The following is a 115,343-nucleotide window of genomic DNA, read 5'->3' as shown; positions in this document are numbered from 1 at the left end:
ACCACCTACTTTATAATCATAATATGAATCTTCTTGATCTGTTGCCCATAAAACATCATAAGCATCATGACTTGAAAACTTGTTGTAACCTACTTGGGCATAAGTATTCCAATTTTTAGCTATTGGATAGTTATAACTGGCTTCATAACGTAACATTTTCCCAGTATTGAAAAAATACTCTGGAGAATAATAAAAAGTAAAATTTAATGCATCATCTTCAGTTAATAAACTCATACCTGTTGCAGCAATAGAATATTCTTCATAATCCGTATCGGTTAAAGATTTATCCGAACCAGGGTAATTAATATCCCCATACTGAATATTGAGCTTGAAATGATCATTAACGAGATAATCATATCCTAAATAATAATCTAGCTCTATGCTACTCCCAATATCAAGTTCACTATTGGAGGCAAAGATTTGTGCATATAAACCCGAATCATGATCTATGCGTAAAGTACCTTGTATTGCTGGATCACCTTCTGTTTGTGAATAACCACGCGAATAGTAATCAGTTAAAAATGAAACTGTACCACTGGTTGAAAAATCCTTAAAAACACTTGATTCTTCAACATTTTCTGCGTGTACACTCGAAATTGCCATGACCAACCATAAACCGCATACTAGCTTATTTTTCAACTTTTGCATTCCATCAATTCCATGATTTTTATTTTGTTTTTTTATTGTCATTCTTTTTTAACAAAAACATAGAACCAATTCCTATAAATCAATAGGAACCATTAGAGAATAGATAACCAATGATCGTGATTTTTCCAACATAAATAATAGAAAATATTAAATAGTACAAAAATTTAAGATAAAATTTAAAAAACACTGATTAAATTTTCTCAAATAGTGACTGTCACAAAGAGTGAACATCCTTATAAAAAAGAGCTTATTCAATAAACTCATCCACATCATAAATATATTTACATCAATAATTAATAGAAAGTCTCTCTCACAAATCAAAAGTGATCATGCTTTTATTTTATTAAAAAGATCTAATGTATAAATTTCTTGCTTCGATCAGCTTCAAAATATAATAACTCAATCCCTTTATACAATTTTTTTATTTATTGAAACACAGTAACTTTTATTTAAACTCAAGCATAAAGTTTGCATTTTCTATATCTATGACTTATGAAATATCAAAACTAAGTGAAATAAAACAAGGTCTGAAGAGATGGGTCCTCCCCTTCAGACCTTAAGAAGCATTTGGTGTCTGCTCTATGCCATTAATTTGAACTTTTTCAACTGAAGATGCGAGAGCCATTTAATTGCAGCTTAAGAGTGCCAATTAATTTTATTCTTCAAGCTGACTAGCGCTGAACCCTAGCTTGTCTATTACGATTTTTTTTAAAAGTTAAATCTAAGCACGATTATGATTGAAATTCATCATTATTATTGGACAAATATCATATTAAGCGAATTATACGATATTTATCCTATCGAAAATTTTCTACTTAATTTAAACATTTTTCTAGCAACACTGATAACATCCACTTTATTCATTAACTTGGTTTATTGAAGTATCGGACACCTCAACACAAAAGAATATATTTTCATGGAAATCAAACAAATAAAATATTTTTTGACGGTGGTTGAAGCAGGCAGTATTGGTAAAGCTGCCCAAAAACTCGATGTTGGCGCTTCGGCCATTAGTCAGCAAATTAGTAAGCTCGAACAAGAGCTAAGCATTCGCTTATTACAGCGTAATGCTTTTGGCGTCACGCCTACACCCGCTGGTCTGGCCTTTTTAAAACACTCTCAACTTATTTTGCGTCAAGTTAACTTTGCAATAGACGCTGCGCATTCAGCTCGGCTTTCAGGCCATGTCAGCCTTGGTTTTCCGCCAACTATTACTGCTTTAATTGGCATCCCTTTAATGAAACTAATGTCTGAACGCTATCCAGACATTCGTCTAGAAATTGTGGAAACCTTGTCTGGGAATCTAATTCAGTCGATTAATTCGCGTCAGCTTGATATTGCCATTATTTTTACCAATGAAATTGATAAGCAATGGTCGATACAGCCTTTGGTACGTGAACAAATGTATTTAATGGCACGCAAAGAAGTGCTCGAAAAATACGGTCTTGCCGACTGTATCAAAAGCGGAATTATTCAGTCCCAACAAATTGGTAACATTCCTTTAGTATTACCACGGCAGCGTCATAGCTTAAGAAAATTGCTTGAGCACAAGATTGGGCAGCTTAATGTTGTCTATGAAATTGATGGTCTACACTTACTCATGGATAGCCTGATTCACCTTGACCTTGCCAGCGTCCGCCCTGGAAGTGCTTGTCTGCAAGAGTACAAACACAAGCTTCAACTACTTAAATTGATTGATCCTGAAGTTGAGCGAATCAATTACTTGGTGAGCCTTGCCGAAGAAGAATTATCACCTGCTGCACTTGCTGCAAAATCGGCAATTAAAGCGTGTGTAAAAGAACTGATTCAAAACCAAATTTGGCCGTGTTCTGAAATTATTTTATAAGGGGTCATTAATTTTATTAAATACCTAATTAATTTTGCCCTCTCACTCCCTCCTGCCGTTTGAGATTACATTTTCATCTGAATGATAAGTGAATTTCTGCTTATCACAATATAGATGTGTAGTTTGAACTGGAAACAAGGCATCACATTTTCGACATAGGACATCTTAAAATCTCATCTCTGACCCATTTCCTATTTAGGTTTATTGCATGAGATTGAAGTTCAAAGCTTGAAGATCGTGAATGTTTCCATTTTGTCAGGCCAAGGAGGTCTCCAATGGATGTCGTGAATAACCGTAGGGCTACTTTTAAAAAAATATTAAATGTAACGAGTGGCAACTTTTTAGAACAGTACGATTTTTTTCTTTTTGGTTTCTATGCCACTTATATCGCAGCAAAATTTTTCCATTCTGAAAATGAATATGTCTCTTTAATGATGACATTTACCGTATTTGCTGCGGGTTTTCTTATGCGTCCTCTCGGCGCTATTTTCTTGGGCGCTTATGTCGACAGAGTTGGTCGACGTAAAGGTCTTATTGTGACTTTAAGCCTTATGGCAATCGGAACCATCTTAATTACCTTTGTACCAGGTTATGAAACCATTGGTATTATTGCGCCAATTTTGGTGGTGATTGGACGTCTATTACAAGGCTTCTCGGCAGGTGTTGAATCTGGCGGTGTGTCGATTTATCTCGCAGAAATTGCAACGGATAAAAATCGCGGTTTTATCACAAGCTGGCAGTCTGGTAGCCAACAAGTTGCTGTTGTATTTGCCGCATTACTTGGCTACTGGCTCAACACCATCTTAACTACGGCTCAAGTGGGTGAATGGGGCTGGCGTATTCCGTTCTTAATCGGTTGTTTGATTATTCCTTTAATCTTCTTGTTCCGTCGTACGTTAGAGGAAACTGAAGACTTTAAAGCGCAAAAGACTCATCCTTCAACAAAAGAAATTTTTAGCACACTGGCAACCAACTGGCGCATCGTCCTTGCAGGCATGATGATGAGTGCAATGACGACGACCACTTTCTACTTTATTACGGTTTACACCACAGTGTATGCAAAACGTACTTTAGAAATGTCAGTAACAGACAGCCTTTTAGCAACAGTGTTTGTTGGTTTGTCTAATTTCTTCTGGTTACCAATGGGTGGTTTGCTTTCAGACAAAATTGGCCGCCGTCCAGTACTAGTCGGAATTACTACACTTGCTCTCTTTACAAGTTATCCAGTTTTAAATTGGTTAGTGAGCAACATTAGCTTCTCAAACCTTCTAATTACGCTTGCTTACTTCTCGTTCTTCTTTGGTATGTACAACGGAACCATGGTCGCAACGCTTGCGGAAGTGATGCCGAAACGTGTACGTACAGTTGGTTTCTCTTTAGCGTTCAGCCTTGCAGCCGCTATTTTTGGTGGTATGACCCCAATGGCTTGTACCTTCCTTGTCGAAAACACAGGCAACCCAAGTACCCCTGCTTTTTGGCTCATGCTTGCTGCGGTCTGTAGCCTCATCTCAAGCTTGTATCTATGCCGCGGTTCTAAACAGAAAAATACTGACGCGATTGCTGAACCTGCAAAAATTAGCGCTTAAAACAACTACTGCTTAACCTGAAATTTTAATGAACAGTACGGCAGATTTTAAATCTCCGTACTGTGTTCTCCTGTCATTAAAGCGAGATACTATGAAAAAGTCCCCTATCTTCATGACCATTTGCCTAGCTAGTGCTGGCTTAGGCTCAACTCTTGCTAACGCAGATACTATAGAAGTAATTAGCTCAGGTGGTTTTTATTCATCTATGGAAAAACTCATTCCATTATTTGAAAAACAAACAGGCCATACCGTGCATCTCTCGTCTGGTTCATCAATGGGTGCATCACCGACTGCAATTCCAAATCGACTCGATCGTGGTGAACGTTTTGATGTGGTGGTGTTAGCAGCTCCTGAACTGAACAAACTTGCAGAAAAGGGTTATGTAGACCCAAATTCACAAAGTGCATTAGTGAATTCAAGCATTGGCATGGCTGTGCCTAAAGGTGCACCAAAACCAGATATTAGTTCTGCAGAAAAATTTGAAAAAGTTTTATTAAATGCCAAGCATATCGGCTATTCAGCAAGTGCGAGCGGTACGCATCTTGAAAAAGATGTTTTCCCAAGCTTCCCGCCTGTCGAGTACAAAGTAATTTCAAGTAAGGCAGAAAAAGTAGTGGGTGACCGCGTTGCAAAACGTATCGCCGAAGGCCAGTTTGATATTGGTTTCCAGCAAATTAGTGAAATCAAACCTTTTACTGGCAAATATGGTCAAGTTGAATTAGTCGGCCCAATCCCAGCACCGTATCAAAAAGTGACGGTATTTGCGGCAGGCATTGGTAAAAACTCGGAACATGCAAAAGTCGCAAAAGAGTTAATTAAATTTGTGAAATCGCCACAAGCAACACAAATTATTGAAGAACAGGGTCTTGAGCAGGTTAAAGAATAAAAGCTCTAAAAGGCAACATCTTGAGGTGATGTTGCCTTTACTCTATTGCCAGTTTACTCAAAGCAATAGAGTAAAAACTATAGCGACAAACCAGTGTAGAATTAATCCATAAAGGTTAATGTAGTATTTGCCGTGGAACTGAAACAATTAAAGTATTTTATTGCAGTGATCGAGTCAGGAAGCTTGGGTAAAGCTGCAAAAAATCTCGATATTGGAACTTCTGCATTAAGCCAGCAAATCTCAAAATTAGAAAGCGAGCTTTCTATTCGCCTTTTACAACGTACCGCTTTGGGTACGGTTCCCACCCCTGCAGGCTTAGCTTTTTTTCAACAAGTGCAACTGGCACTTAGACACCTAGACCATGCCGTAGACTCTGCGCATTCTTCACGTTTAAGTGGCCACGTCACCGTCGGTTTTTCGCCGAGTGTTGCAGCAGTTATTGGCACACACTTTTTAAAACTCATGAGAAACCGTTACCCCGACATTAAAGTCCGTTTAATCGAGGGCTTATCAGGTGACCTCAAAGCCTTGGTTAATGCAAGGCAGCTTGATGTTGCCATCATCTTTAGTGACGATGTCGACCCACAGTGGGCCATACAACCTTTAGTCAAAGAACAGATGTTTTTAATCTCGCCTAAAGATGTGCTGAGTCAGTACGGGCTTGAAAGCTGTATCGACACTCAGACAATTAATCATTCACAGCTTAAAGAACTCCCTCTGATTTTACCAAGTCAACGACATGGACTACGCTTGTTGCTCGAACAGAAAATTCATCAGCTTAAAGTGGCCTATGAAATTGATGGGTTGCATTTGTTAATGGAAAGCATCAGCCAACTCGAAATGGCAACCATCCAACCTGCGGGTGCCTCATTAAACTCACGGCAAGACCTATGTCTACTGCGCGTTGTAGAACCTGCTATTGAACGCATTAACTATTTAATTAGTCTGTCTGAAGAAGAACTCTCGCCTGCAACTTTAGCCACGAAAGTAGTGATTCGTGCTTGTGTGACCAACCTGATTAATGAAAAGCGTTGGCCCGGTGCGAAACTCATAAACACTTAAGCCATTAGTGTTTACTTTTACTAAACACCCATTCAACCTTAGCCTCTCACTTCACCGTCCCTTTTAAAGCTACATTAGCCTTAGCTGAGAAAGGGAGAAATCCATGCATGATGTGATTGTAATTGGTGGTGGGAATGCCGCACTGTGTGCCGCGCTCACGGCAAAAGAAAGTGGCGCGTCTGTGCTTGTCATAGAAGCAGCACCTAAAGAATGGCGTGGTGGTAACTCACAACACACTCGTAACCTTCGTTGCATGCATGATGCTCCTCAAGATGTATTGGTCGATGCCTACCCCGAAGAAGAATATTGGCAAGACCTACTTAAAGTGACTGCGGGCAAAACCAATGAGCACTTAGCTCGTCTGGTTATTCGTAGCACGGCGACCTGTCGCGACTGGATGCGTAAACATGGTGTGAATTTTCAGCCGCCACTATCGGGTGCTTTGCATGTTGCACGTACCAACGCATTTTTTATGGGTGGCGGTAAAGCCCTCATTAATGCGTATTACCGTAGTGCCCAAGAACTTGGCATTGAGATTTTATACAACACAAAAATTAAAGATCTAAAGTTAAACCAAGGACATTTTGAAGCTGCAATTGCGGAAGATGGCCGTGTGTTTAAAGCGAAAAGCTGTGTATTGGCCGCAGGTGGTTTTGAGTCAAATCTGGAATGGTTAAGAGAAGCATGGGGACAAAATGAAAACGGCGAATGGCCTGCTGATAATTTCATTATTCGCGGAACCCGCTTTAATCAGGGCAACTTGCTCAAATTTATGATAGATCAAGGCGCCGATATTATTGGTGACCCATCGCAATCACATTGCGTCGCTGTAGATGCAAGAGCACCATTATATGACGGCGGCATCTGCACTCGTATTGACTGCGTTTCCTTGGGAATTGTGGTCAATAACAAAGCCGAACGTTTTTACGATGAAGGCGAAGACTTCTGGCCAAAACGTTATGCGATTTGGGGACGTCTTGTTGCCAAACAGCCTCAGCAAATCGCCTATTCGATTATCGACTCAAAAGCCATTGGTCGCTTTATGCCACCTGTGTTTGCGGGTGTGAAAGCAAATAGCATTCAAGAATTGGCCGAAAAAATCGGGCTAGATGCAAAAACCTTCTGTCACACGGTAGAAGAATTTAACCAAGCCTGCGTACAAGGCACCTTTAACCATACGGTTTTAGATGACTGCACCACCAAAAATATTGTTCCCAACAAGACCCACTGGGCAGTTCCTCTTGATCGCCCACCCTTCTATGCCTATGCGCTTAAACCTGGCATTACCTTTACCTATTTAGGCTTAAAAGTCGAAGACGATGCTGCGGTGCGTTTTAACGATAAAGCCAGCCGCAACCTGTTTGTGGCAGGTGAAATGATGGCAGGTAACGTACTCGGTCAGGGTTATACCGCAGGGGTCGGCATGTCGATTGGCACAACGTTTGGACGCATTGCCGGAAAAAATGCAGCCCACTACGCACTTTCACAAGGAGTTGAACATGAATGCTAGTACTAAAGCCCTGATTCCAGTTGTTCAGCTCTCTGATCATGAGCAGGAAGTTCAAAGAGCGCTACAGATTTGTAATGCTTGTCGTTACTGTGAGTCGTTTTGTGCTGTGTTTGCCGCCATGACTAAGCGTCTTGAGTTTAATCAAGCCGATATTCATTACCTCGCAAACCTGTGCCATAACTGTGGTGCTTGTTTACACGCTTGCCAATATGCTCCGCCGCATGAGTTTGGTGTAAACATTCCAAAAGCGATGGCGCAAGTACGTTTAGAAACTTACCAAGAGTTTGCGACCCCTCAACCGCTAGGCCGACTTTATAAGTCTGTTGGGATTCCTTTTGTTTCAGCTTTATCAGTGATTTTCTTTTTATGCATGTTAGCTGTGGTTTGGTACAAAGGCACCGACCTATTTGCAGGCTATCAAGGTAATTTCTATGCGATTTTCCCGCATAACTTTTTAGCTCTATTATTTGGAGCGACCTTTACAGTTGCGATTGTTTTGCTCGGCATTGGAATTAGCAAATTCTGGCGACAAACCTCTAAAGTCATTCATGGCAAAGTTGAGAAACCCGATCTGGTTCAAGCCACTCAAAATGTATTAACGCTTAAATATTTAGATGGCGGTCATGGTAAAGGCTGTAATGAGCAAGATGATCGTTACACACAAATCCGCCGTGTGTTCCATCACCTGACTTTTTATGGCTTTATGCTCTGCTTTGCAGCTACGGGTGTAGCGACTTTATATCACTATTTTCTTGACCTACACGCACCTTATCCTTACCTAAGCTTACCTGTGATTTTAGGCACTTTGGGTGGAATTGGCTTAGTTGTTGGACCATCTGGCCTGCTCTATTTAAATCTTAAACGTCATCCGTTGCATGGTGACCGTGAGCAAAAACCTGTAGATCGAGGCTTTATTTTCCTTCTACTTATCGTTAGCGCTTCAGGGTTAGCACTCATGGCATTTCGCAATAGCCCTTACATGGCACTTTTACTGATTTTCCATTTAGCCACAGTCATGACCTTCTTCATTACCATGCCATTTGGAAAGTTCGCACATGGTTTTTACCGCAGTGCTTCTTTACTCAAATTTGCCATCGAAGAACGTATTTCTAAGAAGTCATAATTTCATTCAAAAGTATTCACTATCTTGGCATAGTGAATACTTTTATTATTTTTAAGCTCAAAACATTTCATACCGTCCCTACTTTTTACTATTTAAAATTCCTAAGCCATACATCGGCCATTTCGTACTCGCTTTAATATTATTAATGAGCATCGCCACTAAAACTAAAGACACTGCACCGACCAAAACAGGGAAAATTAAGAAACTCCACTGGTAATGTATGCTGCTTGCGGTAAGCAAAATAACTAAAGGATTGGCCCCAGCAGGTGGATGAACGCATTTAAAAACCTGCATGAGCGCAATTGCACAGCCCACTGAAAAAGCAATTGTAAAAATGGAAACACCGACAAATTTTAGAAAAAACAAACCCACAAAAGCCGAGATAAGATGCCCAAATATAATATTTCTGGGCTGTGCCAAAGGTGACTGCGACACGGTATAGAGCAATACACAGGTTGCACCAAACGGGGCCATGATAAAGATATTGTGTGTGAGCTTACTCAACCACAACAGTATAAAAATACTGAGCGTCCCCCCAACAAGGCTTCTTAAAACATCAACTTTAGTGGGCGACGGAGCCAGTTTTTCTTTGCCATAAAAGATCGAGAACATGGTTTTATTCCTTAAACAGACATTGCTTTTTAAAAAGCATATAGATAAAATTTCAAATAGTACAGATCTGTACTATTTTATTTTTTGGAAAAGACACATGTCAAAATCTGCCTTAAAAATATTAGATACAGCCGAGAAGTTATTTAATGAAAATAGTTTTGTCGGGGTTGGCGTTGACCTGATTCGCGATGAATCTGGCTGCTCTAAAACCACCATGTACACGTATTATAAAAATAAAAATCAATTGGTTAAGTCTGTGCTCGTTGCACGTGATGAGCGATTCAAGCAAAGCCTTTTGGGCTATGTTGGAGATGCAACAGGGTTAGAGGCCATCAATAAAATTCTGGATTGGCACACTAACTGGTTTAGACAAGATTTTTTTAAGGGCTGTTTATTTGTAAGAGCTGTCGCTGAATCTAACCAAGATGATCAAGACATTATTTCTATTTCTAAAGCCCATAAACAATGGATTAAAGTATTGATTGCACAAAACTGCAATATACCGAATGGTGAAGCTTTATCTGAGCTGATCTATACGGTGATTGAAGGGCTAATTAGCCGCTTTTTAGTCGATGGTTTCGATGAAACACTTGCGACAAACATGAAAAACTCTATTAATCAATTATTTAATATTCATAAACATTAGCATGAGAACTTAAAATGGAAGTGGACCATATTTTTATTTGTGTACAATCAGGCGCTCCCGAAGCTGAAACTTTAAAAAAATTCGGTCTAACAGAAGGTTCATCCAATAAGCATCCCGGTCAAGGTACCGAAAACAGACGATTTTTCTTTAAAAATAGCTTTATCGAATTAATCTTTTTAAATAACCCCGAAGAAGCCTCAAGTGATCTCACAAAACCGACTCTGCTTTTTGAGCGACTAAGTACTCAAAATAATATCGCGTCCCCTTTTGGTATTTGTTTTCGCCCTAAAAATAAAGATGATAACGGCGCAAAATTTCCTCATTGGGTTTACAAGCCAAGCTATTTACCAACCAGCTTAGAAGTAAATGTTGCCAAAGATTCTGTGGTAACTGAACCGATGTGGTTCTTCCTTTCATTTGCTTCACGACCAGACCTTGCTGCGAAAGACAAACAACAACCACTTGTGCATAGCAAAGATTTATCAGAAATCACCGCGATTAAAGTTTCTATTCCGAACCTTGAAGAGCACCCTACTTCGCTACTGTTCAATACACTTGATGATTTTGAAGTGACTGATGGATCGGAACACTTAATGGAAATTAGTTTTGATCATGAACCTCAAGGAATGATTCATGATTTCAGACCAGAGCTGCCACTTATTTTTAAATATTAAGGCCCTTATTTTCTAATGAGAAACTGTGATTTATTGCAAATCACAGTTTCCATTTAAATTGAATCATATTAAAAACCAGAATAGCTTAAGCAATTTTCCCATCAATAATGCCCTTCTCCTTTAATGCAGCAAGCTCTACTGCTGTTTTAAATCTCGATAAGATTTGAGCGGTATGTTCGCCTAGTTCTGGTGGTGCATGATGATATTCAACGGGAGTATCAGACAGTTTGATGGGTGAACCAATCGTTTGAAAGTTTTCATTTAAACGATAAGGAATATTCACCACCAAGTTGCGATGCACGATTTGTGGTCTGACAGGAGAATGGATTTTCCTGTGATAGTTTAATATTTGATTGAGGTTGCCCAATTCAATTTGGGCTATTACCAGCCTTTTTTCCATTTAATGATTCATTCATAAGCTCTTTTTTATCTATTTAAAACATCTTTCCGAAGCCGTAAGTTTAGGATGATTCATATTTTTATACTTATTTCCTAAATCATCCCGTTTTACATCCAAATTTTGATATGGGATAAGTTGAGAGGTAAAACTATAGACAAAAAAATAAGCCCTTGTAATCACAAGGGCTTATTTAGATATTTGGCGGAAGCGGTGAGATTCGAACTCACGGAGGACTCACACCCTCGTCGGTTTTCAAGACCGGTGCATTAAACCGCTCTGCCACGCTTCCATGTGCGCAAGAATACTAAGCTTTTTCATTTTAGACAAGTAAAAAATAGCGTTAAAGCATTCAAGTGCATATTGTTTCATCAATTCCTTAAAGTTTGGCTGCAATTTCAGCACCATCGCGGATTGCGCGCTTTGCATCAAGCTCTGCTGCAAGTTTTGCACCACCAATAATATGATAATTGGCTAAAGTAGCTTGCCCTTCACTTGGCATTAAATCTTTTACAGATTCTTGCCCTGCACACACCACGATGGTATCGACTCGAAGCAACTGATCCTGACCATTCGTTTCAACCCACAAGCCTTCATTAGTTACCGCTTTATATTGCACACCACGTAACATGCGTACCGCATGCTTTTTTAATTGGGCTCGATGGACCCAACCCGAAGTCTTACCCAATCCAATGCCTAACGGCGTGGTTTTACGTTGTAATAAATAAATTTCACGGACAGGCGCTTCAACTTCTGCGCGCTGTAAGCCACCTTCTGTCATATAGTGCGCTTCAGCATCGACGCCCCACTCTCGCTTCCACTCTGCCAAAGGTTGTGGCTGAGGCTGATGTGGCGGTTTCAACAAAAACTCAGACACATCAAAACCAATTCCCCCAGCGCCAATCACGGCAACACGATGACCGACTGCTGCTCCACGCAATACTTCAGCATAAGAAAGTACATTCGGCGCATCACTACCTTGAATCTTTAAAGCTCGTGGCACGACTCCCGTCGCCACAATCACCTCATCAAAACCTTCACGCTCTAATTGCTCTCGGTTTACTTTGGTATTTAAGCGTAGCTCAACCCCTGTTTTTTCGATTTGTACTTTAAAGTAACGAATGGTCTCGTGGAATTCTTCTTTACCTGGAATGACTTTGGCTAAATTAAATTGCCCACCTACTTCATGACTGGCTTCAAACAATGTCACTTGATGCCCACGTTCTGCTGCTACCGTTGCGGCTGACATGCCTGCCACACCGCCCCCCACCACAGCAACCCGTTTTGGTTTTGCAGTTTTGACATAAACCAATTCAGTTTCAAATGCTGCACGTGGGTTGACCAAACAGGTAGCACGTTGGTTTTTAAAAGTATGATCTAAACACGCCTGATTGCAGGCAATACAGGTATTAATCTCATCTACCCGATTAGTCGCAGTTTTATTGACCCAATAAGGATCTGCCAAGAATGGACGCGCCATCTGTACCATATCAGCTTTGCCTTGTGCCAATATTTCTTCTGCTGTGTCAGGTATGTTAATTCGGTTTGAGGCAATCACAGGCACTGTCACATGCTTTTTTACTTCTGCGGTATAGTCAGCAAAAGCCGCACGTGGCACCGAAGTCACAATAGTTGGAATGCGTGCTTCGTGCCAGCCAATACCTGTATTTAATAGCGTAATGCCTGCTTTTTCTAAGGCCTGTGCAACGGCAATTACCTCTTGCATCGTGTTACCATCATGGACCAAATCCAACATGGATAAACGGAAACAGATAATAAATTTTTCGCCGACCTTTTGACGGATTGCACGAACAATTTCAACTGCAAAACGCATCCGATTATCAATCGAACCACCCCAACGATCTTGTCGTTGATTAACATGGCGACTCAAAAATTGATTCAGCAAATAGCCTTCAGAACCCATAATTTCCACGCCATCATAACCTGCCAATTTTGCAAGATGTGATGTTTCGGCATAATCTCGAATAGTCGACAAAATCTGCTTTTCGCTCATTTGACGTGGTTTGAATGGTGAAATTGGTGATTTGATAGGGCTGGCAGACACCACGAAAGGTTGATAACCATAACGCCCTGAATGCAAAATCTGCATCAAAATTTTTGCGCCATGCTTATGCACAGCATGTGTCACCAAACGATGTGGTGCAATATCCCCCATGGTATTCATGGTACCACCTGCTGGAAGTAGCCAACCTTGACGGTTCGGTGAGATTCCGCCCGTAATGATTAGCCCGACGCCACCTTTCGCACGCTCGCCAAAATAGGCGGCCAATTTAGGATAATTATAAAAACGGTCTTCTAAACCTGTATGCATAGAACCCATCACCATGCGATTTTTGATGGTGGTAAACCCCAAATGAAGAGGTTTCAAAATATTTGCATAGGGCGTTGTCATGGCGAATCCTTATAATTTATTAGCTGTGCAACTTGTTGCATAATACTTTAACGTGAATTTTTATTTTGTTTATGACTTTAGCAGACTGATTCTTTAAATAATCAGTCAATACAAAAAAAAGTGTAGCCCTATTCTATTTCTAGTGGGCTACACTTTTATTATCTAGCAATACAGTGCTGAAGGTTTACTTCCAGTATTTTAACTTCGAAGTCTGACCAATCCCCACATTAAAACTATTGGTTGGGTCGAGTTTTTGGTAGTGCTGTTTTAACGCAGGCTTCGCCACATATAAATGACCAACATTGTGCTCCGCAGGATATTCAGCACCACGATCATCCAGCAAATGCCACATTTGATGCTCCATCGCCAAAGGATCAACGCCTTTTTTGACGATGTAGTCTTGATGGAATACATGGCATAAGAAATGACCGTAATACAGTTTATGTATGATCAGCTCATCCATATCTTTCGGCAAAGTTTCTACCCACTCGCGGTCATTACGGCGCAAAGCTATGTCAAGTGCCACAATATCTTCCACTTCACTCCGATGGGTATCTCGGTAGCGAATAGCTGCGCCTGCGACCGCAAAACGATGTAAAAAAGCTTTGCGTCCCTCTTCCTCTGTACAATGGAAAAAATTGCCTGTCGTACGCTGAGCGAAATAGTCACTCAGGAATTGCTGTACTAGCTCTACATCCTGATTTTCAATACGTAAAATCAAATGATGTTCATACTGATCACGGAATTGGTTCATGCGTTCAGGCAAATGATTCGGCATAAACTTGGTAATCAATTGCAGAACTTTATCTGACAACCCTTTCATGCCAACTTTTTCTAAATAACCATCAACTTTGTCTTTCATGGCAAAAGCAGCAGGCACTTTGGCAGTACCAAATTTTTCAATAAAGACGAAAGTGTCTTTACCGTATTCTGCACCAATGTCATAGGCCACGCGGTGAATGTATTCACCCGCAATGGGTAAGCGCGGTAAATCAGTTAATAGAAAACGACGAATCTCAGTTAAGTCATCCTGTGAGTTGGTGCCGACATAAAACACCTGACTCGGAATCTTCTCAAAAGTATCTAGTCGAACCGCAAATACGCAGATTTTACCTGCTGAACCTGATGCTTCAAATAAGCGTGATGGATCGGCATTGAATCGTGCAGGTGTTGCCTCATTTACTTGTTTCACGTCATGTGCATAACGCTGGTCAGACGCACAACAACTTGGATTATGCTGTACATCCGCAGTTTGATATTGCTGATTTTGCAAACGTGAAAGAATTTCTTCTGGTGTATGTCCTAAGTCCACACCCAAATGGTTAATCAGCTCCAGTTGACCCGATTCATTAACTCGTGCATACAGCGCCAACTCAGTATATGCTGGACCACGACGTACCAACGCACCACCTGAGTTGTTGCATACCCCACCTAAAACTGATGCACCAATACACGAAGAACCAATCACTGAATGCGGTTCACGATTAAAGGGCGCCAGTTCTTTTTCTAAACGGTCTAACGTTGCTCCAGGAAGGCAAATCACCTGCTGCCCATCACGGATGATTTGAATACCTGCCAAACGTCGCGTGCTCATCAGTACCACAGGTCGGTCATAATCATCACCAAAAGGCGTTGAGCCACCGGTCAATCCAGTATTAGCCGCTTGCATAATCACAATACAGTCTGCATCCACAGCCGCTTGCAACACTTGCCATTGTTCCAATAAAGTTCCCGGAACGACAACTGCAAGCACTTGACCTGCACCATAGCGGCGTCCTTGGCGGTACAAGCGCGTTTCACTTTCCTGCGTTAAAACGTGTTGTTTGCCAACAATCTCTATGAGTTTTTGAATCGTTTGCTGTGAATCTGAATGGGGTTGCATAAGGAATGTTCCTCTCCCAAATTTGAATATGGAATCGTATATATTGAAATTTTTGGATACTTGCCCCCTTTTCCAAAGAGGCAAGCAATTTAAAGCGCCAAGCTCAAATCAAAATTAGTCAGCCCCTCCCTTTTTAAAGGGAGGTTGGGAGGGATTTTTCTTCTTACTTAATGAATTATTTTAAGAATAAAATCACTCAACTAATTCACGCTCTAAACGAACCAAGCAATCCTCAGTAATATCTGCAATGGTCTTCGCCCCCGTTAAGGTCATAGCGACACGCATTTCTTTATCAATCAACTCTAAAAGATTGGAAACACCCGCACCACCCGCTGCACCTAATGCGTAGACAAAAGCACGACCAAGCATACAAGTATCTGCACCCATTGCCAGCATACGCACCACATCTAGACCATTACGAATACCAGAGTCAGCAAGAATTTTAATATCACCCTTCACTGCATCAGCAATTGGAGGCAATGCACGTGTTGTCGATAACACACCATCAAGCTGACGACCACCATGATTTGACACCACAATACCATCTGCACCAAAGCGAACGGCATCTTTAGCATCTTCAGGATCTAGAATCCCTTTAATCACCATTGGGCCATCCCAGAATTCACGGATCCATTCTAGATCTTTCCATGAAATTGACGGATCAAAGTTGGTGCCTAACCAACCAATATAGTCTTCTAAACCTGTCGGTTTGCCCAAATATTTAGAAATGTTGCCTAAATCATGTGGACGTCCCATCAAGCCTACATTCCATGCCCAATGCGGGTGGAAACAAGACTGCATATAACGACGCATCGCGGCATTCGGACCACTCATACCTGAATGTGCATCACGATAACGCGCGCCTGGTACTGGCATATCTACAGTAAATACCAATGTCGAACAGCCTGCTGCTTTAGCACGTTCCAAGGCATTCCGCATAAAGCCGCGGTCACGCAACACATATAACTGGAACCACATCGGACGCTGAATGGCAGGTGCAACTTCTTCAATTGGACACACCGATACAGTCGATAACGTAAATGGAATGCCTTTTTTATCGGCAGCAACCGCAGCCTGCACTTCACCGCGACGTGCATACATGCCTGTTAAACCCACTGGCGACAACGCCACAGGCATCGACAATGTTTCGTCAAATAGTTTGGTTTCAAGACTTAGCTCAGACATATCGTTCAAAACACGTTGTCTTAAGGCAATTTTAGAAAGATCTTCTACATTTCGCTTCAGGGTATATTCTGCATAGGCTCCACCATCAATATAGTGGAAAAGAAATGGTGGTAAACGACGTCTCGCAGCTTCGCGATAATCATTTGCAGATGAAATAATCATGGTTATATCCTGTTTAAACGGCTCGAACGTTGTCGACGAGCTTCTTCCTCATCAATCGAACGTACTTGCTGAACTACAAACTCAATGTGTCCACACACAGCCTTGCGTGCGGCTTCTGGGTCTCGGCGCTCAATGGCATCAATCACTTGCAAATGCTGTTCATGCAATTGATCAAAACGGTGCGCTTCGGAATAGACTTTGCGTCGTCCTAAAGCCACGTTAAATTGCAATAAATCGAACACGCCACGCATGACTTGAATCAGCACCAGATTGTGCGAAGCTTCTGCAATCGCCAGATGAAAATTGGCATCGGCACGTGCAGCTTGCTCATCATCGCCCAAAGACTGAAAGTGGGTGATTTGATCGTAACAATCACGGATATGCTGAATATCTTCAGGAGTGGCACGCAAAGCTGCATGCCAAGCGGTGCCACCCTCCAAAATAATTCGAGCCTCCTGCACATCGAAACGATAAGCAGGATCTTCATCAATCAACTCACTCAGTGGTTGCACGATTTGGTGTTGTGACCAAGAGCTTGGTAATTGCTGTAAATAAGTTCCCGCTCCGACTTTGCTGACCAGCATGCCCTGACTGGTCAGTTGCTGAATAGCCTCACGCAAAGAGGAACGGGAGACACCGAGTTGTTCACACAACTTTCTTTCAGCGGGTAAACGATCTCCGACTTTCATTTGTTGGGTTTCAATCAAATGACGCAAACTTTGTAAAACTCTATCAGAGACCTTCATACCGCTGTCCTTCAATCTACGGGTGTTATGGAATCATCCATGGGAACACATATGCTTGTAAGGTAATAATAATACCGATCATTACCGTAAAAGTGATACTGTGTTTCACTGTAAAACGGAACAAATCAGATTCTTTACCAACCAAGCCTACTGCCGCACAGGCAATCGCAATTGATTGAGGGGAAATCATTTTACCTGTCACACCACCACTGGTATTGGCAGCCACCAATAACACTTCTGGTACACCAATTTGTTGTGCAGTCGTTGCTTGTAAGGCACTGAACAAGGCATTTGCGGATGTATCCGAACCTGTTAGGAACACTCCGATCCAGCCCAAGAATGGCGAGAAGAAAGTAAATGCATGTCCAGTATGCGCCAATGCCAATGCCAAAGTCGCAGACATGCCTGAATAGTTAGCAATAAAGGCAAACGCCAATACCATTCCAATTGAATAAATTGGAGTTTTTAATTCATTCAGGGTTTCGCCAAAAGTTACTACTGCTTCACGTGGTTTCATTTTTAAATAAATGATGGTGATTACCGCGGCAATCATGATTGCAGTGCCCGTCGCAGACAGCCAGTCAAACTTGAAAATGGCGTCATAGTCTTTGATTTCAGGTACCACAGGTGGCATTTTTTGTACCACTTGATGCAAGAACGGTACCTTAATTGCAATCACAAGGTCATGCAATGCACCATCTTTAGCGAATAAATCCTTAAATGGTTTGATGCTCCAAATCGTCACCATCACGGTTAAGATCATGAATGGAGACCATGCTTTCGCGATTTGACCAATTGAATATTTCTTCTGTTGATCTGCATTCAAGCTATTTGCATCAATATGCATATCTTCAGCTTTGAAACGGAAAATATGTTTCGGTTTCCAGTATTTCAATAAAATGGTCAAACTCACCAAAGAAGCAATTGCCGCAGTAATGTCTGGTAACTCTGGACCTACAAAGTTAGAAGTAAGGAATTGTGCCAATGCAAATGAACCGCCACCGACCAATACCGCAGGCCAAGTTTCTTTAACGCCGCGCCAGCCATCCATAATTGCCATAATCCAGAACAGTACGATTGGCACCATAAACGGAAGTTGGCGACCCACCATCTGACTGATTTCATGAGTGTCTACACCAGACACCTGACCCGCAACAATAATAGGAATACCCATTGCACCAAACGCTACAGGCGCAGTGTTCACAATTAAACATAAGCCCGCAGCATATAATGGTTTAAAGCCAAGACCCACCAATAAAGCCGCGGTAATCGCTACAGGCGCACCAAAGCCTGCTGCACCTTCTAAGAAAGTACCAAAGGCAAAGCCCACCAACAGCATTTGTAAACGCTGATCTTCAGTAATGGACAGAATAGATGAACGGATAATGTCAAATTGGCCCGTTTTCACCGAAATTTTGTACAGGAAAACCGCACCAATAATAATCCATGCGATTGGCCACAAACCGTAAAAGAAGCCATAAATCAAAGAAGCAAATGCCATCATGGTCGGCATTTGATAGGCAAATAAAGAAACCAACAATGCTAAAACAACAGTAATTGTTCCAGCTACGCTGCCCTTCATACGAAATACAGCCAGCGCTAAAAAGAAAAAGATAATTGGAATAAGTGCAATTAAGCTGGAAAGCCAGATATTGCCAATAGGATCGTAAACTTGTTGCCAATGTTGAAGCATTGTCATCTCCTTGAAATGCTTGCTAGAACCTCGAGTTGGTCAGATCATCCTGTGGTAAAAACACCAAATTGGTCAGACCAATAAACCAAAAACGTAAAAAAATAATAGCTGTTTGCACCATTATAGTAATTTCAAACATCAAACAGGTCAATAAAAAAGCATAATAAATATATTGGTCTGACCAATATATTAAATCAATGAATACAACACAATTCAGTTAGAAAAATTTAACAATATTGGTAAAACTATTGTTTTTATTTATTTTTTCAGCCGTGTAAGCTTTGGATTAAACAATTACTCAACTTTAGTCGCATTCATTCGTTTGTTGAGGATTTATCCAGTTTTAAAAGCATTCCTCTGATTTTTATATAAATTACAAACCTCCAAAATGCACCAAGATGTTGCTTTTTCAGGCTTCAATTTCTGCTTATCGATCAGAAAATTTATTGTTTTTTTTATTTTGACTTTGTTTTGCGAAAACAAGCGTCTGGAAAAGTGCTACAATCGCAAAAATATGTATTCTTTCAGGCCACCCATTCTCGGTGCCTATATTTATATCGTTAGGATTAACAATGACTGATAATGCAACTATCTTGCAGAATGTCCCAGTTGGCAAAAAAGTTGGTATTGCCTTCTCTGGTGGTCTAGATACTTCAGCTGCTTTATTGTGGATGAAACAAAAAGGCGCAGAGCCTTATGCATATACGGCAAACTTAGGTCAGCCTGATGAGGATGACTACGATGCTATTCCGAAAAAAGCGGAAGCATATGGTGCCGTTAAAGCACGTTTAGTGGACTGCCGTTTGCAACTTGCACTTGAAGGTATTGCAGCGATTCAATGTGGCGCATTCCATATCAGCACTGGTGGTATGCCATATTTCAATACGACTCCACTGGGTCGTGCAGTAACAGGTACTATGCTTGTTACCGCAATGAAAGAAGATGACGTGAACATCTGGGGTGATGGTTCAACGTATAAAGGGAACGACATTGAGCGTTTCTACCGTTATGGCTTATTGACTAACCCTGCACTTAAAATTTACAAACCGTGGTTAGACCAAACTTTTATTGATGAATTAGGCGGCCGTGCAGAAATGTCACAGTTCCTCATCGACAATGGTTTTGACTACAAAATGTCGAAAGAGAAAGCTTACTCAACTGACTCAAACATGTTGGGTGCAACTCATGAAGCAAAAGATCTTGAATACCTCAATGCAGGTATCAAAATTGTAGACCCAATCATGGGCGTTGCATTCTGGAAAGATGATGTAAAAATTGATGCTGAAGAAGTATCTGTTACTTTTGAAGAAGGCTTCCCTGTTGCGCTTAATGGTCAACGTTTTGAAAATCCAGTTGACTTCATTCTTGAAGCGAACCGTATCGGTGGTCGTCATGGTTTAGGTATGTCTGACCAAATCGAAAACCGTATTATCGAAGCAAAATCTCGTGGTATTTATGAAGCACCAGGCATGGCGTTACTTCATATTGCTTATGAGCGTTTGGTTACAGGTATTCATAACGAAGACACGATTGAACAATACCGTATTAACGGTTTACGTTTAGGTCGTTTGTTATACCAAGGACGTTGGTTCGATTCTCAAGCACTTATGTTGCGTGAAACTGCACAACGTTGGGTTGCTAAAGCGATTACAGGTACAGTCACTTTAGAATTACGTCGTGGTAATGACTACACCATCATGAATACTGAATCTCCTAACCTCACTTATGAAGCTGAGCGTTTAACCATGGAGAAAGGTGATTCAATGTTTACGCCGATGGATCGTATTGGTCAGCTTACTATGCGTAACCTTGATATTACAGATACACGTGCAAAACTCGGTATTTATACCAACTCTGGTTTGTTGGCTGTAGGTACTGGTTCTGCAGTGCCACAATTGAAAGACAAAAACTAAGTTTTCAATTGCTCAATAGCTAAAGAAAAAAACCGCCTTAAATTGGCGGTTTTTTCTTTATCAAGCTCATCTTACATATCTTGATACTTCACAGATGAAATAGCTTCAATCAAAGCACTGCTTATATTCCACAATCACAAAAAAACAATAAAAAGCTTTTTGTATTTACCAGAATTAAGCCATTTATACGTAAATCAGCTTAGCATTACTGAGTGATATAGATTATCATCTGTTTTATTTTTTAGTCCGAAATCGCCTTGAATACGATTACTCTTTTGCAGCCAGACGATTGGCATGCCCACTTACGTGACGGCCTCGCCCTGAAACGCACAGTTCCAGATTTAGCAGCCCAATTTAAGCGTGCGATTTGTATGCCAAATCTTGTTCCACCTGTGAAAACTGTGGAAGAGGCGCTTGCTTATCGTGAGCGAATTATGGCTCATGTGCCTGAAGGCAATGCATTTGACCCGCGTATGGTGTTGTATTTTACGGATAGCACTCCTGCAAGCGAAGTCAAAAAAATCAAAGATTCTGAATTTGTAAATGCCATCAAACTTTATCCAGCGGGTGCAACCACCAACTCGGACAATGGCGTAAGCGATATTCGTAAAGTCTATGCAGTGATTGAGCAACTTGAAGAACATCAAGTGCCATTACTGTTACATGGTGAAGTTACCCATAACCATGTCGATATTTTTGACCGTGAAAAACGCTTCTTAGATGAAGTTTTAGCACCATTATTAAAGCAGTTCCCGCAGTTAAAACTGGTACTTGAACACATTACCACCAGTGAAGCTGCACATTTTGTGCTAGAACAAGACCGTAATGTGGCTGCCACGATTACCCCTCAACATTTATTGTTTAATCGCAATGACATGTTGGTGGGCGGGATTAAACCTCACTTCTACTGCTTACCAATTTTAAAACGCCAAACACACCAACAAACCTTGTTGGAAGTGGCAACCAGTGGTAATCCTAAGTTCTTCTTAGGTACAGATAGTGCACCTCATTCTAAAAATGCCAAAGAGAATGCTTGTGGTTGTGCAGGTTGCTATAGCGCACCAACGGCAATTGAACTATATGCTCAAGCCTTTGACCAAGTTAATAAACTCGAACGTCTAGAAGGCTTTGCTAGCCACTTTGGTGCAGACTTCTATGGTCTTCCACGTAATACTGAAACCATTACGTTAGTCAAAGAAGAACAAGTCATTCCTGAAAGTTTTGATTATTTAGATGGTGACAAGATTATCCCGCTTTATGCTGGTAAAACCATCCAATGGAGAAAAGTGTGACAAATGAAACTCTACCAGTAATTGGTCAGCGTTTCCGTGGATTTTTACCTGTGGTGGTCGATGTCGAGACTGCAGGTTTTAACTCACAAACTGACGCGCTGCTAGAAATAGCCGCGATTCCAATTATTTATGATGCAGAAGGCAAATTCGTTCCAGGTGAAGCCCATCATGCACATATTAATCCATTTGAAGGCGCAAATCTGGACCGCCGTTCGTTGGATTTTATTGGAATTGATCCATTTAATCCTATGCGTGTTGCGATGGCTGAAGATGAAAAATCGGCACTAAAACGTATTTTCAAAGCAGTGAATGACGTACGCCGTCAACAAAATTGCACCCACGCGATTTTGGTCGGCCACAATGCGCACTTTGATTTAGGTTTTGTTCAGGCTGCGATCGCGCGTACTGGCACTAAAAATCAAAATCCATTTCACAGCTTCTCTGTATTTGATACGGTGACCTTAAGTGCAATTACTTTTGGTCAGACAGTACTTGCCAAGTCATGCATACAAGCTGGAATTGAGTTTGATGGTAAAGAAGCACACTCGGCTTTGTACGATACAAAAAAGACTGCTGAACTGTTTTGCTATATTTTAAACAAACTCTCTCCTCACCTACTTGACACTTTGGTGGCGGATCAATAAGATACCGCCATCTTCTAAACGTCCCTATCGTCTAGAGGCCTAGGACATCGCCCTTTCACGGCGGTAACCGGGGTTCGAATCCCCGTAGGGACGCCATCTATTTGCTCTCACAAATCTTTTTAAAAAATTTCATCGAATTCTATTTTTAGAATCATTTATACTCTTGTGTTTTATTTTTCACCCTAAACTTATGTTAAAGAAAATATTACTGGTTTTACTCATTCTTTCCCCTTCTGCTGTTTATCTTTATATTGCCAATAAAGAACAGAAATCTGCACCATCCGCAGCTAATGCCACACCATCAGAAAAAGCACACGATCCATATCAAACGCCAGAACATTAAATTTGCTTAGGCTTTTCATTTATCAATAATTCAAGTCTGTTGAAATTTCAGTTTCCTTAGGATTAACCATATGAAATCTCATTCAACTTAGTCTCTTAGCTTGATCAAACCCTTCATCTCTTGGCTATTGAATGAATAAAGCTTTACCCTTACCAACAAAAAAAAATCGAGATATCGGGTCTGTAGAAACGTAAAAAATTGCGTTATATCCTGTAAGTGAGACATTTTTTACACAAACAAACCCTTATTTTCGAAATATTGTAATAACTTATTTGACAGTAAAGAAAAAAATACATAATATACGCATCACCTCGCAACGTCCCTATCGTCTAGAGGCCTAGGACATCGCCCTTTCACGGCGGTAACCGGGGTTCGAATCCCCGTAGGGACGCCATCTTATCGTTTATACGATCATTCAAAACTCACAATTCATTATTATTCGATTGCAGATTTGTAGTTTTGCACTACAATAGCGCGCTTCATTATTCTATTTTTTCTCTCTCTTATGCAGTCATCTCAATCTCCGAATGATGCTATGCATCAGGGCAATTCTGCGCCTTTAAAACGCGCTATGAGTACTCGACATCTGGTCATGATTTCACTTGGTGGTGCAATCGGGACTGGCCTATTTTTAGGGTCGGGTGAAGTCATTGCACAAACGGGGCCTGTAGGTGCCATCATCGCTTATATTTTAGGTGGAATTATTGCCTATATGGTGATGCTATGTCTGGGAGAACTCGCGGTACATATGCCTGTATCGGGTTCTTTCGGCGCTTATGCACAAAAGTATATTGGTCCAGGGACAGGCTACACGATTACATGGTTATATTGGCTAACATGGACAGCAACACTCGGCACAGAATTCACTGCTGCCGCTTTGCTGATGCAAGAATGGTTTCCTCACATCTCCGTCTGGATTTGGACGCTCATCTTTGCTGCCATTATTTTTGGCTTAAACATGAGTTCAACCCGATTATTTGCTGAATCAGAGTTTTGGCTATCTCTAGTCAAAGTCGTTACTGTCATCAGCTTCATTATTTTAGGTCTATTGGCCATTTTTGGCGTGCTATCTTTTCATGGTTATAGCTCTGCACCTTTATTTAGTAACTTGACCGCAGAAGGATGGTTCCCTCAAGGTTTCTTCCCTATTTTTGCAACCATGTTGATTGTGAATTTTGCCTTCTCTGGGACAGAACTTATTGGTGTTGCTGCGGGTGAAACCCAAGACCCAGCGAAAAATGTGCCTAAAGCAATCAATGCAGCCATTTGGCGCTTATTAATCTTCTTTGTTGGTACGATTGTAGTCATTAGTGCGCTGCTTCCACATCAAATGGCGGGCCTAGGTGGTAATGGCGTAAGCAGCAGCCCCTTTGTGACCGTGTTTAACTATATTGGTATTCCCCATGCAGAAGACATTATTCGCTTTGTGATTATTACCGCACTTCTATCAGCTGCGAATTCAGGCTTATATGCCGCTTCCCGTATGATGTGGGCTTTATCTGACAAGAAACAATTACCCGCAGTATTCTCAAAGGTGAATCACAAAGGCATTCCTTTTGTTGCCATTATTGTCACTATGTTCGGTGCAATTCCAGGCTTGCTGTCTGAACAATTTGCGCCTGAAACCATTTTCAAAAACCTGCTGGGTGTAGCCGCATTTACGATGGTCGTGGTGTGGATGAGCATCTGCTTAAGTCAGTTCAATTTCCGTCGCCAATGGTATAAACAAGGTCATACAGCGAAAGAATTGGGCTTTGCAGCGCCATTATTTCCAATTGTGCCGATTTTAGGCTTTGTATTCTGTTTTATTACTGGCATCAGTATGGCAGCAGATCCTGAAATGTTAGCGGGCTTTATCGGCTGTTTAATCTTTATTGCCTTGTGTTATCTCAGCTATTACGTGTTTTATCGAAAGCAAAACTAACACATAAAAAGAGTGGTCAAAGACCATTCTTTTTTTTAAGCTAAATATAAATAATGTTCTCTACAAAAAGCCTGACCCTGTATGAAAATTATTTTTATTCATGGTATGAATCAACAACATTATGATGAAGAGACTTTAAAACAGCATTGGTTAAATTTGTTTAAAACTGGCTTGAGTCATGCCGAGCAAAATATCGAACTTAAATCACTAGATATCAAACTCCCTTTTTATGGCGATTTACTCACTAAACACCAACTCAATAACAGTTTAGATTTAAATACAATGCTTCCTAAATCACTGTCGCATTTACATTTTCCTTTTCATCTTTGGCATAACACGTCAATTATTGAAGAGCATAGTCCATGTATTACCCCTTTGCCTTGTTTTAATCCAGAACAATCGGAGTCACTTACTCAACGTTTATCTGTCATTACAGCCCTCACCAAAGATCATGCATTCAAAGAATTGATCATGTTCCTCAATCATTACCCTAAACTCCATGAAACACTCATGCATAAATTTCTCATCGAGACCTACTTATACTTGTCAAATTCTGATTTTATGCATGAAGTTCACCACAGAATTATGTCCCATCTTCATCCAAGCAAAGATCATATTATTGTGGCACATTCATTGGGTACAGTGATTGCCTATAACTTATTACATCAATTTAACCATTTTAGAGTACATCGTTTTATTACTCTCGGTTCACCGCTTGCCTTTAAGGTGATCCAAGAAAAACTTACCTTACCGATTGCTCGGCCACCTCAACTCCATGGTGATTGGTTTAATTTTTATTCTCCTGATGATTTCCTGACCGCCTTCCCCTTATCTGAAGCACCTTTCAATTTTGAACCACCGATCATTAATCAAGCAATCACAACACTTGTAGATAAGCCTCATCAAATTACAGGTTATTTAGCACATCCAGCTGTTATCAAAAGCATTGTGGATGCATTAAAGCTCGGAAAATAAACAATCTAAATTGTATTTCCACATTTTGTATTCTTTTTACCCACTCAAACCTTTTTTTAATAATTATCTTCAAAAAAATGTTTGACACCCCCCTATATTCACCCTAATATACGCCCACCTCTGAAACGTCCCTATCGTCTAGAGGCCTAGGACATCGCCCTTTCACGGCGGTAACCGGGGTTCGAATCCCCGTAGGGACGCCATCTAATTTATGGTTTAGTTTTCAGAAGTACCTGCCTCATTAAGTCCCTATCGTCTAGAGGCCTAGGACATCGCCCTTTCACGGCGGTAACCGGGGTTCGAATCCCCGTAGGGACGCCAAATTCAGAGATGTTTATCTCTTAAAAAAACCTGAGCATAATGACTCAGGTTTTTTTATGTCTATATTTTGAGTTATGCTCTGTTTGAGCAAAATAAAAAACATATTGAATAAAAGGCAATTGAAACAACAAAATGCAGATTCAACTTTATCATAAACCTACTTCACGTTCGCAACGTATTGTCTGGCTTTTCGAAGAACTTGGTCTCGATTATGACATTCTGGTTTGCGACACACTAGACGATGCCAATACGCATCAATTACAGCAAGCACATCCTTTAGCAAAATTTCCAACAGTCAAAATAACAGAACTTGAACATACTTTTTTCTTATCTGAAACCAGCGCTATTGCCGAATGGTTCAGTGCTCGCCAGCAAAGTTTAGGTACAACAAATTTAGACGGTTCTGCCTTAGTAGATTACTACTATTGGAAAAACTTCGCTGAAGCCACATTTATGCCAAATTTGGCATTAAAACAGATCTTTTCCCAATTGGCGATCCGAACACCTTGGCTTATTCGTTTTATTCCACGAGCCATTCAATATGGATTTAATCAAGGCTATTTAAATCCCCTACTGCAACAACAAATGCAAATGATCAATCTGCATCTCACCACACAACCGTGGGTGGCAGGCGCTCAATTGACTATTGCAGATATCTTGCTCTGGTTTCCATTACACGCCTGCACCCATCTAAATGACCGTTATATGCGCTACCCTGCGATCAATGCCTATTTACAACAGATTGAAGACAGACCCGCCTTTCAACGGGCTTTGTCAAAAGGTCAATGGTCTGCCCCAATCTTCAAACAGTATTGGGCCGTAGCTAACTAATATTAAGCACTTTTGCGGGAGTTGATTTGCCCTTGAATCACGGCTTTTAAATTCCCCTTCACATAATGGAAGAACACTTTAAGCGGAGAAAGTTTCGGATTTGGCTGTTTACCCTGCGCAATGGTCTTAAATTGAGCGGCATACCAAATAATTTCCATAATGGCCATTTTATCCACTATTGGAATACCTGTTTTAATCTTATCCACCGCGTAACGGACATCTTGCCCAACCAATAAACGTTCGGTCAAATCGGTTTCTACGGCAAATGGACGTGCAATCCCGATAAAATCACAGGCACCACTGTCAAGTGCAGCATTCATGCCTTGTGCTGTACGGAAGCCACCTGTCACCATCAAGTGACAACTGACTTGTTGACGGATTTTTTCAGCAAAGTCGAGGAAATAGGCTTCGCGAGCGATGGTGCTGGCTTTACGTTTATCTTCTTTTGCTCCTGCCATGGCAGGTGCTTCATAGGTACCGCCCGAAATTTCAATCAGGTCAATACCTGCTGCATCAATCGCTTTAAACACAGCAATCACATCTTCTTCAGTGATGCCACCACGTTGGAAATCAGCAGAATTCAGTTTAACCGAAATAATAAAGTTATCTGATGTCGCTGCCCGAACGGCTTGGTAAATTTCTAGCAAAAAGCGCATGCGATTTTCAATGCTACCGCCCCATTGATCTTGACGTTTGTTGGTCAAGGGCGAGAGAAACTGACTAATCAGATAACCATGCGCACCATGCAGTTGCACACCTTCAAATCCCGCTTTTTCACAAATCTGCGCTGCACGGGCAAAACGTTGAATAATGTCTAAAATTTCATCTTCACGAAGTTCACGTGGTGTACCAAAAGTGGTGGCAAGCATTGGACTAAACGGCACTGCCGAAGGTGCTACGGTTTCTTTATTTAGACCTTTCGGGCATTGTCGCCCTGGATGGGACAACTGTACCAACTGCACCATCCCATATTGCTTACCTAAAGCCGCCCACTGACTCAGTTCAGCCATGTCACGTTCAGATTCAACGACTACAACACCGGGCTCATTCTTGGCACGAAAATCCACCATGACATTACCCGTAATGGCACAGCCCAAGCCCCCTTTTGCCCAAGCTTCGTATAAACCTAAATGTAATCGATTCGGTTGTCCCGCATGGTTGGCTAAAGCCTCACTCATTGCCCCTTTAATAATACGGTTTTTAAAGGTTGTATTTCGGATTTGCAAAGGCGCTGCAATATGACTCATGGGAACTTCCTCATTTTTTTATTTAGATGTTTTACTCTAATCGGTTTGTTACTGAGGTCAAGTCATTTCTGACAATTTATTTTGTCAACTTTGTCAATTGAATGATATTGACTGGCTTGGATCAGTTGCTGGGTATACAGGTGTAAGGGATAAGCAAACAATGCTTCCGTGGTCTGCATTTCAATCACTTGCGACGCGCGTAATACCAAAACTTTTTGACTAATCGCACGTACCACATGGAGGTCATGGCTAATCAATAAATAACTCAGTTGATACTGCTGCTGTAAACGGCGCAATAACTGCACAATAGCCCGTTGTGTCGTACGGTCTAAAGAAGATGTCGGCTCATCTAAAATAATCAACTGTGGTTTTAACACCAACGCTCGCGCCAAAGCCACCCGCTGACGCTGACCACCTGATAGTTCATGAGGATAACGATGTTTGAAACTAGCATCCAACTCAACATCCAATAGAGCCTGACTCACTTTCGCTTCAATATGATTTTCATGTTGATAACCGAGCGTCAATCCTTCAGCAATAATCTGTTGTACGGTTAAACGTGGGTTTAAGCTGCTAAAAGGATCTTGAAAAACAATCTGGAAATTGGCACGAAGCGGACGTAATTGTTTTTGATTCAGGGCATTTAAATTCTGCTGTTGAAACAGAATCTGTCCTTGACTCTGAACCAAACGCACAATAGCTAAGGCCAAAGAACTTTTACCCGACCCACTTTCCCCCACAATACCAATACATTCTCCTTGCATTAAGGTTAGATGAGGAATTTCAACTGCAATCTGCTGACCCTTCACACGATTCAGCCACCCCTGTTTAATTGGATACTGTACCAATAACTGTTCTAGTTGCAGGACTGTTGGAGTCACAGAAGGTGCGAGTGCTTCCCCAAAATCATGGTTCATTAATTCACGAGTATAGGATGTTGCAGGATGTTGAAAGACCTGCTCGGTAGCACCCTGTTGCTCGACACGCCCCTGATTCATCACAATCACATCATCCGCATATTGGCGAACCAAATTCAAGTCATGGCTAATCAGAATCAGTGACATCTTGCGCTGCTGTTGCAGCGTCTTAATTAAATCTAGAATCTGTATTTGCAGGGTCACATCCAAAGCAGTTGTCGGTTCATCTGCAATTAAAATTTCAGGGTCTAACGCTAAGGCAGCTGCAATCATCACACGCTGCCGCTGACCGCCCGAAAGCTGATGAGGATAACGCTTTAGCAGAGCTTCTGTTTGAGTTAATCCAACATCATTTAATAACTGTATCACCCGCTGACGGACAACTTGTTTAGATAAGCCTTGTAGAATTAAGGTTTCTCCAACAATTTTTTCAACCTGATGTAATGGATTCAATGCTGCCATTGGGTCTTGGAAAATTAGGGCAATTTTATGACCACGAATAGACTGTAATTGCTGGGCAGAAAGTTTGAGTAAATCAATATCAGCATAATTGACTCTGCCTGATCTGAGCAAACTTGAGGGCAATAAACCTAGTAGCGCTAAACAACTGATCGTTTTACCCGAACCACTCTCCCCCACCAGAGCCAATGTTTTACCCCTATGCAGTTGAAAGGATAAATTGTCCAGTAATGTCGTTTGTTCGTGTTGAATATGCAATTTCTGGACATCTAAAATCACGCCTGTTGCATGGTTATTGTCGTGGATCGAATGCATCTCGTGCAGCCTCCCCAATATAAATCAAAAGTGACAAGACAATTGCCAAGGTGAAGAAACCTGATAAAGCCAACCACGGCGCATTTAAATTATTTTTACCCTGTAACAAAAGTTCCCCTAAGGAGGCAGTATCAGCAGGTAATCCAAGCCCCAAAAAGTCCAAAGCAGCTAAAGCAGTAATATTGGCAGTTAACATAAAAGGGAGCTGTGACAAACTGGAACTGATGACATTCGGTAAAATATGCCGAACTATAATACGAGTATCAGAAATCCCTAGCGCACGGGCAGCTCGAACATAATCAAAATTTCGCGCACGTAAAAACTCCGTCCGAACTAAATTCACCAACGTGGTCCAACCAAAGAACAACATGATCAAAAATAGCCAATACACACTCGGCGTGAAGATACTGACTAAAATCATCACCATAAACAGCATGGGCAAACCACCCCAGACTTCTAATATCCTTTGACCAATTAAGTCGACCCAACCACCATAATAACCTTGTACTGCTCCAATAAAGATGCCAATCACCGCTGAAAATAGCGTTACAGTAAAACCAAACAATAGTGAAACACGCAAGGCGTATAAAATTCTGGCGAGCACATCTCGGCCTTGATCATCCGTCCCTAACCAATTTTGCGTCGACGGTTCAGACGGAACAGGAACAGCTAAATCTAAATTTGGCGTTTGTGCTGCGTACCGAATCACGGGCCATACCACCCAGCCCTGATCAGCAATCAATTGCTGTACTACAGGATCTTTATAATCAGCTTCTGTTTCAAATACCCCGCCAAATGTGGTTTCGGGATAGCTCTTAAATACAGGAAAATAAAAAGACTGCTGATATTTGACCAATAAAGGTTTTTCATTAGCAATTAAATTTGCAGCTAAGGACACCACAAAAATCAGGCTAAATAAAATTAAGCAAAAAAAACCCAAACGGTTTTGTCGAAAACGTTGTAGACGTGTTTGAATCATAGGAGACATTAGTGTTTTCCTCGCGATTCAAAATCAATTCGTGGGTCAACCCATTGATAGAGCACATCACAAATTAAACGCAGAATTAAGCCCAATAAGGTAAAAATAAATAACGTCCCGAAGATGACGGGATAATCGCGCTGAATAATGGCTTCAAATCCCAACAAACCCAAACCATCAAGGTTAAATACAATCTCGATAAATAAATTGCCGACAAAGAAAATACTGACCAATGCTTCAGGTAAACCCGCCATAATCACCAATACAGCATTTCGAAATATATGCCCATACTGAACACGGGATTCACTCAAGCCTTTGGCACGAGCTGCCCAAACATAAGGTTTGTTTAGTTCTTCTAAAAAAGAATATTTGGTCAAATAACTTAAACTGGCAAAACCACCCAAAACCATCGCCAATAATGGCAAGCTTAAGTGCCAGAAATAGTCTTGAATTTTGCCCAGCAAACTCAATTGTTGAAAATTATCCGAGACTAAACCTTGTAACGGGAACCATTGAAAATAGCTGCCACCAGCAAAGAATACAATCAACAAAATAGCAAAAACAAAAGCAGGAACAGCATAGCCAACGGCTAAAATAAGCGAGGTGGTTTTATCAAACCATAAACCATGTTGCTTGGCTTTTTTAATTCCTAAGGGAATCGCAATAGAATAAATCAGCAAACTGCTCCACAACCCGAGTGAAACAGAGACAGGCATTTTTTCCCAAATTAATTGTGTCACTGGTTTATCTTTAAAAAAACTCACGCCAAAATCCAAAGTGACATAATTCTTAAGCATCACGGCAAAACGTATATACGCAGGCTGATCAAAACCATACTGGGCTTCAATCTGGCGAAGCATCTCATGACTTAGCCCTTTCGCACCCTGATAATTACTGTTTTCTGTAGAGATACCTGCTTTTGCGGCTTGCAAGCGCTGAAAAGACTCTGCTTGCTGAATGGCACGCTCTACAGGTCCGCCTGGGGCAATCTGAATCACGGCAAAATTAATGCACAGAATAAAAAATAAGGTTGGAATTATCAGGAATAACCTTTTTAGAATATACGTACCCAATTGCTTATCCTTATCTTCTGTATAATTTGCCTTCCCGATCTGGTTACATCTTTCAAGACGGGCATATTTCTCGCCTTACTTACCGAGAAATTGACTGACTTTTTTGGCTTGCACAGGATCACTCCACCAGTAGTCTAAGCCTAAAGATAATTTTGGCTTCACTTTAGGTTGGTGATACATATTCCAATAGGCATACCAATTGTCATTTTTACCATAGGTTAGGATTTGATAGTAACCTGCCCGCAACAAGCGATCCAAAACTCGGGTACGTAGAATTAATTGTTCCCGATTTGGTGCTTGAATCACCTGCTGAACAGCAGCATCGATAGCGGCATTTTGTATGCCCGCATAATTATAGTTACCAAACTCACGTGCAGCACTACTGCTCCACATTTGTGCTTGTTCGCTACTAGGGGAAAGCGATTGTGGCATTTCCAAAGTGGTCACATCAAATTCGTAACGACGCATCCGTTCCATATATTGCGAGACATCAACCTGACGCAGTTTCACATTGATACCTAATTTTTTTAGGTTTCGAACCCACGGCATAATCGTACGCTGTGCACCTTCTTGATAGAGCAAAACTTCAAACTGGATCGCCCGTCCATTTTTACCATACAACTGACCTTGTCGATATTGATAACCCGCCTTCAGCAAAATAGTACGTGCTTGGAGTAAATTCGGGCGATTGAATCCACCTGCATCCGATTTGGGATACTGCCAATTGGAGAGTACACCTTGTCGTTGCACAGGATGTAACTTGGGTAAATAAGGTTGTAATAATTTTAACTCAGCAGCACTCGGTTGTCCCGTTGCTGCCAATTCGCTGTTCTGAAAATGGCTTTGCAAACGCTGATATTGTCCATAGAACAATGCTTTATTCAACCATTCAAAATCGTAGGCATAACTCAATGCCTGACGAAAATAAATATCATTAAATGGATCTTTCCGCGTATTCAAGACCAAACTCTGATTGACCACGGGTCGGGCTAAACGATGACTATATCGCTTGACCAATCCTGCTGTTACAGCGGGAAATTGATAGCCCGTGACCCATGTCTTGGTCTTCTTTTCTTCATGTAAAGTGTACTGTCCCGACTTAAAACCTTCAAAGGCAATATCATTATTACGGTAATAGACATATTTCAGCCGATCAAAATTATAACGACCACGATTGACCATTAAATCTTTTGCCCAATAATTCGGATTGCGCTTATAAGTAATACTGCGCCCTGCGTCAATGCGTTCAATTAAATAAGGACCAGAACCCAAAATCGGCTGTAGCGTAATTCGGGTGAAATCCTTATTTTTCCAATCTAATTTGGAATAAATGGGTAAACTCGCCACAATCAGTGGCATTTCCTTGTTTTTGCTCGACTTAAAAATAAATTTAACTTGTGATTTGGACAAGACTTCTGTTTTCGCCAAATTCGACAAATACATCTGTAAGCCCAAGTTGGCTTTGGTTTGATATGCATCAAAACTGAATTTAACATCCTCTGCCGTCACAGGTGTTCCATTGCTAAAACGTGCCCGAGGATTCAAATGAAAAATAATAAATTGTGGATTTACGGGGTCAAACGTGACTTGATCTGCCAATAACGGATACATCACCCCAGATTCATCTAAGGAATTATCCATCAACGTATCGAATAAATAATTGACACCTTCTGTTGCACTACCTTTGCCATTCATACTGTTGAGATTATCAAAAGTACCCGTTGCTGCAGTGCTGATATATCCGCCTTTTGGGGCCTGAGGGTTAGCATAAGGCATTGCCCTCAGTTTGGTATATTGGGGCTGACTATGTACAGCAATATACGGCGTAGTCTGCAAAGCCGACCACACCTGCTGCGTCACCATACTACTGCTTAAACATAGCAATAGTATGGCAACTTTTTGGCTCGTTAAACGAACATCTGACATCTTAGATTAACGAATTAAAGATTCGGAACTTTAATCACATCACCAATTTTTAATTGTGCCGATGGCTTCAAATCATTCATTTCAGCCAAAGCACTCGCCTCAACACCATAACGTGCAGCCAAGCGAATCAGATTATCACCTGATTTCACTTTATATTCTTTCACCGTTTTAGGAATTAGAATGGTTTGACCAACCTGTAAACCAGTACGCGAACTCATATCATTTAGACTTGCCAATTCAGCAACTGAAATACCCGTACGACTCGCAATTGAATTTAATGATTCACCCGATTTTACTGTATATTTTTCAGTATCTTTACTGCTTGCACTGCTCTTTTTCACAGTTGCATCAGCTTTGGTCGTGGTCTTACTCGGCAAATCACCTTCAATTTTTAAACGTTGTCCAACACGAACCGAAGCATTGGTTGACAAGTCATTTAGCGCTGCCAAATAACTTAACTGCAAGTGATATTTCTTGGCTATGCTGCTTAAGGTCTCACCCGATTTCACCACATGAAGGTCTTTTGTAGTAACCGAACTCTCAGCTGGCTGTTCAATCTCAGGAACTTCCCCTGTGAGTTTTAATCGCTGTCCAACACGAACATTGGCATTACGACTCAAGCCATTTAAGGTCGCTAAATTGGCTTGGTTTAAATTGTATTTACTGGCAATAGCGGACAAACTATCTCCTGACTGCACCACATAACTTTCTGGCACAGTAGAACCTGCTGGTACTTTAATAGTTTGTCCAACATAAACACCACTGTTGGTTGAAATCTTATTCAATTCAGCCAAATCACTGAGCGAAATTTTCGACTGAGATGCAATGCTGTATAAAGTATCGCCACGCTGAACTTTATAGGTTTCGGTTTTAATGTGAGTATCCACATTTGGACTGTCTACTTTAGCCACGATATTTTTTGCCGATGTCGTTGCATCCTGATTTACGGTATTGATCGGAACATTGATTTTTTGTCCAACCATTAAATTGCTACCTGCATTTAAGCCAGGTGTCAATTCTGCCAACTCTTGATTAGACAAAGCATAACGGTCAGCAATCAGTTTTAAATACTCACCACGTTTCACTACGTAAGATTTAGTTTTAATAGTGCTCTTTGTCGTCGTTTTTTCAGTCGACTTTTTCGCTGTGGTTAATCCACTGTCTTTTAATGACAATTTCTGCCCCACAAACAGACCACTGGTCACGGTCAAATCATTATAGTCAGCCAACTGCTTCACAGATAAACCGAACTGGTTTGCGACGCTGGTCAAATTATCATTGGCCTGCACCACATAACTGTCTGGTTTGCTATTCGCGCTATTAGAAGTGCGATCTTGTGCAACAGGTTTAGCATCGTATAAATAAATACTGGTGCCCACATATAACATCGCATTTGGATCAATCTGATTCCATTTGGCAACGTCACGCCAGTTCACCCCGTTTTTCAATGCAATCGTTGCTAAGGTATCACCTGGCAGAACTGTATAAGTGGTACGTTTCCCTTTAGGTGGTACTACGACCACTTCAGATGCTGTTTTCACATAGTTCTTGTCTTTATTCAGTTGAGCTTCTTCAGAGTCTAACTTGGTATTGTCTGTTACTGATTTTGGATAAGCAAAACCTTTGGTTAACTCTTTACCTTGTTGCTCTGCTACAGATTGACTGGTCTGAATTGCGGTCAGTTTAATCTTGCCATCATAAGGATCGACAATTTCTGTTCCTTGCGGTGCAATCTGTTTGATCTCTGCAACCACTTGTTCTTGTTCAGCTTTGGTTGCTACAGGTTGCAAGACCTGATCGACGGTTTTACGGACATCCTCAGCTTGAACTGCCGCCATAATTTGCTCACGTTCCGCGGCAGAAATTGGCGGTTCAACACTTACAGGCTTCACATCTTTGGCTGGTGTGACTGCAACAGGAATACGTGGCGCGCTCGGTACAATTGTACTCGAAGCGAAAGCAGCCAATGCATCGGCACCACGTGGTGTAGTCGATAAAGGACGCCCTGTGTTCGTTGTCACTGAAGTAGTGGTCTTAGTATCTGTGGTTTTTGGGTTATTACTTGCAACCAAAGCAGGTGGAGTCGCTTTACTTGGTGTGATCACCGTTGCAGTCGAACTATTGGTCATTGGTGCAGCACTCGCCCATAGACCACCTGAACTTGATTGCAATTTAGATAACTTGGCATCAATCGACGGACTAATATCCGCAGGGATCAAAATACGCATTGGGCTGCTCGTATCAATCTGATCACCACGATGACCTGGATTGAGCGCATACAGTTCCGCCCGACTTAAACCTGTAACCGCAGCAATATCATTTAAGTTCGCTGGCCCTACACTAATTTCTCTAAAGTGTGGTCGGTTAGCAATCGGTGGTAATGTCACACCATAAGCATTCGGATTTTTAACAATTTGCGCAACTGCCAAGAAACGCGGCACATAGTTCATGGTTTCTTGCGGTAAACGTAAAGACCAATAATCGGTAGGTAAACCAGCCTCACGGTTACGGTTAATTGCCTGTTGAATACGACCTGGACCTGCATTATACGCTGCCAAAGCCAATTCCCAAGAACCGAACTGGTTATACAAACTACCTAAGAATTCATAAGCTGCACGGGTAGATTCAACTACATCACGACGACCATCATACATACCTGACTGTTTAAGCCCGTAAATACGTCCCGTACTTGGAATGAACTGCCAAAGTCCTGCTGCTGCCGCACTACTGGTTGCAGCAGGGTCATAAGAACTTTCAATAATTGGTAATAGTGCGAGTTCAGTCGGTAAGCCACGACGCTCGGCTTCTTTTACTGTATGGTAAAGATAACGTGAGGCGCGCGCACTTAAACGCTCAATATAAGGCTGTCGAGAGACGAACCAACTGCGCTGGGCTTCAATGCGTGAATCCCAGTGATTAAGATCCATTTTAAAACCGACAGTCATGCGCTTCCACACATCACCATGTTTTAAAATAAGTAAACGATCCCCTTCTACAGCACGCATATCGGTTGCAGATAAAAGATCTTCCAAAGAATCTAAACTATTTGCATCTAAATAATTTGAGCCAACCTGTTTTGATGCGGCAGCCTTGGTCGCACTTTGGCTCGATGCACAACCTGTGGTTAATCCTAATGCAGCGAGTGCAGAGCCCAATATAGTAATCTTAAATAATGTCGGAACCGAGGGCTGCCACAAGAACGTGGTTGGTTTATACATAAAAAAATCCAAACAACTCGTATAAAATTTATTTTTTAGCACTGCCATTGTAGTGGAGCATGACAGAGACTCAAGGCAATAATTTAGCGCGATTCCATGATAAATGTTACAAGAAATTAAAAATTAACCATGTAATACACTTCCAAAGCACAAATGCGTTATACAATATAAAATTGAATTTGCTTCTGTTAACTTTCTTTGCTGGCTGGATGACCCTTTATGTCTGAAACAATTACGCTCTATGTCGATGGCGCTTGTCGTGGAAATGGTAAGGATGGCGCACTCGGAGGTTGGGGAGCCTATATCGTTACAGCAACCGAAGAACGCAAAATTTTTGGTGGAGAAACACAGACCACCAACAACCGCATGGAATTGACCGCGGCAATTGAAGGCGTACTCGCTTGTCCAAAATCAGCCAAGTTAATTATCTGGACTGACTCCAACTATGTTAAACAAGGCATAACTGAATGGATTCATGGTTGGAAAAAGAAAAACTGGAAAGATGTCAAAAATCCAGATTTATGGCAAAAACTCGATAGCGTTTGCCAAGGTCGTGACATCGAATGGAACTGGATTAAAGGTCATGCAGGTCATCCAGGCAATGAAATGGCGGATCAACTGGCAAATTTAGGCGCTGACCAAGCAGCTAAAACACAAGTCGTAGTGACCGCAAGTCCAACGGAAGATAAAAAAAAAGCTGAGTCCGACTGGTTGTTTGACGACCCTTTCGGACTAGATTTCGCAGTTGAAGAAACCGAATTGGCTGAACCTGAAATCATTGAAGAAATCACGGAGACCATAATTCATGTGGAAGCTCCTCTAGTGGCTCAGACTTCTACAACAGCGACAACGACCAGTTCTCATCCACATATTGTAATTACCCCTGCAACTGTCGAAGCCTTTGGTCCACGTCAATTAATTCTAGATACAGAAACCACAGGTTTTTACTTTCAGGACAGCGATCGCATTATTGAAGTTGGCGCAATTGAGATGATCAATCGCAAACTCACGGGCAGTTCCATTCATATTTATATCAATCCTGAGAAGGAAGTCGGGGACTCCGTCAATGTCCACGGCATTACCGATGATTTTTTAAAAGATAAGCCCAAATATGCAGAAATTGCAGATATCTTATTTGACTACTTAAAAGGCGCCGAGATTATTGCGCATAACGCGACCTTCGATATGAACTTCTTAAATATGGAGTTTAAGCGTACAGGTCATGGGGCACTTTCCGAAGTCTGTGAAGTCACAGATACTTTAGCGATGGCAAAAAGCAAACATCCTGGGCAAAAGAACTCTTTGGATGCTTTGGTGCGGCGCTACGAAATCGCACAACGTGATCGTACTTTCCATGGCGCATTGCTCGATGCTGAAATTTTAGCAGACGTCTATTTGGCAATGACGGGTGGGCAAGTGTCGTTTGATATCGATGCGCTATCACAAAGTGAACAACAGGAAGGTACAAGTGGGCGACGCCAAATTGACGAAACAGGCTTAGCCGTTATTCTGCCCTCTGCCGAAGAATTGGCCGCACATGAGACTTGGGTCAAACAAATTGAGGAAAAACAGGGTAAATCTTGCTTTTTTTCAAAATAATTTCTAGAGATTCTGTTATTTTTTGTATTTAAACTTTGGGGACATCAGTTATAGTTGAATACAAGAAATAACGCTCTAACTCAGCCACACATAAACAGATAATACATTAGGAAAGGTGCAGATAAATGTCTTACCAAACCTCTATTCATTTTGATCCTACAGCCTTACTGATAATAAAAAATGAGGTTGATAACTCGATCAAGTTAGTTGAATCTGCGGTCAGCACCTTAGCAGAGGATCATACTCTACCATTTGGTATTGATGATGCGCTGAATCAATTTGAACAATGTGCACAGGTTCTGGTCTTAATTGATATGCCAAACTTAGGGCAAATTGCTCAATACGCTGCGGAACTTATGCGTAAAATCATGGCACATCCTGAAAATATCAATACGCAAGATGTGATCGCGCTCAGTGAAGGCACCACCATGCTAAAACGCTACATTGAGTTTATCTGCCTGCGTGAAGTTAAAATTCCTCAATTTCTACTCGATACTTTAAACCGCTTAGAATTGGCTTTAGGCAAACCTCTTACCCATGAAGGTCAACATCTTGAATCACTGTTGAACCATATTGAACCTACATTGCAGTTGGCTCATGTTCCAACACTCGAAAAGTCAGAATATGTACACCGCTTATATAAACTTGCATTGAACAAATTGCTCCAGCAGCAAGAAACCGAACTTGATTTGCAAGCAATTCGAATTGTGGGCACTTATTTAGCAGGTTTAACCAACCAATTACCAAGTCAACAATATTGGGGACTGGTTCATGTAGCATTTAATCAAATTGATAATCTGCTATTCACAGATGCACGTTTACGCAGTTTGATTGATATTGAACGTAATATTGCAGCATTTCTCCAAGCGCCCAAAAACTTCAATGCCAGCCTGAAAGATTTATCGAATATTCTCAGTTTATGTATTAGCCAAGAAGATGAGATATCTCAAAACATCCGTGAGCAGTTGAATATTGGAGAAGATGCCTTAACCGATACGCAACTCCAAGTGTTTAGTCGTCATCTTTATGGTCCAGACTTCAATACCATGCATAACATTAGTGAACTAGTGACCGCTGAAATGGCACAAATTCGCAATGAGATTGAATATAACTACCAAACAATGTCGCCTGAGAAAACGCAAGAATTACAGACAAAAATCAAAGAATTGGCTAATATATTCAAAGTCTTGAATTTGAATGAAGCATATCAAGACTTATCACGTCAGGTTGAAATATTGAATCAAAGTGATGTATTAAAAGACGAAAACTTTGCTCAGCAATTAATGAAAAGTATTTTATCTGCCATGAATTCAATTGGGGTATTAGAACGTCACCATACTTCAAATCGCTTACAACATCGTGTGAACAACTTGAATGTTTCTCTAGATCGCCTAGATGAAGCTCATGATGCTTTACTCAATGAAACTAAAATATTGGTTGATCACGCTGCTGCTGCATTAATTCAGTATCTTCAAGATCAATTCTTAGGTGCATTAGGCAACCTGTCTACACAGCTCAGTGAAATTAGCGGTGCTTTACTCTTCCTTAATGCCAGTGAAGGTCAGCAAGCATTAAAAAATGCTGCGCAATTTGTGCAACAAAAAATTGAAGCATCAAGCAGTATTTCTGAACAAGAAATCAACTACATTTTAGATACTCTCGCGAGTGCAGAAATGATGATTGATAATTTAAAGAATAAACAGCCTGTATTACATTCGATGTTTGATGTAGCATTAAGCAGCAGTCAGAAACTTAATGCCGAAGTAGTTGCCTAATGTCTGAATTATCACTTGCCTATATTTTTCATCAACAACAACTTCTGGTTGATGAACATCTCCAACTGCCTAAAGTTGAACGCTTGGCAAGTGATTTACACTTACATACGGGCAATACTGTTATTGCCCGTGATCTACAAACTAATGAAAGCATCCCAAAGGGTTTACAATTGGTTCCGATTCGACAACTGTTGACTCAATGGACCACTAAAGAGTTTGAACAGGCCAGTCGTGCCATGCAGCTATTAGAATGGCGTCGCAACCATAAATTCTGTAGCCATTGTGGACATGAAACTCAGGTTCATGCGAATGAATATGCGATGGTCTGCCCTGCATGCCATTATCATCAATATCCACGGGTACAACCTTGTGTTATTACGGTAATCACACGCGGAAAAGATGAAATTCTTTTAGCTAAAAATGCCAAGAATACCAACAATATGTATGGTTTGATTGCAGGCTTTGTCGAAGTTGGTGAAACGCTAGAAGATGCGGTACGTCGTGAAACTGAAGAAGAAGTCGGCTTAAAACTCAAAAATATTCAATATTTAGCAAGCCAACCTTGGCCCTTCCCAAGTAATTTAATGATTGCCTTCCGTGCTGAATATGCTGCGGGTGATATTCAATTACAAGAAGAAGAAATCAGTGATGCCCAATTTTTCAAATTTGACCAACTTCCTCAAATTCCATTCAAAGGAAGTATCGCACACGCCATGATTATGCATGTGACTCAAGGTCACCCTGCTGCCGATGACACACATCTATGGCTTTAAGGCCTCCTCAATAGAAACCAAAATTTGTTCTTTAGTTTCAAAATAACGACTGAATAAACTCGATACTGATCCCATCACCGTAATATGTCCTGTGCGTGGAATTACAATCATTTTGCTGTGATTGCCTTTTTCTTTCAGTACTCGGTCAAAATCTTCCGTATTGTTGTGTCCCACAATCTGGTCATTTTCAGCCATGAGCAAATAATGCTTAATGCTATTCGATGCCACAAAGTAATAAGGCATAACTTGCTGAAAAGGGACGCTTTGATCGAACGCCTCGGCACATAACGGATCTCCCTTATAATCAAAATGATATGGGCCTGCCACCCCGATGATGGCACGAATTTGTGCGCGACATTGCAATTCATACTGCTGCGGATGGTAAACCGCAGACATCACATTAAATGCACCTGCAGAATGTCCCATAAGTACAACATTGTCGGTACGAATAGCCAACTTTTGCTGATGCAGACTCAAAAAGTTGAGTGCAAGGGTTAAATCGTCTACATAGCTCGGGAAAATGTACTGTGGCGCAAGATGATAGTTGATTACTGCAACGTCATAACCTTCACGGGCAAAAGCTTCACCCACAAAGCGATATGAACTTTTATCGCCATGTGTCCAAGCACCACCATGCACAAAAATAATTAAAGGTTGATTTAACTGTGGTTTATGCGTTTTGAATAAATCTAGACGATGCCGTGCCTTTAAACCATACGCAATATTTTCATGCAGTGTATATCCCTCACGCGGTGTGAGTTGATTTAATGCATAACTACCAACATCGTAGATGCGAAAGTCTCGAATAAAGTCTTTCGCATTACCCATGGTGTCATTTAACTGTTTAATCCAATATTCGGATTTATTGAACATTCGTCGGTTCTACCTGATCTGGGTCAATAGCTACAGGCGTTTGAACTTCAGGCTGCGCATTGCTTGCGACTGGGCTTACAAAACTAGAATTTATCGATTTCTGTCCTTGATCGACATTATCAACCAATGTCACAATTTTGGTTACATTACCCACTTGCTGTAACACGTTGTTCAAATCATTGATTTCAGCATTATTCAAACGCCCCATCACGTACAACACACCATCTTCTGTATGTACACGAACTTTACTGTCGGCAACCACAGGGGCTTTCATAATCAAGCCACGGGTATTTGCTGTGGCGGACGCATCCTGCATGATGGTGTTATATCCAATTTTATCACCCACGGTAATAAAATTATGCACATTTTTTACGTCACTCATCGCACGGACATTGTCTTCAGCCAATTGTTTTAAATGCTGATCTGGGACTTGTCCTGTCAAAAGCACATTGCCATAAAAACTTTCAATATTGACACGCGACTGTTTAAAACGAGAATCTAATTTGTATAAATTAATATTCGCTGTACGTTCAATTGAGGAATCAATAAATACCTGACCCAATGAGCGTACCCCACTTTCAGTTCCAACTGGTGCAGTCCCTGTACCACCTGAAATAAAACTCGCACAGCCCGATAAACTTAGACCTGCGACACAAAGCACTGTCATTGCAATACGATTCAACACTCAGCAAGACTCCTCACTTATTTCATTCATTTTTCTATAGCATTGATGCTTCCTGTTACTTCAAAGATTAATGAACTCTGAATCAAAAGTAAAAGCATTTTCTATCCATTGCTGATCATAAGTGAAACTTGAAAAGTCATACTGTACTGTTTTTGCAAATTGTTGATAAAAATCAAAACAAATTACATCAAATCGACAATAGAACTGCTGAAATTCAGGATATTCATTCAGAAAACATAACGCTGTTTTGATGAGTTTGCGCTGTTTTGAAAGTGATACCACTTCATTGGCATGTGCATAACGAGTCAAAGCTCGTGCCTTCACTTCAACCAAAAGTAATTCTTCACCTTGTTGCACAACCAAATCTAGCTCGCCATATCGGCTATGATAGTTTCTTTGCACAAGTTGAAAACCTTGTTGTTGCAAAAGAATTAAGGCTTGCTGTTCTGCCCAATCCCCCAAAGCTTGTGATGTTGTTTTAAGATTCAATTTTTCTTCCACTCAGTAAAACCCACTTATTTCTTGTTGTAATGCAATGAATATCAAACTTTTTGCCCTTTTTTATTTTAGTTTAAGCTGAAATGCAATCTCAAATGTATATCATTGATTCAGGCAATTAGAACATTACAATCTACCTTTTTCAAAATATGCCAAGTTTCAAATACTATTTTTTTACATCGCAGCGTTGAATATAAGATCTTCACAGAATCTAATTCGCGTCTGAGCAATGGATTCAGGTAGAATGTAAGTATTCTAACGCGTTTGCGGATTCAAACTCCCATATCACTTACATCGCGTCATTCTTTTTAAATTCTATTTTGGCATGGAGATTTCACATGAGTGCTCAGTTATTTGTTGTAGCAACCCCTATCGGGCACTTAGATGATATGACTTTTCGTGCAATTGAGACCCTAAAATCAGTGAGCATTATTGCAGCCGAAGATACGCGCACATCGGCACAATTACTCAAGCATTTTAATATTTCAACACCGCTGACCGCCTGCCACGACCATAATGAAAGCAACAAAATTGATGTGTTAGTGCAACGCCTGTTAAAAGGTGAAAATATGGCGTTAATTAGTGATGCAGGTACCCCTTTAATTAGTGATCCTGGATTCAAACTGGTTCGTGCTGCTCAGGAACACGGCATTCGTGTAATTCCAGTGCCTGGTGCTTGCGCCGCGATTGCTGCCTTAAGTACAGTAGGTTTACCGAGTGATCGTTTTAGTTTCGAAGGCTTTTTATCCTCTAAAGCTTCACAACGTTTATTACAACTCGAAAAGTTGAAAGACGAAACACAAACCCTAATTTTTTACGAGGCCCCTCATCGAATTTTGGAATGCGTGAAAAATATGGCTGATGTGTTTGGTGCAGACCGTCCCGTCGGCTTTGCTCGTGAAATTACCAAAACTTTTGAAACTATTCGCAAAATGACTTTGGGTGAATTGGTCAAGTTTATTGAGTCGGACCATAATCAGCAAAAAGGTGAAATTGTGCTGGTGGTCGGTGGTGCAACACAAGAAAAAGACATGGAACAAGAGAAATTAGACCAGCTTCTCACCCGTCTTTTACAGGATTTATCAGTCAAAGCTGCATCACAACTGGCTGCGGATTTGACAGGGATTAAGAAAAAAGTTGCTTATCAACGTGCCTTAGAACTGACTGCAAAATAAAACTAACACTTTGATATTCTACCAAATAAAAAACCACTCTCAAGAGTGGTTTTTTATTTGGTAGATTAGTCGTGTGCAGATTCGTCTGGTGGAACTTCAGTGATACGCCCACCACGTGCCAAAAATGCAGCCACTTCATCCTCTAAAGCCTGACGTTGCTTTTGCTTTGCAGTCACGGTTAATGTTTCTGCCTCAGCAAGATCACCATCAGAAGCACCTTCCGCTTCGTCAGATGCACCTTTTTCAGCAGCCTTCGCTTCATCCTCATCCACTGCTGAGTCTTCTACGTCATCATAATCATTCATATCCGTCATCTTTCTCTCCCCACAATGACTTCTATTTACTTCATTTCGAATTGCTTTCGAATTACGATGAAATTTATCAATCTAAATTGCTTTCGCATAGTACTTAATGCAAAAAAATCGTATTTTTTTTAATCAAATTCGTAATCAGATTTAACTAGATGTCTAAAAATTATCTGTTTAAAACGAATTTGCATAACGGGTATTTTTCAACGCCTGCAAACCATTCGCTTGCATCATAAAAGCATCTTTCAATACGGGGCGTTGTTCAACTTGTTTTAAACCAAAATTACGCGCCCAAATAATCGGAAAGAATTCCGTAGTTTCTAACCAACCAATGGCCGACATACTATGCATCATGGCATCGTTCTGGCCTTTACGGCGATGTTCATAACGTTGCAAGGTTTGCTCATGTGCCCAGACTCCACGCGATAAATCGTGCAATAATGCATCACACAGTACCGCCGCATCTAAACAGCCAATATTTACCCCTTGTCCTGCCAATGGATGGATCACATGTGCTGCATCGCCGATTAAAGCTAGCCCCGATGTTACATATTGCTGCGCAGCTCGGGCTTTCAACGGAAACATCGCCCGTGGTGTTGCTTCTAAAACTTCACCCAACATATGCTGACTTTCTCGTGTCAACAGCTGTAAAAAAGCCTGATCATCTAGTGCAGCATATTCCTCGGCATAATCATCGGGCAACGTCCAAACAATCGACTGCCAATGACCATCTTGCTCTGGTTTTAGGCTTGCCATCGGTAAAAATGCCAAAGGACCCGTTTCCAAGAAAATTTGACGGGCGACATGTTGATGCGGCTGTGCGGAACGGATGGCACAGGTCACGCCTGCTTGATGATAATCCAAGATATCCAGATCAATAAATGCCTGCTCACGTACAAATGAGTTGGCACCGTCAGCACCAATCACCAGTTTGGTCTGTAACTGCGTACCATCAGCCAAGTGAATATGCCAAACACCAATACCACGTTCTACACGCGTAACTTTAACTTGTGTTCGATAGTCTTTGACTTCGCTTAGCATACGTTTTTGAATGGCTAAATTCAAAATACTCGGCTCAACCATTGAACCCAATGCTTGCTCTATGGAAGGCGTTTTTTCTGCAACATCCCCAAAATGAATGTCACCATAGCCATTTTTATTCCAGACCTGCATACCACTATAGGGCATCTGGCGTGCCAATAATTCCCAAACCTTTACTGTTTTGAGTAAATGAATCGTCGCTTGGCTCAGTGCCAAGACACGTGGATTAGCAACTGCTAAAACCTTGCTCTCATCCAAAATTGGTGCTGCATCTAAAACCGTGGCTTGTACACCACCTTGAGCCAACAACAAGGCGGTCAATCCACCGACCAAACCACCACCAACAATCACAACATCTAAAACTTGGCTCATGCTTTTAGTCCCATTGCGTAGGTAGCCACCAATGGTTTAATACCCGGAATTAAATCGAAAGCAATCAGTCCTGTATTACGTAATAATTTCAGCATCGGATTTTGATTGCTAAAACCTCGTACTACACTGTCACAGAACTTAATTACACGTTGCTGATCTTTTAAACGGGCTTGTTCATATTCAAGTAAAATACTTGGTTCACCGAGGTCAGCACCCGCACTCTGTTGTGCTTCTAAATAGCGCAGCAATACATAAGCATCACGCATACACAGGTTAAAACCCTGTCCTGCAACAGGGTGAATGGTATGTGCCGCATTTCCCATCAGCACTACACGCCCTACTGCCTGCTTTTCTGCTAAAACTTGTGACAATGGATAACTAAAACGCTTGCCTGTTTTCTGGAATTTTCCTGCACGGTCACCATAGGTTTGCTGCAAAGCACCCAAGAAATGTTGGTCATTTTCTTCACCTAACCATTCTTGTTCTGTGCCCTTTTTCACTGGCCAAACCACTGAACGACGGTATTCACCCGGTAAAGGCAACAATGCCAATGGCCCAAGAGGACTAAAACGCTCAAAGCCAATATGTTGATGCGGTTTCGAAGTTTGTACGGTGGTGACAATCGCCACTTGATCATAATCATGCTCAGATACACCAATACCCAAAGCTTGACGACAGAACGAATCTCGACCATCTGCCGCAATCACCAACTTGGCTTGTAGTTGCAACTGTTCTTCACCACGTCGCGCTTCAATATAAGCATGCTCTGCATCTTGGATAAGTGAGGTGACCTGCACACCATCAATCAATTCAATCAATGACTGTTGGCGAACTTGAGTAAGTAACACACGCCCTAACCACGCATTTTCAATGACTTGTCCAAAGCTTTCGACTTTCTCTTGTTCTGCAATTAAACGCGCCTTACCAAAGCTGCCTTCCTCAGTAATATGCACTTGTAAAATTGGTGTTGCATGTTGTTGCAAGGCATCCCATAAACCCAGTTCTTGATAAATTTGCACGCTACGGCGAGACAAAGCGCTGTTTCGTGCATCGAAACTGGAATGATAAGGCGCAAGATTGATGTCATCATAATTTGGGTATTTGATGGCTTCGAGCAGTTTGACTGCAATATTTGCTTTCGCCAACATGAGTGCCAGACTCAGCCCGACCATTCCACCACCGACAATGACGACTTCTTGCTGCATGCTTGTATCCTTTTTTATGGCGTATTTGAAGGAAGAAACCTCAAAATACCTATAAGTTTTAATGGATTTTATATTACATCAAAGCGTTTTATTTTTATAATGAAATGGACTTTTTTACGTACGATCAAGGTAAAGGGCTCTACCATGATTTTGAAAAATTATGTACTGTCGGTTATTAGGAAACTCGCTCAAGGTACTGTTTAAGCTAACTTATAAATAGCGTGAAACAATGTTGAATAATTGTTTGTGGAACATGAAAAATCAATAAAAAAGCCCAATGTGGAGATATTGGGCTGAGTTCAGGGGACTATTGATTTGATTTATATCACAATAATAAGTTGATTACGTATAACGTGCATTATGTTAATTTTAGAAAATCTTAAACATTCTTAATGTGACAGAACATTTTAGGAAATAGTAATATTGCGATATTTTAAAATAGATTTATTGATCATTTTTATTCAGGTTATTCTACTTTTTCTCTCTATCCTTTTTACAAGGAATCATCCTGTCATTTCACATGATAATAGTATGATGGGAATAGTATTCTTTCCGCAAATCTTGGTTATGGCTTTTATATCAATTCTACCTTTTATTTTAACTTCAAAAAGATCTAAGCAAAAAGGTTTATTTATAAAAAAATTTTTACTTTCAATATTTTATATATTTATGAGTGCAATTATTAGCATTAATATTTGGAATACTGAACTATTTTATTCCACACCAATATTTTTTTTACTCAGTTTAATCATTTATATATTGAGTTTTTACTTTTCAAATAAATACGGTTCAATATAACCTGAATCGCGGATAAGAAATTGACTTGAAAAATAAGAGGACTAGAGCCATCAGTTGAGTTACCACACCAAACCTAACGCTCTAGCCCTGATGTTCAATAGTACCGAATTATTTTGCGTAATCGATGATTTCTTTCTTAAATTTGAAGCAACTTATTGGAAATTTCTCAAACAAAGTCGTCACTCTATAAGAATTCGCCCAGCTCAATTGAGCCTCTCAGAAATCAATTTTATCGCGATTTGGTATAAGTGTTCTCATATCAACAATTTCAAAGCATTCTTTTCATGGTTGAAACAGGATAAAAATCATTTATTTAAAAATTTACCCTGCTACCAACGGATGATTCACCTCATCAATTGGCACTAAATGCTTTACATGTCGCCTTAATCAAAGACCAACGCAGCAAATATTTATGGGTTGATTCAACCACTTTGCCTGTCTGTAAAAATCAACGGATTCAACGCCATAAATCATTAGCCAAAATTGCATCACGTGGTTAAAGCTCGATGGGCTGGTTTTATGGCTGTAAATTACATATCGAGATGAATCAATTGGGTGAAATAGCATGTTCTGCTTTATCTAATGGACATGTGGCTGACATAAAAATGGTTGAGCATTTAGTTGAAGGCTTAGAAGCAAGGCTTTATGCAGATCATGGCTATATCAGCCAAGACTTAAAAAGCAGATTAAAAAGTCAAGGTATTGATTTAATTACCTATCATCGAAAGAATATGCAGTCTGTTCAACTCTGTGCATCAGATGAATATCACTTAAAACAGCGCAATAAAATAGAAACGTTATTCAGCTTATTGAAAGGTCAATACAATTTAGTGACGAGTAAAGCACGTAGTATTCATGGATGTCTAAGTGGGATTTACGCATCGTTATGCGCATATCAATTAACTCAACGAAATAAGCCAAAAATTCAAATTATGGAGTCATTGGCTTAAACAGGATTCGGGTTAAGTAATAAAAAGCCCAACATCCTGTTGGGCTTTTTATTCGAATTGAGATCAGCTATAACAATGAAAATACTGTAAATAGAAAAATTCATGATTAAGTTAAATTTTGCGGAAAGCATCTTATTTGTTTCCCTAATTTTTTGGCCAGCAACATTATTTATTTTAGCTATCTTAATTGCTATTAGTTATGCCTATAAAAAACATCCTTTTGGTCAATATTCACTGTATTTTTTCATCGTTGTTTTGATCATTTTTTCAGGAACAGCTTTATACATGATTCTGCAATTTTGAATAATTTTTAATTAATTTATTAACAGAAGATACCAAACATGCTTAAAAAGCAGCCAAATTATTTCTAGTTTGGCTTTTTTCTGTTTTTTAAGTTATTAGAAAATTTCTAATGCATTGATTTAAAATAATTTTATAAAAACAAGTTTGGATAACGACCATTATGTTAAATGGTGGAGCCAATATATGTTTCTATTTCTGCTAGAGCATTTTCTGGAGTAAGTTTAGCTGTATCTATTATTAATCTTTTATCTGTTCTCAATTGATAATCATGTACTTGAACAGACCGCCAATCTGGTAGTTTAAAATTTTCTATATCAGATGACCTCGTTTCAATACGTCTCTTATGCTCGGCCTTGTCACTACAAACAACTTCAATTTCAATAATCTTAACATTAGCTTTCTGAGCTATTTCTTTCCATTTAAGCCTGCTTTCTATGACAGGATTAACGTTGTCAGCTACAACTGTATTTCCAAGTTTTAGATTAGATAATGCTATAGAAAATGCAATTTCATAACCAATAGCTCCAATTTTTTCAGAAGAGTTATTACATTGTTGAATCGCAAATTCTATTTCGTCAATTCGGATATAAGTAAACCCTTTCTTTTTTATTAAAGCCTGACATAAAGTTGTCTTTCCTGTGCCTGGTAACCCACTAAATACTATGAGCATTAATTTCTCCTAAAATTAACATAATGGTGATTATACGAAGTAAATTCATACATTCAATTAAATATCAATAACTTAAAACATAAATACCATTAAAAATTCACAAAATACTAACTTTGAAACAAGTCATCGTTTATGCCTAATTTTTATATTCTTGTGCAAAGCTAATACGAAAACACGCATCTTTTTAATGTGGCTCAAACTTAAAAGTGAATTTTACTCATGTTTTATTGAATTTATATCGTTTTACTCATGTTTTGAATCAAGTTTAAATATCGCTATACAGAAATTTAGCATTTCAAAAATTTTCGGATGGCAATTCTCCATGAGTACAGTATTTCAATGTTCAATCAAACGCATTCGTTTTGATGAAAACTATCAACCAGCAGATAGCACACGCCTAACGACTAACTTTGCTAACCTAGCGCGTGGTGAAAGCCGTGAGCAAAATCTACATAATACGCTTCGAATGATTAACAATCGTTTTAATGCTTTAGCGCAAACAGATAACCCAAATGGTGATCGTTATTCGCTTGAAATTGATATTATTTCTGCGGATTTAGATATTGAAGGCAATGGTCAAACCTTCCCAATCATTGAAATGCTGAAAAGCACTATTATCGATCATCATACCAATCAGCGTATTGAAGGCATGATTGGCAATAGCTTCTCTTCTTATGTACGTGACTACGATTTTAGTGTGGTACTAAAAGAACATAATAAAGAAAACTCAACCTCGTATGCACCAGAAGGTTTCGGTGATTTACACGGCAAGCTTTATCAATATTTAGTGAATTCAGATACTTTTAAGGCCGAGTTTAATCAACAGCCTGTGATTTGCTTGAGTGTTTCAACAGCACGTACTTATCACCGTACAACCAATGAACATCCGATTTTGGGTGTTGAATACAAGCAAGATCAATACTCACGTACCGATGAATATTTCCATAAGATGGGCTTACAAGTTCGCTTCTTTATGCCGAAAGGAAGCGTTGCACCTTTAGCATTCTATTTTGCGGGTGATTTACTGCGTGATTACACTGATTTTGAACTGATCAGCGCGATTAGCACCATGGAAACGTTCCAAAAAATTTATCGTCCTGAAATTTACAATGCAAATTCATCAGCAGCGCAAGTTTATCAGGCAAGTTTAGAGTACCCCGATTATTCATTGACGCGAATTGTCTATGACCGAGTTGAACGTGGTCAGCTCGCAGTAAAACAAGGCAAATGGACTGAAGAAAACTTTATTAAGCCTTATCGAGATATTCTTGAGCAATGGGCTGCAAATTACAACGTAGAGCGTAACGCTGCTTAATTTACCTGAAATAGAACATAGAGATAGAAGATTTAAAATGGCAATTTTATTACCAACATCAACGGCTGGCAGCTTACCAAAACCTTCTTGGCTTGCAGAACCTGAAAAACTTTGGTCACCTTGGAAACTTGAAGGTGAGCAACTGATTGAAGCCAAACAAGATGCTTTACGTCTGTCATTGCAAGAACAGCAACATGCTGGCATTGATATTGTCAGTGATGGCGAACAAACCCGCCAACATTTTGTGACCACGTTTATTGAACATCTAGATGGCGTGGATTTTGAGAAGCGCGAAACAGTTCGTATCCGTAACCGTTATGATGCCAGTGTGCCATCAGTGGTGGGTGCAGTTTCTCGTCAAAAGCCAGTGTTTGTGGAAGATGCTAAATTTTTACGTAGCCAAACCACCCAACCAATTAAATGGGCACTGCCTGGCCCAATGACCATGATTGATACGCTGTATGATGGTCACTACAAAAGCCGTGAAAAACTGGCTTGGGAATTTGCCAAAATCTTGAACCAAGAAGCCTTAGAACTCGAAGCTGCTGGTGTTGATATCATCCAGTTCGATGAACCTGCATTTAATGTGTTCTTTGATGAAGTAAATGATTGGGGTGTGGCAACTTTAGAGCGTGCTCTTGAAGGTTTAAAGTGTGAAACTGCAGTGCATATTTGCTATGGTTACGGCATTAAAGCCAATACCGACTGGAAAAAGACTTTAGGTTCAGAATGGCGCCAATACGAAGAAGCATTCCCTAAACTTCAGAAATCTAAAATTGATATCGTTTCACTTGAATGTCAAAACTCACGCGTACCCATGGATCTGATTGAACTGATTCGTGGTAAAAAAGTCATGGTGGGTGCGATTGATGTTGCAACCAATACCATTGAAACACCAGAAGAAGTTGCCAATACTTTACGTAAAGCACTTCAATTTGTTGATGCAGATAAACTTTATCCATCAACGAACTGTGGTATGGCGCCTTTGGCACGTGAAGTGGCACGCGGTAAACTCAATGCTTTAAGTGCAGGTGCTGAAATCGTTCGTAAAGAACTTTCGACTTCATACGCATCTATCGCATGATGTGAAAGAGCTACGCATTAGATAAAATGGGTAGCTCTTATCTCAGTAAAAAGCATGCGTCAGCGCTCCTCCAAAATACATTCTAATCCAGTTGTTATATGGCCAAATTGCGTGATATAGCCCAATTTAAACAAAATGTACGGTTCAATTTAGGAATAAAGTGATGATTGAAGCAACAGACTTTAGAAATGCTATGTCTTCGTTAACCAGCGCAGTAAGTGTTGTGACCACGGCAGGTATGTCTGATCGTCATGGTTTCACTGCATCTGCCGTATGTAGCGTTACCGATACTCCCCCAACTTTATTGGTCTGTATGAATAAAGCTTCTCGATCACATGAGCATTTTATCGAAAATAAGATTTTAACGGTAAATGTTTTAGGTGCACAGCATGAGCATATTTCTAACGTATTTTCATCTAAACTCAGTTCAGAAGAACGTTTTAAGCATGGTGTTTGGAAAGAGTTGGAAACAGGCTCACCAGTGTTGGAAGATGCTTTAGTCAATTTTGATTGTGAAATTGACCAAATTCAGGAAGTCGGTACTCATACCATTTTTATCTGCCGTATTGTTGCAATTCAACAAAGTAAGCAAGATCAAAGTCTAGTTTATTTTAATCGAGCTTATCATCAAGTTGGGCAGACAGAAATCGCTTAAATAATAGTTTCTCGATAGAGTATATTTTGAATAAAACCAATGCCAAAAATAAAAAAAGCCAATCATAAGATTGGCTTTCATATTATTGATGCTTAAGCCATTAACGCCTCAATCTCTTCAATCGATTTTACAACGCCTTTGGTTAAAACAAGTGGCCCATTGGCAGTCGCAACGACATCATCTTCAATACGAATACCAATTCCACGCCATTTCACATCCACGGTTTCATCATCTGGTGCAATATAAAGACCTGGTTCAATCGTTACGACCATACCTTCTTCATAAGGACGCCATTCGCCAGCTTGTTTGTACGCGCCTACATCATGCACATCCATCCCCAACCAGTGACCTGTGCCATGCATATAAAACTGACGGTAAGCCTCAGTTTCAATAATTTTCTCGATATCTCCCTGCATAATACCGAGTGACAATAAACCTTCTACCAAAATACGCACTGCAACATTATGTGGTTCTTTATATGAGTTGCCAATTTTGACTGCATCAATCGCTGCAAGCTGCGCGTTTAATACAATTTCATATAATGCTTTTTGTTCAGCGCTAAACTTACCATTTACAGGGAAAGTACGGGTAATGTCTGACGCATATAACTCATATTCACAAGCTGCATCGATCAGAACCAAATCACCATCTTTTAATTCTTGATTATTTTCAACATAGTGCAAAATACAGGCATTGGCACCCCCACCTACAATACTGTTATAGGCAGGTACGCAACCTTGTTGCCCAAATACATAATTCAGCTCCGCTTCCAATGCATATTCCATCATACCCACATGCGCAGTTTGCATAGCACGGGTATGGGCTTTTGCACTAATGTTCGATGCGATTTGCATCAATTCAATTTCTTGTGGTGTTTTAAATAAACGGATTTCATCTAAAATACGATCCAGTTGAATCACTTGTGCTGGAGATTCATTACCACGACGTTGTTGCGCATCTGCTTGTTGAATCCATTTGCTGACACGAACATCAAACTCAGAACTGTGTCCAATCCGATAAAATAGTTTTTGTTTATTGACTAACTTTTCAATGATTTCTTCATCAAGTAGGTCAATCGCATAAGCTTCATCGGCTTCATAATCATCAATCGCGCCATCAATTCCTGCACGGTAACCATTCCAGATTTCCATCTCACGATTACGCTCACGGCAGAACAAGCTATAGGTATAACCTTCATCTAAAGATTCATACGTTTCAATCACAGCAACCGCTTCTGGTTCTGCAAAACCCGTCAAATAGAAAAAACTACTGTCCGCTCGAAATTTATAGTCTGCATCTCGATTACGAATCGCCACTGGGCTGGTAGCAATAATCGCGATGCTGTGTGGTCCCATTTCCTCTGCAAGGCGGTCACGACGTTCCTTAAAATCTACTTGAGTCAGTTTTTTCATTGAATGTTCTTCGATCTTGTTGAATAAAGAATAGGGTTGCTGTGTTTGTAATCTTAAAGCAAAAAATCGACCAAAATTAACTTGGTCGATGTGGTGTAAACATTTCTACAACATTGTTTTCAGGACTAGTTTTATGCTTCTGCATTTTCGCATGAAAGTTTTGTAATAATGAACTTTCATCTACCGCTACTTTGGTGCGCCCTAAAGCCAAGCTCACAGGAATCAAACGTACAAATTCATACAACTCTTGATAACTGTCCTCACCTTCTTCGTCATTGTCAGATTCTTCAAACTCAACCGCAGCCACATCCTGTAAATGCTCAATTAATTCCATTTCATCAGCACGAATATGACCTGAGGCTAAACCAAAGCCCAATACGACACCTGCACACCAATCCGCCAGTGCTTGCACGCGATCAGCTAACACATGTTCATCATCTGGCAACAAAGGTAAGTAGTCTAATTCGTCTTCTGATAATGCATGTGACACATCTTCAGCTTCATCTGTAAGCACAGTTAAAGCCATATCACTTAATTCTGGCACATTAAGCGTGGCTAAAATTTGTTGCCACTCTTCACGTGTCGGCGATTGTGTCACACAAACTATACCAGTGAGTAACCCATGTAACTCACTTGGGCTTGAAATCTCATCAATTTGTGAAAAATGTTGGTGCCATTCCGACCAACCTGAAATATCGTCTTGCATTCGTTTATCCAATCTCTATACTTCTTATATATTACCTTTGTTTGCAACACTGTGCGACTACGTTATGTTAGAAGAATTACAGCGTCTACAGGCGCATATTGGCGTTTTAAAAACCCGACTCGCGCATTATGAAACCGAAAATAATGCATTAACCGAAGCCAGCGCAACTGCCGCTGAGCAACACCATGCCCAAGTTGTGCATAAAAACGGCATTATTACCAAAAAACAAGAAGAAATTGATAACCTTACGGAACAACTGACTGAGGTCCAGACTCAATTTAAACAACTGAATACTGATGCAACGGCATTGGCCGATCGTTATAGCCGTCTAGAGAAAAGCTGTACCGATTTAAAGAATCGTTTTCAGGACATTCTAAGTGAGCGTAATGAATTACGTGTCATTAAAGAAAAAATGCAGAATGAACAACGTCATGCACAACAAGAAATTCAGGGTTTGCAGCAGGAACGTGATAGATTGTTACAAAAAAATGAGTTGGCGCGCACCAAAGTTGAAACCATCATTCAACGCTTATCAATTTTAGGTACTGAACAAGACCAAAATGCGCAAGAAATTCAACAATTGGCTCATCCCACCGAAGTAAATGAGGAAATGCAATCATGAGTGAACAAATTCCTGTTGAACTGCGTGTATTGGGACATAGCTTTCGTTTAGCCACCACGGAAGATAAAAAACCTGAGTTAGAACGTGCCGCACAATTGTTAAATGACAAATATGATGAATTTCGACGTCAAGCTCCCCGTGTTGAACCCAGCAAACTGATCATTATGGTTGCACTTGAGCTCATGCAAGAAGTACTCGCAATGAATAAGTCCTTGCAGGAATATGCTCATTGTGAACGTTTACTCAGCACTATCCTTGAAGATGTTAAAACACTTACCTAGTTTCACGTTTATTTGCATAATCTCTCGACAAACAGCACTTAACTTTACAGTTCTTTGCCTACGATGATTTGCCAGTATTGGTTTATCCGTTATACTAGGCTTAACTCTGAGATGTTCGCCAGCGGGTCTATTCCCCTGCCGATACTTAAACTTATGGATTGCGTTCTGTATATTTAGAGTGTATGCCCACCTTCGAGTGGGAAACCCAGCAAGTATACGTCGCGTCCACCTTGAACTCATCGGGTTCAGGGTAACGACACATGCAGCGGCATCCTCGGAGTGCTTTATTTTATATAAGAATAATAGCTTATCGCCCCCTCTCCTTTAAAATCACTTTCAGTCGATGTATCGACTATATATAATTCAAAAATATTGTCCTTTGTTATCTATGCCTATTTGAATTTGCTTTTAACCATGCATAGCTGAGTCACATTAAAAGTTAAAGTTTTCCTCAATCATTTAATTTCAAGCCAAAATTAAGATATAGAATCAGCCTACTTCTATAAATGTGTTTAGCGTAACTACCGAACGTTCACCTCTTTTCATTAACTTTGAAAATACTTGGCACCGAGTTAGCAAGCAAATAATTTAATGCGCAGTTTCTTAGCTTCCATCAATTAAGCGCATAATAGCCAATCAATTTGCCAAGTCCTTCCATCTATGCATTTTACTATCGAGTGCTCAATAAGCCCTTATAGATAGATTTTCTGCATAAAACCAACATGAATATGAAGCATTTAAATCCAACACTACTTTTATGGCTTGATATAAGAAAATTGTTATAGAATCTATTTGAACATATGAAATGTGTGACTATCTGATTAATTTACACACCAATTCTTGGCGACTATTTACATTTAATTTCTGATAAATATGTTGGACATGCGTTTTTATGGTCGACAAACTACAATTGAGTTTTTGCGAAATTTGAATGGCTTCCAAATTTGTAAATAATTCTTCTAAAACCACAATTTCTTTTTTAGTTAATTGATATTGATCCATAATTTTATCTCTATTAATCATGTCGACATGATGATGAAAATGATCAATAGACAATCGATAAAAAGATTCAAATATTTTCTTTTCTTGCTGATTAAATTTGGCTTTGCCTTGTTCCCTAAAAATACTCAAACCAAAGATCAGTTTTCCATCACGTTTTCTGAAGAAAAATTCAGCAGTATCTTCAACTTGCCAACGCTGCATAAAATTTACAAATATTTCGTTAGGTTGATGCTCGCCCAGAAGCGCAATGTTCTGATGACCATGATAAAAGTGCCGAAAGCTCACTGGATCATATTCAATTTTTCCATTTAAATATTCGTCGATTGCACTTTTTGATATGCCATCTTGCTCAAAATCATAAGCATGTTGAATATTATCGGTTTTATATGTCAAAAAACCATCTATAGGGGAAACATGCTGAATCTGAGCAATAAAGTTCTGACTAAATTGCTGAATAAAATCACGATTGAACATAAATTTTCATCATCCTTTTTGAAAATTTAATAGTGTCGATAGATCAATAAAATTGGCTTCCTGCCAATACAAAACCTTACTGATATCTATTTTAAAACATCAATTCTAAATAATAAGTTATGGCTTCAATATGTTTCATATCCAAGCCATGAACTTAATGCATCAACAAGACCGATGAATCTATTTACTTGATTATTGAGAAATATGGATCGCTTGTTTATGTGTAAACAACAACAAACCGTTTAAACCAAATGAATATCCGAGACCAGACATTTTCCAACCACCAAACTCGGCTGCTGGAGAGACATCCGAATGACTGTTAATCCAAACCGTACCCGTCTCAAGTTTACTGGCTATTTCTTGTGCGCGATCAAGGTCTTTACTCCACACTGAACCACCTAAACCAAATTCACTGTTATTGGCACGTTCAATTACAGTGTCTACATCACTAAACTTAATGATTGGTAATACAGGACCAAATTGTTCTTCATCAACCAAAGGCATACCTTCTTTGACATTGGTTATAAGCGTAGGTGGAATAAAATAGCCATGCTCACTTAATTTTTTCGCCTCTGTGATAATCTGACCACCTTGCGCCACAGCATCTTCAATCATGCCTTTTACTTTGTGGTATTGAACATGATTTTGAATTGGGCCAAATGTTGTCGTTGAATCTAATCCATTGCCAACCACTTGTGCATTCGCGATTTGGGTCAATTTTTGTGTTAATGCATCATAAACATTTTCGTGTACATATAAACGCTTTAATGCTGCACAGGTTTGCCCCATATTTAAGAATGCTGAACCAAAGATTTTCTCGGCCGCTGTATCCACATCAACATCGTCTAAAACAATTCCGACATCATTACCACCTAATTCAAGCACGACACTCTTTAAGGTATTTACGGAATGCTTCAGGATACTTTGACCTGTCCGAGTAGAACCTGTAAACGTGACTTTATCTACATCACTATGTTCACTAAGAGCCTGACCGACATCACCTTTTCCTAAGACAATATTGCATACACCAGTAGGTAAATGGCGGTTAATAATTTCGACCAATTTAATCGTGCTGAGTGGAGTAAATTCAGATGGCTTATTTACTACCGTATTCTTGGTTTTAAGTGCTGGGAAGAAATGCCAAATAGCAATCATAAATGGCCAGTTCCAAGGCGTAATTGAAGCCACGACACCTAATGGACGATTATAGACTTTAATCGTTTTGCCACTTGGGTCTGTAATGGTTTCTACAGGAACTTCCAGACTGGTAATATATTCAATCCAGTTCGCACCAGCTTCTACTTCAAATTGAGCCAAAGCCAATGGTTTACCTTGTTCTGTGGTAATCAGTTTGGCAATTTCTGCACTTTCTGCACGAATATCTTGGGCAATTTTAATGAAGCTCTTATTAATGCTTTGATCGGATACATACTGCCAAGTTTTAAACGCTGTACGCGCCGCATGCACAGCTTGATCTACTTGTTCCACCGTGGCACTGTTAATTTTGACAATGGCTTCTTCTGTTGCAGGATTTAGTACCGCAAAAGGCTCGCCTTGACCTACTACCGTTTTACCATTAAACAACATGTTGCTATTCATCTGATTCATATCCATATTGATGTTCTTTTGCATGAAGTTTATCGCTGATAATTATTTATAAACTCATCCTTTAGGATGATTTTAACGTAACTTAATAGAAAAACAATACAATTAATTTTTTTATTTTTTTATTTAGTATCATTATTTTTCAATGTAATTTTACATTTATTTCAGTAAAAATAAGATGCCTATCAACATTTCATCTCAAAATATAATACCGTGAGATTATGCTTTATACATGGCTTCTCGGTATCCAACTCGACATTTTCCAGATAAATACTCGCAGCAATCTCCGACTTTACAGCTATGCCTATGTCTTCCGAGATATTTAATAGAATGCTTTTATTACTTATTTTTATTTGACATTCTGCTTGGTTGAATGGAAGTATGCATTCAATAAAATCTTGAATGTTAAAAAAGGAACAACTAAAACTTAAATTATATTTTTAGTTGGGTTATCTGATTTTGAGCGAGCAATTTAGACTAATCCTGATGCTAAAGCGCAAAACACATTGCTCAAAAGTATGAAAATAGAATAGCACCTTAAACCGTATTTAAGTAAAAAATACCAATCTCAATTTGGGCATTGCATGAATAATCTTCAGGAGCAAGCCTTTTTTTAATCCATTTCAATATGCTACTAAAACCAAACATAGCTTACTAAATATTGATGATCTCTATAAAAGTATTTTTCCAACTCCCATCATCTTTCCTTAAATTATTTACTTCCTTTTTTGCACTGTTAAGCAAAAACTTAAAAATAAAAAACCCTGACATAGTCAGGGTTTTTTGAATTTGGCGGAAGCGGTGAGATTCGAACTCACGGAGGACTCACACCCTCGTCGGTTTTCAAGACCGGTGCATTAAACCGCTCTGCCACGCTTCCAATGGCCGCTATCATATAAATATTTTTCTACCTTGGCAAATACTTTTGCATATTTTTCTATTCAATTGCACAAAATAAAATCAAAACACCTGATTAAAGCATGATTCCTGGCTTTTCATAACGGATTGTATTGATATACCACGTCTTTTTTCCTGAGGGAGTCATGACTTCAACCTCATCATCCACTTGTTTGGAAAGTAATGCACGTGCCATAGGTGAATCTATGGAAATATGTTGCGGATGATGATCATAAATTTCATCGACACCGACTATGCGCAGTTGTTTTCGCTCACCTTGTTCATTTTCAATTTCGACCCATGCACCAAAGTAAACTTTGCCTTCTTGCTCAGGAGCAAAGTCAACAATTCTTAACTCTTCTAACCTTTTTCCGAGGTAACGGACACGGCGGTCAATTTTTCTTAACAGCTGTTTATTATACTGGTAGTCAGCATTTTCACTACGATCACCAAGACTCGCTGCCCAGTTCACTTTTTTGGTAATTTCTGGACGTTCTTCACGCCATAAATGCTGAAGTTCGGCCACCAATTTATCGTGCCCAGAACGTGTAATTAAGTTAGATTTCATATTGCAAATTGACTTTTCAAGGTACGAAATAGATACATTTTTAAGCTATTTTATGCCCATTTTCACCACAACAAAAGAGTATAAAAATAATTTATTAATTAAATTAGATAGTTATGTTACATTTTTTCACTATTTTTTATACTAAATTTGACAATCTAAATTTCCGACTTTATTATGCCTTCATCTTTTGTTTAGTGTACTTTTTAACCTATGTGGTTTTTGACTGCATAATTTCATTTTTTCCCATGTCATTTTGAATGACGTCCATGACTGCCCACCCCTTATTGAATTTATCAAACTTGTAAAAGTTTAAGGCCTCGTTTGCTTTGGATTTTTTGGGCATAAATTACTTGTAGCGGAGACAACATGCACAGTAGTTCATCTTCTGGGTCGAGGCTTAGCCTTAACTCATTAACTTTCTCTCTCCCTTTAAAAGCCTTAGCACTCACCGTCGCCTTAATTCCTTTTCATACGATTAACGCGAGCAAGGCTTACCAATATGACGCTGTTGTCAATAACAACAAACTCACAGTGGTTGGTGTAGAAAATCCATCGACTGTTTTTAAAGATGGGCAGTATTTACATGGCTTTGGTTATGACCTTGCACGTAATTATGCTGACAGTATGAATGTTGAACTGGTGTTTACTACAGTTCCTGATGATGCAACAGCATTAAAATTGGTTGATCAAGGTAAAGCGAACTTTGCCATTACCACAACAAGCATTCAAAACATTGAAAGTAAAAAGCTAACCTCGTTTTCAGCCACCTGTGGTGATTTGTATAGCCTGCAGAAAAATGGCTTAAATACACAACTAAGTTGGGTATTTAAACACGCCGATGACCCCTTGACTCAGACTGCCAGTGGCTTTGTCTGCCAAGGCAAACAATCAGGTTCGATCAGCCAATTGGCTTCTTTTTATAATCGTAATGTCGTGCAAGCCGAGTCATGGGATTCTATTGAACGTGACCTGACCAAACGTATGCCGATTTATAAAGCCAGCTTTCAGCGTACTGCTGAGAAATACGACCTCGATTGGCATTTCTTAGCGGCTATTGGCTATCAAGAATCGTACTTAAAACCCGATTCAATTTCGCCCACAGGTGTGCGTGGCATTATGATGCTGACCAACAGCACAGCTAAAGCGATGGGGGTGAGTAATCGTACCGATCCTGCACAAAGTATTCAGGGTGGTGCAAAGTACTACGACCTGATGCTGAGCAAGTTTGAGGAAGTTCCTTATCCAGATCGTAACTGGTATGCCTTGGTTGCCTATAACATGGGACCAGGAGCCGTAGATCAGATTCAGAAACGTATCAGTGCTCAAGGCAAAGATCCGAATAACTGGGTGAACCTATATAGTTATTTAGATGGTAATAAAGCCCAAAATGGTCGCTATCGCCAAGCCGTACAATATGTCACGCGTATTCGTTCTTATTTGGAATACATCAAAAATACGCCTCAACTGGTGAATATATAAATAGTCATTAATTGAAGCAAAAAAAAAAAGCTTACCCTAGGGTAAGCTTTTTTTTGAAAAATCTTAAGCGGTGTGCTCAAGTACTTTCTTAAATAAATCTTTTTGCTCTTGGCTTGGTTTAGCAGTTTGTAACGCCATCAACTGAGACATGTCTCCTTGCACTTTAATTTTTCCAGTCATGAATGCTTGCATTGCAGCAGCCATATCAAACTCTAGAAAAACTTTACGTAAAGTTTCTGCGTCCATATTGAGTGTAGTTTTGGCATTTGAAGACAAACCTTTCAAGATTTTGCCGCCATCTAACGCCAATTCGGTATTACCACTTGTATCTGTCACCACCAAGTTAATGGCCAAATTTGCCAAAGCAGGTGGCAAATTCAAATCCCCTGCTTGCGCAGTCAAAGTTTCTACAGTTGAAAACCAATCATCAGTTAAAAAGGCCGGCATGATGTTTCCTCAAATTTATTTGTTCATTTTGTGTCACCTATCCAGACGACATCATTGTGAAGCTAAAATACGCTTGCTGATTGTTATAGCATGTATATCCGATATGTACCTAAAGTTTTTTGCACGTACCGTTCATATTTTATATTTCTTATACAAAACTTATCAAAATCATTCACATAAAAAAACACCAATCATAGATTGGTGTTTTGCATTGGCCTAAATGACAAAATTACTCTACAGCAAAGCCAAGATTCACCATATTAATACGTTTGTTTCCAGATTCAGCTTCAGTCGAACAACTTGCACCTTTGAAGTCGAATTCACGTTGCGAATCCAGCACTTCAAAATCAAACAATTCACGATCGGCTAACTGAGATGGTGAAACGTTCTGTAATGCACCAAAAATACTGTGTAAGCGCTTCGGATGCTCTTTGTCCCATGCACGCAACATGTCATTAATAATGGCACGCTGTAAGTTTTCCTGCGAACCACACAAGTTACACGGAATAATTGGGAATTTACGCATTTCCGCATATTTAATAATGTCTTTCTCTTCCACATAAGCCAGTGGACGAATCAACATATTCTTCTTATCTGTAGATAACAATTTTGGTGGCATTGCTTTTAAGCTGCCGCCATGGAACAAGTTTAGAAAAAACGTCGCTAAGATATCATCACGGTGATGCCCTAGTGCCACTTTGGTTGCACCAATCTCTTGTGCAAAGCCATACAAAGAGCCACGGCGTAAACGCGAACACACCGCACAGTAAGTTTTGCCTTCTGGGGTTAACTTTTTAGTGATGCTGTAAGTGTCTTTTTCCAAAATATAGTATGGAATGTTATTTTCTTCTAAATAACGAGGTAGTACATCTTCAGGGAAACCTGGTTGTTTTTGGTCAAGGTTAACCGCAACCACGTCAAAGTTAATCGGGGCAATACGTTTAAACTGCAATAAGATATCCAGCAAGGTATAACTGTCTTTACCACCAGAAATGCAGACCATGACCTTATCGCCATCTTCGATCATTTTAAAATCACGAATAGCATGCCCCACTTGGCGGCGAAGTTTCTTTAACAAACGATAGTAGGCAGAGCTGGTTGGGAGTTCTGGCTTGAAATTAAACCCTTGTTCGGACTCAACTGGCGAGTACATAGGCACGATTAACCCATAAATAAAAATACCGCGCAATTTTATATGATTCGTCAGGCAATCGCATCTAAAGAATGTAAATTCTCATGACCAAATCTTATTGTCATTTTTCCTTATTAGAAAAAGGGTAAATTTGAACGTTGCAGTTCATTTTTTATCCCAAATGCTTATCTTTTGGACTTTTCCACAGTTGTCCACAAAAGCTGTGGATAACTTTGTGGATTTCAAAACACTTGACAGGTGATTCTTCCCATAGTTTAAGGCTTCTATTTAAATTGATCATTTTTTGATCAATTTTATTTTATATAAATATCAGTAACTTATCATAGTCAAGCAATCCCGATTAAAAATAAATTAAATTTTTTTTTGATTATTAACTCCGCAATTAAGCTTGATTTTTACGAAGTCATGAAAAATAAAATTCAGTAGCGCTTTTTATCTAAGTATTTTTTGCTAAACTTAACTTGACTGTTTGGGGACAGAAAAATTGATAAAAAATGAAAAATAAATGGCATAACGTTCAAGCTTACCTTCTTGGCTGTGCATCAGTCTTACTCATAAGTCCTGCCTGCATGGCTGGTGAAACCATTTATCAACTGACCGATTCAAATGGTACGACCCTGCTCACCAATAAAAAAAGTAAATATAGCCATTTGAAAGTCGAAAAAAAAACCTATTATCCTGACAGTAATATGCACAGTTACAGCAACTGGGGAAACTCAGAAGCTTCCGTATTGCCTAGCTACAGCCGCAATCGAAATGCGTTTGATAGCATGATTCGCCAAGCCGCTCAAACGCATGGCGTTTCAGAAGGTTTGATTAAAGCCGTAATGCATACTGAATCTGGTTTTAATGTGAATGCTCGATCTCCTGTTGGTGCATTAGGCTTAATGCAACTGATGCCTGCAACAGCAAAACGTTTTAATGTCTCTAATGCTTATGACCCTCAGCAAAATATTATGGGGGGTGCAAAATATTTAAGCTGGTTATTAAAGCGCTTCAATGGTAATACTTCTTTGGCTTTGGCTGCTTATAATGCGGGTGAAGGCAATGTCGACAAATATGGCGGTATCCCCCCATTTAAAGAAACCCAAGACTATGTGCGCCGTGTGAGCAGCCGTTATAGCAATCTGTATTCAGGTGGTCTCATTAGCAGTGGGAGTAGCTCAGGGAAAATCGTCGCCCAGTCTGTAAGTTACAATGTTCCATCAGCACAGGCTGAATCCATTCCAAATCCTTCATCCAGAAGTAGTCAACGTCAGATCATCATTGCAGCCGATGGTAGTTATACAGATGCACCGCGTTCTGGGACTTATTCGACAGAACATGCTTCGGCATCTGCGCGAATCTATTAATAGAAAAATGTTATTTTTAGCGACGAATCGCGTTTTTTCCTTGAATTTTTGCAATATTCACCGCATATTGATCCTTATGATTTATAAGTTATAAATCAGATTATATTTCTATATTAAGAGGATTTTCTCAATGATGCGGATTGGTTTGTTCTTGCTAACCAACCTCGCGGTACTGGTTGTAGCTGGCATTATTTTGTCACTCTTCGGTGTCGGTAGTTACCATGGCGCGGGTGGCTTGAATCTAGGCAACCTTTTAGTCGTCTGTTTCGTGTTTGGTATGGTTGGCTCTTTAGTGTCTCTGTTCATGTCGAAATGGATGGCGAAAAAAACAACTGGCACTGAACTTATTGACCCTAATGCTCCACGTAGCCAAGCAGAAGTTTGGTTGCTACAAACAGTTGCGGAATTGTCTCAACGCGCTGGTATTAATATGCCAGAAGTGGGTATTTTCCCATCTTACCAATCGAATGCCTTTGCAACAGGTTGGAATAAAAATGATGCGCTCGTTGCCGTTTCAACAGGTCTACTAGAGCGTATGAACAAAGATGAATTACGCGCAGTACTGGCTCACGAGATTGGCCATGTTGCCAACGGTGATATGGTCACGCTTGCATTGATTCAAGGTGTTGTCAATGCCTTTGTTATGTTCTTTGCTCGTGTAGTCGGTGATTTCATTGACCGTAATGTTTTCGGTCGTGAAGATGGTGAAGCACCTGGCTTAGCTTACTTCGGTATTACAATTGTTCTTGATATCGTCTTTGGTATTTTAGCTTCTGCCATCGTGATGTGGTTCTCTCGCTACCGTGAATATCGTGCCGATGAAGCAGGTGCACGTTTAGCAGGTAAACAAGCCATGATTTCTGCCCTATTACGTCTTCAAGCAGAATCAGAGCTTCCAGATCAAATGCCAAAAGAAATGAAAGCATTCTCTATTGCGGAAGGTAAAGAACAAGGTTTTAGCTTAGCAGCCTTATTCCAAACTCACCCATCAATTGAACAACGTGTAGCAGCCTTACAACAGTTAGACTGCGCATAAGTTTAAAGATTCAAAAAGCCTCCAATATGGAGGCTTTTTTATTAGATTAATCGGTTAAGACCAGTTTTGATACCAAGACCATACCGCAGTAAATCCATACCAAGAGGCAACAAGCAGCAAAACTATCACTACCAAACCAATCAAATCTGGAATATGTAGCCATAACCACGCAATTACAGGCTGACGCCAAAAGGCTGAATGTTGCTGTTTCTGTTCTAACTTTTCATGTAAATATGGATGAATTACATGCGTCGTGTCGCTGATCTGATATTCGTCCCGAATATGCTCATGTACGACATCGAGTGCTTTTCGGCTTGGACGAATAAAAATATCAAATAGGGTTCCTGCTATAGGAATAAACCCCACTACCAAGTCCATTACTGCCAGTTTATACACTACATTTAATTTATGTTGTGGTACACCAATCTGCTTGGCTTTATACACTGCATAACAGGTTAATGCAAAACCTGCGACATCCCCAGCCACGGGAATAGTCCCCAATGCGGCATCTGCACCTACGCCTTGTTTGGTAAATGGAATTCGAATCACTGAATCCATCAAATTGGCATATTTCGCTAAATCACGCTCTAAACGAATGACTTCTTGCGGTGTTTTTTTTGTAGCTGATGGCTGTGAAGGCATATACATATCGATAGGATGTTGATTTCACTACAGCTTAAATCATTTTGATCCTCAAAAAAGTAACAAAGGGTTATTCAAAATTCCGGAAAACTGAATAACCCCTGTTCATTGATCTCAATGCTTTTCAGTATAAATATGAATTGTCCTATACAGAAAACGATCAGCAGCATAAAGAACTATAACTGCTGTTGTTTATTTCCAAACATGGAGCGAATCAACACGTACATGAATGGAATAAAAATCAATACCAAGACTGTCCCGAAAATCACACCGCCTAAGACGCTAATACCTATTTCTTGACGACTTGCCGCCCCAGCACCAAAAGCAAACACCAAAGGAATCACCCCTGCACCAAAAGCCAAAGAAGTCATCAAAATCGGGCGTAAGCGCAAACTCGCCCCTTCCATAGCTGCTTGAATGATGGTAAGACCACGTGTTTGTGCGATAGAAGCAAATTCCACAATCAGAATGGCATTTTTACAGGACAGACCAATCGTGGTGAGTAAGGCGATCTGGAAATAAATGTCATTTGGAAAGCCCACAAAATAGCTAAAGAGAATATTTCCTCCAATGCCTAAAGGAATAGCACTCATCACCGCAGTGGGAATCGTCCAGCTCTCATACAGCGCAGCCAAACATAAAAAGATAAAACCAATCGAAATTAAATATAGCCATAAAGCCTGATGACTGGATTTTTGTTCTTCAAATGAAAGTCCACTCCATGCCAAGTCAATATCAGGCTGCTGTTCCACCAGTTTCTGAATATCGCCCATAGCGACACCAGAGCTAACATTCTTGGCCGTATCTGCTTCCATCTCTAAAGCGGTATAGCCCATAAAGCGTTTCACGACTTCTGGCCCACCGCCCCAATTCACGTTGGCAAAATTGGCAAATGACACCATCTGATTGGTATCATTACGAACATACCATTGCTGTAAATCTTCAGGTTTTGATCTATATTCGGCATCCCCCTGCATCATCACACGTTTAACCCGCCCACGATCAATAAAATCATTCACATAAGAACCGCCCCACGCTGCCGATAAGGTACTATTAATCGCAGACTGAGATAAGCCTAGAGCCAATGCTTGTTTTTGATCAATCTTGACTTGTAATTCAGCTTTGTCAGGGTTTGCCTTGTTATCCAGATTTTCAAAGCTCTTATATTGTTCCGCAGCAGTTTGTAACTTTTTAAACTCTGAATCTAAGAATTGACGCCCATTGCCATTAATATCTCGAATCCAGAACTCTAAACCATCTGTCTGACCTAGCCCACTCACAGATGAAGGCATATTCACCATAATTTTGGCATTCCGATTCTGACGGAAATGTTTGATTGCGCGTTCACGAATTGCTTGAGCTGAATTGTGTTGACCACTACGTTCGTCCCAATGTTTCAAGGCAATGAAACCTTGCCCTAAATTCTGTCCCGTTCCAGAGTAATTACGCCCATAACGCACCATCACCAAATTGACATTGTCTTTTTCTTGACTCAAGAAATACTGTCGAATTTCCTCACCAACTTCGCGACTTTTGGACAGCGGTGCGCCATTAATCAGCTCAAATTGCACACTTAATATGCCCTGATCTTCACTCGGAATAAAACTGGTGGGCAAAGCACGATAAAACAAGGCAAATACGGCGATTAATGCAGTAAATATCACCAAACTGATGCGTTTATGGTTTATGGTCAATTGCGCGAGTTTAAGATAGTGTGTTTTTAACTGGTCTAACTTTTCATTGAACCACACCGCCCATTTTTTTTGCTTATTGCTAGGCTGCAAAATTAAAGCACACAGGGCTGGCGTCAACACCAAAGCCACTATTAAGGAAAGCCCCATGGCAGCCACTAAAGTGATGGAAAACTGACGGTAAATTACCCCAGTTGACCCACCAAAAAATGCCATCGGAATAAAGACTGCGGTAAGTACCAAAGTAATCCCAATTAAAGCGCCACTAATTTCATGCATGGATTCAATCGCGGCATCTTTGGCAGATAAATGCTGTTCATGCATCAGACGCTCTACATTTTCAACCACCACAATCGCATCATCGACCAATAACCCGATAGCTAAAACCAAAGCAAATAGGGTTAAGGTATTAATGCTCATGCCTAAAACATACAGAATTGCCATAGTGCCCAAAATCACTACGGGTACAGTAATGGTGGGAATTAAAGTAGCGCGCCAATTCTGTAAAAACAGGAACATGACAATCACTACCAAAATGACTGCCTCAAACAGCGTTTTGACAACTTCCTTAATCGACTCTTGTACAAAGGGTGTATTATCTCGCGGATAAACAATTTTATAGCCCGCAGGTAATTTACTAGATAAGTGCTCAACTTCGGCCTTAATCAATGCAGAAGTTGCTAGGGCATTTGCTCCAGATGACAACGAAATCCCCATCCCCGCTGATGCAAAACCATTGATGGTGTTAAAGGATTGATAGTTTTCCGCACCAAGCTCAATGCGCGCCACATCTTTTAAATAGACAAAACTACCATCACGGTTTGATTTCACAATGATCTGCTCAAATTCAGACACCGTTTTGAGGCGTGATCCAGATGTGACTTTAGCATTTAGATATTGATTTTCAACTGTAGGTAAATCACCAATCCCCCCAGCGGCCACTTGAGTATTCTGCGCCTCTATTGCAGTCCTAATGTCTGATGGCATTAAATTATATTGCTTTAATTTTGTAGGATTAAGCCAAATACGCATCGCATATTGCGAACCAAATACATCGACCTCACCTACCCCTTCAATACGGGCAATATCTTGTTCCAAATGAGTCATCATATAATCAGACAACTCAATATTGTCACTACGACCTGAAGCATCGTACAAACCAATCACCATATGAGTATCCCCCAGTGATTTATAGACATTTACGCCTTGGCGCTGTACATCTTCTGGTAATCGGCTGACGACACCATTAATTGCATTCTGAACTTGTACCTGCGCCGTGTCTGGATCTGTACCGTTTTCAAAACTGATGCTAATTCGGCTACGCCCAGAAGAATCACTACTGGAACTAAAATATAAAAGATGATCGATCCCTTTGATTTGTTGTTCTAAAATTTGTGTAACGCTTTCTTCCACGGTTTCAGCAGATGCACCAGTATAACTTGCACTTACAGTAATTCTTGGTGGCGCAATATCGGGATAACGTTCTACTGGCAAATTTAGAACAGCAAAAAGCCCCAAAGCCATCACAATAATTGCAAGTACACCCGCGAAAATGGGACGTTGTATAAAAAACTTAGACAACATAGGTCTGCGCCACTTATCAAGAAGAAGTAAAAAGGAAGATTCGAAAAACTAGCAAATTTATGTTGATATTCAATGACTCAACTTTAAAACACAATCATTATTAACATAGTTACGGATTTATTGTTCAATTATGGAGGAATTGTGAAGAGGTCATATTCAATCCCTCTCAAATTTATCTACGAGGACGAGAGCCAATTTTCTGATTCTGTAGGTTGATATTTCTTCAAATGCAACTTTACTTACTTTTTTTTAAAGGTTCTTCTCAAATTAAAAAACAACATCATTGTCTAAATTGAATTGCCACTTTTGGCTCATTTGCATGTGGAAAATCCATGTTAAACTTTACAAGTTAGAGCGTGGTATTTTAAGCCCTCTTTAATATATTGCCGCTATTCTTAACTTATCTCAAACGACTTAATCCATCATGAGCGAATACTCTCCACTTAAAGGTAAAACTGGTTTTAAACGAATCTTTAATGCAACCAGCTATTCTATCGCTGGCTTTAAAGCCGCTTTTCAACATGAAGCCGCTTTTCGACAAATTATTTATATCAATCTTGTTTTAATTCCAGTCACATTTTTTCTTAATGTGAGCCGTAGTGAGCAAGCTATTCTTATCGCCGTTTGTTTGTTAGCAATTATTGTCGAACTTTTCAATTCAGCTTTGGAAGCTATTGTCGATCGTGTTTCTTTAGAACGACATCCGCTTTCTAAAAATGCCAAGGATATGGGTAGCGCAGCACAATTTGTTGCCTTAAGCATAATTGTCATCACTTGGGCACTTATTTTACTGGTTTAATCTTCAGTTAAGGCATGTGCTCAAAATCTGGCGCAAGCTTGCCAATCAGAGAAATAGCTCAGCTTAACTTAAACAGGCACTTTGGGTAGAAATTTTGATATATGTCCATGCTGAACTGTGATAAGTATCAGTGAACATGCTATGGCAGTTGCCTCTAGCTTGTATTGATTAACAAATAGCGCGCAAATTTTGATTTCATGTTATGTAAGCTAATCGATGAGCTTTAAAAAGCACTTCTTACTTGATATAACAAATTTGACTCAATTAAAAATACAACTCCTTTTTATTCTACCAGCTCCAGATGCTGCATTTTCTGTGAAGCATAGAAAAATAGTACGATAAAATGCTCTATATAATATTTTAACATTCTGTTTTTTATGACTTTTAAATCTTTTTATACTTCAATAGTAGCGGCAAAAATAAAAAATCCCCACATGAAGTGAGGATTTTTTTAAATGGGTCAGTTTGGACTGATAATTACATCATGCCGCCCATACCACCCATGCCACCCATATCAGGCATCGCAGGTTTGTCTTCTGGAATATCTGTGATCATGCATTCAGTTGTGAGCATTAGACCAGCAACAGAAGCAGCATGTTCAAGTGCAGAACGTGTTACTTTTGCAGGATCAAGGATACCCATTTCTAGCATGTCGCCATACTCAGAAGTTGCAGCGTTGTAACCGAAGTTACCTTCGCCATTTTTCACCGCGTTAATAACAACAGAAGGTTCATCACCCGCATTTGCAACAATTTGACGAAGTGGTGCTTCAATTGCACGACGAAGAATGTTGATACCTACATTTTGGTCATCATTCGCGCCAGTTACACCGTCAAGCGCAGTTGCAGCACGTACAAGTGCAACACCACCACCAGCGACTACACCTTCTTCAACCGCAGCACGCGTTGCATGTAATGCATCGTCAACACGGTCTTTCTTCTCTTTCATTTCAACTTCAGTTGCTGCACCAATTTTGATTACAGCCACACCGCCAGCTAATTTAGCAACGCGTTCTTGAAGTTTTTCTTTGTCGTATTCAGACGTAGATTCTTCAATTTGTGCACGGATTTGTTGAACACGCTCCGCGATTTGAGCAGCATCACCAGCACCATCCACAATCACAGTATTTTCTTTAGAAACCGTGATTTTGTGTGCAGTACCTAAATCTTGAAGAGAAGCTTGCTCTAAAGACATGCCTACTTCTTCAGAAATCACTGTCGCACCAGTTAAGATTGCGATGTCTTGAAGCATTGCTTTACGACGGTCACCAAAGCCAGGCGCTTTAACCGCACATACTTTAATAATGCCGCGCATGTTGTTCACAACAAGAGTAGCTAACGCCTCACCTTCAACATCTTCAGCGATGATTAAAAGCGGTTTGCCAGTTTTAGCAACTGCTTCTAAAACAGTAATCAATTCACGGATGTTGCTGATTTTCTTATCAACCAACAAGATGAACGGATTTTCCAATTCAGCAGTTAATGTATCTTGTTTGTTTGCAAAGTATGGAGAGATGTAACCACGGTCAAACTGCATACCTTCTACAACGTCAAGCGCATCTTCAAAGCCTGAACCTTCTTCAACAGTGATTACGCCTTCTTTACCAACGCGTTCCATTGCTTGCGCAATCAATTTACCTACTGTTTCATCAGAGTTTGCAGAGATCGAACCTACTTGCTCAATCGCTTTCGTATCAGATGCAGGTTTTGCAGTTGCTTTAATTTCAGCAACCAATGCTTTAACTGCAAGGTCGATACCACGTTTAAGATCCATTGGGTTCATACCTGCTGTTACAGATTTGATCCCTTCATTTAAGATTGCTTGAGCAAGTACAGTTGCAGTTGTTGTACCGTCACCTGCGATGTCATTAGTTTTTGAAGACACTTCACGAACAAGTTGAGCACCCATGTTTTCAAACTTGTCTTTAAGTGAAATTTCTTTTGCAACAGTAACACCATCTTTAGTGATGTGCGGTGCACCGAAAGAACGGTCGATAACAACGTTACGACCTTTAGGGCCTAAAGTAACTTTTACAGCATCTGCAAGAACGTTAACGCCTGCAATCATTTTTGCGCGAGCTGAATCACCAAATTTTACATCTTTAGCTGACATTTATAGACTCCGAAATTTTTAATCTTTACCAATCTGATATTGAACGAGTAAGGACAGAATTAGCCTTCTAATACAGCTAAAATGTCAGACTCTTTCATGATAAGAAGTTCTTCACCTTGTACTTTTACAGTTGTACCTGCATAAGTACCGAACAATACTTTATCGCCAACTTTTACATCTAAAGCGCGAACACCGTTGTCCGTAATTTGACCATTACCTACAGCAATAATTTCACCTTGTGCTGGTTTTTCTGCTGCAGAACCTGGCAATAAAATACCGCCAGCGGTTTTCGTTTCTTCTTCAACACGACGAATAACTACACGGTCATGTAATGGACGAATGTTGCTCATAAATAACTCCATCAGACTAAGTCTATTAAGATGACTGATGACGACTTATTTATTCCTTTGGTCATCATCAAAATGAATTTAGATGACACTTTTGTGGGGATGGAAAAGAACGCTTCAAGGGCTGCTTTAAAAAAAAAGCATCTTTTTTGTATTTTTTTTGGGCAACATGAATGATTCGTTGATTAATTCAGCAATTTATACCAATACAAATTCTAAATCTTGAAGGCTAAATTGATAATGTCGGACATCGGCCTGTGCATCAATCACATTAAAACTATTACTTAAAGCATGATGTAAACGATAAGACGTTGCTGTTCCTGCATGAATATCAAGCACAGGATGCTCAACACCCAAACGATATAAACAATTTAAATCGAATACAGCTGACTGGTGTAAATGCCCATGTAGCAGTGCCTTTAAACCACTTTTACTCCAAACATCTAGTGCCATACGTCCAAGTACAGGACAGTCTTTAATACCATGTGGATCTTCTGGTGATGTATAAAAAGGCTGATGTGCTGCAATAATTTTTATTTTATGTTGAGGTGCACGTTTTAAAATTTGATCAATCTGTTGAATTTGTTCTAAAGAAATATGCCCACGCGTATGATAACGTCGACGAATACTGTTCACGCCAATCACATAAAAATGCTCAGTTTCCAAAGTCATTTCCATATTGCCAAAAAACAATTGGTAACGGGTAAAGGGATTAAAAATACGATCCCATAAATGGTACAGCGGAATATCATGGTTACCTGGCACGACCAAATAAGGGCAATTCAAGCTGTCGAGAAATTGTTTACAGTGAAAAAATTCCCTATAACGTGCACGCTGAGTAAGATCCCCACTCACGACCACTAGTTCAGGTCGTTGTTCACGACAAAACTGCTGAATTGCCGTAAGACATTCGGGGCGCTCCGTACCAAAATGCAAATCAGACAGATGTAACAACATAGGGCACCATTATGTTGACTGCATTTTTTTGTACAGTGATATGTAGTGGTGGACGCATTTCTACAATTTCACCATCAAGTGCAACCGTTAATTTTTCGCGTCGCGAAAAGACTTTGACATCATCTGCAGCAAAACTATACACATCAGGCGCTTGTTCTAATTCACCACGAATTAACTGTAATAACATCCGAAACAAGGTCAATTTATCACTTTTTGCAACCACGACACCTGCAACCTGCCCTTGCTCTGCACATTTGGCGATACGCAATTTCATTTCTGCTAACTGTAGTTGATTATTACCAAAAAAGATTAAAGGCGTTTTTACAGGATAGATTTTACCATCGACTTCCACCTCCAATTTCAACTCTTTACGATCTCGGATTAACACATCCAGACCCGAAGTGTAGGCATGTAAAGGGAAACGTCCAAACTTGGCATTATAAAGTTCACGACGTTGAATAAATAAAGGATATAAACCCAAACTGGCATTATTTAAGTAAATCTGGTCATTAATTTTAGCCACATGAATGGAGCGTATTTGCCCTGTAGCAATCACTTCTGCCGCTTGCATAATATCGATTGGAATATTTAAAACCCGAGCAACATAATTGAATGTCCCTAAAGGAAGAATACCTAAAGGGATGTTACTGCCCAATAGTGCTTTAGCAACTGCATTTAAAGTGCCATCACCACCAGCAGCAACAATAACACCTATACTCTCTGAAGATTGATGACGCTGGATAATGGATTGCATCAAAGTAGAAAAATCTTTTTTTTCACCCAACTCAAAAGCCTGAATTTCAAAACCTTGTTCAGTGAAATATGTTAGCAATTGCTCATAGACTTGTTCTTTATTGCTGGCATGAAAACCAGAGCGTGCATTGTAAATAATAGAAAGAGGTTTTAAAGTCATGCAAGCAATTCACTTCTATGAAGTATTTGCTCTAATTTTGTCCAATTTATCATCAATTAACAATGCCTTTATGCAAAATTCAAATTACAACCATTTATTTAATCAATAATAATTCTCATAAAAAAATTAGTTATAAACCATTGTAAATAAACAAAATAATTAAAACAAATGATATTCATAAACAAAATAAATATAAAAGCAATGTAAATTAAAAAAATATAAACAACTGATTTATATATAGAAAACTAAAGTCCAATACAAATTATCAATATCTACAAGTAGATAGGGGTGTCTTATTTTTTTCATCATTTTGTGCTTTAATACTGCCACTTTTTTTTACTTTCATCTAGGTAATCTGATTACTTAGATTGGACTTTGTACAAAATTTGTACACTTTTAAGATAGGCCTCACCATGACCCAAGTGAACGCACCAGAATTCGTTCGTCACCCTAAGCTTATTGCATGGGTTGAAGAAATTGCGAAATTAACCAAACCAGCAAAGATTGAATGGTGTGACGGCAGCGAAGAAGAATATCAACGTCTTATCGACTTGATGATCGCTAACGGCACTATGCAAGCTTTAAATCAAGAAAAACACCCTGGTTCATATCTTGCAAATTCTGACCCTTCTGACGTTGCTCGTGTTGAAGGTCGTACATACATCTGCTCTGAAAAAGAAGAAGATGCTGGTGCGACAAACAACTGGGAAGCTCCTGCAGAAATGCGCGCTCGTTTAAATGGTTTATTTGACGGTGCTATGCAAGGTCGTACAATGTACGTTGTACCTTTTTCTATGGGTCCGTTGGGCAGTCACATTGCGCACATCGGTATCGAATTAACAGACTCTCCTTACGTTGCAGTAAGCATGTCTAAAATGGCACGTATGGGTAAAGCCGTTTATGACGTTCTTGGTACTGATGGCGAATATGTTCCTTGCGTACATACAGTAGGCGCTCCGCTTGCTGAAGGTGAGAAAGACGTTGCATGGCCATGCAACCCTGAAAAATATATCGTACATTATCCAGAAACTCGTGAAATTTGGTCATACGGTTCTGGCTACGGCGGCAATGCATTATTGGGTAAAAAATGCTTAGCTCTCCGTATTGCTTCTGCAATGGGCCGTGAACAAGGCTGGTTAGCTGAACACATGTTGATCCTTGGCGTAACGAATCCTCAAGGTGAGAAACACTACATCGCAGCAGCATTCCCTTCTGCTTGTGGTAAAACAAACTTTGCAATGTTGATTCCACCAGCTGGTTACGAAGGTTGGAAAATTGAAACTGTAGGTGATGATATTGCTTGGATTAAACCAGGTGAAGATGGTCGCTTATATGCAATTAACCCAGAAGCTGGTTTCTTCGGTGTTGCTCCTGGTACAAATACCAAGACTAACCCGAACTGTATGGCGACACTTCATAAAGACGTGATCTATACCAACGTTGCTGTGACTGACAATGGCGAAGTTTGGTGGGAAGGTCTTACTAAAGAAGCACCTACAAACCTAACTAACTGGAAAGGTCAACCTCACACAGGTACTGAAAAAGCGGCTCATCCAAATGCGCGCTTTACTGTTGCTGCAGGTCAATGCCCTTCTATCGATGCTGACTGGGAAAATCCAGCAGGTGTACCAATTTCTGCGTTCATCTTCGGTGGTCGCCGTGCAGACACAGTTCCATTAGTTTCAGAAGCATTTGACTGGGTTGATGGCGTATACAAAGCTGCAACTATGGGTTCTGAAACTACTGCAGCTGCTGTGGGCCAACAAGGTATTGTTCGTCGTGATCCATTTGCTATGCTTCCGTTCGCGGGCTACAACATGGCAGACTACTTCTCTCACTGGTTAGAACTTGGTGCAGAAGTTGAAGCAAAAGCAAAAGCTGCTGGTAACAAACTTCCAGGCATCTACAATGTAAACTGGTTCCGCCGTGATGCAGAAGGCAACTTCGTATGGCCTGGTTTCGGTCAAAACATGCGTGTGCTTGAGTGGATCATTGATCGTTGCGAAGGTCGTGCAAGCGCTGTTGAAACACCAATTGGCTTAGTACCAACTTACGAACAATTAAACTGGACAGGTTCTGATTTCACTAAAGAGCAGTTTGAACTTGTAACTTCTCAAGATAAAGATCAATGGATCAAAGAAATTGAGAGCCACACTGAATTGTTCAGCCAATTAGGTGACCGTCTTCCAGAAGCACTAAAAGTTCGTCAAAACCAACTTTTAGAAGCAGTTAAGCAATCAGCTTAAGTACAAAATAAGACTCAGAAAAAAGACCGTATAAACGGTCTTTTTTCTGCCTATTTTATAAACTTTATAATTCAACAAAAACATAAAAGGGGAAATTCATGCTAAAAGCACTCACACTGACAACTTGTTTGTTTGGTCTATCTGGTCTTGCTCTAGCCAACACAGAAACAACAGAACAATCAGCTCCACGAATCTGTACCATCAAAGGTACGCCTGATTCTAGCCAGTTTCAGATTAAAAAACGCATTAAAGTCGCTAAAGGAACCTATGGGAGTGTAGAAGAGCTCTATCCTCGCTTTGCTGAACGCGCACATCAAGTGGGCGGTAATGTGGTTATCAATTACAATGCTAGTCAAAGATTTGGTTTCTGGCCTTGGCGTATTGTACGTCCAGTTGTATGGGGTACAGCTGTTAAATGGAATACGCCTGTAAACTGCCAGCAAATTGGTGGTATCGAGATCTAAATGTAGAAAAGCCGCTTACGCGGCTTTTTTTTAACAGCTAAATAACCAGCTTTTCCTTAGGTCAGAAGCCAATATAAATTCAAAGAATATTAAGCTGCTATTTCTTGTGCACGGCGCTTATGTAATTCAACCAGATATTCGTCCAATTGAGTAATCTGGTCTTGGCCAAATTTTAAATAAAGCTTAGTACGGCGTTTTAAAATATCTTCACTATTCACTGCCCATTCGTTAGCCACGAGATAGTTAACCTCCTGCTGGTATAACTCATGTCCAAAGTGCTGCCCAAGTGCAGAAATACTTTCACAACCATCCAACATTCTCCAAACACGCGAACCATAAGTATGTATCCAACGCTGCGCAAGTGATTGAGTTATACCTTGTACATGCTGTTGTAACTCTTCAACCAAACGAATCTCATCATAAAAATTTTCTCCGCCTGGTAACAGGGCTTTAGCAGTCCAATTCGGTTTTAATTTACTAAAAAAAGGCTTAAGTTGATGCATGGCAGATTCCGCCAATTTACGATAAGTCGTAAGCTTTCCCCCATACACTGAAAGCAATGGGGCATGCTGCTGTTGAGTCAACACCAAGGTATAATCGCGGGTCATAGCAGATGGATTATCAGATTCATCATCACACAGTGGACGTACACCTGAATAGGTCGCAATAATATCCTGACGGGTGAGTTGATGCTGAAAATGTGCATTCATGACCTGCAACAGATAATCAATTTCACTCTCTGTAATGTCTACTTGATCTGGATTACCTAAATAACGCTGATCTGTGGTACCAATTAAGGTGTATTCATCTAAGTATGGAATAGCAAAAACAATTCGTTGATCATCATTTTGCAAAATAAATGCCTTATCTCCCGCATAAATCTTCGGCACAATAATATGGCTACCTTGAATCAATCGAATACTATAAGAGGCCTTCATCTTCAAGTCTTGCTGGATAAATTCAGTCACCCAAGGCCCTGCAGCATTGACCAATATTTTGGCACGTACCGTAAATGTACTCTGTGCATTTTGTAACTGTACCATCCACGTATTCTGCTCTGCCTGTGCAGTAATACAGCGTGTGCGTGTCTGTATACTTGCTCCATTTTCATGGGCTTGGATTGCATTCGCAATCACCAGACGCGCATCATCTACCGCACAATCTGAATACTCGAATCCTTTTACAATTTCAGGCTTAAATAGGCTGGTTTTCGGATCAAAATCCACCAAATTTGAACCTGCTAACTTTTCCCGCTTACCTAAATGATCATAGAAAAATAAACCTGTCCGAATGAGCCACGCAGGACGTAAATGTGGACGATGCGGCATAATAAATCGCATAGCACGAATAAGATGTGGCGCTTTGGCCATCAGCACTTCACGTTCCGCTAAAGCCTCTCGTACCAAGCGGAATTCTTTATGCTCCAAATAACGCAAACCACCATGAATTAATTTACTGCTAGCTGACGAGGTATGACTGGCTAAATCATCCTTTTCACACAACAAAACAGATAAACCTCGCCCTGCGGCATCAGCAGCAATCCCCACACCGTTGATTCCCCCACCGATAACCACTAGGTCATATGTATGATGTTGATCCATATTTAGGTTCCTCCTATTTTGCGCGCTTTAAGCACCTTTTATTTTGTTATTTAATTCTTTCTTCAATCCTAACAGAAAACCCAAATCACTATAGATTAATTGTCCAACCAAGACGGTTAAATTGAATTATTTTATCTCAAAAGCTTTTTCAAGCTTAACCATCTTCCAGATTTAACATCTGTCCAGCATTTATACGATTCATCGGCAAACATAGACTTAAGTGCGACGAATGTCTAATGCAGATTCATCCGCATCGGCGTATAAAAGATTATGTGAAAAGTAACATATACCCTCTTTTTCAAAATACATGTTTTTAGATTTTTCTCCCCCTTTCTGAAGAATTTAAAAGAATGTGTTTTGCCACAGCTTTGGAATTTCTTGTGTCAAACTCATCCCCACAAATTGTACACACGCCATTTGATCGAAAAACACGTTTTAAATCTATTTTAGGTGGCTCCGCTGGTAACCTTGTAGAGTGGTACGATTGGTACGTTTATGCAGCCTTCACACTTTATTTTGCGCCTGTTTTCTTTCCAGAAGGCAATGAAACCGTCAAACTTTTACAGGCCGCAGCAGTATTTGCCTTAGGCTTTTTAATGCGCCCCATTGGCGCTTGGATTATGGGCATCTATGCAGATCGTAAAGGACGTAAGGCAGGTTTAACACTCTCTGTATCCTTAATGTGTATTGGCTCACTGATGATTGCCAGCGCGCCTTCCTATGATGCCGCTGGAATGTTGGCTCCTGCGATTTTATTGTTTGCACGTTTATTACAAGGGTTAAGTGTTGGTGGAGAATATGGCTCTAGTGCAACATATTTAACAGAAATGGCAGGTAAAAATCATCGTGGGTTTTTCTCTAGTTTTCAGTATGTAACCTTAATTTCTGGACAACTCATCGCTCTGTGCGTACTGATTATTTTGCAACATACACTTTCTGAACAAGCACTACATGCTTGGGGATGGCGTATTCCCTTCCTGATTGGTGCAATGCTAGCAATTGTTGTGTTCTGGATTCGTCGTGGACTGGTTGAAACCCAATCTTCAAAAGAAGCTCAGGAGCAAGCCAAACAAGGTGGCCCAAAATCAGGGGCAATCGAGTTATTTACTAAACATCCTAAAGCGGCTTTTACTGTCATTATGCTGACTACAGGCGGCACACTCGCATTCAATACCTTTACTACTTATCTACAAAAATACTTGGTGAATACTTCTGGTTTTGACAAAGGCACTGCCACTGAAATTACCACCGCAGCCATCTTTATTTTTATGCTAATTCAACCTGTGGTAGGTGCCTTGTCCGATAAAATTGGACGTAAACCAATTATGATTGCTTTCGGTATTTGTGGCGTACTTTTTACAATACCGATTTTCAATCGTCTAGGAACAACTACTGATGCAACCACTGCATTCTGGCTCTGTATGAGCGGGATGGTTATTGTTACTGGGTATACCGCAATTAATGCTGTCGTAAAAGCAGAATTATTTCCACCACACATCCGTGCTTTAGGTGTCGCACTGCCTTATGCGATTGCTAACACCATTTTTGGCGGTACGGCAGAATTGGTGGCTTTGAGCTTTAAAAATGCGGGACACGAAAGTTATTTCTTCTACTATATTACCTTCATGATTGGTCTCTCACTCATCACTTACATCTTTATGAAGGACACTAAAAAACATAGTCTGATCACAGACCATTAAACGCTGAAAATAAACACTGACGACCTACCTTTATTTTGTTACAGGTAGGTCGTTTTACTTTGAACCACATCGTTATTTTCGTAGGCTTATGTCATACTGTGCGCAAGAATAAAACACGGAACTTTCACGATGAAAAAAACGGTTCAATTTTTAGGGCTTGGTTTTATCGCTTTGGGACTCGCAGCCTGCCAAAGCACTCCCCAACAGTATAATGGTCAAGTCGGTTACCGTGTAGAAAGCCAAACAGCAGACTCAGCAACCCTCGCGTACACCCTTGCTGGTCGTCAAAATCAAGACTTAGATGCCAAAAAACTACAGCGTGCTTGCCAGAAAGTTTTAGGTACAAATAAAACCTTTAAATTACAAATTCTTAGCGTGAATGAAGTTGCTAACCCTGCTGCGATGGCATCTGAGAGTTATGGTCGACAGATTGGTAACTCACGAACCTCGATTGGTCTAAGCAACACGCCAGATTTACATAATGGTGAAGACTACGCAACACGTCAGGCTTTAGAAGCGCGTCCAAGTACTTTGCGTATTGTGCGTTATAGCTGCTCATAAAATCAAAGCCTTATAAGACGCTATGCATTATAGCGTCTTATAAAAGCTCACATTGCGAAACTCTTTTGCTTCATCCAAATCAGGCCAAGTTGTGGCACTGCGCTCATCAATTTTCATATATTTTGGATGACTAAAATTTTTCACTCGACTGTCTGCCACCCAAACTTCGGGGGAAAACTTTAAGAATTCATCTAAGAAAAAACGGTTACATTGATCATATAAGACATCAGCTGCTAACAATACATCAACTTGCTCTGATTGATACAAATCATCTAAATATTCCAATTCAACCTGATTCAAAATCGCATTTTCCTTACACGACTCTAAACTCACCTTATCGATATCACAGCAAATCACCCGTTTCGCACCCGCCATTTTCGCAGCAATCGCGACCACGCCTGAACCCGCACCAAAATCGAGGACTACTTTATCTTTCACATGATGCGGCTCTGCCAATAACCACTGTGCCATTGCTAACCCCGAAGCCCAGCAAAAAATCCAGTATGGGGTTTCATTCCAAATGCGACGAATCACCTCATCATCTAGACGATCTGTTGGAAAGACAGGTGGAATGAGCCACAAAGAAATAGGGGTTTCTGGCAACTGTTGCGCCAATAGCTCCGCCTGAGGAATGACCTCATGCAATGCATCCAATAAATGTTGCGGTGCTTTCGCCATTTGAAAAGTACAGCTCATTAAACTTATAAACCTTTAATGCCATGCAAAATATGCATCGTTCAAAAACAGCAATTCAAATACTGTCATCGCTGTCACTAGAATCCACAGATCAGGCGATCATAATCTAGCTGTGCATGACTGAAAAGTAATAATCGACTTAGTAAACCTACGCAATCACTTAAAGCAACTTAAATAGAGGGTTTTTCGACAACGCCTAAATTTCTCTTAAATGAAATCTATCCCATAAAAAAAGCTGTATAGTTTTATGCTATACAGCTTTTTAGAAGCATACTTAAAGTATTAACCTAAAGCTTTCTCCGCTGCTTCAACTGTTTGACGAATTAAAGTCGTAATGGTCATTGGACCTACACCACCTGGAACAGGCGTATAAGCAGATGCAATCTCTTCAATACCAACCAATTGGATGTCACCTACACCACCGCCATCACGCGGATGGAAACCAGCATCAACCACAACAGCACCTTGCTTAATCCAGTCTTTTTGAATCAGCTCAGCTTTACCTACTGCACCCACAATAATATCGGCTTGTTTAACAAACTCAGAAAGGTTTTGAGTACGTGAATGGCAAATCGTTACTGTTGCATTTGCTTCCAATAACATTGCAGCCATTGGTTTGCCTAAAATTGCAGAACGACCAACAACCACAGCATGTTTACCTGCAATTTCAATGTTGTTTTCTTTTAGGATGGTCATAATTCCCGCTGGTGTTGCAGAACCATAAGCCGCTTCACCCATTGCCATACGACCATAGCCAAGGCAAGTTACACCATCTACATCTTTTTCTAAAGAAATGGCATCGAAACATGCACGCTCATCAATTTGCTCAGGCACTGGGTGCTGCAACAAAATACCGTGCACATCAGGATTAGCATTTAATTTTTCAATTTCAGCCAATAATTGTTCAGTTGTTGTTTCTTTCGGCAGTTCAACTTTTAATGAATCCATACCGACACGACGGCAGGCATTTCCCTTCATACGCACGTAAGTCGCTGATGCACCATCATCACCAACCAAAATCGTTGCCAAAATTGGGGTACGACCTGATTTTGCTTTTAACGCTTCAACACGGGTTAACAAGTCAGTTTCAATTTGTTTAGCCAACGCACGACCATCTAAAACTAATGCCACAGCACATCTCCAAGGTAGATATGAATCAATTTTGCAAATAATACATGATTATTTAGGCAATTTTATTCTACATGCTGATTTTATGTGCATATGCACGATTTAAAGTATTGTAATTTTTTTAAAGGTTGCTAATATGTGCATCAACAAGACATGGCGGGGTGGCAGAGTGGTCATGCAGCGGACTGCAACTCCGTGTACGCCGGTTCGATTCCGACCTCCGCCTCCAATCTTGTTAAAACGCCCGGGTGGTGAAATAGGTAGACACAGGGGATTTAAAATCCCCCGCCCTCAAAGCGTGCCGGTTCGAGTCCGGCCCCGGGCACCATTTTAATACTTCTTAAAATGGTGTAATAAAGAATCCAGCGAAAGCTGGTTTTTTTATGTCTAAAATATCTCCCATTACTCTATCCAGCAAAGTTAAATTTGACAAAATGCTGTAGCGAGTATTACACGTAGGCCTTTAACTCCCGAAAGAAATCCAGTAATACATCCTATGCTTTAGACCAGTGATAGAAATTGAAAAGTGTAAATCCGTATTGTCATTTCTTTAATAATAATCTGTTTGAAAAATGATATTAGATCATCAAAACCACCACCTTTTGGCATATCTGATTGCTAAGTAATAACAAATAAAAAAAGCAGCTCCCAAGGTTTATGCAAATTATGTAATGCCGCAGCAGTAACTCTCATAAAATATGAGAATCAATTATAGTTTTTTTAAGTATGTTAATTCGATTGCGTCATGGTTTTACTTCACGATCAAATTTTAAACTCTTCTAATCGATTTTAAGATCAGTTAAACAAAAAGTGCATTTCTGATTTATAATGCCGTAACTTTCAAGTACGCATTTTTATGGTCAGTGATAAGCAGGCAGCACTTTTTTTAAAGCCGTTACAAATGCAGTATCCCGCAGCATTTAAACGTAATTTTGTATTTTATGGCATGCTCAAAACCAAAGGTTTAATGGATGAAATCAAAGAGTTTATCCCTTGGATTTTAGCGATTATGATTTTTGTTTCTCTATCCATAAGTCTAGGACATTATTTCGAAATATATTTTCCTCGCTTTACCCCCTTTCAAGCACATGGCTTTGCTGTATTATGCTTTATGTTGTTATTTATGCTGTACGTTCCAATTGTGCTCAAACAAATGAAACACAGCTCAACTTCTTGTTATGAACAACAACAACATGCACCCATTAAAATCGCTGCATTAATTACTCTACAAGCAATTAATATCGCATTTATTGAAAGTACTTTTCTGCAAATTGTGCTGTTTTTCTTTGCTATGGGTTTTGGCTTTGTGAAGTTTTATAAAGAAAATCTTTTTCGCAACAGCGTAACTCACGTTGGACTGTATTATTTACAGGAATTAAGACGTTTTAATTTCTGGAGCTATAAACAGACAGTTAAACTCAAATTTATCCTTCAATTTACAAGAAAAGATACTGAGAAATATCAGCAAAAATTAAAACAATTACAGCACTTTCATGCTTTGCATTTAAAATCTATGCATATGGAACAGCAACTTTGCCAAACACACAAATATCAAGATTTAGAAAACTATTTGGATAGCTTGATGTAATAAAAAAAACTGGGATTTTTCCCAGTTTTTTATCATTTCATTTAAGCCGATTGTGGTAATGATTCTAGCACTTGTAGCTGCGCATTGAATATCAACTGATATCCTCTGGTTTCATCAACCACATAACTTTTTTGCTTGATACTATCAACAAAAACCCAATCAGCTTGCATATTCTGTTCAGTAAAACTCACCAATAGATAGCCACGCTGATTCAAATTACAATAAGCTAAATCGTTAATCAGTGTTTGAAAGGCATATTCAAATTGCTGCAATTGTGCCAAAGGAATACTTAAATATTTTTCCAAGCCAGGTGAAGAAACAGAGCTCGTCGCCAATTCGACACCAACCACGTCTTGATCCTTGCTCAGTAATTCAGAATACCAAGCATTATGTGTATCCCCCGCCAGAACTACAACTTTCTTATTCAATGTTTTAAGTGTGGCATACAACACTTCTCGTTCATAAAAATAACCATCCCATGCATCCAGATTATAAGGTGCTAATGTATTTACCCGCACCTTTTCCAAATCTGTCAATGTAGGATCACCTGCTTGTGCACGCAATTTAATGCTCACTAACTCTGTAATTTGCGCATTCATTTTTGTAAGCGTTTCAGCACTGACTGAGCCACTGGTAATTTCCGCCAAAGATAAAAGCAACTCAGCAGGAATAAACATCTTTGACATTAAAATTTGTTGCCCCAATACGTTCCACTGCGCATTGCTTTGCATCATTTTCTGCAACAACCAATCACGCTGCTCATAGCCAAGCAAAGTTCGGTCTTGTGCTAACAAATCTTGCTGAAACTGCACCGTATTTAAGCCCTGCGCCGTCATATAATTGGCATAATCCAATTGCTGATCACGCGCAATAATTCGAGTGTCCAACATGGTGAGCTGTACCAATGAACCAAAATTAAACTGACGATAGATATGTAAATGATCATCCTCTGAAACAGGACGAATAGGCATCCACTCAAAATAAGCTTGTAATGCCGCCAGTTTACGCTCTGAGAACTTACCTTCAATTTGTGCCTGAGCTGTTGCCTCAGTATGATTCTCTGCTCCATTACGCCATGTATCATTAGCTAGCTCATGGTCATCCCAAATCACAATAAAAGGGTGTCTCTGATGTAATGCTTGTAAATCCGCATCTTGACGATACAAAGCATAACGTTTGCGATAATCTTCCAAGCTCAATATTTCTTGCTGATTATCTGCTGCCAGTAAGCGTCCTAACTGTTCCGAATCTTCTGTCGCATAACCATTTTGACCATATTCATAAATATAGTCCCCCAGATGCAGCACTACATCAACATCTTGTTTAGCCATTTCACGATACACATAAAAATAGCCTGCGGGATAATTGGAACAGGAACAAACAGCTAATTTCACCTGATTGGTTTGCAACGGCAAGGTTTTGGTTTGCCCAATCGGTGAAACCGTCTGCCCAAAGCGGAAACGATAGAAATAACGCTGCTGTGCGTGTAAGCCAGTAACATCTACTTTTACAGTAAAATCTTGTGCTGGGCTGGTTTGTACTTTTCCTGAGGTTTTAATTTGAGTAAATTGTGCATCTAAAGCAACTTCCCAAACAATTTCTAAGCGGGCTTGCACATCACTAGGTGTAGCACGCGTCCAAATAATGACGCGGTCTTGTAAAGGGTCACCACTGGCCACACCATGCTCAAATTGAACGCTCACACCCGAACCTGAAGAATCATCCGAGTCATCACCACATGCGGTGAGTGAAATAGGTAAAGAAACTGCACCAAAACCCGCTAAAGTTTTTTGAATGAGTTCACGGCGCGTTAAAGTATTTGTCATTTTTTTAATCCACTACAAACGTGAGTTAAAAATAGGCAATAATTATTTAATGATGATCTCAATTACATGAACATATGATGACAATAAAAACTAGATTGGCGTTGAAATTGTGATTTTTTTGAGCACAAGCTTCTGAATTGTCTGAAAATAAAGCAAATACAAAGAAATAGTCTTGCAAAGAATAAATTCGTACTCTATTATTGCGCTCATGCCCGGGTGGTGAAATAGGTAGACACAGGGGATTTAAAATCCCCCGCCCTCAAAGCGTGCCGGTTCGAGTCCGGCCCCGGGCACCATTTTAATACTTCTTAAAATGGTGTAATAAAGAATCCAGCGAAAGCTGTTTTTTTTATATCTAAAATAAATAAAAAAGAGAGTGTTACCACTCTCGATTTGCAATCAACTCTTCCATTTCTATATCGAAATGACCGTGCTCCTGCACCACCATCATCATCGCCTCAGCAATATAATCCGCAGCAGTATCATCTAACGATGAATCTAAATCTTCAAATTGTGGTTTCATTTCATTAATTGCCACAACTGCTTCATTAGCAAAACGATAAATTTCGGCTGTGCTTTCTTTCACCTTTGCGACTTTCTTAGCAAATTGCACAATGCATTGTTGTACTTCAGCCACCAATACATCAGGGTAATAATCATCATCAAACATTGGGAGAAGTAAATCTGCAAACATACAGCCACTCAAAACTACTTATAAACGCGAGCCTATATAGCATAAAGATGAACATTTACCAAATAAAAAATGGGCAGTATAAATACTACCCAGTTATCTTAATAAGAAAATAACGTGAATACTTAGGGTTTTACAGACTCCGCACTTAAGCTTTTTGCCGCTTTCACCAAGTCTATAAATTCGGCACGTAAGCCAAATTCATCTGGTAAAGCCGCACTTTGAGCTAATTTTAAAATATCATCCCACTTCATATTGGCATTATATTGCCCACCACGTAACTGTTGAGCATAAGATGCAACCGCAATAGCAAAACGCGTATCTGAAGATGCCTGTGCTAATGCCACGCTACGTGCTGGTACAGGTTGACTCAGTAAAACACTTTGACTTTTTTGTGGTTGTTTATAACGCACATTCACATAAGCGTATTCTTGTTTATTAGCTTTAGATGAATTACTTGGTGCTTGATAGCGTGATTCACTTAGCCAACCTTTCTGACCGACAGGAATAACTTCGTATAGGGCTGTGACCGTATGCCCCGCACCAATATCTCCCGCATCGACACGATCATTATTAAAATCTTCATTCTTTAATACACGATTTTCGTAGCCAATTAAGCGGTATTCTTTAACCGTAGCAGGATTAAATTCCACCTGAATTTTTACATCTTGAGCAACCGTTGCCAATGTTGAACTCAGTTGTCGCTGCAATACTTTTTCTGCTTCACGCTCATTATCAATATAACTATAGTTGCCATCGCCCGCATCAGCCAATTGTTCCATCAACTGTTCATCATAATTGCCTGTTCCAAAACCAAAGGTAGAGAAAGAAATCCCTGATTTTCTTTTCTCAGCGATCATCCCCTTTAAGGTTTCAAAATTGGTAATTCCAACATTAAAATCACCATCCGTTGCAATTAGAATTCGATTGATACCACCCTGAATATAAGACTTTTGTGCTTGTTCATAGGCCAATTGAATTGCTCGCTCGCCCGAAGTAGCTCCATCCGCTTTTAATCGGTGAATAACTTTTAAAATTTTATCCTTGTTTGCACCAGAAGTGGGTGCCAATGCCAAATCTTCACCACTCGCATAGGTCACAATGGTGACTTTATCTTGTGGACGCAATTGCTCAGTGAGTAAAGTTAGGGTCTTTTTGACTAAAGGCAGTTTATTTTCCGCATCCATACTTCCCGAAACATCCACCAAAAATACCAAATTAGCAGCTGGTAATTGTTTCATTTCCAAGTCTTTGGCTTTAATACCAATTTTTATAATCTTAGCATTTGGCTGCCATGGCGAATTCACAACCTCAGTATTTACAGAAAATGGATGCTGTCCTGTAGGATTGGGATAATCATAGTTGAAATAATTCACCATTTCCTCAATCCGAACTGCATCTACAGGGGGCAACTGACCCTCACGTGTTAAAAACCGCCTTACATTGCTGTAACTCCCCGTATCCACATCAACACTAAAGGTAGAGACGGGCTGTTGTGCAACAACATATACTGGATTGGTTTCTATTTTTTGATAGTTTTCAGTATTCTCAATAGGTTGGGGCATACTTTCATAAGCATTTACCATTGAGGGTGCTGGCATTCCCACTTCCACAGCTGCCATTTTGCCCATAGACATCTGTTGAGCAGGCATTTTCCCACAAGCCACCAACAATAAACCACTCAGGCTCACAACCAACAATTTCGGTTTCACAATCATCATTATTCCCATGTTATTTTATTTTCAAGTATTTAACAAACTCATCTACATCTTTACAGCACACACTTACTGCGTGACAACCCAAAAAGATTAAAGCAATAATCCTTTTATTTCTTTGAAAAATTCAATCAACAACTAAGCCAATTGCATAGCTTGCCACACTTTAATTGCATCCGACATCGCTTTAACATCATGTGCACGCACCATACATGCGCCTTGCTGAATGCTAAGTAAATGTGCAGCGACTGAACCTATTGCTCGTTGCCCTGCATCAGCTCCTCCTAATGCTTCACCAATAAAACGTTTACGTGACAACGCAGAGAGAATTGGATAACCCATAGCATTCAACTTCCAAAACTCCTTGAGCAATTTAAGGTTTTGCTGAGCATTTTTAGCAAAACCAAAACCTGGATCAATCAAAATATGCTCAGGCTTCACTCCAGCAGCCAATGCATCATCAATCCTTTGCTGTAATTCAGCCATCACATCTTCCGTGACATTTTGGTATTGGTCTAAATTATTCATGGTGGTTGGCTCACCGCGCATGTGCATAATAATAATTGGTATATTGAGCTCAGCAGCAGTTTGAAGAGCTTGAGGACGAGTTAATGCCCGCACATCATTCCAAATATGGGCACCTGCTGCTACAGCTGCACGAATGACCTCTGGTGCTGAAGTATCAATAGAAATGATCACATCATGTTGTGCAAGTGCTTTCACTACAGGAATCACTCGACGAATTTCTTCATCCACATCAACCATCGCTGCGCCTGGACGGGTAGATTCCCCACCCACATCAATTACTGTCGCACCCTCAATGATCATCTGTAATGCACGTGCTACGGCTGCATCCTTGGTATTATGCAACCCACCATCACTAAAAGAATCAGGTGTCACATTCAAAATACCCATTACCCTTGGTATAGACAAATCTAAACTTAAACGACCACAGGTTAAAACGCGATTTGGCAAGAGCATAAGCTGCATGAAGATACTCCAGAAACAAGTATTCCTAGTGTAACAATTCAGGGGGATCTCTGGCTGAAAAGTTTTAAGTTAAACTCCATTCAAAACAGCAGTACAAAAAAAGAGCCTCTTAATAGAGGCTCTTTTTATTAACTTTTAAAATTAACTTGCTGGTAGTGGTGGTGGAGTAGATGGACCATTTGTTGGCGTCACATCAATCACTGGGTTCTCAGCAACATACACTTTTGGTGGTTGTGGTTCACGACCTTCCATAATGTCACGGATTTGTTCTCGATCAATGGTTTCCCATTCCATCAAAGCTTTTACCATAGCATGTGCAATATCTTTGTGATTTTCTAAGACTTCACGTGCTACACGGTACTGCTCATCCAAAATACGACGTACTTCTTCATCTACTTTTTGCTGTGTAGCTTCTGAAATGGTACGGCTACCAACATTACCAAAGAAACCGTTTTGGTTTTCATCTTCATAAACCATCACACCAAGCTTGTCCGACATACCATATTTGGTCACCATCGCACGTGCCATTTTAGTTGCACGCTCGAAGTCGTTCGAAGCACCAGTAGATTGTTGGTTAATAAAAATTTCTTCAGCAATACGACCACCAAACAAGATTGAAAGTTCATTCAACATCTTGTCTTTATAGTGGCTAATTTGGTCTTGTTCAGGTAACTGCCAAGTTACACCCAATGCCCAACCTCGTGGCATAATTGTGACTTTATGAACAGGGTCTGTACCTGGCAAAATTTCAGCAACAATGGCATGACCAGCTTCATGGTAAGCCGTTGCACGACGCTCTTCTTCACGAAGAACCATCGATTTACGCTCTGGTCCCATGTAAATTTTATCTTTCGCATCTTCAAAGTCATGCATATCAACCGTATTTTTATTACGGCGAGCAGCAAACAATGCAGCCTCATTCACCAAATTTGCCAATTGTGCACCAGAGAAACCTGGCGTACCACGTGCAAGAACTTTTAGATCTACACCAGTCACAGAAGGTAATTTTTTCAAGTGAACATTTAATATTTGCTCACGACCTTTAATATCTGGAAGACCCACCATGACTTGACGGTCAAAACGACCAGGTCGTAGTAAAGCTTTATCTAATACATCTGCACGGTTCGTTGCAGCAATAACGATAATACCTTCATTACCTTCAAAGCCATCCATTTCAACCAACATCTGGTTCAAGGTTTGTTCACGTTCGTCGTGACCACCACCTGTACCCGAACCACGATGACGACCTACGGCATCAATCTCATCAATGAAAATGATACATGGCGCATGACGTTTCGCTTGTTCGAACATATCACGGACACGTGATGCACCAACACCCACGAACATCTCAACGAAGTCAGAACCAGAAATACTAAAGAATGGAACTTTTGCTTCACCCGCAATAGCTTTTGCAAGTAAAGTTTTACCCGTACCCGGTGGACCCACCATTAAAACGCCTTTTGGAATGGTTGCACCTAGACGTTTAAACTTCGCAGGATCTTTCAAGAAGTCTACAATTTCAACCACTTCTTGCTTTGCTTCATCACAGCCTGCTACATCCGTAAATGTAATTTTAATTTGGTCTTCAGAAAGCATTTTTGCTTTTGACTTACCAAAACTCATTGGGCCGTTTTTACCACCTGCTCCGCCACCCATGTTGCGCATAAAGAACATGAATAACAAAATGATTAAAAGTACAGGAAAGCTTGCAATCAGAAGTTGCATCAACACACCTTGACGTTGTGGTGCAGTTCCTTCAACGACAACATTGTTTTTAATCAGGCTAGGCATCAATTCAGGATCTTGCACCGCCGGACGGATACTTTCAAATTCAGATCCATTTGATTTAGTGCCACTAATTCTTTCACCATCAATTGTGACTTGCTTAATTTGACCAGCATTCACCGCTGTAACGAACTCTGAATAGTTCATTGCAGTTGGCTTATCACGGTCACTGATGTTACTGAAAATCAAAATCAGCACACCGAGTATAATGAGCCACAAGACGGCATTCTTGAAGAGATCGCTCAAAGCTTTATTCCCATATCAATCTAATTTGATCATGCCCAAGGATGGGTGACCTTAATAATGTAAGCTGTAAACCCAGCTGTTCAATAATGTAAAAAAGTACAAAATGCACAATTTTTAACGCGTTGGCAAGTAAACTTTATTTCAAAGCCTTCTTGCGCCCTTGGCCGATTAAAAAAACTTCTTTCGAACGAGCACGTGATGCAGCTGGCTTAGCCGTCTTCAACACGTCAAAACTATCGACCACTTGTTTACGGAATTCGTCAAAGCCTGAGCCTTGGAAAACTTTCACCACAAACTGCCCATTTGGTCCTAAAACCTTATTGGCAAAATCTAATGCAAGCTCACAAAGGTAGATTTGACGAGGTTGATCTACAGCTCTATTACCAGATGTATTGGGGGCCATATCAGAAATTACAACATCAACAACACGCCCATTTAAAATATTTAACAATTTTTCGAAGACTTCTTCCTCACGAAAGTCACCTTGTAAAAAAGTTACATCTGGTAAAGCATCCATTTCTAAAATATCCGATGCAATGACTAAACCTTTGTCACCGACCAGTTTTCCAGCGATTTGAGACCAACTTCCAGGAGCAGCCCCCAAATCCACCACAGTCATACCGGGCTTAATAATTTTATATTTTTCTTGAATTTCCAATAGCTTATAAGCAGCTCGCGCTCGATAACCTTCCTTTTGTGCTTTTTTCACAAAGGGATCATCAAGATGTTCTCTCATCCACGCACGACTACTTTTGGATAATTTTTGGTTGGTAATGCGTGTTGCCATAACTCTCTATGTGTATAAAAACTTCTAATTTTTTATTGTACGTGAAAAACCAAGTGCTTGCAGTATACATCTGTATCTAAATCGACTTTATCCTGCTGTTTTTTTCAATCAACAAGATCGATTATTTCAACCGCTTCAACTCAATTTTGCTATACTAGGTCGTTTTTAAAATTAGGTTATCTTTCATGGCGGCTTTATCTATTCAGGAACGCAAGCGTTTACGTCAAATTGGTCATGCCCTTAATCCTGTAGTAATGATTGGTGGGCAAGGTTTGACTGAAAATGTCGTTGAGGAAACTAACCGTGCATTAAATGATCACGAACTTATCAAAGTCAAAATTGCTGGTGAAGATCGTGAAGCACGTGTAGCTGTTATTGCTGAAATCTCGGAAGTGACAGGCGCTGAAGTCGTGCAAACGATTGGTAAAATTGCCCTGCTTTATAAAAAAGCAAAGCAACAAAATCCAAAACTTTCGAACCTTGTTCGCCACGCACATTTATCTAAGTAATTTCAATTTATGGCAAGCTACGAGCTCAGTGCATTTGATCGCCGCTTCCAAGCGATTTCAGTGGTCGGCGCGATTGAACAAGTCAGCCCTTTTACACTGAATGTCGGTTTTTGGATTCGAGACCCGAACCAGTGGATTGAGTGGCCTGCATTGGTTGCTGCTCATCCTCGTCAGGATTTTCTTTGGGAAAATACCTGCTTTGAGATTTTCATTGGTGTGAAACACGAAGATTTTTATCGTGAAATCAATTTATCACCTTCTCAAGCATGGCAAGTTTATCAATTTGAAGAATATCGTTATCCTGAAGAGATGCCTCCACTTGCTGCGTATGATATTGAATTAAATCAGCTTAAGCGGACGCACTATGGACTGAATGTTAGTTTAGATTTAACAGAATTTATGCTGAAGTATAAATTGAAATGGTCTGACTTATTTATTGGTTTGACGGCTGTACTGAAAACCGCCCAAGGTGAACAGTTCTACGCCATGCAGCATAGCAGTCCGAGTGCTGATTTCCATAATAAACGTGATTGGCTTCATCTATTCTAAAGCAGTTTAACTCCTCTCCTTTTACAAGGAGAGGTGAAGATTGTGACTTAAACACTTTTATTTATGAACGCGCTCAAGATACATCTTTACTTGATACTTTGTTCCAGGCTTCAAGCGTATGCTCTTTAGAACGTTTAAAAGTTTCAGTGAGTTGATCTTTGTGCTTAACCGAAATCTGACTCACATCATCCTTTAGCTCTTTACCAAATTTACTCAAATCTTCAATCACGGCGTTGACTTCCGTTTTCACAAAGTCTTTTAAATCTGTTAAATCTTTCTGCGACAAATTTAACTGAGATTTTAAACTTTCAATGCGCTGCAATACATCTTCTTTGAGTTGACGAATTTGGTCTTGCACCGTTGCGTTTAATTGCTTCGCTTCCTCGGTCACTTTCTCTTGAGTCTCAACGACCGCTTCCGTTACTTGTTGTTTGGCCTGTTTTGCTACTTTCTCAAGTTTTTCTGAACTTTCAGACACAACTTCTTTAAGTGATTCTGTAGCTTCTGTTGGTTTTTTTTCTGCTGTCATAATACACAACCTATTCTTATTTAGTGAGAAGACTGCAAGCTTAACTGGTGTTGATCAAATTTAAATCTTGATTTGTCAGACAATTCTTAATTGCTTACATTTTTTATTTTGCTCAACAAAACAGCTTTTGAATAAAAGCAAGCCTTTTATCTTTTTATTATTTCGTTTTGACGTGGACTTTTTCACAGTTGGTGCGTATAATGCGCTGTTAAGTTACAAGCGAGCAGACGCAAGGGAGGATAGGTTTTTTTACGGCCTTCCTTTTTTTTCGTCTACTCGCTTTTTTACAGCCCTATTTTTTGTGGTTTTAGTTCAGGAGCTTTGGTTTGAGCATCCCCGCCATTTTAGCCCTCGCCGACGGTACAATCTTTAAAGGTACCTCTATCGGCGCAACGGGAAGTACGACTGGTGAAGTCGTTTTCAACACAGCCATGACTGGCTATCAAGAAATTTTGACCGATCCAAGTTATGCACAACAACTTGTGACATTAACTTATCCACATATCGGTAATACAGGTTGTAACTCTGAAGATGCAGAGTCTGGCCGTATTCATAAAGTGTGGGCAAACGGTTTAATTATCCGTGACTTACCTTTATTGCATAGTAACTTCCGTGCAGAACAATCTCTTGGCGAATACCTTGTAGAGCACAATGTCGTTGCAATTGCAGATATTGATACACGTAAATTAACACGTATTTTGCGTGCCAAAGGTGCGCAGAATGGTTGTATTCTAGCTGGCGAAAATATTACTGAAGAAGAGGCTTTAGCAAAAGCTCGTGCATTCGGTGGCTTAAATGGTTTAGATCTTGCTAAAGAGTGCTGTGATCCTGAAGGGTTCGAATGGTCTGAAGGTTCTTGGGTTCTAGGTCAAGGTTTTACTCAACCTGAACACAAATTTCATGTTGTTGCATACGACTACGGTGTCAAAACCAACATCTTGCGTATGCTTGCAGACCGCGGTTGCAAACTCACTGTTGTTCCTGCACAGACTCCTGCAGAGAAAGTACTCGCGTTAAATCCAGATGGCGTGTTCTTATCAAATGGCCCTGGCGATCCTGCTGCATGTGACTACGCTATTGAAGCTGTAAAAACAATTATAGAGGATGCTCGCAACGTACCTGTATTTGGTATTTGCTTGGGTCACCAAATTCTTGCACTCGCTTCTGGCGCTAAAACAGTGAAAATGCCACATGGTCACCACGGTGCAAACCATCCAGTACAAAACATTGAAGATGGTACTGTGATGATTACTTCTCAGAACCACGGCTTCGCAGTTGATGCAGAAACTTTACCTGCAAACCTGAAAGCTACGCACAAGTCTTTATTCGACCAAACCTTACAAGGTATCCATCGTTTAGACAAACCAGCGTTCAGCTTCCAAGGTCACCCTGAAGCAAGCCCAGGTCCACATGACTGTGCCCCATTGTTCGATCATTTTATCGAACTTATTGAAGCATCTAAGAAGTAATTAAGGAGCGAAATAATGCCTAAACGTACGGATATTAAAAGCATCTTAATTATTGGTGCTGGTCCAATTGTGATTGGTCAGGCCTGCGAGTTTGACTACTCAGGTGCACAAGCTTGTAAAGCCCTTCGTGAAGAAGGCTACCGTGTTATTTTGGTGAACTCTAACCCAGCGACCATTATGACTGACCCATCAATGGCTGATGCAACCTATATTGAGCCGATTACTTGGCAAACTGTTGCACAGATCATTGAGAAAGAACGCCCAGACGCAGTTCTTCCAACGATGGGGGGCCAAACTGCATTGAACTGTGCCCTTGCACTTGATGAGCATGGCATTTTAGAAAAATTCAATGTTGAATTAATTGGTGCAACCAAAGAAGCGATTGAAAAAGCGGAAGACCGTAAACTTTTCGATATCGCGATGCGTAAAATTGGCCTTGAATGTCCAAAAGCTGACATTGCTGAGTCAATGGAACAAGCTTTAGAAATTCAAGCGCGCTTTGGCTTCCCTGTGATTATCCGTCCATCATTCACAATGGGTGGTTCAGGTGGTGGTATCGCCTACAACAAAGAAGAATTCATCGAAATTTGCGAACGTGGTTTCGATCTTTCTCCAACTAAACAATTATTGATCGATGAATCTTTAATTGGTTGGAAAGAGTACGAAATGGAAGTTGTTCGTGACAAAAACGACAACTGTATCATCGTATGTTCGATTGAAAACTTTGACCCAATGGGCGTGCACACAGGTGACTCAATCACTGTTGCTCCTGCACAAACTCTAACGGACAAAGAATACCAGTTGATGCGTAATGCTTCTTTAGCAGTTTTACGTGAAATTGGTGTGGAAACAGGTGGTTCTAACGTTCAGTTCGGTATTAACCCGAAAGATGGTCGTATGGTGATCATCGAGATGAACCCACGTGTATCTCGTTCATCGGCTTTAGCATCTAAAGCAACTGGTTTCCCAATTGCGAAGATTGCAGCAAAACTTGCTGTAGGCTATACCCTTGATGAATTGAAAAATGACATCACTGGCGGTACAACTCCTGCATCATTCGAACCTGCGATTGACTACGTCGTAACTAAAATTCCACGTTTCAACTTCGAAAAATTCCCACAAGCGGAACCAGTATTGACGACACAGATGAAATCTGTGGGTGAAGTCATGGCGATTGGCCGTAACTTCCAAGAATCGATGAACAAAGCTCTTCGTGGTTTAGAAGTTGGTGTTTGTGGTTTCGATGAAAAAATCGAAGTCGGTGCTGAAGGTGCGCGTGAAAAGATTCTGGTTGAACTTAAAGTTCCAGGTCCAGAGCGTATTTGGTATGTTGCGGATGCATTCCGCCACGGCTTCACTTTAGATGAAGTGTTTGAAGCTACCAAAATTGACAAATGGTTCTTGATTCAAATCGAAGACATCATCAAAACTGAAAATGAAATTAAAACTTTAGGTTTTGGTGATTTAACTGCTGAAAACATCCGTTCATTCAAACGTAAAGGTTTATCTGACCTTCGTATTGCAAACTTGATGGGTATTTCGCAAAAGCAATTCCGTAAGCATCGTTGGAACTTGGGCGTCACTCCAGTTTACAAACGTGTAGATACATGTGCCGCTGAATTCGAATCTGATACAGCCTACATGTACTCAACTTATGACGAAGAGTGTGAAGCAAACCCGTCAACTAAAGACAAAATCATGGTCATCGGTGGTGGTCCTAACCGTATTGGTCAAGGTATTGAGTTTGACTACTGCTGTGTACACGCTGCTTTAGCTATGCGTGAAGACGGTTACGAAACCATTATGGTGAACTGTAACCCTGAAACAGTTTCAACTGACTATGACACTTCTGATCGCTTGTACTTCGAACCGATTACACTTGAAGATGTATTAGAAATCGTTCGTACTGAAAAGCCAAAAGGCATTATCGTTCAGTACGGCGGTCAAACTCCGTTGAAATTGGCACGTGCTTTAGAAGAAGCGGGTGCTCCAATTATCGGTACATCTCCTGATGCTATTGACCGTGCAGAAGACCGTGAACGTTTCCAACAAATGATTCAACGTCTGCAATTACGTCAACCAAACAACAGCATTGTAAAATCTGCTGAAGAAGGTATCTCTGAAGCTGCGAAAGTGGGTTACCCACTGGTTGTTCGTCCATCCTATGTATTGGGTGGTCGTGCAATGGAAATCGTATATAACGAAGATGAATTAAAACGCTACCTTCGTGAAGCAGTTCAAGCGTCTAACGAAGCGCCTGTTCTTCTTGACCACTTCCTTGATGATGCAACTGAAGTCGATGTTGACTGTGTATCTGATGGTAAGAATGTGGTGATTGGCGGGATTATGCAGCACATCGAACAAGCAGGTATTCACTCAGGTGACTCAGCATGTTCAATTCCTCCGTACTCTCTTTCACAAGAAGTCCAAGACGAAATGCGTCGTCAAACTGTCGCTATGGCAAAAGAGCTTGGCGTAATTGGTTTAATGAACGTTCAATTTGCAGTGAAAGGCAATGACATTTATGTACTCGAAGTGAACCCACGTGCATCACGTACTGTTCCATTCGTATCAAAATGTATTGGCGAATCTTTAGCAAAAGTTGCTGCACGTTGTATGGCGGGTCAGTCTTTAGAATCTCAAGGTTTCACTAAAGAGATTATTCCAACTCACTTTGCTGTAAAAGAAGCTGTCTTCCCATTTGCTAAATTCCCTGGCGTAGACCCAATGCTTGGCCCTGAGATGAAATCTACAGGTGAAGTGATGGGTGTAGGTAAAACATTTGGTGAAGCATTCTACAAAGCAGTGCTTGGTTCAAATGAACGCTTACCAGGTTTACCAACAGAAGGCGAAGTTAAACACGCATTCTTGTCTGTACGTGAATCTGACAAGAAATACATCGTTGATATTGCGAAGAAACTTGTTTCTTTCGGCTTCAAACTTGTAGCTACTGGTGGTACACATGATGTACTTAGCCAAGCAGGTTTAGCATGTGAACGTGTAAATAAAGTAACCGAAGGCCGTCCGCACATTGTAGACCGCTTGAAAAATGGTGAAATACACCTTATTGTCAATACCACTGAGGGCAAACGTGCTCAGTATGACTCAGCAATGATTCGTCGTGCTGCGTTACAAGGTAAAGTGTATTACACAACCACCATTAACGGTGCTGAAGCAGTTTGCCAAGCATTTGGAATCCAATTACCAATGGATGTATATCGTTTGCAAGATTTACAAACCGTAGTTTAATTCGTTTCCGATAAGTCCCGTCACCTTATCGGTGGCGGGCTTTTTTCATTTATAAACCTGTATTTTTTACACTCACAAACTTGAGGGACAACAATGCAACGTTATCCTATGACTCCCCAAGGCAAAGAAGCCTTAGAGAAAGAATTACATCAATTAAAAAGTATTGAACGTCCACGTATTACAGCAGCCATTGCTGAAGCACGTGAACATGGGGATTTAAAAGAAAACGCGGAATACCATGCTGCACGTGAGCAACAAGGTTTCTGTGAAGGTCGTATCCAAGACATCGAAGGTAAATTGGGTGCAGCTCAAGTTATTGATGTAAAAGAACTTGAACAAAATGGTCGTGTTGTTTTTGGTGTAACGGTGACGATTGAAAACTTAGATACCGAAGAACAAAAGACGTATATGATCGTGGGTGATGACGAAGCAGATTTCAAAATTAATAAGATTTCCGTCAATTCTCCAATTGCACGTGGTCTTTTAGGTAAAAGTGAAGGCGACGAAGCAAAGATTCAAACACCAAATGGCGAAGTTGAATACGAAATTGTGAGCGTTGAATATCTCTAATTTTATGTAATTAGCGATTCAAGCCCCTCTTTTGAGGGGCTTTTTCATAAACTAAGACCATGAATATCTAAAATCTCGGTATGTGCAATCAGCTCTAATACAAAATGAGCAAAATTGCCAGTTCAAGGAGCTTAATGACTATTGTAGATTTAGCCCATTCCTTTAAAGTAAACCCAATAAAAAATTAAGACTATCAAAAATATGAAAACTGGACACGCGAGTAAAACTGCCGAAGCTGCAGCCGCAATTCGTGCTAATCATTATCTGAATAATACAAATCCTGTTTTTTCAGATCCCTATGCTTGGAAAATGACCAGTTCTGGATGGCGTACTTTACTTTCCAATCCGTTGTTTATGAAAACCTTCAATTCACGACTATTTAACCGTAGCTTTGGATTATTAACTGCCCAAGTTACAGGACGTTCCATTTATGCTGAGGACTGGCTATCAGAAGCCATTGAGCTTGGTATACAACAATATGTCATCATTGGTGCTGGATTAGATTCTTTTGTTTTACGGCAAGCGGCACTCTATCCTGAATTAAAAATCTATGAACTTGATCATCCAAATACTCAAGCCTTGAAAATTAATAAATTGAGGCATTTAGGAAAAATTCCAAACAATGTGGAATTTGTTCCTATTGATTTTGAGAATGAAGCCATTACTACTGCATTACAGCACAGCAGCTTTGAGTCTAAACAAACCAGCTTTTTCTCTTGGTTAGGTACTACACACTATTTAAAACCCGAAATAACGTTAGCAACCTTACAAAATATTGCCTCCTATGCGGCACCAAATAGCGAATTGGTATTGGACTATTCTCTAGACTATACAACGCTGAAAGGGATAGAACGTGTGGGCGTACTTGCCCTATCTAAATTTACCCATATTTTAAATGAGCCCATTGTTGGGGCGTTAAACACCGAACATTTGCATCAAGCTTTATTTCAAATGGGATACATCGTATTGGAAGATTTGTCTGGTAAAGAAATTACAGAACGGTACTTTCATCAGCGGGCAGATGGCATACAACATACTCAAGCAACGCATTTACTTCGCATCATGATTACATAGAAATTTCTGGTAAGTCATATACAATGACATCATTTCTTCCAACCTAAAACATTGTATGTCTGAACCTTTGATTAACTCCCCTGTCAAACACTGGTGCGAATTCGAATTCATCTCAAAAACCGTGAAGAATCCGAATATTCATATCAAAGGGAATTATTCATATTATTCAGCCTATTGGGACCAAGGTTTTGAACGTTGTGTCGTGCGTTATTTACATGACAAACCTTCTACGCCCGAAAAACCAATTGACCAACTTTATATTGGAAATTTTGTCTGTTTTGGTGCTGAATGCATAATTATGATGGGAGGAAATCAACTGCATCGTACCGACTGGATTTCAGCCTTCCCTTTTGATACGCGTAGTTTTGTCCCTGCTGGAAATACTATTATTGGCGATGGTTGCTGGATTGGCTCTCGTGCCATGATTATGCAAGGGGTTACACTAGGTGAAGGGGCTGTGGTTGCGACGGGTGCTGTAGTCACTAAAGACGTGCCACCTTATGCGGTTGTAGGTGGTGTACCTGCAAAAATTATTAAATACCGATTTCCAGAAGATGATATTCAAAAACTGCTTGCCCTCAAACTTTATGACTTAGATGAAAAGCAGTTTTTAAAAATGCGCGAGCAATTGCAGACGAATGATGTAGAAGCCCTAATACAATACCTCTCAAAGAGTAGTTGAGTGAATCAATTCAAGCATCTTAGTTTTCAATAAAGTTCGCTGCCTAGATACAATTCCTATAATTTTCGCCCCCCTTCTTTTCTCTTTTTAATAGCCATTTCATTTTTCTCACAATTTTTACCCGACTTTAGTACAACAATGCATACTTTTTAGGCAAAAAACATGCTAAGTTAAGTTATGGAATCGACGGTTTATAAAGCCTTATCCCTATGAAAATACTAGGTTTTATAAAATCAAAATTAGCGTTAGTATAAAAGTATAAACAATAGTTTTGAGTCGCAACTCTCAAATAAAGCAGCTTCTAAAAAGTTTTTAATGAAAACAAGGAGTAATACAGATGGCTTATCAAAATATTTTAGTTCCAGTTGACGGTTCAGACACTTCTTTTGCAGCAGTAAAACAAGCAGCAGAACTCGCCAAAGTATTTGGTAGTAAAATTACTGTTGTTCAAGTACTTGCCTTAGACCCATACATTGCTGCCGAATATATTACTGCGGCACAGACCAATGATTTGATTGAACGTGCTCGTTCATCAATTGAAGGTACACTTCAAGATGCCAAAGCTAAATTTAGTGCGGAAGGCTTAAATGTTGAAACGCGTTTACTTGAAGGGCAAATGATCCATCAAGAAATTATTAATGCTGCTAAAGAAATCAATGCTGATTTAATCGTGATTGGTTCACATGGCCGTACAGGATTGAAAAAATTCTTCTTAGGTAGTGTCGCACAAAAAATTCTGGGGGAGACTAGCGTACCTGTATTGGTGGTTCGTCAATAATTTGATTCATCAACTTGGTCTTACATTCATACTCAGCATTGGATGTAAGACCCTTCAAATAACTTTAGAAATTTCTCCATCCCACTGATAGAGCTTCAAATTTATCTTCCCTGCATTCACAACAATATTCTCTGCTTGTAATTTTATAATTTGAAGATTATCCCCTTGAACATCCAGCTTACTTAGGCTAATTTTACCTTGTGAATTAATTACACGATGCCAAGGCAAGTACTTATCTTCAACTTGTTGCAATACACGCCCAACTAAACGAGCATGTTTAGGCAAACCTGCCATCTTGGCAATTTGTCCATAGGTTGCAACTTTTCCATAAGGAATTAAAGCAACCACTTGCAGAATTAACTGTGCTAATTCTTTTGAAGATGATTGAGTCATTGACATCAATATAACCTCTTCGTAACAGAGAAGTTAGAAGTTTCCAGGACTTTCTAGACGTTTCACTTCTTGGACTTTTTCAGGATTATGTACAGCAGCAACACCATCTTCTGCTTTTACATCGACAAAGGCGTCTGGGTTATAAATAGTGATGGTTTCATTGCCAGTCGCATCTTCCCCGACAATATACTGAAAACCTTTACGGTTCATCTTATGGCACAAACGCTGATACCAACCTTTGAAGCCTTCTGTCTCTTCATTCGGATTGTAATAAAAAGCATTCATCACAGCGGGTAACCCTAATCCACAGACCAAACCCGATAGAAGTACGCTAATAAAAGTGTACCCAATCAGGATACTGCTGTATTCACTCAATTGTGGAATATTGGCAACAGCAAGAATCAAAGCCAACGAAATTCCACCACGCACCCCACCCCAAGACAGAATTGCTAAACTTCCGTTATAACTTTTGTGTCGAAAACTTGGGAAAAAAGCAAAGGCAAGATAATTCGCTGCAAAACGTGATGCATGCAGAATAATAAAGGCAATAATACCACCCAAAATCAGACTCACGCTTAAATCTAGAATAAAGAGTTCTAAACCAATTAAGGTAAATAAGAAGGAGTTAATAATTCCCTCAACGGTATGCCAAAAGTGATTGACCTCCCGAATTTCACGTTCTTGTAGGATTTCCTTCCAACGATTTCCGACAATTAATCCACCAAATACGCAGGCAATTGGTGCAGAAGCATGTGCAAAAAGTGCGACCAAGTAAGATCCACATGCCAGTAAAGCGGTCGTTAAAATAAGAGATTCCATTTCATGTTTGCCACGAAGTAATCTCAGAATTGCCAGACCAAAACCCCAACCAATAATAATTGCAACAACAATTTCATAGAGTAAGGTTTGTAGTGTGCCGATTAAACTAAAATGCTCGCCTTGTAATACATTCAGCAAAGTCATGAATAAGGCAATACACATAGCATCATTAAATAAGGATTCGCCTACACTACAATTCTTTATATTGAATTCTACTATATAGTTACTTATATGGAATTCATTAAACTAATTGATTGAGCAAAGAGTAGATAGAATGCAAGGAACTGAAAACTACAGTGGGAAAGCTGAACTAATAACAATTAAGTATTACAAGTTCAGTTCTTTAAATCAGAGTATACGTAGCATTAGCAACACTGAAGAGCACACCTTTGTTGAAAAGGGTGATGTTCTTACTCCACTAATGCCTGTAATCATTCAAAGTAACGGAGAAGTCTGGTCTATTGGAAGTCTATTCTTCACTAAATATCTAAAGGTGAATTCAGCTAATGATTACAAGACACTGATTTGTATTGCCAATGATCTATTCGATTATTATAAATTTATTGAATGTTGTGAATTTGAAGATAAGTCTTCAAATTGGCTCTATCTACCTCTTGAGGAGGAAGAAAGAGTAATAAATCGATATGTTAAGCATTTGGATGATTTAACAACACAGCATGTACTTAGGGAATCAACACGATCAAGAAGAATTAATCATGTAATTTATTTTTATAAATTCTGCTTTGAACACAATTTATTTGATAAAAATACCATTTCAAATGGTCTGCCGTTTAAAATCATAGTAACAATTATTAAGCGTATGGATTCATTAGGATTTAGCTATAAAAGAAAAATAGAAACAACAAACTTATCCAGAGCTGTAGCTAAGAAAAAGCCGACTATTGACTCTATTGCTGATGGTCGAACTTTACATCCTATTAAGACAAATGATTTAAATATAGCTAAAGAATACTTGAACAACCATCCAAGTAGAGCATTCCAGTTATTCTTTGAGTTTGCTTTAGAAACAGGAGCAAGATCGCAAACGATATCAACTATAAGAATTCATCACATCAAAGAAATAATTGATTCACAGACTGTTTTTAATGATCGCGTGCAATTGCGTATAGGAACTAGAACCACGATAGATTCGAAGTTTTCTCATGAACGATCTATCTATGTTCCGAAATCACTATGTCATAAATTACTAAAATACACTCTATCAGAGACTTGGCGAAAAAATGCGGAAACTAGTTATTATGGAATTAGTGATAAAAATTATATCTTCTTAACCAATCGAGGAACACCTTACTACACGAGTAAATCCGATCTTGCTGACTCAGATTATAATAATGCGGATTTAGGAATTGCTGTTGGAGGTACATTACGTTCTCAACTCAATACTCTTTTAAAACCCATCTTTGAAAATTATCCTAATTTTCCTAAATTCAGCATTCATGACCTAAGAGCTACATTTGCAATGGATATATTTGCCGATTGTGTTTTAAAGAATTTTAATACAACTCAAGCAACACTCCTTGTTAGTAAGCTGCTTGGCCATAAATCTACAACAGTTACCGAAAGATATTTGGATTCTTTCCGAGATTTAGATCTCTTCAACAGTGCTCAACAGAACCTAGAACAAAAGCTGTTAAGTCCACTGAAAGGAAATTTGAATTAATATGACTGATTTATATGCTGAGCGTGATGTCACCCCAATACACTACCAAGATTTGAAAGCTATCAGAGAGTGCAATATTGAAAAATTAGTATTGTGTTATGAGATGCATGGACGTAAATATCATAAGGACTATGGTTTATTATGTTTCTCATTAAATAAAAAACCAACATGCAAAAGTTCATCTAAAGTTGTACTAAATTCAATTAAAGAATCTAGAAAAAAAGCACTCAAAAGTTTTATTATTTACATATTAAATGAAAACTTATCAATACAAACGATTAAAAGTTATATCGCACAATTGAATTCATTTTTTACCTTTATAAATAAATTTTATCCTGATTTAAATTTCAACAATCCAAATGAATTGTATAAATTATATAGAGACTACACTAATTATTTATTAGCTAGAGTTGCCTCAACCAGTGGAAAGCCTTTCAAACAGAATACCGCAAACAGCTTACAAACTATCTGTGCAAGACTAATATCAATTCACTTAGAAACTGACATAGAAAATATATATGTACGTGCTAAAAGAATATTTGAAAATAGAATTGATACAAAAGTTTGGTCTGCTTCTGAATATAGTCTTGATTTATTTTTTTTATACAATTTATCAATTTTTAGGGCGATTAAAAACTTCTTAATCGGTAAACTCCAACTCCCTTTACATTTTAACTTTTCATTTCCAGATCATCATGTCATCGCTGATTTCGAATTCAAAGGTTATATGATGAGGAAAAAAATTGGAAAAGATTTGGATATAAATCTAGATTTTTTAGGCAATAAAGCAATAGCTGCATTTATGTATTGTTTTGCAAGTGTAACTGGCGCGAATTTATCATCATTGAAAAAAATTCAAGTTGATAAATTTGAAATTGTACCTAGTACAAAGGGCTATAGGACATATACAACTAAAAAAAGATCTGGTGGTTGTGAAGTTCCTATCGAATTTAGTGCAGAGTTTGTGAGCACTTTTAATGAATTTAAGTCATTTAGAGAATGGATATTAGATCAATACTCTGATAATTTTAAAAGATCAAATCAAAATAATTTGTTCTTTTACTTACCAGTTAGAACACTAAAACCTAATTCATTTAAAGAAATGCTAGAGATTACTAATAACAGTCTCAATAGCTATAAGTTTTGGGTGACTGAAAACTTTGATATTAACTGGATTAATCTGCGTGGTGTACGGCAATTAGTTTCTACTGAAATGCTAAAATTCACTAATTCAGTTCGCTTAGCTTCTCTGAAATTAGGAAATAACACTACTACCTTTAATAAAAACTATGGAAAGACAACATTTGATGATTCAGCAAATGAGTTAAGTAATGCACTAGATAGCATATTTAAATCATGTATTTATCCGAAGACTAATAGTATTGAGTGTATTCCAACACCGATTGCCAATTGTGCAAATGTGGATAAGAAAAAAATTCAACTTTTGAACTTTGACATTGAACCTGATTGCAATAAACCAGAGACTTGCTTGTTTTGCGCTAATCTCGTCTTACATATCGATAAGGAAGACATAAGAAAGTTGTTATCAGTACTTGAGATGTTTCAAACTTCAAAATTAAAAGTGAGTGAACAGGCTCTTCAAATTCAAGAGAGAATTCATAATTTATTAGATGAGATGCAGATAAAATTTCCAGAAACTACTGCGATTATTGATTCTGTTCGAGTTGAAGTTGAAGAAGGCGAAATTGATGGCTATTGGGCTGATATTTCAATAACTCTTTCTATTCTAGAGCAACTATAATGAAAAATATCAATACGCTGCAAGATGCCATCTTCGATGAAGAAATCGATTACTACCCCAAAGAAAATAGTAATATCGTAATCTCATCAAAATGTCTTGTTACTTCAAGGTTTTCTGATGATTGCTGGGACTTATCGAGCCTAAACAATACGGTGAGCCCTAGTAAAATATACTTTAATATTGGTGAATCACATAAAAACCAAGAATTAGTATTACAAATAAAATATGAAATGAAATTAATTATCTTTGCATTGTTAAACTATCGAGTTTCAAATAATAAAAGAAACTCACCTAATACAGTTAAAGGTGAATATATTCATTTACGATATATTGCATTACTTTGTCTCAACTTTGATGTAGCAATTTCTGAATGTGATCAATCACCTTTTTTATACAACCAATTAATGAAAGATCTAAAAAAATTAAAAGTATCAACTCGTAAAAAAAGATTATTCCTACTTCGTAAAATTTCTTTAATGAATCGATATTTTAAAAATCACAATTTAGGTTTTCCGAATAAAAAAATAGAAAATATAGATATTGAAATAAATAAAGCTTTACCTGATGAAAATCAAACATTATTAATACCCACAAGAATTTACTCCAACTTTATTAAAAATGGTGATGTGTTATTCCTAGAATATTTATCTTTAAAAAATAATATAGAGTTATGGTTTTCTGAATTATCGAATAATGATAAATTTGGTTGTAGTGGATATCGTGCCAGAAAAGGAATTAGTTTCAATGAAACTATAGAAAAATTTGGCTTAAAAGATTTTTGTAATAAATATGAAGTGACGAATAAACAAAAATTTACGTATTTATTGAAAGATATCCAGGGCTTCTGCTTTGCATATTTTCTTTGCTTTACAGGAATGCGTGAAACTGAATGCGGAATTTGCGCATTTAATGCTTTTCAAACAAAAAAAGTTCAAAATAACATTGTTTATTGTATAGAATCCCATACATCAAAACTCGTGGGTTTAAAACATGTTAAGGCACTATGGGTTACATCAAAAAATCTTATATCTGCGAATGAAGTTGCTCAATCCATCTGTAAAATTGGTTTAAAGCTTCTAGGTCTACAAATAATTGACGAATCAAAAACACCCTTATTCATTTCTTTTGCTTACCCAGTTGAAATCAGAACCAATATATATCCTGATTTTCCTCTTGCACTTCCTGATATAGTTAAATCAACTAAAAAATTTATGCCTGATGTGATTGTAAGTCAGTCCGATGTAGATGAAATAGCCAAAGTTAATGCAAATTATATATTTGATAAATCGATAAAAATTGGCTCTAAATGGCATTTTAAAACACATCAGTTTAGACGATCTTTAGCCATTTACTGTGCTCGGAGTGGTCTTGTTAGCTTACCTGCTCTAACAAATCAACTAAAGCATATAGAAACTGATATGACTGCATATTATGCGAATGGAGCAATGTTTGCGAAAAATATCATAGAAGCTATTGATCCTGAAATTACATTTGATGAAGATTTTATTAAAGAATTTAATAATGAGCTAATTGAAGGTAGTTATGATTCATTTATTGCCGATACAACTCAGCAAAAAAACCCATTGTTTGGTCCACATGGCGTGTGGCTAGAAGTCCAGAAAGCAAAAGGGTTTGACGTTGAATTTTATAATGATCGTGCTAAGACAATTAAACAAATGAAAGATGGAAGATTGGCCTATAAACGTACCCCCATAGGTGGCTGTTCACTTGCTGGAGATTGTAATAGGCTTTCTTTTGCGCATATTAGTGCATGTGTTACTTGCCCAAATGCAGTCTTTAATGATCGGTCTATAAAAGCACTCAATGCTCTTAAAAAATCGTTATCAAGTATGATCTTAACGCATGATGAAAGATCACCTTACCGAATACAAACAGAGCTTGAAATTAAAGGAATCGAAAAAATGCTAACAAAATCAAATATTGAGACTGTACAATGAGTTCAAAACGTATTAAAAATTATGAAGATGCATTACAGCGTTTATTAGATCGCAATGAAAGTATTTCCTTTGATGCTGTAGCTATTGAGGCTGGCAGAGATCGTGGTGCCATTAAAGGGAACGATCCAGAGATCATTGCACTTAAACAAAAAATTAAGATAGCAAAAAACCTTCAAAACATGAAAAATGGAGACTTAACCGATTATGAAAAATATTTATCAATTTTGAAAGTAGTCAAAAAGTTAAAGGAAGAACTAAAAGAAGAGAAATCTAAAAATGCTGCTAAGGCAGGTCAAATTAATAGTTTAATTTATGAAAATTTTAATTTGAAAAGTCAACTGGATCAATATATAAGTACACGAAAAAATATCATTGAAATTGTCAAAAAATGATCATAATGTGCTTAATTTCCGATATACAAAATATTTACGTTTAATTTAGACTCGACAAGTAGTCATGTGAAAACATCAAATACTTTACTGTCAAATTAAGGAATTTTCCTAGTTATGGAATAGTTGTCAAAAAGATCTATTCATAAAGATTGAATAGATCGATAACTAAAATTTAAGACTTAGTAGCCTATATATTTAAAGTTAAACTGATCAAAAATCCTTCCATTTGAAGCCCCAAATTGGATCTAGAGATATCCATTTATTGAGTCTATATTGTTTGTTTCTTCAGTATATTTAAAATACAATTTTAGAACTACACGATGAGTCCTAACCATGAATACATCATCAGTACAATCTATAGATAAAAAAATAGTTTTGGCAAAAGCCTTTTTTAATACGGGTAAACAATTCAATTTTACTCAAACTCAGCTTGCCACTATTTTGGGAATATCTGAGCCAACAATAAATAGATTAGGAACACAACTTGGAATAGATCCTGCATCGAAGCAAGGTGAAATTGCATTATTATTCATTAATCTGTTTAGAGCTTTATATGATCTAACTGGTGGTGATTTAGATTGGATTCAGCATTTTCTTAAATCAAAAAATCGAGTCACTGGTGGAGTTCCAATGGAACAAATTGAAACTGTTCGTGGTTTAGTTTCAGTTCTCCAATTTGTTGAAGCCATACGATGCCGATAATATGTGTATTTATATACACATAAATTTTCTCGTGTTATCTTTAGGCATCGACCCCATCAAACTTTATCTATATGAATAAAGAACTCGCTATTGACTCTGCACTTAGCGTTCTCAATGACCCTCTGTTTAAGGCACTACAAGAACCTGCAAGGCTTGCTGTAATTCGTCAACTTTTAATACTTGGTAAAGCGGATATCAGTCAAATTGCAGAAGGTCTTCCCCAAGAAAGATCTGTAATATCACGTCATTTACAAGTTCTACTTGATGCAGGAATTTTACGTGTTGAACGTGCAGGACGCCATCGTATATACGAAATCAATGGTTTAGAGATCATTCATAAGTTTGAAGCTATCTTAAAAGAACTCAAACTCATCATGCCACATTGTTGTAACTAACTCTTTTTTTTATTCAATATATGTATATAAGCACACATAAGCACATTAATTAAAGGCTCAATTTATGAAAACATTAGAAACTATCGTCATCGGTGCAGGTCAAGCAGGTTTAGCGGCTGCATGGCATCTTAAAAAGAATCAGGTTAATTATCTTATTCTAGAAGCAACCAATCAGATTGGGGGTTCATGGCATCATTATTACGACAGCTTAAAATTATTCTCTCCTGCCGCATATTCATCTCTCCCTGATTTTAGCTTTCCTAAAACTGCACATGCATATCCTCTACGGGACGAAGTAATCAACTATTTAAAATCGTATGCTGCAAAATTTAACTTTCCCATTCAGTTGAATGAAAGTGTCATAAGCGTTACTCCAATTGAACAAGGTTTTGAAGTCTTAACAAGCCAAAACAATCGTTATCAGACCAAAACGCTTATTGCTGCCTCTGGTGCATTTGCTCACCCTTATATCCCCCAAATTAATGGACTAGATAAGTTCAAAGGTAAAATTATCCATAGTGCTGAATATCTCAATCCACAAAACTACATTAATCAAAGAATCGTGGTGGTGGGAGCTGCAAACTCTGCTGTGCAAATCGCAGCAGAACTAGCAATCTCCTCAAACGTTACAATTGCAAGTCGAGAGAAAATAAAATTCTTCCCACAGAAAATTCTCGGTATGGATTTTCACTGGTGGTTAAAATGGACAGGCTTAGAAAAAACACGTTGGCTAAACGATCAAAGCACCCCCGTCTTAGATGATGGGCGATATCGTGCGGCCCTGAAAGGTGGATTATTTCAGCAACGCGAAATGTTTACTGAAGTGGATGAATCTGGTGTCATTTGGTCAAATGGTGCAAAAGAGGAAATTGACACCCTCTTATTTGCCACAGGATTTAGACCTAACGTTTCGTATTTAGATAAGTTAAAAGTGATTGATTCAAATCAAAACCTGATTCAGCGTAATGGAGTTTCGGATGCACATTCAGGCCTATACTTTTTAGGCTTTCCTAAACAAAGAAATTTTGCATCAGCGACTTTACGTGGTGTTGGTGCTGATGCTGCCTATATCATGCCTTTACTATTGAAAGACTTGAAAAATTAAGTTTTAAGTCAAGCTTGAGTGGATTGAAAGAAAACTCTATTGCTTCCATTGAATAGAGTTTACTCTGCCACTTTTTCAGCCTGATGAACGGGTAATTTCAGCGTGCCAAGCAATGCGATAAAAACCAAAGCAGTTAAAATTATTAGTAAAATATTGATTCCCCACTTTTCAAGAATAAACGCAGAGATGAGAGGCCCAAAAGCCAGTGCAATCATGATAGGCCGACCTAATAAGCCCATTCTGGTTGCATAACCTTCTTGCCCAAATAAGGCGAGAGGTAACGTGCCTCGAATAATAGTAAGAATACCATTCCCTGCGCCATATAACGCCGCACCAAGCAAGGCTAAGACATATCCATCCGCGAACAAAAAAATGATGCCAAAAAAACTAATCAATACCCCAACACGACTCGACCAACTTGGGTGTAAGTTTTTAAACAAAGAGAACTCAAGTAGCCTCGCTATAATCTGCGCGGGACCAATCATCATCCCAATAGCAAGGGCTGTTGATACACTAAAACCAATGGTTTTTAGCATCGATAATAAATGAACTGAAATTGTCGCCACAACAAAAGATTGTACCGTCAAAATAACGGCTACCAACATAAAGAGTCGATTACCTTCTTTGTGTAGATTGGTTTGGCTATTGAGTTCTTTAGCATGAGCTTCCGTGCTTTGCTCTTCTCTAGGAAGTAAAAAGTAATGCAACGGCAAACCGAGTAGCAGATGAAATAATGCAAGAATGAAGCAAGTAATTCTCCAACCGTATAAGCCTTCTAAAAATACGATAAGCGCCCATCCGATAGTACTGGCTAAGCCACCTAATAGTGTTACTCCTACTATAGCTGTTTTTGCATCTTGGCCAAGTAATCGCCCCAAGGTTGAAAATGCAGCATCATATAAGCCAAAAGCCATACCAATACCGAGCATTGTCCATGCAAAATAATAAACCAATAGATGAGAGGAAAGCCCTAAACATAACAGTCCGATAGCGAAGAATATTGAACTAATAGAGAGTGCTTTTCTTCCACCAAATTGCTCGATAAACCGTCCAACTTTTGGAGAGCAAATACCTGTAACAATAAATCCCCAAGACAATCCTGCAATCACTAAAGTTAGAGACCATCCTGTGTCTTTAGCAATAAGATTAGCCAGTACTGCGGGTAGATAAAATGTGGAACTCCACGCAAGAATTTGCGTGAAGCCCATAACAGCAATGAGTTTGTATTTTTTTGAATGAAGTAACATCACAATAAAGAAGTATCCATAAAGTATTGAGGGGCAACGCAAATCTGTTTATACACTGCCTTAAATGCATAGCTCTTAAACATTAGCCAAATAAGCAGCTATTTGATCTACCGTTGCTCTTGCTGTTCTAGAAACCCCAATGAGTGTAGCGGATGCCATGCCTGTCCATTCCCCATAGCCAACCAACCAAAGGTTATTTACTTTTATTGAGCGTCCATCATTCACAGCAACCGTCTGATCAGGTTCCACAACATCTAGACTTCTTAAGTGATCCAGTGAAGCCTTGAATCCTGTACACCAAATCACAGCATCTACTGCTTGTCTTGTACCATCAGCCCAAACAACGGAATGCTCCTCAAATGAGGTAAAGGGTTCTCGACTATGTAGTACGCCACGTTCGCGGGCCTCTTTGACACTGTCAATCATGACAATATCACCTAGACCACCAACGGGTTGATCAATCACACGACCTTCCTGTTGGGCTTTTAAACGTTCAGTTGCCCGAAGAAATAAAACACGCCCATCAACATCATCCGATAAAAATTGAGGTGGTGTTTCTGTGACCCAAGTGGTATCTGCAACTTTTGAAACTTCGGCAAGAATTTGTGCCCCTGAGTTACCACCACCAACCACGATCACTTTTTTATTTATAAAAGGCTCTGAATTTACATAATGTGCTGAATGCGTTTGTAATCCTTCAAATCGTTCATGTCCTTCATAATGCGGAATAAAAGGCTGACTCCATGTCCCTGTCGCACTGACCACCGCTTTTGCTCGCCAATATTGATCGCCAGCATACACATCTAAATAGCCATCTTTTTGTTCGATATGATCGACATGAACTGGTCGAATAATTGGAAATTGATAGCGTTGCTCGTATGCAGACAAGTAGTCAATCACTTCATTTCGCGTTGGGTAGGTTTGTTCAGTTGTTGGCATCATCCAACCTGACAACGAACTCCAAGTATTTGGAGAAAAAAGACGAAGAGATTCCCAAGCATGTGACCATGCACCGCCCGCCTGAGATTGGTCATCTAAAATAATAAATGGAATTTTCTTACGTTTGAGGAAATAAGCTGTAGCAAGGGCTGCCTGACCACCACCAATAATGACTACATCAATTTCTGCTTGTAATTGAGTCAAAGCTTCTCTCCTATTCTTTATTGTCATAATCAAAATAACGCCCAGTCTGCTCAACAGACTGGGCGTATTTCATACAATTTTCAAGCGTTTAAATGAACCTTTCAATTGCTCAATTGATCAAGATACTTTTCGGCATCCAAAGCTGCCATACAGCCTGAGCCCGCCGAAGTAATTGCTTGGCGATAAATACTGTCAGCAACGTCACCCGCAGCAAATACCCCTGCCACAGAAGTTGCTGTTGCATTGCCTGAAGTACCACTTTGTACTTGAATGTAGCCATCACGTAGGTTGAGTTGGCCGTCAAACATACCTGTATTCGGTTTGTGACCAATAGCAACAAATAAGCCCTGAACTTCAACGTCTTGTATGCTTTCGTCCAAAGTTGACTTCAAGCGAACTGAAGTAACACCAGTGTTATCACCTAAGACTTCATCAACTTGATTGTTCCAAAGAATACTAATTTTGCCTTCTTTTTCTTTGGCAAAAAGATGATCTTGTAGAATTTTCTCTGAACGTAAACTGTCTCTACGGTGAACTAAGGTGACATGTTCAGCAATATTAGAAAGATAAAGTGCTTCTTCAACTGCTGTGTTACCACCACCGACAACCATAACCTTTTGGTTTTTGTAGAAGAAACCATCACAAGTTGCACATGCACTGACACCTTGACCCATGAATTTTGCTTCAGATTCAAGACCCAAGTATTG

General features: G+C 39.5%; 95 protein-coding genes, 9 tRNA genes, 1 other RNA gene and 3 pseudogenes (2 of these 108 running past the window's edge). 57 read left to right on the top strand and 51 right to left on the bottom strand.

The genetic code is table 11. The annotated features are described in order from the left end of the window. Positions 1–690 carry the 5' portion of a TorF family putative porin gene (locus MP622_RS02140; protein WP_243792259.1) on the bottom strand. Its footprint begins 114 nt before the window's first position, so 690 of the gene's 804 nt are visible here — the first part of the coding sequence; it begins with the start codon at positions 688–690; its stop codon lies off the left edge, out of view. Positions 691–1,564: 874 nt separating this feature from the next. Here MP622_RS02140 and MP622_RS02135 point away from each other — a divergent pair. The 6 genes from MP622_RS02135 (at position 1,565) to tcuB (ending at position 8,661) form a co-directional block, all read left to right on the top strand. Continuing rightward, positions 1,565–2,494, top strand: coding sequence for a LysR family transcriptional regulator (locus MP622_RS02135; protein ID WP_243792257.1), 930 nt, complete (start codon positions 1,565–1,567; stop codon positions 2,492–2,494). 275 nt (positions 2,495–2,769) lie between these two features. Further along, on the top strand, positions 2,770–4,080 hold the full coding sequence (locus MP622_RS02130) for an MFS transporter (RefSeq protein ID WP_086266002.1): 1,311 nt from the start codon (positions 2,770–2,772) through the stop codon (positions 4,078–4,080). 91 nt (positions 4,081–4,171) lie between these two features. Next, the gene (locus MP622_RS02125; protein WP_033848179.1) at positions 4,172–4,966 is read left to right on the top strand and encodes a substrate-binding domain-containing protein; all 795 of its coding nucleotides are present in this window, start codon (positions 4,172–4,174) and stop codon (positions 4,964–4,966) included. A gap of 132 nt (positions 4,967–5,098) precedes the next feature. Next, positions 5,099–6,028 carry a LysR substrate-binding domain-containing protein gene (locus MP622_RS02120; RefSeq protein ID WP_243792256.1) on the top strand — a complete coding sequence of 310 codons (930 nt, stop codon included), beginning with the start codon at positions 5,099–5,101 and terminating at the stop codon, positions 6,026–6,028. 103 nt (positions 6,029–6,131) lie between these two features. Then, on the top strand, positions 6,132–7,538 hold the full coding sequence (gene tcuA / locus MP622_RS02115) for an FAD-dependent tricarballylate dehydrogenase TcuA (protein ID WP_243792254.1): 1,407 nt from the start codon (positions 6,132–6,134) through the stop codon (positions 7,536–7,538). Further along, entirely contained in the window at positions 7,528–8,661 is a 1,134-nt protein-coding gene (gene tcuB, locus MP622_RS02110) for a tricarballylate utilization 4Fe-4S protein TcuB (protein ID WP_243792252.1), read from the top strand. The genes tcuA and tcuB overlap by 11 nt, the downstream gene beginning before the upstream one ends. A gap of 78 nt (positions 8,662–8,739) precedes the next feature. On the opposite strand, the gene MP622_RS02105 is transcribed toward tcuB, so the two are convergent. Beyond that, positions 8,740–9,273, bottom strand: a complete 534-nt coding sequence (locus MP622_RS02105) for an HPP family protein (protein WP_005042963.1) — start codon at positions 9,271–9,273, stop codon at positions 8,740–8,742. A 97-nt stretch (positions 9,274–9,370) separates the two neighbouring features. Here MP622_RS02105 and MP622_RS02100 point away from each other — a divergent pair, with 97 nt between their 5' ends. Then, positions 9,371–9,919, top strand: a complete 549-nt coding sequence (locus MP622_RS02100; protein ID WP_032042435.1) for a TetR/AcrR family transcriptional regulator — start codon at positions 9,371–9,373, stop codon at positions 9,917–9,919. A gap of 14 nt (positions 9,920–9,933) precedes the next feature. After that, positions 9,934–10,593, top strand: a complete 660-nt coding sequence (locus tag MP622_RS02095; RefSeq protein WP_243792251.1) for a VOC family protein — start codon at positions 9,934–9,936, stop codon at positions 10,591–10,593. An 85-nt stretch (positions 10,594–10,678) separates the two neighbouring features. Here the strand turns inward: MP622_RS02095 and MP622_RS02090 are convergent. The 7 genes and pseudogenes from MP622_RS02090 to lldP form a co-directional block, all read right to left on the bottom strand. Continuing rightward, positions 10,679–10,903: pseudogene (locus MP622_RS02090) on the bottom strand (CoA transferase); the annotation flags it as partial. Between the two features lie 289 nt (positions 10,904–11,192). Beyond that, a tRNA-Ser gene (locus tag MP622_RS02085) sits at positions 11,193–11,282 on the bottom strand. Between the two features lie 87 nt (positions 11,283–11,369). Then, positions 11,370–13,403: an NADPH-dependent 2,4-dienoyl-CoA reductase gene (locus tag MP622_RS02080; RefSeq protein WP_243792249.1), complete on the bottom strand. Its 2,034-nt coding sequence runs from the start codon at positions 13,401–13,403 to the stop codon at positions 11,370–11,372. A 184-nt stretch (positions 13,404–13,587) separates the two neighbouring features. Then, positions 13,588–15,285 (bottom strand): D-lactate dehydrogenase, encoded by a 1,698-nt coding sequence (gene dld / locus MP622_RS02075; protein ID WP_243792247.1) that lies wholly within the window; start codon positions 15,283–15,285, stop codon positions 13,588–13,590. Positions 15,286–15,477: 192 nt separating this feature from the next. Then, the gene (lldD, locus tag MP622_RS02070) at positions 15,478–16,632 is read right to left on the bottom strand and encodes an FMN-dependent L-lactate dehydrogenase LldD (protein ID WP_151503707.1); all 1,155 of its coding nucleotides are present in this window, start codon (positions 16,630–16,632) and stop codon (positions 15,478–15,480) included. A gap of 2 nt (positions 16,633–16,634) precedes the next feature. Then, positions 16,635–17,378 (bottom strand): transcriptional regulator LldR, encoded by a 744-nt coding sequence (gene lldR, locus MP622_RS02065; RefSeq protein ID WP_016166981.1) that lies wholly within the window; start codon positions 17,376–17,378, stop codon positions 16,635–16,637. 25 nt (positions 17,379–17,403) lie between these two features. Next, positions 17,404–19,077 carry an L-lactate permease gene (gene lldP / locus MP622_RS02060; RefSeq protein ID WP_171069587.1) on the bottom strand — a complete coding sequence of 558 codons (1,674 nt, stop codon included), beginning with the start codon at positions 19,075–19,077 and terminating at the stop codon, positions 17,404–17,406. A gap of 566 nt (positions 19,078–19,643) precedes the next feature. On the opposite strand from lldP, the gene argG reads away from it, so the two are divergent. The 11 genes from argG (at position 19,644) to MP622_RS02005 (ending at position 27,314) form a co-directional block, all read left to right on the top strand. Next, the gene (gene argG / locus MP622_RS02055) at positions 19,644–20,984 is read left to right on the top strand and encodes an argininosuccinate synthase (RefSeq protein WP_016166983.1); all 1,341 of its coding nucleotides are present in this window, start codon (positions 19,644–19,646) and stop codon (positions 20,982–20,984) included. Positions 20,985–21,241: 257 nt separating this feature from the next. Continuing rightward, positions 21,242–22,276 (top strand): dihydroorotase, encoded by a 1,035-nt coding sequence (pyrC, locus tag MP622_RS02050; RefSeq protein WP_016166984.1) that lies wholly within the window; start codon positions 21,242–21,244, stop codon positions 22,274–22,276. Then, complete coding sequence (gene rnt, locus MP622_RS02045; protein ID WP_035301865.1) at positions 22,261–22,920, top strand: ribonuclease T; 660 nt, start codon at positions 22,261–22,263, stop codon at positions 22,918–22,920. Before pyrC ends, rnt begins: the two co-directional genes overlap by 16 nt. A gap of 20 nt (positions 22,921–22,940) precedes the next feature. Then, a tRNA-Glu gene (locus MP622_RS02040) sits at positions 22,941–23,016 on the top strand. 94 nt (positions 23,017–23,110) lie between these two features. After that, positions 23,111–23,263, top strand: a complete 153-nt coding sequence (locus MP622_RS02035; RefSeq protein ID WP_167539537.1) for a hypothetical protein — start codon at positions 23,111–23,113, stop codon at positions 23,261–23,263. 318 nt (positions 23,264–23,581) lie between these two features. Next, positions 23,582–23,657, top strand: a tRNA-Glu gene (locus tag MP622_RS02030). A 111-nt stretch (positions 23,658–23,768) separates the two neighbouring features. Next, positions 23,769–25,187, top strand: a complete 1,419-nt coding sequence (locus tag MP622_RS02025; RefSeq protein WP_243792245.1) for an amino acid permease — start codon at positions 23,769–23,771, stop codon at positions 25,185–25,187. 81 nt (positions 25,188–25,268) lie between these two features. Then, positions 25,269–26,162 carry a hypothetical protein gene (locus MP622_RS02020; protein WP_243792243.1) on the top strand — a complete coding sequence of 298 codons (894 nt, stop codon included), beginning with the start codon at positions 25,269–25,271 and terminating at the stop codon, positions 26,160–26,162. Positions 26,163–26,289: 127 nt separating this feature from the next. Beyond that, positions 26,290–26,365 (top strand) — tRNA-Glu (locus MP622_RS02015). A gap of 42 nt (positions 26,366–26,407) precedes the next feature. After that, a tRNA-Glu gene (locus MP622_RS02010) sits at positions 26,408–26,483 on the top strand. 132 nt (positions 26,484–26,615) lie between these two features. Next, positions 26,616–27,314: a glutathione S-transferase N-terminal domain-containing protein gene (locus MP622_RS02005; protein ID WP_243792242.1), complete on the top strand. Its 699-nt coding sequence runs from the start codon at positions 26,616–26,618 to the stop codon at positions 27,312–27,314. 2 nt (positions 27,315–27,316) lie between these two features. Here MP622_RS02005 and MP622_RS02000 read toward each other — a convergent pair whose 3' ends face one another. From MP622_RS02000 to MP622_RS01975, 6 genes are all read right to left on the bottom strand, one after another. Continuing rightward, positions 27,317–28,561: an NADH:flavin oxidoreductase/NADH oxidase family protein gene (locus MP622_RS02000; protein ID WP_243792240.1), complete on the bottom strand. Its 1,245-nt coding sequence runs from the start codon at positions 28,559–28,561 to the stop codon at positions 27,317–27,319. 62 nt (positions 28,562–28,623) lie between these two features. Continuing rightward, positions 28,624–30,252 (bottom strand): dipeptide ABC transporter ATP-binding protein, encoded by a 1,629-nt coding sequence (locus MP622_RS01995; RefSeq protein WP_243792238.1) that lies wholly within the window; start codon positions 30,250–30,252, stop codon positions 28,624–28,626. After that, positions 30,230–31,240 carry an ABC transporter permease gene (locus tag MP622_RS01990; protein ID WP_151503702.1) on the bottom strand — a complete coding sequence of 337 codons (1,011 nt, stop codon included), beginning with the start codon at positions 31,238–31,240 and terminating at the stop codon, positions 30,230–30,232. Before MP622_RS01990 ends, MP622_RS01995 begins: the two co-directional genes overlap by 23 nt. Then, positions 31,240–32,304: a microcin C ABC transporter permease YejB gene (yejB, locus tag MP622_RS01985; RefSeq protein WP_243792236.1), complete on the bottom strand. Its 1,065-nt coding sequence runs from the start codon at positions 32,302–32,304 to the stop codon at positions 31,240–31,242. The genes MP622_RS01990 and yejB overlap by 1 nt, the downstream gene beginning before the upstream one ends. Before the next feature lie 75 nt (positions 32,305–32,379). Continuing rightward, positions 32,380–34,167, bottom strand: a complete 1,788-nt coding sequence (locus tag MP622_RS01980) for an extracellular solute-binding protein (protein ID WP_243793436.1) — start codon at positions 34,165–34,167, stop codon at positions 32,380–32,382. A gap of 77 nt (positions 34,168–34,244) precedes the next feature. Then, positions 34,245–37,448 (bottom strand): LysM peptidoglycan-binding domain-containing protein, encoded by a 3,204-nt coding sequence (locus MP622_RS01975; protein ID WP_044738425.1) that lies wholly within the window; start codon positions 37,446–37,448, stop codon positions 34,245–34,247. A 219-nt stretch (positions 37,449–37,667) separates the two neighbouring features. On the opposite strand from MP622_RS01975, the gene dnaQ reads away from it, so the two are divergent. The 3 genes from dnaQ (at position 37,668) to nudC (ending at position 41,595) form a co-directional block, all read left to right on the top strand. After that, positions 37,668–39,047 (top strand): DNA polymerase III subunit epsilon, encoded by a 1,380-nt coding sequence (gene dnaQ / locus MP622_RS01970; protein ID WP_243792234.1) that lies wholly within the window; start codon positions 37,668–37,670, stop codon positions 39,045–39,047. A gap of 125 nt (positions 39,048–39,172) precedes the next feature. Beyond that, the gene (locus MP622_RS01965) at positions 39,173–40,822 is read left to right on the top strand and encodes a chemotaxis protein (protein WP_243792233.1); all 1,650 of its coding nucleotides are present in this window, start codon (positions 39,173–39,175) and stop codon (positions 40,820–40,822) included. After that, positions 40,822–41,595, top strand: a complete 774-nt coding sequence (gene nudC / locus MP622_RS01960) for an NAD(+) diphosphatase (protein ID WP_243792231.1) — start codon at positions 40,822–40,824, stop codon at positions 41,593–41,595. Before MP622_RS01965 ends, nudC begins: the two co-directional genes overlap by 1 nt. On the opposite strand, the gene MP622_RS01955 is transcribed toward nudC, so the two are convergent. The 3 genes from MP622_RS01955 to MP622_RS01945 are packed head-to-tail and all read right to left on the bottom strand — an operon-like array spanning position 41,584 to position 43,642. Further along, positions 41,584–42,468 (bottom strand): alpha/beta hydrolase, encoded by an 885-nt coding sequence (locus tag MP622_RS01955; protein ID WP_044738422.1) that lies wholly within the window; start codon positions 42,466–42,468, stop codon positions 41,584–41,586. The two genes, nudC and MP622_RS01955, sit on opposite strands and share 12 nt — an antisense overlap. Further along, positions 42,458–43,153, bottom strand: a complete 696-nt coding sequence (locus MP622_RS01950) for a BON domain-containing protein (protein WP_016166999.1) — start codon at positions 43,151–43,153, stop codon at positions 42,458–42,460. The genes MP622_RS01955 and MP622_RS01950 overlap by 11 nt, the downstream gene beginning before the upstream one ends. Positions 43,154–43,213: 60 nt before the next feature. Beyond that, positions 43,214–43,642, bottom strand: a complete 429-nt coding sequence (locus MP622_RS01945) for a YraN family protein (RefSeq protein WP_016167000.1) — start codon at positions 43,640–43,642, stop codon at positions 43,214–43,216. Between the two features lie 347 nt (positions 43,643–43,989). Between MP622_RS01945 and rsmI the strand changes: the two genes are divergently transcribed. Next, positions 43,990–44,826: a 16S rRNA (cytidine(1402)-2'-O)-methyltransferase gene (rsmI, locus tag MP622_RS01940; protein ID WP_016167001.1), complete on the top strand. Its 837-nt coding sequence runs from the start codon at positions 43,990–43,992 to the stop codon at positions 44,824–44,826. A gap of 65 nt (positions 44,827–44,891) precedes the next feature. Here rsmI and MP622_RS01935 read toward each other — a convergent pair whose 3' ends face one another. From MP622_RS01935 to ubiH, 3 genes are all read right to left on the bottom strand, one after another. Continuing rightward, positions 44,892–45,140, bottom strand: a complete 249-nt coding sequence (locus MP622_RS01935; protein WP_016167002.1) for a hypothetical protein — start codon at positions 45,138–45,140, stop codon at positions 44,892–44,894. A 168-nt stretch (positions 45,141–45,308) separates the two neighbouring features. Beyond that, positions 45,309–46,547 (bottom strand): FAD-dependent monooxygenase, encoded by a 1,239-nt coding sequence (locus MP622_RS01930; RefSeq protein WP_243792229.1) that lies wholly within the window; start codon positions 46,545–46,547, stop codon positions 45,309–45,311. Further along, positions 46,544–47,752, bottom strand: a complete 1,209-nt coding sequence (ubiH, locus tag MP622_RS01925; protein WP_243792228.1) for a 2-octaprenyl-6-methoxyphenyl hydroxylase — start codon at positions 47,750–47,752, stop codon at positions 46,544–46,546. Before ubiH ends, MP622_RS01930 begins: the two co-directional genes overlap by 4 nt. Before the next feature lie 888 nt (positions 47,753–48,640). On the opposite strand from ubiH, the pseudogene MP622_RS01920 reads away from it, so the two are divergent. Beyond that, positions 48,641–49,500, top strand: a pseudogene (locus MP622_RS01920) (IS982 family transposase). A gap of 466 nt (positions 49,501–49,966) precedes the next feature. On the opposite strand, the gene MP622_RS01915 reads toward MP622_RS01920, so the two are convergent. After that, complete coding sequence (locus tag MP622_RS01915; protein WP_243792226.1) at positions 49,967–50,473, bottom strand: AAA family ATPase; 507 nt, start codon at positions 50,471–50,473, stop codon at positions 49,967–49,969. Between the two features lie 322 nt (positions 50,474–50,795). Here MP622_RS01915 and MP622_RS01910 point away from each other — a divergent pair, with 322 nt between their 5' ends. The 3 genes from MP622_RS01910 (at position 50,796) to MP622_RS01900 (ending at position 53,527) form a co-directional block, all read left to right on the top strand. Then, positions 50,796–51,788, top strand: coding sequence for a DUF1852 domain-containing protein (locus tag MP622_RS01910; protein ID WP_243792224.1), 993 nt, complete (start codon positions 50,796–50,798; stop codon positions 51,786–51,788). Between the two features lie 37 nt (positions 51,789–51,825). Next, positions 51,826–52,872, top strand: a complete 1,047-nt coding sequence (locus tag MP622_RS01905; RefSeq protein ID WP_044738417.1) for a methionine synthase — start codon at positions 51,826–51,828, stop codon at positions 52,870–52,872. A 163-nt stretch (positions 52,873–53,035) separates the two neighbouring features. Continuing rightward, positions 53,036–53,527: a flavin reductase gene (locus tag MP622_RS01900; protein ID WP_044738416.1), complete on the top strand. Its 492-nt coding sequence runs from the start codon at positions 53,036–53,038 to the stop codon at positions 53,525–53,527. Positions 53,528–53,619: 92 nt separating this feature from the next. On the opposite strand, the gene pepP is transcribed toward MP622_RS01900, so the two are convergent. Both pepP and MP622_RS01890 read right to left on the bottom strand, forming a co-directional pair. Next, complete coding sequence (pepP, locus tag MP622_RS01895; protein ID WP_044738415.1) at positions 53,620–54,939, bottom strand: Xaa-Pro aminopeptidase; 1,320 nt, start codon at positions 54,937–54,939, stop codon at positions 53,620–53,622. Positions 54,940–55,015: 76 nt separating this feature from the next. Beyond that, a complete protein-coding gene (locus tag MP622_RS01890) occupies positions 55,016–55,645 on the bottom strand; it encodes a UPF0149 family protein (RefSeq protein WP_044738414.1) in 630 nt (209 codons plus the stop codon). 64 nt (positions 55,646–55,709) lie between these two features. Here MP622_RS01890 and MP622_RS01885 point away from each other — a divergent pair, with 64 nt between their 5' ends. The 3 genes from MP622_RS01885 (at position 55,710) to ssrS (ending at position 56,833) form a co-directional block, all read left to right on the top strand. Continuing rightward, complete coding sequence (locus tag MP622_RS01885; protein WP_016167012.1) at positions 55,710–56,267, top strand: hypothetical protein; 558 nt, start codon at positions 55,710–55,712, stop codon at positions 56,265–56,267. Continuing rightward, positions 56,264–56,548: a cell division protein ZapA gene (locus tag MP622_RS01880; protein ID WP_044738413.1), complete on the top strand. Its 285-nt coding sequence runs from the start codon at positions 56,264–56,266 to the stop codon at positions 56,546–56,548. The genes MP622_RS01885 and MP622_RS01880 overlap by 4 nt, the downstream gene beginning before the upstream one ends. Before the next feature lie 100 nt (positions 56,549–56,648). Next, positions 56,649–56,833, top strand: a non-coding RNA gene (gene ssrS / locus MP622_RS01875) — 6S RNA. Between the two features lie 528 nt (positions 56,834–57,361). Here ssrS and MP622_RS01870 read toward each other — a convergent pair. The 4 genes from MP622_RS01870 to greB form a co-directional block, all read right to left on the bottom strand. Next, on the bottom strand, positions 57,362–58,024 hold the full coding sequence (locus MP622_RS01870; protein WP_151503692.1) for a LuxR C-terminal-related transcriptional regulator: 663 nt from the start codon (positions 58,022–58,024) through the stop codon (positions 57,362–57,364). 192 nt (positions 58,025–58,216) lie between these two features. Beyond that, entirely contained in the window at positions 58,217–59,623 is a 1,407-nt protein-coding gene (locus MP622_RS01865) for an aldehyde dehydrogenase family protein (protein WP_243793434.1), read from the bottom strand. Between the two features lie 796 nt (positions 59,624–60,419). Next, positions 60,420–60,509: transfer RNA gene (locus tag MP622_RS01860), tRNA-Ser, on the bottom strand. A gap of 93 nt (positions 60,510–60,602) precedes the next feature. Continuing rightward, entirely contained in the window at positions 60,603–61,094 is a 492-nt protein-coding gene (gene greB / locus MP622_RS01855) for a transcription elongation factor GreB (protein ID WP_243792222.1), read from the bottom strand. A 366-nt stretch (positions 61,095–61,460) separates the two neighbouring features. On the opposite strand from greB, the gene MP622_RS01850 reads away from it, so the two are divergent. Continuing rightward, complete coding sequence (locus MP622_RS01850) at positions 61,461–62,573, top strand: transglycosylase SLT domain-containing protein (protein ID WP_016167017.1); 1,113 nt, start codon at positions 61,461–61,463, stop codon at positions 62,571–62,573. A gap of 63 nt (positions 62,574–62,636) precedes the next feature. On the opposite strand, the gene MP622_RS01845 is transcribed toward MP622_RS01850, so the two are convergent. Together MP622_RS01845 and ttcA are read right to left on the bottom strand one after the other, a co-directional pair. Then, a complete protein-coding gene (locus tag MP622_RS01845; RefSeq protein WP_016167018.1) occupies positions 62,637–63,020 on the bottom strand; it encodes an SCP2 sterol-binding domain-containing protein in 384 nt (127 codons plus the stop codon). A 229-nt stretch (positions 63,021–63,249) separates the two neighbouring features. Then, positions 63,250–64,173, bottom strand: a complete 924-nt coding sequence (gene ttcA / locus MP622_RS01840) for a tRNA 2-thiocytidine(32) synthetase TtcA (protein ID WP_243793432.1) — start codon at positions 64,171–64,173, stop codon at positions 63,250–63,252. 569 nt (positions 64,174–64,742) lie between these two features. Between ttcA and MP622_RS01835 the strand changes: the two genes are divergently transcribed. Both MP622_RS01835 and htpX read left to right on the top strand, forming a co-directional pair. Continuing rightward, positions 64,743–65,525 carry a lytic transglycosylase domain-containing protein gene (locus MP622_RS01835; RefSeq protein WP_016167020.1) on the top strand — a complete coding sequence of 261 codons (783 nt, stop codon included), beginning with the start codon at positions 64,743–64,745 and terminating at the stop codon, positions 65,523–65,525. A gap of 130 nt (positions 65,526–65,655) precedes the next feature. Continuing rightward, positions 65,656–66,561: a protease HtpX gene (htpX, locus tag MP622_RS01830; RefSeq protein WP_016167021.1), complete on the top strand. Its 906-nt coding sequence runs from the start codon at positions 65,656–65,658 to the stop codon at positions 66,559–66,561. Positions 66,562–66,615: 54 nt separating this feature from the next. Here the strand turns inward: htpX and MP622_RS01825 are convergent, their stop codons facing one another. Continuing rightward, positions 66,616–67,203, bottom strand: a complete 588-nt coding sequence (locus tag MP622_RS01825; RefSeq protein ID WP_243792221.1) for a DUF4112 domain-containing protein — start codon at positions 67,201–67,203, stop codon at positions 66,616–66,618. Between the two features lie 176 nt (positions 67,204–67,379). Further along, positions 67,380–70,478: a multidrug efflux RND transporter permease subunit gene (locus MP622_RS01820; protein ID WP_243792219.1), complete on the bottom strand. Its 3,099-nt coding sequence runs from the start codon at positions 70,476–70,478 to the stop codon at positions 67,380–67,382. A gap of 424 nt (positions 70,479–70,902) precedes the next feature. On the opposite strand from MP622_RS01820, the gene MP622_RS01815 reads away from it, so the two are divergent. Further along, positions 70,903–71,277 (top strand): diacylglycerol kinase, encoded by a 375-nt coding sequence (locus tag MP622_RS01815; protein WP_243792218.1) that lies wholly within the window; start codon positions 70,903–70,905, stop codon positions 71,275–71,277. 477 nt (positions 71,278–71,754) lie between these two features. On the opposite strand, the gene groL is transcribed toward MP622_RS01815, so the two are convergent. The 4 genes from groL to MP622_RS01795 all read right to left on the bottom strand — a co-directional run bounded on the left by groL (position 71,755) and on the right by MP622_RS01795 (position 75,606). After that, entirely contained in the window at positions 71,755–73,389 is a 1,635-nt protein-coding gene (groL, locus tag MP622_RS01810; RefSeq protein WP_016167025.1) for a chaperonin GroEL, read from the bottom strand. Positions 73,390–73,448: 59 nt separating this feature from the next. Continuing rightward, a complete protein-coding gene (locus MP622_RS01805; RefSeq protein ID WP_016167026.1) occupies positions 73,449–73,739 on the bottom strand; it encodes a co-chaperone GroES in 291 nt (96 codons plus the stop codon). A gap of 195 nt (positions 73,740–73,934) precedes the next feature. Further along, complete coding sequence (locus MP622_RS01800; protein WP_016167027.1) at positions 73,935–74,693, bottom strand: metallophosphoesterase; 759 nt, start codon at positions 74,691–74,693, stop codon at positions 73,935–73,937. After that, complete coding sequence (locus MP622_RS01795; protein ID WP_243792216.1) at positions 74,674–75,606, bottom strand: diacylglycerol kinase family protein; 933 nt, start codon at positions 75,604–75,606, stop codon at positions 74,674–74,676. The genes MP622_RS01800 and MP622_RS01795 overlap by 20 nt, the downstream gene beginning before the upstream one ends. Before the next feature lie 413 nt (positions 75,607–76,019). Here MP622_RS01795 and MP622_RS01790 point away from each other — a divergent pair, with 413 nt between their 5' ends. Next, positions 76,020–77,852 (top strand): phosphoenolpyruvate carboxykinase (GTP), encoded by a 1,833-nt coding sequence (locus tag MP622_RS01790; protein WP_016167029.1) that lies wholly within the window; start codon positions 76,020–76,022, stop codon positions 77,850–77,852. A 98-nt stretch (positions 77,853–77,950) separates the two neighbouring features. Beyond that, positions 77,951–78,316: a hypothetical protein gene (locus MP622_RS01785; RefSeq protein WP_016167030.1), complete on the top strand. Its 366-nt coding sequence runs from the start codon at positions 77,951–77,953 to the stop codon at positions 78,314–78,316. A gap of 89 nt (positions 78,317–78,405) precedes the next feature. On the opposite strand, the gene glpD is transcribed toward MP622_RS01785, so the two are convergent. Beyond that, on the bottom strand, positions 78,406–79,917 hold the full coding sequence (gene glpD, locus MP622_RS01780) for a glycerol-3-phosphate dehydrogenase (RefSeq protein WP_016167031.1): 1,512 nt from the start codon (positions 79,915–79,917) through the stop codon (positions 78,406–78,408). Between the two features lie 380 nt (positions 79,918–80,297). On the opposite strand from glpD, the gene MP622_RS01775 reads away from it, so the two are divergent. Together MP622_RS01775 and MP622_RS01770 are read left to right on the top strand one after the other, a co-directional pair. Continuing rightward, entirely contained in the window at positions 80,298–81,617 is a 1,320-nt protein-coding gene (locus MP622_RS01775; protein WP_243792214.1) for an MFS transporter, read from the top strand. A gap of 129 nt (positions 81,618–81,746) precedes the next feature. Beyond that, positions 81,747–82,178, top strand: coding sequence for a hypothetical protein (locus MP622_RS01770; RefSeq protein WP_104441627.1), 432 nt, complete (start codon positions 81,747–81,749; stop codon positions 82,176–82,178). Positions 82,179–82,205: 27 nt separating this feature from the next. Here the strand turns inward: MP622_RS01770 and MP622_RS01765 are convergent, their stop codons facing one another. Then, the gene (locus MP622_RS01765; protein ID WP_243792212.1) at positions 82,206–82,874 is read right to left on the bottom strand and encodes a 50S ribosomal protein L11 methyltransferase; all 669 of its coding nucleotides are present in this window, start codon (positions 82,872–82,874) and stop codon (positions 82,206–82,208) included. Positions 82,875–83,156: 282 nt separating this feature from the next. Beyond that, the gene (gene folD / locus MP622_RS01760) at positions 83,157–84,005 is read right to left on the bottom strand and encodes a bifunctional methylenetetrahydrofolate dehydrogenase/methenyltetrahydrofolate cyclohydrolase FolD (RefSeq protein WP_016167035.1); all 849 of its coding nucleotides are present in this window, start codon (positions 84,003–84,005) and stop codon (positions 83,157–83,159) included. A 152-nt stretch (positions 84,006–84,157) separates the two neighbouring features. On the opposite strand from folD, the gene MP622_RS01755 reads away from it, so the two are divergent. The 3 genes from MP622_RS01755 (at position 84,158) to MP622_RS01745 (ending at position 85,590) form a co-directional block, all read left to right on the top strand. Then, positions 84,158–84,231: transfer RNA gene (locus tag MP622_RS01755), tRNA-Cys, on the top strand. Positions 84,232–84,244: 13 nt separating this feature from the next. Next, positions 84,245–84,330, top strand: a tRNA-Leu gene (locus tag MP622_RS01750). A 573-nt stretch (positions 84,331–84,903) separates the two neighbouring features. After that, entirely contained in the window at positions 84,904–85,590 is a 687-nt protein-coding gene (locus MP622_RS01745) for a hypothetical protein (protein ID WP_243792211.1), read from the top strand. Between the two features lie 41 nt (positions 85,591–85,631). Here the strand turns inward: MP622_RS01745 and MP622_RS01740 are convergent, their stop codons facing one another. Then, positions 85,632–87,416 (bottom strand): alkaline phosphatase D family protein, encoded by a 1,785-nt coding sequence (locus tag MP622_RS01740; RefSeq protein WP_243792209.1) that lies wholly within the window; start codon positions 87,414–87,416, stop codon positions 85,632–85,634. A gap of 210 nt (positions 87,417–87,626) precedes the next feature. On the opposite strand from MP622_RS01740, the gene MP622_RS01735 reads away from it, so the two are divergent. Next, a tRNA-Leu gene (locus MP622_RS01735) sits at positions 87,627–87,712 on the top strand. Between the two features lie 83 nt (positions 87,713–87,795). Here the strand turns inward: MP622_RS01735 and MP622_RS01730 are convergent. From MP622_RS01730 to rlmE, 5 genes are all read right to left on the bottom strand, one after another. Then, complete coding sequence (locus MP622_RS01730) at positions 87,796–88,110, bottom strand: DUF5713 family protein (protein WP_016167038.1); 315 nt, start codon at positions 88,108–88,110, stop codon at positions 87,796–87,798. A gap of 122 nt (positions 88,111–88,232) precedes the next feature. Further along, the gene (locus MP622_RS01725) at positions 88,233–89,708 is read right to left on the bottom strand and encodes a VWA domain-containing protein (protein ID WP_243793431.1); all 1,476 of its coding nucleotides are present in this window, start codon (positions 89,706–89,708) and stop codon (positions 88,233–88,235) included. A gap of 252 nt (positions 89,709–89,960) precedes the next feature. Beyond that, positions 89,961–90,812 (bottom strand): dihydropteroate synthase, encoded by an 852-nt coding sequence (folP, locus tag MP622_RS01720; protein ID WP_243792207.1) that lies wholly within the window; start codon positions 90,810–90,812, stop codon positions 89,961–89,963. Positions 90,813–90,953: 141 nt separating this feature from the next. Continuing rightward, positions 90,954–92,843, bottom strand: a complete 1,890-nt coding sequence (ftsH, locus tag MP622_RS01715; RefSeq protein WP_044737919.1) for an ATP-dependent zinc metalloprotease FtsH — start codon at positions 92,841–92,843, stop codon at positions 90,954–90,956. Between the two features lie 136 nt (positions 92,844–92,979). Continuing rightward, entirely contained in the window at positions 92,980–93,630 is a 651-nt protein-coding gene (gene rlmE, locus MP622_RS01710) for a 23S rRNA (uridine(2552)-2'-O)-methyltransferase RlmE (RefSeq protein WP_044737920.1), read from the bottom strand. A 185-nt stretch (positions 93,631–93,815) separates the two neighbouring features. Between rlmE and yhbY the strand changes: the two genes are divergently transcribed. Then, positions 93,816–94,139, top strand: coding sequence for a ribosome assembly RNA-binding protein YhbY (gene yhbY / locus MP622_RS01705; RefSeq protein ID WP_016167043.1), 324 nt, complete (start codon positions 93,816–93,818; stop codon positions 94,137–94,139). 9 nt (positions 94,140–94,148) lie between these two features. Beyond that, complete coding sequence (locus MP622_RS01700) at positions 94,149–94,688, top strand: DOMON-like domain-containing protein (protein ID WP_243792205.1); 540 nt, start codon at positions 94,149–94,151, stop codon at positions 94,686–94,688. A gap of 73 nt (positions 94,689–94,761) precedes the next feature. Here MP622_RS01700 and MP622_RS01695 read toward each other — a convergent pair whose 3' ends face one another. Then, on the bottom strand, positions 94,762–95,217 hold the full coding sequence (locus tag MP622_RS01695) for a hypothetical protein (RefSeq protein ID WP_016167045.1): 456 nt from the start codon (positions 95,215–95,217) through the stop codon (positions 94,762–94,764). 326 nt (positions 95,218–95,543) lie between these two features. Between MP622_RS01695 and carA the strand changes: the two genes are divergently transcribed. The 6 genes from carA (at position 95,544) to MP622_RS01665 (ending at position 103,039) form a co-directional block, all read left to right on the top strand. Next, positions 95,544–96,686 carry a glutamine-hydrolyzing carbamoyl-phosphate synthase small subunit gene (carA, locus tag MP622_RS01690; protein ID WP_243792204.1) on the top strand — a complete coding sequence of 381 codons (1,143 nt, stop codon included), beginning with the start codon at positions 95,544–95,546 and terminating at the stop codon, positions 96,684–96,686. Positions 96,687–96,701: 15 nt separating this feature from the next. Further along, the gene (gene carB, locus MP622_RS01685; protein WP_243792202.1) at positions 96,702–99,935 is read left to right on the top strand and encodes a carbamoyl-phosphate synthase large subunit; all 3,234 of its coding nucleotides are present in this window, start codon (positions 96,702–96,704) and stop codon (positions 99,933–99,935) included. A gap of 93 nt (positions 99,936–100,028) precedes the next feature. Then, positions 100,029–100,505, top strand: a complete 477-nt coding sequence (gene greA / locus MP622_RS01680; RefSeq protein ID WP_016167048.1) for a transcription elongation factor GreA — start codon at positions 100,029–100,031, stop codon at positions 100,503–100,505. 201 nt (positions 100,506–100,706) lie between these two features. After that, positions 100,707–101,579, top strand: coding sequence for a class I SAM-dependent methyltransferase (locus MP622_RS01675; RefSeq protein ID WP_243792200.1), 873 nt, complete (start codon positions 100,707–100,709; stop codon positions 101,577–101,579). A gap of 55 nt (positions 101,580–101,634) precedes the next feature. Continuing rightward, a complete protein-coding gene (locus MP622_RS01670; RefSeq protein ID WP_044737925.1) occupies positions 101,635–102,261 on the top strand; it encodes a CatB-related O-acetyltransferase in 627 nt (208 codons plus the stop codon). A 337-nt stretch (positions 102,262–102,598) separates the two neighbouring features. Further along, the gene (locus MP622_RS01665; RefSeq protein WP_016167050.1) at positions 102,599–103,039 is read left to right on the top strand and encodes a universal stress protein; all 441 of its coding nucleotides are present in this window, start codon (positions 102,599–102,601) and stop codon (positions 103,037–103,039) included. A 54-nt stretch (positions 103,040–103,093) separates the two neighbouring features. Here the strand turns inward: MP622_RS01665 and MP622_RS01660 are convergent, their stop codons facing one another. Together MP622_RS01660 and MP622_RS01655 are read right to left on the bottom strand one after the other, a co-directional pair. Continuing rightward, the gene (locus MP622_RS01660; protein ID WP_171284968.1) at positions 103,094–103,438 is read right to left on the bottom strand and encodes an MGMT family protein; all 345 of its coding nucleotides are present in this window, start codon (positions 103,436–103,438) and stop codon (positions 103,094–103,096) included. A 27-nt stretch (positions 103,439–103,465) separates the two neighbouring features. Next, positions 103,466–104,437 (bottom strand): annotated as a pseudogene (locus MP622_RS01655) (cation:proton antiporter); the annotation flags it as partial. Between the two features lie 88 nt (positions 104,438–104,525). On the opposite strand from MP622_RS01655, the gene MP622_RS01650 reads away from it, so the two are divergent. The 7 genes from MP622_RS01650 (at position 104,526) to MP622_RS01620 (ending at position 112,246) form a co-directional block, all read left to right on the top strand. Further along, complete coding sequence (locus MP622_RS01650; protein WP_243792198.1) at positions 104,526–105,932, top strand: site-specific integrase; 1,407 nt, start codon at positions 104,526–104,528, stop codon at positions 105,930–105,932. Position 105,933: 1 nt separating this feature from the next. Next, positions 105,934–107,694, top strand: coding sequence for a hypothetical protein (locus tag MP622_RS01645; protein ID WP_243792197.1), 1,761 nt, complete (start codon positions 105,934–105,936; stop codon positions 107,692–107,694). Next, positions 107,694–109,652 carry a hypothetical protein gene (locus MP622_RS01640; RefSeq protein ID WP_243792195.1) on the top strand — a complete coding sequence of 653 codons (1,959 nt, stop codon included), beginning with the start codon at positions 107,694–107,696 and terminating at the stop codon, positions 109,650–109,652. The genes MP622_RS01645 and MP622_RS01640 overlap by 1 nt, the downstream gene beginning before the upstream one ends. Next, positions 109,649–110,044: a hypothetical protein gene (locus MP622_RS01635; RefSeq protein ID WP_168158142.1), complete on the top strand. Its 396-nt coding sequence runs from the start codon at positions 109,649–109,651 to the stop codon at positions 110,042–110,044. Before MP622_RS01640 ends, MP622_RS01635 begins: the two co-directional genes overlap by 4 nt. A 333-nt stretch (positions 110,045–110,377) precedes the next feature. Then, complete coding sequence (locus tag MP622_RS01630) at positions 110,378–110,746, top strand: MbcA/ParS/Xre antitoxin family protein (protein ID WP_243792194.1); 369 nt, start codon at positions 110,378–110,380, stop codon at positions 110,744–110,746. 71 nt (positions 110,747–110,817) lie between these two features. Then, positions 110,818–111,141, top strand: a complete 324-nt coding sequence (locus MP622_RS01625) for a metalloregulator ArsR/SmtB family transcription factor (RefSeq protein ID WP_243792192.1) — start codon at positions 110,818–110,820, stop codon at positions 111,139–111,141. A 64-nt stretch (positions 111,142–111,205) separates the two neighbouring features. Next, on the top strand, positions 111,206–112,246 hold the full coding sequence (locus MP622_RS01620; protein WP_243792190.1) for an NAD(P)/FAD-dependent oxidoreductase: 1,041 nt from the start codon (positions 111,206–111,208) through the stop codon (positions 112,244–112,246). A 59-nt stretch (positions 112,247–112,305) separates the two neighbouring features. Here MP622_RS01620 and MP622_RS01615 read toward each other — a convergent pair whose 3' ends face one another. The 3 genes from MP622_RS01615 to trxB all read right to left on the bottom strand — a co-directional run. Beyond that, positions 112,306–113,493 carry an MFS transporter gene (locus MP622_RS01615; RefSeq protein WP_243793429.1) on the bottom strand — a complete coding sequence of 396 codons (1,188 nt, stop codon included), beginning with the start codon at positions 113,491–113,493 and terminating at the stop codon, positions 112,306–112,308. A gap of 75 nt (positions 113,494–113,568) precedes the next feature. Beyond that, positions 113,569–114,636: an ArsO family NAD(P)H-dependent flavin-containing monooxygenase gene (locus MP622_RS01610; RefSeq protein ID WP_243792188.1), complete on the bottom strand. Its 1,068-nt coding sequence runs from the start codon at positions 114,634–114,636 to the stop codon at positions 113,569–113,571. 101 nt (positions 114,637–114,737) lie between these two features. Further along, on the bottom strand, positions 114,738–115,343 hold the 3' portion of the coding sequence (gene trxB, locus MP622_RS01605) for a thioredoxin-disulfide reductase (RefSeq protein WP_151836238.1). The gene runs 348 nt beyond the window's last position; 606 of the gene's 954 nt are visible here — the last part of the coding sequence; the start codon falls outside the window, past its right edge; its stop codon occupies positions 114,738–114,740.

The sequence above is a fragment of the Acinetobacter sp. PK01 genome, assembly GCF_022819285.1.
GTDB classification, from domain to species: domain Bacteria; phylum Pseudomonadota; class Gammaproteobacteria; order Pseudomonadales; family Moraxellaceae; genus Acinetobacter; species Acinetobacter tandoii.
Note: the sequence above shows the minus strand (reverse complement) of the source record. Positions and strands in the feature narration are given on the sequence as shown.

Coding starts and splice junctions, on each gene's coding strand:
- MP622_RS02135 (WP_243792257.1), top strand. CDS start 1,565: ATGGAAATCAAACAAATAAAATATTTTTTGACGGTGGTTGAAGCAGGC.
- MP622_RS02130 (WP_086266002.1), top strand. CDS start 2,770: ATGGATGTCGTGAATAACCGTAGGGCTACTTTTAAAAAAATATTAAAT.
- MP622_RS02125 (WP_033848179.1), top strand. CDS start 4,172: ATGAAAAAGTCCCCTATCTTCATGACCATTTGCCTAGCTAGTGCTGGC.
- tcuA (WP_243792254.1), top strand. CDS start 6,132: ATGCATGATGTGATTGTAATTGGTGGTGGGAATGCCGCACTGTGTGCC.
- tcuB (WP_243792252.1), top strand. CDS start 7,528: ATGAATGCTAGTACTAAAGCCCTGATTCCAGTTGTTCAGCTCTCTGAT.
- MP622_RS02105 (WP_005042963.1), bottom strand. CDS start 9,273: ATGTTCTCGATCTTTTATGGCAAAGAAAAACTGGCTCCGTCGCCCACT.
- MP622_RS02100 (WP_032042435.1), top strand. CDS start 9,371: ATGTCAAAATCTGCCTTAAAAATATTAGATACAGCCGAGAAGTTATTT.
- MP622_RS02095 (WP_243792251.1), top strand. CDS start 9,934: ATGGAAGTGGACCATATTTTTATTTGTGTACAATCAGGCGCTCCCGAA.
- MP622_RS02080 (WP_243792249.1), bottom strand. CDS start 13,403: ATGACAACGCCCTATGCAAATATTTTGAAACCTCTTCATTTGGGGTTT.
- dld (WP_243792247.1), bottom strand. CDS start 15,285: ATGCAACCCCATTCAGATTCACAGCAAACGATTCAAAAACTCATAGAG.
- lldD (WP_151503707.1), bottom strand. CDS start 16,632: ATGATTATTTCATCTGCAAATGATTATCGCGAAGCTGCGAGACGTCGT.
- lldR (WP_016166981.1), bottom strand. CDS start 17,378: ATGAAGGTCTCTGATAGAGTTTTACAAAGTTTGCGTCATTTGATTGAA.
- lldP (WP_171069587.1), bottom strand. CDS start 19,077: ATGACAATGCTTCAACATTGGCAACAAGTTTACGATCCTATTGGCAAT.
- argG (WP_016166983.1), top strand. CDS start 19,644: ATGACTGATAATGCAACTATCTTGCAGAATGTCCCAGTTGGCAAAAAA.
- rnt (WP_035301865.1), top strand. CDS start 22,261: ATGGAGAAAAGTGTGACAAATGAAACTCTACCAGTAATTGGTCAGCGT.
- MP622_RS02035 (WP_167539537.1), top strand. CDS start 23,111: ATGTTAAAGAAAATATTACTGGTTTTACTCATTCTTTCCCCTTCTGCT.
- MP622_RS02025 (WP_243792245.1), top strand. CDS start 23,769: ATGCAGTCATCTCAATCTCCGAATGATGCTATGCATCAGGGCAATTCT.
- MP622_RS02020 (WP_243792243.1), top strand. CDS start 25,269: ATGAAAATTATTTTTATTCATGGTATGAATCAACAACATTATGATGAA.
- MP622_RS02005 (WP_243792242.1), top strand. CDS start 26,616: ATGCAGATTCAACTTTATCATAAACCTACTTCACGTTCGCAACGTATT.
- MP622_RS02000 (WP_243792240.1), bottom strand. CDS start 28,561: ATGAGTCATATTGCAGCGCCTTTGCAAATCCGAAATACAACCTTTAAA.
- MP622_RS01995 (WP_243792238.1), bottom strand. CDS start 30,252: ATGCATTCGATCCACGACAATAACCATGCAACAGGCGTGATTTTAGAT.
- MP622_RS01990 (WP_151503702.1), bottom strand. CDS start 31,240: ATGTCTCCTATGATTCAAACACGTCTACAACGTTTTCGACAAAACCGT.
- MP622_RS01980 (WP_243793436.1), bottom strand. CDS start 34,167: ATGGTGACGCAGCAGGTGTGGTCGGCTTTGCAGACTACGCCGTATATT.
- MP622_RS01975 (WP_044738425.1), bottom strand. CDS start 37,448: ATGTATAAACCAACCACGTTCTTGTGGCAGCCCTCGGTTCCGACATTA.
- dnaQ (WP_243792234.1), top strand. CDS start 37,668: ATGTCTGAAACAATTACGCTCTATGTCGATGGCGCTTGTCGTGGAAAT.
- MP622_RS01965 (WP_243792233.1), top strand. CDS start 39,173: ATGTCTTACCAAACCTCTATTCATTTTGATCCTACAGCCTTACTGATA.
- nudC (WP_243792231.1), top strand. CDS start 40,822: ATGTCTGAATTATCACTTGCCTATATTTTTCATCAACAACAACTTCTG.
- MP622_RS01955 (WP_044738422.1), bottom strand. CDS start 42,468: ATGTTCAATAAATCCGAATATTGGATTAAACAGTTAAATGACACCATG.
- rsmI (WP_016167001.1), top strand. CDS start 43,990: ATGAGTGCTCAGTTATTTGTTGTAGCAACCCCTATCGGGCACTTAGAT.
- MP622_RS01935 (WP_016167002.1), bottom strand. CDS start 45,140: ATGACGGATATGAATGATTATGATGACGTAGAAGACTCAGCAGTGGAT.
- MP622_RS01930 (WP_243792229.1), bottom strand. CDS start 46,547: ATGAGCCAAGTTTTAGATGTTGTGATTGTTGGTGGTGGTTTGGTCGGT.
- ubiH (WP_243792228.1), bottom strand. CDS start 47,752: ATGCAGCAAGAAGTCGTCATTGTCGGTGGTGGAATGGTCGGGCTGAGT.
- MP622_RS01915 (WP_243792226.1), bottom strand. CDS start 50,473: ATGCTCATAGTATTTAGTGGGTTACCAGGCACAGGAAAGACAACTTTA.
- MP622_RS01910 (WP_243792224.1), top strand. CDS start 50,796: ATGAGTACAGTATTTCAATGTTCAATCAAACGCATTCGTTTTGATGAA.
- MP622_RS01905 (WP_044738417.1), top strand. CDS start 51,826: ATGGCAATTTTATTACCAACATCAACGGCTGGCAGCTTACCAAAACCT.
- MP622_RS01900 (WP_044738416.1), top strand. CDS start 53,036: ATGATTGAAGCAACAGACTTTAGAAATGCTATGTCTTCGTTAACCAGC.
- pepP (WP_044738415.1), bottom strand. CDS start 54,939: ATGAAAAAACTGACTCAAGTAGATTTTAAGGAACGTCGTGACCGCCTT.
- MP622_RS01890 (WP_044738414.1), bottom strand. CDS start 55,645: ATGCAAGACGATATTTCAGGTTGGTCGGAATGGCACCAACATTTTTCA.
- MP622_RS01885 (WP_016167012.1), top strand. CDS start 55,710: ATGTTAGAAGAATTACAGCGTCTACAGGCGCATATTGGCGTTTTAAAA.
- MP622_RS01880 (WP_044738413.1), top strand. CDS start 56,264: ATGAGTGAACAAATTCCTGTTGAACTGCGTGTATTGGGACATAGCTTT.
- MP622_RS01870 (WP_151503692.1), bottom strand. CDS start 58,024: ATGTTCAATCGTGATTTTATTCAGCAATTTAGTCAGAACTTTATTGCT.
- MP622_RS01865 (WP_243793434.1), bottom strand. CDS start 59,623: ATGAATAGCAACATGTTGTTTAATGGTAAAACGGTAGTAGGTCAAGGC.
- greB (WP_243792222.1), bottom strand. CDS start 61,094: ATGAAATCTAACTTAATTACACGTTCTGGGCACGATAAATTGGTGGCC.
- MP622_RS01850 (WP_016167017.1), top strand. CDS start 61,461: ATGCACAGTAGTTCATCTTCTGGGTCGAGGCTTAGCCTTAACTCATTA.
- MP622_RS01845 (WP_016167018.1), bottom strand. CDS start 63,020: ATGCCGGCCTTTTTAACTGATGATTGGTTTTCAACTGTAGAAACTTTG.
- ttcA (WP_243793432.1), bottom strand. CDS start 64,173: ATGTACTCGCCAGTTGAGTCCGAACAAGGGTTTAATTTCAAGCCAGAA.
- MP622_RS01835 (WP_016167020.1), top strand. CDS start 64,743: ATGGCTGGTGAAACCATTTATCAACTGACCGATTCAAATGGTACGACC.
- htpX (WP_016167021.1), top strand. CDS start 65,656: ATGATGCGGATTGGTTTGTTCTTGCTAACCAACCTCGCGGTACTGGTT.
- MP622_RS01825 (WP_243792221.1), bottom strand. CDS start 67,203: ATGCCTTCACAGCCATCAGCTACAAAAAAAACACCGCAAGAAGTCATT.
- MP622_RS01820 (WP_243792219.1), bottom strand. CDS start 70,478: ATGTTGTCTAAGTTTTTTATACAACGTCCCATTTTCGCGGGTGTACTT.
- MP622_RS01815 (WP_243792218.1), top strand. CDS start 70,903: ATGAGCGAATACTCTCCACTTAAAGGTAAAACTGGTTTTAAACGAATC.
- groL (WP_016167025.1), bottom strand. CDS start 73,389: ATGTCAGCTAAAGATGTAAAATTTGGTGATTCAGCTCGCGCAAAAATG.
- MP622_RS01805 (WP_016167026.1), bottom strand. CDS start 73,739: ATGAGCAACATTCGTCCATTACATGACCGTGTAGTTATTCGTCGTGTT.
- MP622_RS01800 (WP_016167027.1), bottom strand. CDS start 74,693: ATGTTGTTACATCTGTCTGATTTGCATTTTGGTACGGAGCGCCCCGAA.
- MP622_RS01795 (WP_243792216.1), bottom strand. CDS start 75,606: ATGACTTTAAAACCTCTTTCTATTATTTACAATGCACGCTCTGGTTTT.
- MP622_RS01790 (WP_016167029.1), top strand. CDS start 76,020: ATGACCCAAGTGAACGCACCAGAATTCGTTCGTCACCCTAAGCTTATT.
- MP622_RS01785 (WP_016167030.1), top strand. CDS start 77,951: ATGCTAAAAGCACTCACACTGACAACTTGTTTGTTTGGTCTATCTGGT.
- glpD (WP_016167031.1), bottom strand. CDS start 79,917: ATGGATCAACATCATACATATGACCTAGTGGTTATCGGTGGGGGAATC.
- MP622_RS01770 (WP_104441627.1), top strand. CDS start 81,747: ATGAAAAAAACGGTTCAATTTTTAGGGCTTGGTTTTATCGCTTTGGGA.
- MP622_RS01765 (WP_243792212.1), bottom strand. CDS start 82,874: ATGAGCTGTACTTTTCAAATGGCGAAAGCACCGCAACATTTATTGGAT.
- MP622_RS01745 (WP_243792211.1), top strand. CDS start 84,904: ATGCAGTATCCCGCAGCATTTAAACGTAATTTTGTATTTTATGGCATG.
- MP622_RS01740 (WP_243792209.1), bottom strand. CDS start 87,416: ATGACAAATACTTTAACGCGCCGTGAACTCATTCAAAAAACTTTAGCG.
- MP622_RS01730 (WP_016167038.1), bottom strand. CDS start 88,110: ATGTTTGCAGATTTACTTCTCCCAATGTTTGATGATGATTATTACCCT.
- MP622_RS01725 (WP_243793431.1), bottom strand. CDS start 89,708: ATGCCAGCACCCTCAATGGTAAATGCTTATGAAAGTATGCCCCAACCT.
- folP (WP_243792207.1), bottom strand. CDS start 90,812: ATGCAGCTTATGCTCTTGCCAAATCGCGTTTTAACCTGTGGTCGTTTA.
- rlmE (WP_044737920.1), bottom strand. CDS start 93,630: ATGGCAACACGCATTACCAACCAAAAATTATCCAAAAGTAGTCGTGCG.
- yhbY (WP_016167043.1), top strand. CDS start 93,816: ATGGCGGCTTTATCTATTCAGGAACGCAAGCGTTTACGTCAAATTGGT.
- MP622_RS01700 (WP_243792205.1), top strand. CDS start 94,149: ATGGCAAGCTACGAGCTCAGTGCATTTGATCGCCGCTTCCAAGCGATT.
- MP622_RS01695 (WP_016167045.1), bottom strand. CDS start 95,217: ATGACAGCAGAAAAAAAACCAACAGAAGCTACAGAATCACTTAAAGAA.
- carB (WP_243792202.1), top strand. CDS start 96,702: ATGCCTAAACGTACGGATATTAAAAGCATCTTAATTATTGGTGCTGGT.
- greA (WP_016167048.1), top strand. CDS start 100,029: ATGCAACGTTATCCTATGACTCCCCAAGGCAAAGAAGCCTTAGAGAAA.
- MP622_RS01675 (WP_243792200.1), top strand. CDS start 100,707: ATGAAAACTGGACACGCGAGTAAAACTGCCGAAGCTGCAGCCGCAATT.
- MP622_RS01670 (WP_044737925.1), top strand. CDS start 101,635: ATGTCTGAACCTTTGATTAACTCCCCTGTCAAACACTGGTGCGAATTC.
- MP622_RS01665 (WP_016167050.1), top strand. CDS start 102,599: ATGGCTTATCAAAATATTTTAGTTCCAGTTGACGGTTCAGACACTTCT.
- MP622_RS01660 (WP_171284968.1), bottom strand. CDS start 103,438: ATGTCAATGACTCAATCATCTTCAAAAGAATTAGCACAGTTAATTCTG.
- MP622_RS01650 (WP_243792198.1), top strand. CDS start 104,526: ATGCAAGGAACTGAAAACTACAGTGGGAAAGCTGAACTAATAACAATT.
- MP622_RS01645 (WP_243792197.1), top strand. CDS start 105,934: ATGACTGATTTATATGCTGAGCGTGATGTCACCCCAATACACTACCAA.
- MP622_RS01640 (WP_243792195.1), top strand. CDS start 107,694: ATGAAAAATATCAATACGCTGCAAGATGCCATCTTCGATGAAGAAATC.
- MP622_RS01635 (WP_168158142.1), top strand. CDS start 109,649: ATGAGTTCAAAACGTATTAAAAATTATGAAGATGCATTACAGCGTTTA.
- MP622_RS01630 (WP_243792194.1), top strand. CDS start 110,378: ATGAATACATCATCAGTACAATCTATAGATAAAAAAATAGTTTTGGCA.
- MP622_RS01625 (WP_243792192.1), top strand. CDS start 110,818: ATGAATAAAGAACTCGCTATTGACTCTGCACTTAGCGTTCTCAATGAC.
- MP622_RS01620 (WP_243792190.1), top strand. CDS start 111,206: ATGAAAACATTAGAAACTATCGTCATCGGTGCAGGTCAAGCAGGTTTA.
- MP622_RS01615 (WP_243793429.1), bottom strand. CDS start 113,493: ATGTTACTTCATTCAAAAAAATACAAACTCATTGCTGTTATGGGCTTC.